Genomic DNA, 111,493 nt, shown 5'->3' on the forward strand with positions numbered 1-111,493 from the left:
CGCCCGGTTACATTCCGAACCCGGAAGCTAAGCCTCACAGCGCCGATGGTACTGCAGGGGGGACCCTGTGGGAGAGTAGGACGCCGCCGAACAATCATTCAGAAAAGCCCCTGATCCATCGGATCAGGGGCTTTTCGCATTTCCCAGGCAGGCGAGGCCGACGAGGCAGGCACGGCCGGACACCTCGGGGAAAATCTTGGCCAGTTGTGTCGAGAATCCGTGGCCGGCTCCGTCCCCGGGGTGGACGCGGCCACAATGGGTCGCACCAGCACCGAGGAGAAGACGATGGCCAAGTACCTGCTGCTCAAGCACTACCGGGGCGCTCCGACCGCGGTCAACTGCACGCCGATGGACCAGTGGACCCCGGAGGAGGTCACGGCGCACATCACGTACATGCAGGACTTCGCCGCCCGGCTGGAGAAGACCGGCGAGTACGTCGACGGTCAGGCGCTGGCACCGGAGGGGGCGTGGGTCCGGTACGACGGCGAGGGCCGTCCGCCGGTGACCGACGGTCCGTTCGCCGAGACCAAGGACCTCATCGCCGGCTGGATGGTGATTGACGTCGACAGCTACGAGCGTGCCGTCGAACTGGCCGGAGAGCTGTCGGCTGCCCCCGGTGCCGGGGGGAAGCCGATCCACGAGTGGCTGGAACTGCGCCCGTTCCTGGCCATGCCGTCGACCACCGCCGAGTGCCATCTGCGATGACGGAGGCCAACGGAGGCCACGCGATGGACGAGGCCCTGATCCGGAGCCTCACGCCCGCCGTGCTCGGTGTCCTCGTCCGCCGCGGAGCGGATTTCGCGGCGGCCGAGGACGCCGTGCAGGAGGCGTTGATCGAGGCGGTTCGCGGCTGGGGAGCCGGTTCGCCGCAGGACCCGAAGGGCTGGCTGGTCACCGTCGCCTGGCGGAAGTTCCTCGACCGGGCCCGGGCGGACACCGCCCGCCGCCGTCGGGAGGAGCTCGTCGACCGGGAGCCGGAGCCCGGGCCCGCGGCCGCGGCGGACGACACGCTGCGGCTCTACTTCCTCTGTGCCCACCCGTCGTTGACGCCGTCCTCGGCGGTCGCGCTCACCCTGCGCGCGCTCGGCGGGCTGACCACCCGCCAGATCGCCCAGGCCTATCTGGTGCCCGAGGCGACCATGGCGCAGCGGATCAGCCGGGCCAAGCGGACCGTGTCCGCCGTCCGGTTCGATCGGCCGGGCGACGTCGCCACCGTGCTGCGCGTCCTCTACCTGGTCTTCAACGAGGGCTACTCGGGCGATGTCGACCTCGCCGCCGAGGCGATCCGGCTCACCCGGCAGCTGGCGGCGGTGATCGACCACCCCGAAGTGGCGGGTCTGTTGGCGCTGATGCTGCTGCACCACGCCCGGCGGGCTGGCCGCACGGCGCCCGACGGCAGTCTGGTGCCGCTCGCCGAGCAGGACCGCAGCCGTTGGGACAGCGGGCTGATCGCCGAGGGCGTCGGGATCCTCCAGGCGGCCCTCGCCCGGGACCGGCTGGGCGAGTTCCAGGCCCAGGCGGCGATCGCGGCGCTGCACGCGGACGCGCCCACCGCCGGGGAGACCGACTGGGTGCAGATCGTCGAGTGGTACGACGAGTTGGAGCGCCTGACGGACAGTCCGGTGGTCCGACTGAACCGTGCGGTGGCGGTCGGTGAGGCCGACGGGGCGCGTGCCGGGCTCGCGGCGCTGGGAGCGGTGGACGAGTCCCTGCCGAGGTACGCGGCGGTGGCGGCGTACCTCCACGAGCGCGACGGGGACCTGAGGACGGCCGTCCGGTTGTACGTCGAGGCGGCTCGGCGGGCGTCCAACCTCGCCGAGCGCGACCACCTGACGCGTCAGGCGGCCCGGCTCAACACGAGGCTCGAAGACGCTGGGAGGGAGTGAGGTTCAGAGCCGGCCCGCGGCCTTCAGCGCCAGGTAGGTGTCCGCCAGCGCCGGGGCGATCTGGGCGGGCGGGGCGTCGAGGACGGTGACGCCGTGCCGGGTGAGGCGGTCGGCGGTGTGGCGGCGGTCGGCGCGGGTCTGTTCGGCAGCGGCGGCGCCGTAGACGGCCTCGACGGTGCCCCGACCGGTGGCCAGCACGTCCAGGTGCGGGTCGGAGACCGAGGCGAGGACGACCTCGTGCCGCTTGGTGAGCAGCGGCAGCAGGGGCCGCAGGCCGTCCTCGACGGGGGCCGCGTCGAGACCGGTGAGCAGGACGACCAGCGAGCGGTGCGGTGCCATCTTGAGTGCGGTGGAGACCAGGGAGCGCATGTCGGTCTCGTGCAGGGCGGGCTCCAGCAGGGCCATCGCGTTGGTGAAGGCCGGCAGGATCTCGCTCGGCGAGCTGCCGACGACCGCGGCGCGCTTGTGGGCGTCGTGGGCGAGCAGGTCGACCCGGTCGCCCGCGCGGGTGGCGAGGGCGGTGAGCAGCAGGGCGGCGTCGAGGGCGGCGTCCAGGCGGGGGGCGTCGCCGACGCGGCCGGCCGAGGTGCGTCCGGTGTCGAGGACGACGAGGATGTGCCGGTCGCGCTCGGGGCGCCAGGTGCGGACGGCGACGGTGTGGCGGCGGGCGCTGGCGCGCCAGTCGATGGAGCGGACGTCGTCGCCGGGCAGGTACTCCCGCAGCGAGTCGAATTCGGTGCCCTGGCCGCGGGTCAGCACCGAGGTGCGGCCGTCGAGTTCGCGCAGCCGGGCGAGCCGGGAGGGCAGGTGCTTGCGGCTGTGGAACGGGGGCAGGGCGCGGACCGTCCAGGGGACGTGGTGTGAGCCCTGGCGGCCGGCCAGGCCGAGCGGGCCGAGCGACCGGACGGTCACCCGGTGGGCGTGGTGGTCGCCGCGGCGGCTCGGGGCGAGCACGGAGACGGCGCGACGCCGTTCGCCCCCGGGGACGGTGAGGGTGTGTCGGGAGGCGGTCTCGGCGGTGCCGGGGCGCCAGGCGGAAGGGGCCCAGGCGTCGCGCATCAGGGCGCGCAGGGGCCGTCCGGAGGGGTTGGTGACGGTCAGTTCGACGGAGGCGGTGTCGCCGAGCCGGACGGTGGTGGTGCCGCCCCGGACGATCCGCAGGCTGCGGACGGGCGCGGCGAGCACCAGGTCGGCCAGGACGGCGAGCAGGACCGCGCCGGTGACGGCCCCGATTCCGGCCCAGGAGGGCAGCAGGAGGCCCACGAAGAGCGCGCCGAGCGCGGCGATCAGGGCGGTTCGCCCGGTGAGGGCCATGCGGGTGCGCTCCTTCGGAAGCCCGTGGTCGGAGGGGCCGTGGGTTCGGCGGCGGCGAGACGCCCGGTACGCCGGCGGGCCTGGGTCAGCGGGGGGCGGGCGTCTGGGCGAGGACGGCCTGGATGACGGAGTCGGCGGTGACGCCTTCCATCTCGGCCTCGGCGCGCAGCGCGACGCGGTGCCGCAGGGTGGGCAGGGCGAGCGCCTTGACGTCGTCGGGGGTGACGTAGTCCCGTCCGGCGAGCCAGGCCCAGGCGCGCGAGGCGGCGAGCAGGGCGGTGGCACCGCGCGGGGAGACGCCGATGGACAGCGACGGGGACTGCCGGGTGGCCCGGCAGAGGTCGACGATGTAGGCGAGGACCTCGGGGGAGACGGTCAGCCCGGCGATCTGCTCGCGGGCGGCGGCGAGGTGCTCGGGCCCGGCGACGGGGCGGACGCCGGCCGCGGCGAGGTCCTTGGGGTCGAAGCCGGACGCGTGCCGGGACAGGACCTGGAACTCCTGGTCGCGGTCGGGCAGCGGCAGGATCAGCTTGAGCAGGAAGCGGTCGAGCTGGGCCTCGGGCAGCGGGTAGGTGCCCTCGTACTCGACCGGGTTCTGGGTGGCGGCGACCAGGAACGGGACGGGCAGCGCGCGCGGCTCGCCGTCCACGGTGACCTGCCGCTCCTCCATGGCCTCCAGCAGGGCGGCCTGGGTCTTGGGCGGGGTGCGGTTGATCTCGTCGGCGAGCAGCAGGTTGGTGAAGACCGGGCCGGGCTGGAAGGAGAACTCGGCGGTGCGGGCGTCGTAGACGAGCGAGCCGGTGACGTCGCTGGGCATCAGGTCGGGGGTGAACTGGATGCGCTTCGTCTCCAGGCTGAGTGCCGTGGAGAGGGTGCGGACCAGCAGGGTCTTGGCGACGCCGGGGACGCCTTCGAGCAGCACGTGGCCGCCGCAGAGCAGGGCCACCACGAGGCCGGTGACGGCGGCGTCCTGGCCGACCACGGCCTTGCCGATCTCCGCGCGCAGGGCGGTCAGCGCGGTGCGCGGGTCGGTGGCGGGGGTAGCGGGTGCCGTGCCGGGGGTGATGCGGAGCTGGGCGGTCGCCTGTTCGGTCACGGGTTCCGTACCTGCCTTTCGAGGGCGTCGAGGTCGTCGGCGAGCCGCAGCAGCGCGGCGTCGTCGGTCGGGGGCGGGCCGTAGAGCAGGGCCCGGACGTCCCCGGCGGGTCGTTCGGGGAGGCGGCCGGCGACGGCCGCGCAGAGCGCTTCCGGCTCGGGGGCGCCGGCCTGGAGCGGGACGCCCAGGGCGGGGGCGAGGCGGTGGGCGGCGGCGCGGCGCAGGGCCTGGGCGGCGCGGCCGTGGGCCTTGGCCCGCCGGTAGAGGCGGGCGCGGCCCTCGGTGGTCTCGGCGGCGCGGACCACCACGGGAAGGTTCTCGCTGACCACCGGGCCGAGCCGGCGGGCGCGCCAGAGGGCGGCGAGCGCCGCGGCGACGGCGAGCTGGTAGAAGGCCCAGTGCCAGCCCTTCGGGATGTAGTCGCCGAAGGACTTGTGCTGGGTGCCCTCGGCGACCGGCGCGGTGTAGTCGGGCAGGTGCCAGGTGAGGCGGGGCTGCGAGCCGAGCAGGCCGAGCGCGAGCGAGGCGTTGCCGCCCTCGGCGAGCTCGTCGTTGCCCAGGAACTGGCCGCTGCCGAGCACGACGACGTCGCCGCCCCCGCTCGGGGTGCGGACCAGCGGGTAGCCGTGGCCGTGCGGGTAGCAGCCGTCGCCGCGGCTGCCGCTGGTGTAGAGCATGCCGCCCATGGAGGCGCTGCCGGCCCGGAGGGCCTCGGGGAGCGAGCAGGCCGGCTGGGTGTCGCGGACGGATGCGAACGGCACGCCGCCGGCCTCGTCGGCGGTGCGGATGCCGGGGGCGAGGGCGCCGAGGGCGGCCGGGCCCGGGGCGATCAGGACCAGCCGCTGGTGCCGGGCGGCGGCGATTCCGCGCAGCTGGGCCGGGCTGAGCAGGTCGGGTTCGGGCAGCACCAGGGTGTCGGCGCCGTTCGCGGCGGCCGCGGGGTCGGTGCCGAGTTCGACCGTGACGCCCTGGCGTTCGAGCAGTGCGACGACGGCGTGGGAACCGTCGGCGTCGTAGGAGCGCGGGTCGAGCGGCGGGTAGCGGTGGCCGCGGTTGAGGACCGCGATGCCGACGGCGGCGACCAGCAGGACGGCGAGGAAGACCAGGTACCAGCGGGCGCGGCGGACCAGGCCGCGTCCGGTGGGGGCGAGGCTGGTCGGCGCGGCGTCGGCGGCGGGTCGTTCGGCGGGCTGTTCGGCGGCGGGGGGAGCCGGGGCGGTGCTGGTCATGCCGCTCCTCCCGCGGTCGAGGTCGGGGTCGGGACGGAGGCCGCGGCGGAGGCGTGGGCGAGGACCGGGCGGGCGCTTTCCAGCGTCCGGTCGAGGTCCAGCAGCAGCTGGTAGGCGGCCTGGTCGGCGGTGCGCTCGCCGTACGCGACGTCGTCGAAGGTGCGGGCGGCCGCGGCCAGCGCGGCGGCGTGCTCGGGCAGGGCCCGGCCGGCCTCGGCAGCGGCCTCGTCGGCGGTGCGGCCCGGGCGGGCGTCGAGCAGGGTGCGCTCCTCCAGGGCCCGGACCAGCGCGCGCATCTGCTCGCGGACGGCCTCGGACCAGCGGCCCGCGGCGGCGTGCCCGGCGGCGTCCGCCCGGTAGTGGCCGGCGCTGCGCGGGCCGTCGGAGCCGTACACGCCCAGGACGGTGCGGGCGGCGCGCTTGGGCGCGCCGAGGCGCCACCAGAGGGCGGCGCCGATCACCGCGGCGACGACCAGGAAGAGCACCAGCCCGGTGGTGCCGTCGGTGCCGTCGCCGGAGATGCTGCCCATGGCGCGGTCGATGTGGTCCCAGATCCAGTCGACGACGCGTTCCAGGACGGTCGGGTCGTTCTTGTGGTACTCGGCGTTGAGCAGCTCGTCGCGGGCGGCGTCGCGGGCCGGGTCACGCGGAACGGTGACCGGGGCGCCGGCGGCGGCGAGGAGCCTGTCCCCCCAGATAGGCATCCGGTTCAGTGCCTCGCCGAGGTCTGGTCGGCCTGGCCGTTCCCGCCCTGCTCGGGCGTGGCGGCGGCGCGGGCGAGCTCGATGTCCAGGGCCTCGCGGCGGATCCGCTGGTCGATGTAGACCAGCACGCCGACGGCGGCCAGGAACGGGGTGCTCAGGGAGGAGGCGATGATCCCGGCGATCGCGGTCAGCACCATCATGCCGACGGACTGCTGGGAGGAGTCGCCGAAGCGGTCGATGGAGCCGAAGCCCAGTGCCAGGCCGATGAAGCGGAACGGGATGACCAGGGTTGCCCCGACGATCCCGGCCAGGAGCCGGCTCAGCAGGACGATGCCGAAGATCCGCCACCACGAGCCGCGGGCCAGTCGGCGCGAGCGCGACAGGGCCGTCACCACGCCCTGCTTCTCCAGCATCAGCGCGGGAGCGGCCAGGCTGTAGCGGATGAGCAGCCAGAGGCCGACCGGCACGGTCAGCAGGCCGACCAGGAACAGCAGGGACACGGTCGCGGGGTTGTCGGCGCCGCCGGCCCGGTAGCCGAGCAGCGGGGTGAAGCCGAGCACCACCACGCCGCCGCTCATCAGGGTGGTGAGCACGGTGAGCCCGAGCAGCTGCAGCAGCCGGGGGCGGGCGTCGCGCCAGGCCTCCCCGGCGGTCACCGAGCGGCCGAGGACGGCCCGGCTGACCACGATGGTGAGCAGTGCGACGGCGAGCGCGTCGAGCAGCAGCGTCAGCGGCAGGCTGGCGAGCAGGGTGAGGAGCTGGGTGGAGGCGCCGGTCCGGCCCCTCACCAGCAGTTCGGCGACGAAGGTGCCGGCCTGGTCGACGACGGCGATGCCGAGCGAGAGGGTGAGGGCGGTGCGCCAGTGCCGGCGCACGGTGGTGACGGCGCCGTCGAGCAGCTCGCCGACGCTGAGCGGGCGCAGCGGGATGACGCCGGGCCGGGGGCTGCGCGCGGCGTCCCAGCCGTACGGGTCGCGGCCGGGCGTCTGCCCGCCGCGGTTCGGCTGTCCGTACTGGGCGCCCCAGCCGGGGTTGATCCGAGGGGGTGCCGACGGCCCGGGCACGGCGGCGGGCGCGTCGGCCGGGGGCCGGGCGCCGTCGCGGGGCGGCTCGGACGAGCTGGGCGAGGCCCAGCCCGGAGTGTCGGTCATCACTGCTCCTCGGAGGGGCCGTTCTGGGCGCGGATCCGGGCGGATCTTCCGCCCGCGCGCAGCGCCCATCGTGCCATGGGGCCCGGAGACGCCCCAGGGGTATCCGGTTGCTGATCGGCAACGGGGCCCGCCGGGGGGTCGGACGGCGGGTTCCGGACCGTTCGGAGGCTCTCTGACTAGGGCTATTCGCCCGGTATGGCCGGAATTCGACGGCCGGGGACTTGGCCGTTGTGGAGCATTGGCACTGCTGTGCGGCAGGTCACAATCCGGTAATGAGAAGATGGATGCATGAAGGGACGCGTCCTCGTCGTTGATGACGACTCCGCACTGGCCGAGATGCTCGGCATCGTGCTGCGTGGTGAGGGTTTTGAGCCGTTTTTCGTCGCGGATGGGGACAAGGCGCTAGCCGCGTTCCGGGAGAGCAAGCCCGACCTGGTCCTGCTCGACCTGATGCTGCCCGGCCGGGACGGCATCGACGTGTGCCGGCAGATCCGGGCCGAGTCCGGCGTCCCGATCGTCATGCTGACCGCGAAGACCGACACGGTCGACGTCGTGGTGGGCCTGGAGTCCGGCGCCGACGACTACGTCACCAAGCCGTTCAAGCCCAAGGAGCTGGTGGCCCGGGTGCGTGCCCGGCTGCGCCGCGCCGAGGAGCCGACGCCCGAGCAGCTGACCATCGGCGACCTGGTGATCGACGTGGCCGGCCACTCGGTGAAGCGGGACGGGCGCAGCATCCCGCTGACCCCGCTGGAGTTCGACCTGCTGGTCGCGCTGGCCCGCAAGCCCTGGCAGGTGTTCACCCGCGAGGTGCTGCTGGAGCAGGTCTGGGGCTACCGCCACGCGGCGGACACCCGTCTGGTCAACGTGCACGTGCAGCGACTGCGCTCCAAGATCGAGAAGGATCCGGAGCGCCCCGAGATCGTGGTGACCGTCCGCGGCGTCGGCTACAAGGCCGGACCCAGCTGACGTGACGGACCGGGCTGAGGGCACCCCGTCGGGTTCCGCGACCGACGGGGCGGGGGCCGTGCGCGGGGACGTGCTGAGTTCGACCACCCGCCGCCGTCGCGGCCCCTCCGGGATCTTCGGCCTGATGAAGCGTCAGCTACGCCGTCCTGCGCGCAAGGTGGCCGTGCTGTACCGCCGGTCGATCCAGGTGCGCGTGGTCGCGGTGTCCCTGCTGGCCTCCATCGCGGTGGTCCTGGTGCTGGGCGTGGTCGTGGTGGCGCAGGTGCGCAACGGCCTGCTCGACACCAAGATCGACGCCGCCCGGGCGCAGGCCCGGATCGGCTTCCAGGTCGAGCAGAAGAAGATCGACGAGGCCCGGGACCAGACCCTGCGGGGCGCCGTCGACCCGATCACCGGCGAGACCGGCACCTGGCTGCTGCGCCAGGTCAACGACCTGGCCGCGAGCGGGCAGACGGTCTACTCGGTGATCGCGATGGCTCCCGGCACCGGGGCGGTCGTCCCCGACAGCGCCGGTTTCGCACCGCGGTACTCGGGCGACATCCAGCCCAGCAGCGTCCCGGACACCCTGCGCGCCAAGCTCATCGAAGAGCCCGGCCAGATGTTCGACCAGCCGACCCGGATCCACCGCTCGCCCGAGGGCGGCGGCAAGAGCGAGCCCGGCCTGGCCCTCGGCATGCAGTTCGTCGGCCCGGCCAACACCAGCTACCAGCTGTTCTACGTGTTCTCCTTCGGCCAGGAGACCGACACCCTCAACCTGATCACCGGCACCCTGGCGACCGCCGGCGTGTTCGTGGTGATCCTGATGGGCGGCATCGCCTGGGTCGTGGTGCGCCAGGTGGTCACCCCGGTGCGGATGGCCGCCGGCATCTCCGAGCGGCTCGCCGACGGGCACCTGGAGGAGCGGATGAAGGTGACCGGGACGGACGACATCGCCCGTCTCGGGGAGTCGTTCAACCGGATGGCCAACGCCCTCCAGGCGCAGATCCGCCAGCTGGAGGAGCTGTCCCGGGTGCAGCGGCGCTTCGTCTCGGACGTCTCGCACGAACTGCGCACCCCGCTGACCACGGTCCGGATGGCCGCCGACCTGATCTACGACAGCCGCGAGGACCTGGACCCGATGGCGGCCCGCTCGGCGGAACTGCTGCAGGGCCAGCTGGACCGCTTCGAGTCGCTGCTCGCCGACCTGCTGGAGATCAGCCGCTTCGACGCCGGCGCTGCGATCCTGGACGCCGAACCGGTCGACCTGCGGGAGATCGTCGGCCGGGTGGTGGAGGCCGCCGACCCGCTGGCCCAGGCCAAGGGCAGCACCGTGGTGATCCGCGGCGACGGCGAGCCGGTGCTGGCCGAGGTGGACTCCCGCCGGATCGAGCGCATCCTGCGCAACCTGGTGGTCAACGCGCTGGAGCACGGCGAGGGCCGCGACGTGGTGGTCCGGCTGGGCTCGGCGGACGGCGCGGTCGCGGTCGGTGTCCGCGACTACGGCATCGGCCTCAAGCCCGGCGAGGCGTCCCGGGTGTTCCACCGCTTCTGGCGGGCGGACCCGTCCCGGGTGCGCACCACCGGCGGCACCGGCCTGGGCCTGTCCATCGCGGTCGAGGACGCCCACCTGCACGGCGGCTGGCTCCAGGCCTGGGGCGAGCCCGGCGGCGGCTCGCACTTCCGGCTGACCCTGCCGCGCACCCGCGGCGGCGAGATCAACCGGGCGCCGTTCCGGCTGGAGCCGGAGGACTCCCGCAACAACCGGGGCCTGGGCGCGTACGGCACGCCGTACCGCCGGGCGATCGCCCCGACCGGTTCGACGGCCATGGCCGCGGCCGAGGAGCAGGGCGAGGCGCCGGAGGGGTCCGGCAACGGGTTGGGCAGCGGGCTCGGCGGGGTGCTGAACATCGGCCCCGGGCTGGGCCGGAACCGGCTGCCGGAGGGGCCCCGCTCGGACCCCTCGGACGTGCGGACGGCGGGGGCCGGTTACGGCGCCACCGGCGCCCAGGTCATGGTGGACCCGACGCCGGGACGGCCGTCGGTGGCACAGCGGACGGCGGAGCCGGACGCGACGGGTGGGACGGACCTGGAGGGGTCGCAGCGTGCGAAGGACGAGCAACAGCACTGAGGCCGGCTGCGCACCGCGGCTCGTGGTGGTGGCCGGCGCGGTGCTCGGCGCCCTGGTGGCGAGCGGCTGCGCGGCCATGCCGGACTCCGGCGGCATAGCCAAGGTGGAGCTGTCGCAGGGCTCGGCCGACAAGAACCTGCAGGCCAGGGTGTTCCCGGTGGCACCGGCCAAGGGCGCCAAGCCGCGTGAGCTGCTGACCGGGTTCCTGGACGCGGTGACCGCGGACGAGGGGTACGAGACCGCGCGCAAGTACCTCACCGAGCACGCCGCCGCGACCTGGAACCCGGACGCGGGCATCCAGGTGCTCTCGGCCACGCAGATCGCGCCGGACCAGGTCGTCAACGACAAGGACACCGAGTACTCCGAAACGGTGTCCGGGCAGCTGCTGGCCACGGTCGACGAGAAGCGCTCGTACGTGATGGTGGCGGGGCAGAACAACAACAAGGTCCTCGACTTCACCTTCACGCGGGAGGACGGCGAGTGGCGGATCGCCCGGCTGCCCGCCGGCGTGATCATGAACGAGACCAACTTCCGGAACAGCTTCCGGCAGGTCGAGCGCTTCTTCTACACCGCCCCCGACCCGTCCGTGCCGGGCTCCGGCTCCGGCGGCCAGGAGGTGCTGATCGCCGACCCGATCTACCTGCGGCGACGGATCGACCCGCTGACCGCGGCCGCCAACGCGCTGGTCTCGGGGCCCTCCCACTGGCTCGCGCCGGTGGCCAGGACGGCCTTCCCGAGCGGCACCACCGTCGACAAGGTGGCCCTCGACGACAGCCGGGTCGCCCACGTGCAGCTCGGCGGCGCGGACCTGGGCGACGCGGCGGCCTGCCGCCGGATGGCGAACCAGCTCTACTACACCTTCGCCGACCAGGGGAAGGGGCAGGTCGACCGGCTGGAGCTGAAGGGCCAGCGCGGCTCCTGCACGGCCAGCCGCAACGACGACCAGGCCGTCGGCCCCGGCGCGCTGGCCGGCCGGCTGCCGGTCCAGCAGTACTACCAGCGCGCCGACAACGGCGTGCTGATGGTGGCCGACGAGGGCCGCAGCGGCGACCCGGTGCCCGGGGTGCTCGGCAAGCCGCACACGAACGGCACGCCCCAGCTGGGCACGGTCGCGGTCAGCCGGGACGGCTCCCAGGCCGCCGCGCTCTCGGACGACGGCCGCCAGCTCTACACGGTGCCGCTGGCGGCCGGCACGACGGCGCTGCCCGAGCCGGTGCTCAGCTCGCCGGTGAAGGCCGGCGCCAAGGACGACGGCCTCGCCTCGCCGACCTGGGACGGCCGCGGCGACCTCTGGGTGGTGGACCGCAACCCGCAGGCCCCGCGGGTGGTCCTGGTGCGCGGCGGAAAGTCGTACACCGTGCCGGTCGAGGGGCTGCTGACCGGGCAGACGGTGCAGGCCGTGAAGATCTCCTCGGACGGCGCCCGGATCGCACTGGTGGTCAAGTCGGCCGGTGTCCCGGGCAGTTCGCTGGAGTTCGGGCTGGTGGAGCACGGCGGAACGCCGGGTGCGCCGACCGCGAGGATCATCGGGGTCCGCCCGGGGGCGCCCTCGCTCACCGACGTCACCTCGGTGTCCTGGACGGAGACCGACCAGCTGCTGGTGCTCGGCAAGGAGGCCGACCGCCCCCAGCAGCTGTACTACATCAGCACCGACGGCTCGCAGAGCACGGACAGTCAGCTGCAGGCCGGCAACGGCATGCCGTCCTCCCCGCAGTCCATCTCGACGGCGGAGTCGCGCGGGTACCTCCTGGCCCAGCCCTGGCCGGTCCTCGCGGTGGCGGGCGGGACGGTCTACCGGCTGGTCAACAACCAGTGGCGGGAAGCCCAGTTGGTGGACAAGGCCCACTCGTACTTCTACGTCGGCTGAACCGGCGGGCCGACCGCCGGGCGCGCGGCCGTGCCCTCGGCCGGGCCTCAGTCCGCCGGCCGCGCCGCGGTGGCCGCGACCGTCGCGGCGGCCCGGGCCGGCAGCCCGGCGTCGGCCAGTGCCCGGGCGGCCTCGGCCAGGCTCGCCCCCGTGGTCACCAGGTCGTCCACCAGCACCGGCTGGCGGTCGGCCAGGCCGCGGCGGGCGCGCGGCAGGACGGTGAGCGCGCCGTGCAGGTTGCGCCGCCGCTCGGCGGCGTTCAGTCCGGTCTGGTCGGCGACCGGACGGGCGTGCCGCAGCAGCGGCGCGGCCCTGGCGTCCAGGCCGGCCCGGCGCAGCGACCGGGCGGCGGCCCCGGCCAGCCGCAGCGTCGGGTCGTGGCCGCGGGCGCGCACGGCCGCGCGGGCCGAGGGCATCGGCACCAGCAGCAGCGGCGCGCCCCCGGCCCGGGCCCCGAGGGCGGAGCGCACCGCCCGTCCGAGCGCCTCGCCGAGCGGCCCGGCCAGCCGCAGCGCGCCGCGCTCCTTGTGCGCGAGCAGCAACTGCCGCACCGGGCCGGTGTACGGCGCGGCGGCGTGCGCCCAGGGGAGCAGGGTGGGGCCGGGGCGGGCGGTGGCCAGGGCATGCCGACAGGCCGGGCAGAGCTGGGTGCGTTCGGCGCCGCAGCCCGCGCAGTTCGCGGGGAGCAGGACGTCCAGCAGTCCGGCCAGTGCGTGGCCGAACGGTGTCCGTGCGGACGGCGGACGGGCGGGGGAGGGGGACGGCGGCACGGCTGCTCCTGGCGGCGGCAGGCACGGAGAGTCAGCAAAGGATGCGCCGTATGGGGGGCGTTGTCCAGGTATTTACCGTTACTTCACCCACAGGAGGGTAGACAGGGTGCAACAGTTTGACCGCCAGCCCGCAGTATCGGGTCATACCCCCCGTCTCGCCTGGGGAGGCGAAAACTCCCCGTGAGGTGTTCGATAAGGCCCAGGGGGTTTCAACCGTCCCTGATGGGGAGGAAGTGAGATGAGGGCCAGTCGTTCCCGCCGCTGGCGGCGGGGGCGGGGGCCGGCAGTGGATGGGCTGGTCCAGCTGGAGCTCAGTCCGGTCCGGTAGCACCCGGATCGGCGTCAGCACGAGGGATCGGAGTTCTGCGTGGACATCGTCGTCAAGGGCCGCAAGACCGAGGTGCCCAAGAGGTTCCGCGAGCACGTGGCCGAGAAGCTGGAGAAGGTCCAGAAGTTCGACGGCAAGGTGATCAGCCTCGACGTCGAGGTGTCCAAGGAGCACAACCCGCGGCAGGCCGACCGGTCGGACCGCGTGGAGATCACTCTTCGTACCCGGGGCCCGGTCATCCGGGCCGAAGCCGCCGCCGCCGACGCGTACGCGGCGCTCGACCTGGCCTCGGCGAAGCTCGACGCGCAGCTGCGCAAGTCGGCTGACCGGCGTCGGGTGCACAAGGGCGGCGCCAACGGCCGCACCCCGATCAGCGTCGCCGAGGCGACCGCGGCCCTGGCCGCACTGCCGGACACGACGGCGCGGGAGGGCGAGACCAACGGGGCCGTCCGCAAGACCATGATGGGATCCCTGGAAGTGGAGGGCGAAGGCCCGCTGGTGGTCCGGGAGAAGACGCACTCGGCCGCCCCCATGGCGCTGGACCAGGCGCTCTACGAGATGGAGCTGGTCGGCCACGACTTCTACCTCTTCGTGGAGAAGGACAGCGGCCTGCCCAGCGTCGTCTACCGCCGGCACGGCTACCACTACGGTGTCATCCACGTGCAGCCGGACATGACGGCCGGCGTGGCCAGCGGCGCGGGCGGTGCGATCGGCCGGTCCGACGACGAGGACTGACCGCCCCGACAGCAGTGAGGGAGAGGTGATCCCGGCGGCTGCCGCCGGGGTCACCGGCGTTTCGGGGCGTTCCACCCGTTTCGGGCGTGCCCGATGGAACGGGTTCGAACGGTGCTCGGATCCGTTGCCTCCCGGAGGTCACCCGATGCGGGGGAATCGGCATCGGAGGGTGACCGCGGCGACGGCGGGGCGTGGAATGATTGGGCGCACGTCGACCCGCGAAGGGGGAGGAGCGGATGGGGGATCACTTCGGGCTGGGGCCCGCAGCGGGGCCGGGCGCCGGACTGCCACCGGGGCCGGAGGAGGAACCCGCGTACGCGCCGCACCGGGGTGAGCCGATCCGCGTCCTGGTGGTGGACGACCACGCCCTGTTCCGCCGGGGGCTGGAGATCGTGCTCGCGGAGGAGCCGGACATCAAGGTCGTCGGCGAGGCCGGGGACGGCGCCGAGGCCGTGCTGAAGGCCGCCGACCTGCTGCCCGACATCATCCTGATGGACGTCCGGATGCCGCGCCGCAGCGGGATCGAGGCCTGTACGGCGATCAAGGACGTGGCGCCCAGCACCAAGATCATCATGCTGACGATAAGCGACGAGGAGGCCGACCTCTACGAGGCGATCAAGGCGGGGGCCACCGGCTACCTGCTCAAGGAGATCTCCACCGACGAGGTCGCCACCGCGATCCGCGCGGTCGCCGACGGGCAGTCGCAGATCAGCCCGTCGATGGCCTCCAAGCTGCTCACCGAGTTCAAGTCGATGATCCAGCGGCGCTCCGACGACCGGGACCTGGTGCCCGCGCCCCGGCTCACCGACCGGGAGCTGGAGGTGCTCAAGCTGGTGGCGACCGGGATGAACAACCGGGAGATCGCCAAGGAGCTGTTCATCAGCGAGAACACCGTGAAGAACCACGTCCGCAACATCCTGGAGAAGCTCCAACTGCATTCCAGGATGGAGGCCGTGGTGTACGCGATGCGGGAGAAGATCCTCGAAATAGGGTGAGCGGCGCGCCGGGGTGAGCGGCGGCCGCCGCCGTTCGCCCGTTCCGCCGCCTATCCCGCGAGCAGCTTCTCCAGGGCCGGGCGCAGCCGTTCGTCGTGCAGCGCCTCGACCCGCACCCCGTCGCAGCCGACCCATGCGGCCGCCTCGCACAGGGCGGCGGCCAGCGCCTCCAGGTGCCGGGCGCCGCCTCCCCGGCCGTCGGCCAGCGAGACCTGCCGGGCGACCAGGGTGCGCCCCTCGCGGGCCGGGTCGACCCGGCCGACCAGCCGGCCGCCGGCCAGCAGCGGCATCGCGAAGTAGCCGTGCACCCGCTTGTGCTTGGGCGTGTAGGCCTCCAACCGGTGCGTCATGCCGAAGATCCGTTCGGTGCGGGCGCGGTCCCAGATCAGCGAGTCGAACGGCGAGAGCAGCGTGGTGCGGTGGCGCCCGCGCGGGGTGGTGGCGAGTGCGGCCGGGTCGGCCCAGGCCGCGGCCGCGGTGCCGCCCGGGCCCCAGCCGGCCACCTCGACCGGGACCAGGCCGCTGTCCGCGAGCACCGGGTCCAACTCCTCGGCGCGCAGCCGGTGGTAGTCCAGCAGGTCGGCCCGGGTGGCCACGCCGAGCGCGGCGCCGGCCTGGGCCACCAGGGTGCGCACGCACTCCTCGTCGGACCGCTCCTGTCCGAACAGGGCGTCGGGGATCGCCTGTTCGGCCAGGGCGTAGACCCGCTTCCAGCTCCGGCGCTCGGTGCAGACCACGTCGCCGAAGGCCAGCGCCCGCTCGACCGCGATCTTGGTGTCGGACCAGTCCCACCACTCGGCGGTCCGCTTGGCCCCGCCCAGCTCGGTGGAGGTCAACGGCCCCTCGGCGCGCAGCTGGTCGAGCACCGCCCGGTACGTCTCGGGCGCGACCTGGTGGTCCCAGAGGTGGCCGCGGTCGCGGTAGCGGCGGCGCCGGAAGGCGAACAGCGGCCACTCCTCGACCGGGAGGACGCAGGCCGCGTGCGACCAGTACTCGAAGCTGGTGCCCGCGCCCCAGTAGGCCGCCTCGACCGCCGGGCGGCCGACCGCGCCGAGCCTGGCGTACGGCACCAGCTCATGCGAGCGGGCCAGCACCGAGATGGTGTCCAACTGGACGGCGCCCAGGTGGCGCAGCACCCCGCGCACCCCGCCCCGGCGGTCGGGGGCGCCCAGCAGGCCCTGGGCGCGCAGGGCGATCCGGCGGGCGTCGTCGGCGCCCAGGACGGTGACGGGGGTGTGGTCGGCAGCGGCGGCGGTCATGCCGGCGAGCGTAGCCGGGGGCACCGACAGCGGGCCCCGGCCCCGGGGTGCGGGCCCGGCGCTCAGTCCAGGTCGGACGGGAGCAGCGAGGCGACCCAGGCGTCGCGGAAGACGCCGCGCTGGTCGGCGTACGACCGCAGCGTGCCCTCGGAGCGGTAGCCGACCCGCTCGGCGACCGCGCGCGAGCCCTCGTTGCCGACGTAGGCGAGCCACTGGAGGCGGCGCAGCCCGAGGTCGGTGAGCGCCCAGTGGGCCACCGCGCGGGCCGCCTCGACGGTGTAGCCGCGGCCGCGCTGCTCCTTCGCCGTCCACCAGCCGACCGAGGCGGCGTTCGGGTCGCCGGGCTTGCGCACGACCGCCTGGGTGCCGACCAGGCGTTCCGTCCCGCGCTCCACCACGCACCAGATGTACTCGGCGCCCGTGGCCAGCCCCTCGGGGGCCAGGGTGCGGACGAAGAACTCGGCGTCCTCGCGGCGGTAGGGGACGGGGACGACCGTCCAGCGCTGGATCTCCGCGTCCTGGCAGGCTGCGAAGATCGCGTCGACGTCCGAATCCCGCGGGGCCCGCAGCACCAGGCGGTCGGTGGTGAGGGTGACGAGTTCGCTCCGCTGCTCTTCCATGGGCGGATTATTTCCCGGTGAGGGGAATGCGGGCCTCCGAATGGTCGGCCAACTCCCCGGCCCGCCGACCGATTTGTCCCGGTGGACGGTGCTATCGATCCATGTGCACGCGCGGGTGACACGGGAATACCGTGCTGACGCACCTCCCGGCGCATTGGACTCCTCGCATACGATGGCCCGTGCGGTGGGGTGGACCCGCCGTGCAGTCGTCCAGTGCCAATACAGGCAAGGAGCCCGCTCAAGTGTCCGTCTTCGACAAGATCCTGCGCGCCGGCGAAGGCAAGATCCTTCGCAAGCTGCAGCGGATTGCTGCCCAGGTCAACTCCATCGAAGAGGACTTCGTCAACCTCACCGACGCCGAGCTGCGCGCGCTGACCGACGAGTACAAGCAGCGGCTCGCGGACGGCGAGACGCTGGACGACATCCTCCCCGAGGCCTTCGCCACCGTCCGCGAGGCCGCCAAGCGCGTGCTCGGCCAGCGGCACTACGACGTCCAGCTCATGGGCGGCGCGGCGCTGCACCTGGGCTACGTCGCCGAGATGCGCACGGGTGAGGGCAAGACCCTCGTCGGCACCCTGCCCGCGTACCTGAACGCGCTGACCGGCAAGGGCGTCCACCTGATCACCGTCAACGACTACCTCGCCGAGCGCGACTCGGAGTGGATGGGCCGGGTGCACCGCTTCCTCGGCCTCGAAGTCGGCGTGATCCTGGCCAACATGACGCCCGCCGAGCGCAAGCGCCAGTACGCGATGGACATCACGTACGGCACGAACAACGAGTTCGGCTTCGACTACCTGCGCGACAACATGGCCTGGTCGAAGGACGAACTCGTCCAGCGCGGGCACAACTTCGCGGTCGTCGACGAGGTCGACTCGATCCTCATCGACGAGGCCCGCACCCCGCTGATCATCTCCGGCCCGGCGGACCAGGCGACCAAGTGGTACGCCGACTTCGCCAAGCTGGTGCTGCGCCTGAAGATCGACCGCGACTACGAGGTCGACGAGAAGAAGCGCACCGTCGGCGTCCTGGAGGAGGGTGTCACCCGCGTCGAGGACTACCTCGGCATCGACAACCTGTACGAGTCGGTGAACACCCCGCTCGTCGGCTTCCTGAACAACGCCATCAAGGCGAAGGAGCTGTACAAGAAGGACAAGGACTACGTCGTCATGAACGGCGAAGTCATGATCGTCGACGAGCACACCGGCCGCATCCTGGCCGGGCGCCGCTACAACGAGGGCATGCACCAGGCGATCGAGGCCAAGGAGGGGGTGGAGGTCCAGAACGAGAACCAGACCCTGGCCACCATCACCCTGCAGAACTTCTTCCGCCTGTACGACAAGCTGGCGGGCATGACCGGTACCGGTACCACCGAGGCCGCCGAGTTCCACCAGATCTACAAGCTCGGCGTGGTGCCGATCCCGACCAACAAGACGCCGCTGCGCATCGACCAGCCCGACCTGATCTACAAGTCGGAGCCGGCCAAGTTCGCCGCCGTGGTCGAGGACATCGCCGAGAAGCACGAGAAGGGCCAGCCGGTGCTGGTCGGCACCGTGTCGGTCGAGAAGTCCGAGTACCTGTCGCAGGAGCTGCGCAAGCGCGGCATCCCGCACGAGGTGCTGAACGCCAAGCACCACGAGCGCGAGGCCCAGATCGTCGCGCAGGCCGGCCGCAAGGGCGCCGTGACCGTCGCCACCAACATGGCCGGCCGTGGCACCGACATCATGCTCGGCGGCAACGCCGACCACCTGGCCGCCGCCGAGCTGGCCCAGCGCGGGCTGACTCCGACCGACACCCCGGAGGAGTACGAGGCCGAGTTCCCGGCCGCGCTGGAGAAGGCCAAGGCCTCGGTCAAGGCCGAGCAGGAAGAGGTCAAGGAGGCCGGAGGCCTCTACGTCCTCGGCACCGAGCGGCACGAGTCCCGCCGTATCGACAACCAGCTGCGCGGCCGCTCCGGCCGTCAGGGCGACCCGGGCGAGTCCCGCTTCTACCTGTCGCTGGGCGACGACCTGATGCGCCTGTTCAAGGCCGGCATGGTCGAGCGCGTGCTCTCGATGGCCAACGTGCCCGAGGACGTGCCGATCGAGTCCAAGATGGTCACCCGCGCGATCGCCTCCGCGCAGACCCAGGTCGAGCAGCAGAACTTCGAGATCCGCAAGAACGTCCTGAAGTACGACGAGGTGCTCAACCGCCAGCGCGAGGTCATCTACGGCGAGCGCCGCCGGGTGCTGGAGGGCGAGGACCTGCAGGAGCAGGTCGGCCACTTCATGGACGACACCGTCGAGGCCTACGTCAAGGCGGCCACCGGCGAGGGCTTCGAGGACGACTGGGACCTCGACAAGCTCTGGACCGCGTTCAAGCAGCTCTACCCGATCACCTTGGACCTGGCGGAGCTGGAGGAGGAGGTCGGCGGCCCGTCCGGCCTGACCCCCGAGTTCCTGATCAAGGTCGTCCAGGAGGACATCCAGGCGCAGTACGGCGCCCGCGAGGACCAGCTCGGCGAGGAGATCCTGCGCGAGCTGGAGCGCCGCGTGGTGCTGTCGGTGCTGGACCGCCGCTGGCGCGAGCACCTCTACGAGATGGACTACCTCCAGGAGGGCATCGGCCTGCGGGCCATGGCGCAGCGCGACCCGCTGGTCGAGTACCAGCGCGAGGGCTTCGACATGTTCACCGCGATGATGGAGGGCATCAAGGAGGAGTCCGTCGCCTACCTGTTCAACCTGGAGGTCCAGGTCGAGCAGCAGGTCGAGGAGGTCCCGGTCGAGGACGCCGAGGTGGTGCTCGACAAGCTGGAGAAGGACGCCGCCCGCCCGGAGATCAAGGCCAAGGGCCTGGAGGCCCCGAAGCCTCAGCGGCTGCACTACACGGCCCCCTCGGAGGAGGTCGGCGGCGGTGTGGTCGAGGGCGACTTCGAGGACACCGTGCCGGAGGACGAGGGCGACGGGATGACCCGTGCCGAGCGCCGCAAGGCCGCCAAGGCCGCCAAGGGCCGCCGCCGCAAGGCCTGAGCCGGGCACCGCACGTGGCGCAGGGCGCCGCTCCCGTACCGGGGCGGCGCCCTGCGCCGTCCCGTGGGCCGTGGTCGTCACCGGGCCTCCACGGCGGTGCACTGCCACTGGCCGGCCGGGCCGCGCTGCTCCAGCCGGAAGGCCACCATGTGGTGCCGTCGGCCGAGGTCGACCCGGACGCAGGCCTCGACGGCGTCGGGCGAGGGTGACCGGTCGTGCACCGGGCCGAGCCGGGGCCGGTCGGCGGGGCCGCCGCGGCGCAGCGCACCGGCCCGGACCAGTGAGGCGAGCTGGCCGTAGCCGTCCAGGCTGGTGTGCCGCATCAGCTGGCCGGAAGGCCGGGCTCCGGTGAGCACCTCGACCAGCTGGTGGGCGAAGCGGGCGGCGAGCGCCCCGGCGTCGTGGCGGGCCGGTCCGGTGGCCCCGGCGGTGGCGGGGGTGCCGTCGCAGGCGGCGCGCGGGTGGCGCGGCCGGCGCCCGGCGGGGTCGCAGCCGCCGGAAGCGCGGACGCGACGCTGCGGACGGGCGGCGAGCCGAGTGGTGAGGTGCGTGGTGGGGTGCATGGTGGGGTGCGTGCTGGGGTCGGCGCCGAGCTGCGCGGTCATGGTGGCTCCCGGTAACGGTGGTGCGGGTACGGACGGGTCCAGGTTGGCGGTGGCCCGGCAGGGCGGCAACGCGTTTTCGGGCGGCCGGGAGACCGGCGCGAAGTTCACCTATCCGGGTGAGTCACCCAGGGTGGCGACGCGCCCGGCGCGCGCCGGGGCGGGGTGCCCGGTTGACGCACGGGGACGGGTCGTACGGCCCGAAAGGGGACGCCCCGGTACGGCGGACCGGGTGGCCTGCGGGCCGACTCCCGTTGCGTCGCCCGTCCGCCCGCGCGCACCATCGGTAGCCTGACCCGCTCCCAACGACGACGGGCGGCAGGGATGACGACAGCGGGGACGACCACACGGACGGCGGCGCCGGGAACGACCTCCGGCGGTGAACCACGGCGCGGCCTGGTACTGGGCGGCGGCGGGATGCTCGGCGCGGCCTGGACGGTCGGTGCGCTGTGCGCCGTCGAGGAGGTCACCGGGCACCGGCCGGGCGGGGCGGACGTCCTGCTCGGCACCTCGGCGGGTGCGATCCTGGCCGCGCTGCTGGCCGGCGGCGTGCCCCCCGACCAGTTGCGCGACCACCAGCGCGGCCTGCCGATCACCGAGGGCCCGCTGGCCGGGGTGGCCTTCGACTACGAGACGGCGGTGGGCGGCGCACTGCCACCCCGCCCACGGGCCGGGATCGGCTCCCCCGACCTGCTGCGGGACGCCGTCCGGCACCCGCGCGAGTACCCGCTGCTGACCATGGTCTCCGCGATGGCGCCGCACGGCCGCGGCTCGCTGGCGCCGGTCGGCGAGCTGGTGCGCGGGCTGTTCGGCCCGGACGGCTGGCCGGCCCAGGGGAGTGCGGCCGCCACCACCGCCGGGGTGGCGCCGAGCGCGGCCGCCACGCCGCTGCGGGTGGCCGCGGTGGACTACCGCAGCGGCCACCGGGTGGTCTTCGGCGATCCGGGGGCCCCGGCCGTCGCGGTGGCGGAGGCCGTGATGGCCTCCTGCGCCATCCCCGGCTGGTTCGCGCCGGTGCGGCTGAACGGTTCGGCGTACGTGGACGGCGGCTGCTGGTCGGCCACCAACGCCGACCTGCTGCTCGGCCGCGGCCTGGACGAGGTGTACGTGCTGGCCCCGATGGCCCTGCGGCTGGGCCCGCGCCCCGAGCGCTCCGACCGCGGCACCCTGGCCGCGCTGCGCGAGTGGCGGGCCCGGGACCGCCCGCGCGGCGTGCTGGCCCAGCTGGTCAGCCGCTACCGGCGGGCGGTGACCCGGCAGCTGCTGCGCGAGGCCGCGCTGCTGCGGGCCGAGGGCGTCCGGGTGCGGCTGCTCGCGCCGACCCTGGCCGACCTGACGGTGATGGGCCCGAACCTGATGGACCCGGCCCGCCGGGGCGAGGTGCTGGAGAGCGCGCTGCGGACCTGCCGGGAGGCGCTGGCCGCCGGGCGCGGTCCCGGCCCGAGGTGATCACGGGCGGTCCGGCGGAGCTTATTCTTGGGGCGCTGGATGCTGTGCCGCTGGACGAACCCCTGCTGGACGAACCGGAGAGTGCCACCGATGCGCGTGTACGTGCCCACCACCCTGACCGGCCTGGCGGCGGCGCACGAGGGCGGCGCCCTGGAGCCGTCCGCGGCCTACGCCGTGACGCCCGCGCTGCGCGAGTGGTACGTCAGCGACGACCTGGAGGAGCTGGAGTACGCGGCGCTCAACCGGGCCGCCCAGTCCTCGCTGCGGCTGCTGGCGGCCGACCCGGAGGCCCCGCGCCGGCGGGTCGTGGTGGCCCTGGACGTGGCCGACTCGGCCGTGCGCCCCTTCCCCGGCGACGAGTACCAGGACCAGGCCTCGCTCGGCCGGGTCGTGCTGGCCGGCCCCGTGAAGCTGGCGAAGGCCGCCTCGGTGCACGCGGACGTGGCCGACGACGAGGTGGTCGAGGACGTGGCGGCCGCGGTGACGGCGGTGGCCGCGGCCGACGCGGGCGACCAGGACGCCCAGTTCACCGTGGACGGCGCGGAGGACCACGACCTGCTCTGGTACGCGACCCAGGAGATCCCGTCCCTCCTGGGCTGAGTGAGCCCCGTCCTATCGGCGTGTCGGCCGTTCCGGTTACCGTTTGCCCCCGTGCGCACTCACATCGTTTGGGACTGGAACGGCACCCTCTTCCACGACATGGACGCGGTCCTCGGCGCGAGCAACGCCGCGTTCGCGACCATCGGCGTCGGGCCGATGACCATGCAGCAGTACCGCGAGCAGTACGAGGTCCCGATCCCCCGCTTCTACGAGCGGCTGCTCGGCCGGATGCCCTCCCAGGAGGAGTGGCTGCGGCTGGACGACGCCTTCCAGGACCGCTACCGAGAGCTCAGCCGGGGTTGCGGCCTGACCGAGGGCGTGCCCGAGCTGCTGGCGGGCTGGCAGGCGGCCGGACACAGCCAGTCCCTGCTGTCGATGTACGTGCACGACAAGCTGGTGCCGCTGGTCGAGGCCTTCGGCCTGACCGGCAGCTTCCTGCGGGTGGACGGCCGCAGCGGCCCGTCCGGCGGCCAGAAGGCGGACCAGCTGACGAAGCACCTGGCCGCGCTCGGCGAGTGGGTCGACCCGTCCCGGACGGTGCTGATCGGCGACGCCGCGGACGACGCCCTGGCGGCGCTGCACGCGGGCGCCCACGCGGTGCTGTACACCGGCGGCTCGCACACCCGGGAGAAGCTGGAGCCGGTCGGCGTCCCGGTGGTGGACAGCCTGGCCGAGGCGGTCGAGCTGGCCGGGCGCCTGGCCGGCTGAGTGCTCCCGCGACGGCGGACGTGGCGGGCGCCACGTCCGCCGTTGGCGTGTCTGGGCGGGCGGATCCGCCCCGGCCTGGTCAGGCTGGACTGACACCGGTAGAGCCAGGACGGAGCCGCCATGCCCATCGACGCAGTCACCGAGGTGCCCACCCCGGTCAACGAGCCGGTGCGGGCGTACGCGCCCGGCAGCCCGGAGCGGGACCGGCTGGTCCGGCGGCTGGACGAGCTGGCGGCCGAAGAGATCCCGCTGCCGATGACCATCGGCGGCGAGCAGCGCTTCGGCGGCGGCGAGCGGATCGACGTCGTTCAGCCGCACCACCACGCCGCCAGGCTGGGCGTGCTCGGCAACGCCACCCGGGAGGACGCCCGGGCGGCGGTGGACGCGGCGCTGGCGGCCGGACGGCAGTGGCGCTCGCTCTCCTTCGACGACCGGGCGGCGGTCTTCCTGCGCGCCGCCGAGCTGCTGGCCGGGCCCTGGCGGGAGACGCTCAACGCGGCGACGATGCTCGGCCAGTCCAAGACCGTGCAGCAGGCCGAGATCGACTCCGCCTGCGAGCTGATCGACTTCTGGCGGTTCAACGTCCACTTCGCCCGGCAGGTGCTGGCGGACCAGCCGGTCTCCGCCCCGGGGGTGTGGAACCGGGTCGACCACCGCCCGCTGGAAGGTTTCGTCTACGCGGTCACCCCCTTCAACTTCACCGCCATCGCCGGGAACCTGCCGACCGCTCCCGCCCTGATGGGCAACACCGTGGTCTGGAAGCCCGCACCGACCCAGACCCTGGCCGCGTACCACCTGATGCGGCTGCTGGAGGCGGCCGGCCTGCCGCCCGGGGTGGTCAACCTGGTCACCGGCGACGGCCTGCAGGTCTCCCCGGTGGCGCTGGCCGACCCGGGGCTCGCCGGGCTGCACTTCACCGGCTCCACCGCCACCTTCCGGTCGCTCTGGCAGACCATCGGGGCGAACATCGGCGGCTACCGCACGTACCCGAGGATCGTCGGCGAGACCGGCGGAAAGGACTTCCTGCTGGCCCACCGCTCGGCCGACCCGGAGGTCCTGAGGACCGCGATGATCCGCGGCGCCTTCGAGTACCAGGGCCAGAAGTGCTCGGCGCTCTCCCGCGCCTACCTGCCACGCAGCCTCTGGCTGAGGATCAAGGACGACTTCCTGGCCGAGGTGGACGCCCTCACGGTGGGCGACGTCACCGACCTGTCCAACTTCATGGGCGCCCTGATCGACGAGCGGGCGTTCGAGAAGAACCGGGGCGCCATCGAGCGCGCCAAGGCCGACCCGACCGTCGAGCTGGTGGCCGGCGGCCAGTACGACGACGCGATCGGGTGGTTCGTCCGGCCGACGGTGCTGGTCTCCTCCGACCACCGGGGCGAGATCTTCCGCACCGAGTACTTCGGCCCGATCCTCGCGATCCACGTCTACGAGGACTCCCGCTGGGACGACGTGCTCCGCCGGGTCGACTCGGGCGCCCCGTACGGCCTGACCGGCGCGGTGATCGCACAGGACCGTTACGCGATCTCCCAGGCCGTGGAGGAACTGCGCTTCGCCGCCGGGAACTTCTACATCAACGACAAACCCACCGGCGCGGTCGTCGGACAGCAGCCCTTCGGCGGCTCCCGGGCCTCCGGGACCAACGACAAGGCGGGCGCCGCCCAGAACCTGCTGCGCTGGACCTCGGCCCGGGCGATCAAGGAGACCTTCGTACCGCCGACCGGCCACGGGTACCCGCATATGGGCTGAAAGCGAACATGACGCTCCGGTTTGGACATGGTGTCCAGGACGGACCCGACATCCTGCGGGTTTGCGCCTCCCTGTCCCTGTGCACCTTCGATTGATCCGGTTAGGCTGGCTGGCGTCGTCGGGTGGCTTGCAGGACGAACGAGTCGTCCTACCCGCTGGGAGGGCGTTTCATGCGTGCCATGAGCCCCTTTCAGTCGGACGGTGCGGCAGGATTGCGAGCGACCCGTCGGTGTACACCCACACACCACCGAGTCACGCAACGGCGCGCGACAGGAGCCAAGAAGTCATGCAGACCAAGCTGGACGCAGCCAAGGCCGAACTGCTCAAGAAGGCAGCCACAGCCGCTGAGAACAGCCAGGTGGGGGGAGCGGCGCCGGGGGAGGGTCTGAGCAACGGCGCTCTGACCGCGTACCTGCACCACTACTACCTCCACACCGCGCCCGAGGACCTGGTCGACCTCGACCCGGTCGACGTGTACGGCGCGGCCGCGTCCCACTACCGCCTGGGCCTCAAGCGCCCCCAGGGTACGGCCGAGGTGCGGGTCCACACCCCCTCGGTCGAGGAGAACGGCTGGTCCTGCGGCCACACCGTGGTCGAGGTCGTCACCGACGACATGCCCTTCCTGGTCGACTCCGTCACCAACGAGCTGTCCCGCCAGGACCGCGCGATCCACCTCGTCGTCCACCCCCAGCTGGTCGTCCGCCGTGACATCACCGGCAAGCTGCTGGAGATCCTGGACGTCGACGCCTGCTCCCGCAGCCAGGCCGCCGGCGCCGAGTGGCCCGCCGACGCGAGCGTCGAGTCGTGGATGCACATCGAGATCGACCGCGAGACCGACCGCGACGACCTGCGCGCCATCGAGACCAACCTGCGCCGCGTGCTCGGCGACGTCCGCGAGGTCGTCGAGGACTGGACGAAGATGCGCGACAGCGCGCTGCGCCTGGCCGACGAGCTGGCCGAGGAGCCCCCGGCCGGCCTGCCCGAGCAGGAGGTCGGCGAGGCCTGGGAGCTGATGCGCTGGCTCGCCGACGACCACTTCACCTTCCTCGGCTACCGCGAGTACGACCTGGTCGAGCACGAGGGCGAGGAGGTCCTCAAGGCCGTCGCCGGGACCGGCCTCGGCATCCTGCGCTCCGACCCGCACAGCCACGACGACCGCCACCACGCGGTCTCCGAGGCCTTCGGCCGCCTCTCCGCGCCGGTCCGCGCCAAGGCCCACGAGAAGAAGCTGCTCGTCCTGACCAAGGCCAACAGCCGCGCCACCGTGCACCGCCCGGCCTACCTGGACTACGTCGGCGTGAAGAAGTTCAACGCCGCCGGCGAGCCGGTCGGCGAGCGCCGCTTCCTCGGCCTGTTCTCCTCCGCCGCCTACACCGAGTCGGTCACCCGCATCCCGGTCGTGCGCCGCAAGGTCCAGGCGGTGCTGGAGGAGTCCGGCTTCTCCAGCGAGAGCCACGACGGCCGCGACCTGCTGCAGATCATGGAGACCTTCCCCCGGGACGAGATCTTCCAGACCCCGGCCGCCGAGCTGCTCTCCATCGCCACCAGCGTGCTCTACCTGCAGGAGCGCCGTAAGCTGCGCCTCTTCCTGCGCCAGGACGAGTACGGGCGCTACTTCTCCGCCTTCATCTACCTGCCGCGCGACCGCTACACCACGCGCATCCGGCTGCTGCTCACCGACATCCTCAAGGAGGAGCTGAACGGCGCCACCATCGACTACACGGTGTACGCCACCGAGTCGGTGCTGACCCGCCTGCACTTCGTGGTCCGGGTCGCCCCGGGCACCGAGCTGCCCCGGCTCACCGACTCCGACATCGAGCGGATCGAGAACCGCCTGGCCGAGGCCGCCCGGTTCTGGATGGACGGCTTCCACGACCAGCTGCACATCGAGCTGGGCGAGGAGAAGGCCGCCGAGCTCGGCCACAAGTACGCCAACGCCTTCCCCGACGGCTACCGCGCCGACTTCCCGCCGCGCACCGCCGTCGCCGACATCAAGCAGATCGAGTCGCTGCACGGCGACGGCGACTTCCGCCTGAACCTGTACCAGCCGGTCGGCGCGGGTGACGACGAACGCCGCTTCAAGATCTACCGGGTCGGCGGCCCGATCTCGCTCAGCGAGGTCCTGCCGGTGCTGCAGCGCCTGGGCGTCGAGGTGCTGGACGAGCACCCGTACGCGCTGCGCCGCTCCGACGGCAGCACCGCGTGGGTGTACGACTTCGGCCTGAGGCTGCGCGAGGCCACCGAGCTCACCGACGAGGCCCGCGAGCGCTTCCAGGACACCTTCGCCGCGACCTGGACCGGCAAGGCCGAGAACGACGGCTTCAACGAGCTGGTCCTCACCGCCGGGCTGAACTGGCGCCAGGCGATGGTGCTCCGCGCGTACGCCAAGTACCTGCGCCAGGCGGGCTCCACGTTCTCCCAGGACTACATGGAGGACGCGCTCCGCAACAACACCCACACCACCCGCCTGCTGGTCAACCTCTTCGAGGCCCGGCTGAGCCCGAGCCACCAGCTGGGCGCCGCCGAGCTGACCGAGGGCATCCTGGAGGAGCTGGCCGGCGCGCTCGACGAGGTCGTCTCGCTGGACGAGGACCGCATCCTGCGCTCCTTCCTGAACCTCATCAAGGCCACCCTGCGGACCAACTTCTTCCAGCACGACGGCTCCGGCGAGTGGCACTCCTACGTGTCGATGAAGTTCGACCCGAAGGCCATCCCGGACCTGCCGGCCCCGCGCCCGGCGTTCGAGATCTGGGTCTACTCGCCGCAGGTCGAGGGCGTGCACCTGCGCTTCGGCAAGGTCGCCCGCGGCGGTCTGCGCTGGTCCGACCGGCGCGAGGACTTCCGCACCGAGATCCTCGGCCTGGTCAAGGCCCAGATGGTGAAGAACACCGTCATCGTCCCGGTCGGCGCCAAGGGCGGCTTCGTCGCCAAGCAGCTGCCGGACCCGTCGGTGGACCGCGACGCCTGGCTGGCCGAGGGCATCTCCTCGTACAAGACCTTCATCTCGGCGCTGCTCGACATCACCGACAACCTGGTGGCCGGCGAGGTCGTCCACCCGGCCGACGTGGTCCGCCACGACGAGGACGACACCTACCTGGTCGTCGCCGCCGACAAGGGCACCGCGACCTTCTCCGACATCGCCAACGGCGTCGCGGAGTCGTACGGCTTCTGGCTCGGCGACGCGTTCGCCTCCGGCGGCTCGGCCGGCTACGACCACAAGGGCATGGGCATCACCGCCCGCGGCGCCTGGGAGTCGGTCAAGCGCAACTTCCGCGAGCTCGGCGTCGACACCCAGTCCGAGGACTTCACCGTCATCGGCATCGGCGACATGTCCGGTGACGTCTTCGGCAACGGCATGCTGCTCAGCGAGCACATCCGCCTGGTCGCCGCCTTCGACCACCGCCACATCTTCCTCGACCCGAACCCGGACGCGGCCGTCTCGTACGCCGAGCGCCGCCGCCTGTTCGAGTTGCCCCGCAGCTCCTGGGACGACTACGACAAGTCGCTGATCTCGGCCGGCGGCGGGGTCTTCCCTCGCAGCGCCAAGTCGATCCAGGTCAGCGCGCAGGTCCGGGCCGTCCTGGGCGTCCAGGAGTCCCGCCTGACCCCGGCCGAGCTGATGAAGGCGATCCTCCAGGCGCCGGTCGACCTGTTCTGGAACGGCGGCATCGGCACCTACGTCAAGGCCTCCGGCGAGACCAACGCCGAGGTCGGCGACAAGGCCAACGACGCCATCCGGGTCAACGGCGAACAGGTCCGGGCCCGGGTCATCGGCGAGGGCGGCAACCTCGGCTGCACCCAGCTCGGCCGCATCGAGTACGCGGCCAACGGAGGCCCCGAGGGCACCGGTGGCTGGATCAACACCGACGCCATCGACAACTCGGCCGGTGTGGACACCTCGGACCACGAGGTCAACATCAAGATCCTGCTCAACCAGGTCGTCGCCGAGGGCGACATGACGGTCAAGCAGCGCAACGCCCTGCTCGCCGAGATGACCGACGAGGTCGGCCGCCTGGTGCTGCGCAACAACTACGCGCAGAACGTGGTGCTGGCCAACGCCGTCGCCCAGGCGCACAGCATGGTCAACGTCCACGCCCGGATGATCAACCGCTTCGAGGCGGCCGGCCAGCTCGACCGCGGGCTGGAGTTCCTGCCCACCGAGCGCCAGATCCGTGAGCGCCAGCAGAACGGCCGCGGGCTCTCCCAGCCCGAGATGTCCGTCCTGCTCGCCTACACCAAGATCATCCTGGCCGAGGAACTGCTGGCCACCGACCTGCCGGACGACCCGTACTTCCGCACCGCGCTGCACGAGTACTTCCCGAGCGCGCTGCGGGCCAAGTTCGCCGACGCGATCGACAACCACGCGCTGCGCCGCGAGATCATCACCACGTTGATCGTCAACGACACGATCAACCGCGGTGGCTGCACCTTCGCCTTCCGCCTGAAGGAGGAGACCGGCGCGACCTACGAGGAGATCGCCCGGACCCACACCGCCGCGCGGGCCGTCTTCGGCCTGGAGGAGATCTGGGGCCGGATCGAGGGCCTGGACAACCAGGTCCCCGCCCGGACCCAGACCAAGATGCGGCTGCACTCGCGGCGCCTGGTCGAGCGCGCCACCCGGTGGATGCTCAACAACCGCCGCCAGCCGCTCGACATCGCCGGCACCATCGAGTTCTTCCACGACCGGGTCAACCAGGTCTGGGGCTCGCTGCCCAAGCCGCTGCGCGGCGAGGACCTGGCCTGGTTCGAGTCGATCCAGGGCGAGCTCGCCGCGGCCGGCGTGCCGGACGAGCTGGCCACCCGGATCGCCGGCCTGTCCTCGGTCTTCCCGACCCTGGACATCAGCGAGGTCGCGGACCGCGCCGGCAAGGACGTCGCCGACGTCGCCGAGCTGTACTACGACCTGGGCGACCGCCTGCAGATCTCGCACCTGCTCGACCGCATCATCGACCTGCCCCGCACCGACCGCTGGTCGTCGATGGCCCGGGCCGCGATCCGCGAGGACCTCTTCGCGGCGCACGCGGCGCTGACCGCCGACATCCTGGCCTGCGGCCCCGAGGGCGCCACCCCCGAGGAGCGCTACAACGCCTGGGCGGACCTCAACTCCACCCTGCTGAACCGCGCCAAGGCCACCCTCGACGACATAAGGGGTTCGGACAACTTCGAGCTGTCCAGCCTCTCGGTCGCTTGGGGGTTAATCCCCACCCGGGGCCGCCCCGTTAGTAGGGGCTGACGCCCTCCTTCCCGCGGGGGGCCGGCGTCGGGGACGGACGCGGGCCCCTCGCGCGTTCGGCGAGCCGACCGCGAACGAGCTGATCCCCCGTCAGGCCGCTGCCGCAGCTCTCGCCGAGGCGCTCGCCTCCGTTCGCGGAAACGGCGTCGGCCGAGCAGTTCCGGCGGCCCGGCCGGACGTCGGCCGGGCCGCCGTCGCTCTGCGGGCCCTGGGAGGGGGCGGGTCAGCGGGAGGCGGCGCGTTGGAGGGCGCTGGCGAGCAGGGCCAGGTCGGTGGGGCCGTTGCCGAGTTCGCGGACCGGGCGGCGGGCGGGTGGCGCGCCGAGCTGGAGGGGGTCTATCGCGACCACGGTGGGGCGCAGGGTGGCGGTGCGGGGGATGCGGCCGCTGATCCGGGCGGTCTGGAAGGCGGTGACGCCGCCGTCCGGGCGGCGCAGGTAGCCGCGGCCGGGGGTGTCCTCGGGGAGGGCCGCGGCGTCGCCGAGGTGGATCAGCAGGTCGGAGTCGGCCGGGTCCTCGGTGCGCAGCGCGATCCGCAGCAGGGCCGCCTCGTCCACCTCGGTGCCGGCGCTCTCCTCCGGGCGGCCGGTGGCGACCGCGAGGTGGACGCCGAGCGGGCCGCCGCGGCGGGCGACGGCGGCGAGCGCGCGGGCCAGCGGGCGGCCGGCCGGGGAGGTGGGGGAGAGCAGGGCTTCGTAGTCGTCGACGACGACGACCAGCCGGGCCGGGACGGGCCCGGAGGGGGTGGCGGTCGGCCGGGGGCCGTCACCGCTGCGCGGCGGGATGATCCGGGGCACCGCGGTGGAGGCGGCGCCGACGGTGGCGGGCACGGGGACGGAGCCCGCCCCCTGGTCGTCCAGGCTGTGCCCGTCCAGGATGCGGGTGGCGTGCCAGGAGGCGAAGTCCAGGCCGTCGAACAGCCGCTCCCGCAGGGTGAGTTCGTCCTCCAGCGCCTCGGCGGCGAGGAGCGCGGCGCGCGGGTCGGCGGCGGCGTTGACCCGGCCGGTGACGTGCGGCAGCTCGGAGCAGCCGGACAGTCCGTCCTCGGTGGCCCGGCCCTCGACGATGGTGACGGCGAGGCGCTCGGGCCGCTCGGAGACGGCGAGCGAGGCGACCAGGGTGCGCAGCAGTTCGGTCTTGCCGGAGCCGCGGGCGCCGCCGATCAGCAGGTGCGGGCCGCCCGGGTCGGGGGAGGGCAGGGCGAGTTCGGGGTCGGCCAGGTCGAGGGTGCACAGCTCGTCCCGGGTGGTGCCGAGCAGCGCGGTCGCGGCGCCGATGCCGCCGGCGTGGGCGGTCCAGCGGGCGGACAGCTTGGCCGGGGTGACGGTGTCGAGCTGGAGCAGGTCGAGCAGCCGCAGCGCGTCGGGCAGCGGGCCGCGGGAGGCCGGGACGGCTTCGCGCAGCGGGGCGAGGACGCGGGCCAGCCGTTCGGCCCACGCGTCGGAGACGGCGTCCAGCGAGATCTCGTGCAGGGCCTCCCGGCCGCGGGCGACCGGGCGGTCCAGCGAGAGCTGGGTGCCGACCTCGCCGGTGATCAGGGCGGTGGCGCCGAGGCCGCGGGGGAGCAGCTCGGGCTGTTCGGCGAGGCAGATCGGGAAGATGCCGACGGCCGGCCCCTGGCGCAGCAGCAGGTCGAGCGCCTGTCGGGCGGCCTCGCCGGTCGGACGGCCGTCGACCACGACCACGGTGGCGGGGTGTCCGCCGAGGCCGGTCGGGCCGCTGAGCCGGGCGGTGAGCTCGGTCAGTCGGGCGGTGGCCTGGTCGTCGTCGAGGCCGACCAGCAGCCGGCAGTCCTGGCCGTCGGTGGGGCGCAGGTGGGGCAGCCACAGCGCCCAGGCCCAGGTGTCGACGCGTTCCTCGGGGCTGCGGGCCGGGTCGGCGTCGACCACGACCAGGCTCAGCCCGGTCGGCGGGTGGAGCGCGGCGAGCTGGGCGACGACGGCACGGGTGAGGGCGTCGAGGCGCTCGCGCGGGCCGCTGAGGCCGAGGCTGCCGGCGGTCTGCAGGTCCAGGGTGACCGGGACGGCGGGCAGCATGGTGCCGGGCGTGGTGCCGGCGCCGCCGGGGCGGTCGGCGGTGCCCAGCCGCAGGGTGAGGGCGTCGGGGTGGCCGGGGCCGCGCTCCCAGAGCCGGGGGCCGGGGCCGACGGCGTTGAGCAGCACGGTGGCGAGGTCGGGCCAGCGGTCGCGCTGGGCGGCGGCCTGGCGCAGCCGGACGGCGGTGTGGTGGCGTTCGGCGCTCTCCTGGCCGGGTGGTTCGGCGGCGCGGCCGGGCAGCAGGGAGAACAGGCCGCGGCCGCGGCCCGGGGCGGGCTCGGGGGCGGCGGGGGGTTCGATCACGGGGGCCGAGGTCCGCACCGGGCCGGGCGCGGCGAGCTGGAGGTGGCCGTTGCCGTCGGGCAGGGCGGCCCGGACGGAGGCGGGCTCGGCCGGTTCGACGACCTGCAGGGTGGACTCGCCGATCCGCAGCAGGGCGCCGTTCTCCAGTGGGACGGCGGCCTCGGCCGGCAGGGGCGGGACGATCCGGCCGTCCAGGCTGGTGCCGTTGGTGGAGCCGAGGTCGCGGACGGCGATCCGGCCGTCCTCGCCGAGGTGGAGGGCGAGGTGCAGCCGGGAGACGTCCGGGTCGTCGAGCGGGACGTCGGCCTCGCCCGAGCGGCCGATCCGGATCTCCCGGCCGTGCAGCCGGTGGACGCCGCCGGCGTCCGGGCCGCCGACCACCCGCAGTTCGGCGGCGGCGGGGGTGTCGTCGGGGTCGTCGGCGGTCGGATCGGGCTCGTTGAGGCTGAGGACGGCGCCGTCGAGCAGCGGGGGATGGCCGAGCAGGGTGTGCTCGTCCACCCGCTTCGCCCCGGCGTACAGGTGCACGTGGGTGGCGGCCCGCGGTCCGCGCACGCCGACGGCACCGGCGAGCGCGCCCGCGATGGCGCCGAGCGCGGTGCCCACGGGCGCGGTGACCAGCACGTCCACGTAGGGGATGGCGGAGCCGGCGGCGGTCGGGCCGCTGCGCGGTCGGAGGACGGTCAGCCGGATCTGCATCTCGCCCGCGGGTCCCTTCTGCTGGTGTGATGCCTGGTACCGCTGCCCGGTGCCGTCACGACGCGCCGGGCGGTCGCGGCGACCCATTGGGCCACACGAGTGGCGAGTGTCCATCCTGCCATCCGGCGTGGACAGTCCGCGCACCGTACCGGATTTGACGATCTTGCGATCATCGTCATGGTGGAGGCGACGGAGAGTCAGGTCAACCGCCGCCCCGGCGGCCCCGCCCCGTACCCCGGCGACCGCCTCGGGCCCGGCACCCGCGCCGCGTCCGGGCGGCCCCCTAGGGGATGTCCCCCAACCCTGCTCGGACGGCCCGCCGGTCACCTCTGAAACCCGTACGGACACCGTTAGAGTGGCCGCAGACACGGGCCCGGCAGGCTCACCGCACACCGGCGGCAGAGCGCCCCGCGCGGGCGGCACGGCGAGGAGTGCGACAGGTGCGGCCAGTCGGCAGCAAGTATCTGCTTGAGGAGACCCTGGGGCGGGGTGCCACCGGGACCGTCTGGCGCGGTCTGGTGCGCCAGGACGTCCAGGTGCCGGGCAGCGAGCCCGGGCAGCAGGTGGCGATCAAGGTGCTGCGCGAGGAGCTGGCGGCCGACCCGGACGTCGTGATGCGCTTCCTGCGCGAGCGCTCGCTGCTGCTGCGGCTGAGCCACCCGAACATCGTCCGGGTCCGCGACCTGGTCGTCGAGGGCGAGCTGCTGGCCCTGGTGATGGACCTGGTGGAGGGCCCCGACCTGGCCCGCTACCTGCGCGCCAACGGCCCGTTCAGCCCGATCGCGGGCGCCCTGCTGATGGCCCAGGTCGCGGACGCGCTGGCGGCCAGCCACGCGGACGGGATCGTCCACCGCGACCTCAAGCCGGCCAACGTGCTGCTCGCCTCCACCGTGGTGCAGGGCGCCGAGCGGATGCACCCGATGCTGACCGACTTCGGCATCGCCCGACTGGCCGACTCCCCGGGCGTCACCCGCACCCACGAGTTCGTCGGCACCCCGGCGTACGTCGCGCCCGAGTCCGCCGAGGGCCGCCCGCAGACCTCCGCGGTGGACGTCTACGGCGCCGGGATCATGCTGTACGAGCTGGTCACCGGCCGGCAGCCGTTCCAGGGCGACAGCGCCCTGGCCGTCCTCCAGGCCCACCTGGCGCAGGAACCCCAGCGGCCCAGCACCATGCCCGAGCCGCTGTGGACGGTGATCGAGCGCTGCCTGCGCAAGGACCCGGCGCAGCGGCCGAGCGCCACCACGCTGGCCCGCGCGCTGCGGGTGGTCGCGGCCGGGGTCGGGGTGCACGCCTCCCCGGCGGCGGTGGACGAGGCGCTGGCGGTCGGCGCCCTGCTGCTGCCGGACCCGCAGCCGACCGCCGTGCCCGGCACCGTACCGGTCGTCCCCGGTGGACCGGCCGGGGCGGAGGACCGCACCCAGGTGCTGCCCCCGGCCCCGGGCGGCCCGCAGTACGACCCGGCCGCGGCGACCCGGGTGATGGGCACCCAGCCGCCGCCCGCGCCGCCGTACGGCACCCAGGACCGCACCCAGGTGATGCCGCCCACCGCCGTGCCGCCTCCCCCGCCCGCCGGTCCGCCCGCGCCGCCCCAGGAGGAGGCGCCGCACCCGTGGCAGACCCAGCTGCGGGCGGCGCGCGACCGCAACCAGCAGACCCAGGTCGGCTACTTCGGCCCGGAGGACTTCGGGGAGCCGCAGGTCGCCCCGCCGCCCTACCAGGCCGGCCAGGGCGCTCCGGGCCGGCAGCAGCCGCCGGCCGGCTACCGCCCGGACCCGCGCCGCCAGGACCCGCCGCCCGGATACGCCCAGCGCCCGCCGGTCGCCCCGCCGCCCTACCAGGCCGGCCAGGGCAACCAGGGCGGTCACGGCCCGCAGGGCGACCAGGGCGGCCGTCCCCAGCCCCGGGGCGGCTACCGGCAGGCCCCGCCCGGGTACGGCCGGCCGCAGGGCGGCTACCCGCCGGCCCCGACCGGCGCGGCGCCGCGCCGGGCCGAGCCGCCCGCGCCGCAGTACCGGGAGCCCCGGCCGCCCCGGGAGGAGCCGCGCGAGCCGTCCCGCCGGGAGAGCGCCCCGCCGCGCGAGCGCCGTCCGCGCAGCCGCAACCGGATGTACGTCCCGGGGCTGGGCTGCCTCAAGGGCTGCCTGATGGTGCTGCTGGTGCTGGCCGTCGCCGCGATCGCGCTGTGGAACTTCACGCCGCTGCCGCACTACTGGGACAACGTCGTGGGCTGGTTCGACACCGCGCGGGACTGGGTGACCAGCGTGTTCGGCAGTTCCGGCAAGTAGCGCGGGGCAGGGCGGCGGGGTCGCGCCGCCCCGTCGCGGGCTGCTGACCGGGGGTCCGCACCCGTTCCGGGAGCCAGGATTGACGCTTTGTCGACAATTCGCGAGATTTCTCGGCCCCGAGTCCCGCTCCACGGCCCCCAGGCGCCCCGCGCAGGGGGTCCGGGCGCGTAGGTTGGTCGCTGTTGTCCCGCCCCACCGAGCGCGCCCGGACCCCCGGAGCGCTCCCGCGCCGTCCACGGAGCAGCATTGGCACGCAAGATCGGCAGCCGGTACACCGTCCACCAGGTCATCGGCCGGGGTTCGGCCGGGACGGTCTGGCTCGGTGAGGGACCCGACGGCCCGGTGGCGGTCAAGCTGCTGCGCGAGGACCTCGCCGCCGACCAGGTGCTGGTCGGCCGCTTCGTCCAGGAGCGCACGGCGCTGACCAGCCTCGACCACCCCCGGGTGGTCGGCGTGCGCGACATGGTCGTGGACGGCAGCGACCTCGCCCTGGTGATGGAACTGGTCCAGGGCACCGACCTGCGCTCCCGGCTGGAGCGGGACGGCGCCCTCCCGCCGCAGGTCGCCGCCTCGGTCATCGCCGACGTCGCCGACGGCCTCGCGGCCGCGCACGCGGCCGGGATCGTCCACCGCGACGTCAAGCCGGAGAACGTCCTGCTCGACCTCGCCGCCGCCCCCGGCCCCGGCGGCGCCCCGCGCGCCAAGCTCACCGACTTCGGCGTGGCCCGCCTGGTCGACGCCCCGCGCCGCACCCGGGCCACCCGGATCATCGGCACCCCCGACTACCTGGCCCCCGAGATCATCGAGGGCCTGGAGCCGCGGGCCGCCGTCGACATCTACGCCCTCGCCACCGTGCTGTACGAGCTGCTGGCCGGCTTCACCCCCTTCGGCGGCGGCCACACCGGCGCGGTGCTGCGCCGGCACGTCACCGAGCAGGTGCCGCCGATCCCCGGCCTGCCGGACGGGCTGTGGCGGATCATCTCCGAGTGCCTGGCCAAGGCCCCCGCCTCCCGGCTGCGCGCCGCCGAGCTGGCCGCCCGGCTGCGCGAGCAGCTGCCCTCGCTGGCCGGACTGCCGGTACTGGCCGTGCCCTCCCAGGGCCGCGCTCCGGCCGAGGAGCAGCTGACCCCCGGCGAGGCCGTCTACGCCGAGGTCGACGCCGGCCCGGGCGTCCACAAGCGCCGCCGCGGCCCGGCCGTCCCGCTGGTCCCGGGCGCCGCCCCGGACTCCACCCGGGACACCCACACCAGCCTGCGCCGCCCCTCGGCCGAGGAGCTGGCCGCGTACGCCGCCGAGTCCCGCGCCCAGCGCACCGCCCCGGGCCACCGCCGGGACCGGGCGGCCCTGCTGCGCCGCCGCCGGATGCTGGCCGTGCTGCTGGCCACCCTGCTGCTGCTGGCGGGCGCCGCCGCGGCCTGGACGGCCTTCGCCGCCACCGGGCCGGGCGCCGGCCACCCGGCCCGGCCGACCGTGCACGGCACCGCGCCGCGGGCCCCGTAGCCCCCTCCGGAGCCCTCCCGCAGCGGGGGTGTCGTCATGACCACCCCCGGAACCATTACGCTGGGGGCGTGGCAGCCGTCGATCCTTCCGAAGAGCTCAAGAACCTCGATACGACCATGGGGTCGATCGAGGCCGTCCTCGACCTGGACAAGATCCGGGCCGACATCGCGGTCCTGGAGGAGGAGGCAGCCGCCCCCACCCTGTGGGACGACGTCGCGAACGCGCAGAAGGTGACCAGCCGGCTCTCCTTCCTCCAGGGCGAACTGCGCCGCGTCGAGGGCCTGCGCGGCCGCATCGACGACCTGGGCGTGCTGTTCGAGCTCGCCGAGGCCGAGGACGACGCGGACACCCGCGCCGAGGCCGAGGCCGAGCTGGTCTCGCTGCAGAAGGCCGTCGAGGAGCTGGAGGTCCGCACCCTCCTCTCCGGCGAGTACGACGCCCGCGAGGCGCTGATCAACATCCGTGCCGAGGCCGGTGGCGTGGACGCCGCCGACTTCGCCGAGCAGCTGATGCGCATGTACCTGCGCTGGGCCGAGCGGCACGGGTACCCCACGGAGGTGTACGACACCTCGTACGCCGAAGAGGCCGGCATCAAGTCCGCGACCTTCACCGTGAAGGCCCCGTACGCCTACGGCACCCTCTCGGTCGAGCAGGGCACCCACCGGCTGGTCCGGATCTCGCCGTTCGACAACCAGGGCCGCCGGCAGACCTCCTTCGCGGGCGTCGAGGTGCTCCCGGTCGTCGAGCAGTCCGACCACGTCGACATCGACGAGGGCGACCTGCGGGTGGACGTCTACCGCGCCTCCGGCCCCGGCGGCCAGGGCGTCAACACCACCGACTCGGCGGTGCGCATCACGCACCTCCCGACCGGCATCGTGGTGTCCTGCCAGAACGAGCGCTCGCAGATCCAGAACAAGGCGTCCGCGATGAACGTCCTCCAGGCCAAGCTGCTCGAACGGCGCCGCCAGGAGGAGAAGGCCGCGATGGACGCGCTGAAGGACAGCGGCAGCTCCTGGGGCAACCAGATGCGCTCCTACGTCCTGCACCCGTACCAGATGGTCAAGGACGTCCGCACCGCGTACGAGGCCGGCAACCCGCAGGCCGTCCTGGACGGCGACATCGACGGCTTCATCGAGGCCGGCATCCGCTGGCGCAAGCAGCGCGAGACCAGCGCCGAGTAAGCACCCGGACACACCCGGGCCCGGACACACAAGCAGAAGGCCCCCGACCACGACGGTCGGGGGCCTTCCGCGTGGTCAGGGGCCTCAGGCCAGCGCCTGCCGCGCGATCAGCGCCACCGCGAGCAGACCGGCCAGCAGGGCCAGCAGCATCGCGGGGGAAAGCGCGGCGAACGGCCCCTGCTGCCCCTGCAGCCGGGCCCGGTTGGCGCGGCACACCGGGCAACGCCCGTCGCTGACGCGGCCGTTGCAGTTGGCGCACACCAGATGGTCGCACGTCATGCGATCTCCTCCTCGCTGCTACAGCCAACGCACCGGACGGGGCTTTGGTTCCCTCTTCTTACCTGTACGGGGAGTCTGCCCTGTACGGGGGAGCGGCCGGACACGGTCGCCACCTCCACTCTGCCAGGTTCTGGCGCTTCCGGCTCCCGGGCTGTGAGATGGCTCGCAGTTATCGGGGCACAGCCGGACATTCTCCCCCAGATTCCGAGCTCCCTCCCGGCGGTCCCTGCGGGCCGGCCGCCGGTTCGCGTATGGTCCCAGACCGGGAGCGGCCCTCCGCGCTCCCATCGCCCGCCGCCGGACCGGGCCTCCGGGGCGGACCGACCGAGGACTGGCGCCGCCTAGGATGGCCTCCGTGATGCAGCCGTGATCAGATTCGACAACGTCTCCAAGACCTATCCCAAGCAGAACCGTCCCGCCCTGGACAACGTCTCGCTGGAGATCGAGAAGGGTGAGTTCGTCTTCCTGGTCGGCTCGTCCGGCTCGGGGAAGTCCACCTTCCTGCGCCTGTGCCTGCGCGAGGAGCGCCCCTCCACGGGCGCCGTGCACGTGCTGGGCAAGGACCTGGGCAAGCTGTCCAACTGGAAGGTGCCGCACATGCGCCGCCAGCTGGGCACCGTCTTCCAGGACTTCCGCCTGCTGCCCAACAAGACGGTCGCGCAGAACGTCGCCTTCGCGCTGGAGGTGATCGGCAAGCCCAAGAGCGCCATCAACAAGGTGGTGCCCGAGGTGCTGGAGCTGGTCGGCCTCGGCGGCAAGGAGGACCGCATGCCGGGCGAGCTGTCCGGTGGTGAGCAGCAGCGCGTGGCGATCGCCCGGGCGTTCGTGAACCGCCCGATGCTGCTGATCGCGGACGAGCCCACGGGCAACCTCGACCCGCAGAACTCGGTCGGCATCATGAAGCTGCTCGACCGGATCAACCGCACCGGCACCACGGTGCTGATGGCCACCCACGACCAGGCCATCGTCGACCAGATGCGCAAGCGGGTCATCGAACTCGACAAGGGGCTGCTCGTCCGCGACCAGGCCCGCGGCGTCTACGGCTACCAGCACTGATCCACCAGCGCTGACCCCGTGGGGCCGCCGGCCCGACCGCCAGACCGCGCAGTACCGACCCTGGAGTTGTTTCCCGCATGCGTGCCCAGTTCGTCCTGTCGGAGATCGGTGTGGGTCTCCGACGCAACCTGACCATGACCATCGCGGTCGTGGTCAGCGTCGCGCTCTCCCTCGCCCTCGCCGGTTCCTCGCTCCTGGTCCGCGACCAGGTGAACTCCATGAAGGGGTACTGGTACGACAAGGTCGAGGTGAGCATCTACTTCTGCACCAAGGCGGACGCCCGCAACTCGCCGCAGTGCGACAAGGGCGCGGCCACCGACCAGCAGGTCCAGGACATCAAGGACCAGCTGGACAAGATGACTTCGGTGGTCCAGTCGTCCACCTACGAGAGCTCCGCCGAGGCGTACAAGCACTGGAAGGAGATGAACCCGGACAACCCGCTCATCTCCGTCCTGGGCCCGGACGCCATGCCGCAGTCCTGGCGGGTGAAGCTCAACGACCCGACCAAGTACGACGTCATCCAGAGCGCCTTCGCGGGCAAGCCCGGCGTCAAGTCGGTCGAGGACCAGCGGAAGATCCTGGAGAACCTGTTCGGCCTGCTCAACGGCCTGCAGACGGCGGCGTTCGTGATCATGGTGCTGATGCTCTTCGTCGCGTTGCTGCTGATCGTCAACACCGTCCGGGTGTCGGCGTACAGCAGGCGGCGCGAGACCGGCATCATGCGCCTGGTCGGTGCCTCGAACTTCTACGTCCAGATGCCGTTCATCGCCGAGGCGGCGTTCTCCGCGCTGCTCGGTGCGGCGCTCGCCTCCGGGCTGCTGATCGGCGGGCACTTCTTCGTCCAGAACTGGCTGGCCGACCGGGTGCAGTTCATCCACTTCATCGGCCTCGGCTCGGTGCTGGCGGTGATCCCGCTGCTGGTCGTGGTCGGTATGGGCATGGCGGGGATCGCGGCGTTCTTCACCCTGCGCAAGTACCTCAAGGTCTGACCCGCGCCGGTTCCTCCGGCCCCGTACGGCACTGCGCCGTACGGGGCCGTCGCCGTTCCGCTACCGCTCGTTCCGGCCCGCCGCGCGCGGCGCGGTGTCTACACTCCGGTGCCATGCTGCAAACTCCGCGCAGGGCGCGTCAGGTGGCCGCCCTCAGCCTGGTGTTCGGCGCCGTGCTGCTGGCCGGCGCCGCCACCGGCGCCTGGGGCGACCCGGGCGATCCGCCGGGCCGCGCCTCCGCCGACCACGCCCCGGCCGCCGCCGGGCTCCCGGCGGACCCGTCCGGCAGGGCGCTGTCGGAGCAGCAGGCCGAGCACCTGCTCGCGGCCGGCGGCGACCGCTGGGGCGCGTACTACACCGCGCAGGAGTACGCGGAGTTCAGCCAGGGCCTGGACGGCCGCTACCCCGGCGTCGGCCTGTCGGTCGGCCGCGGCGAGGACGGCGTCACCGAGGTCTCCCAGGTCGTCCCGGCCGGACCGGCTGCCCGGGCCGGGATCGCCCCCGGCGACCGGCTGCTGCGGATCGGCCCGGACCAGGCCGACCGGCTGCCGGTCACCGAGGTGGTCGCCCGGCTGCGCGGGCAGGGCGACGAGCGCCGGGCCGGCTCCGAGGTCACCCTGGCCGTGCGGCGCGGCGACGGCGAGGTGCGCGAACTGCGGCTGGAGCGGGTGCTGCTGGACAGCCGGCAGGTCACCGCGGAGCACCTGGACCACGGCGTGCTGCGGATCACCGTCCGGGCCTTCACCAGCGGCGTGGCCGACCAGGTGCGCGCCGCGCTGCGCGCCCCGCACACCGGGGCGGTGCTCGATCTGCGCGGCAACTCCGGCGGGTTGGTGGACGAGGCGGTCGGCACCGCCGGGAGCTTCCTGGACGGCGGACCGGTCGGCTCGTACCAGGAGCGCGGCGGAACGCGGGAGTTGGCCGCCCCGCCCGGCGGCGACGCGCGCACCCCGCTGGTGGTGCTGGTGGACGGCGGCACGATGAGCGCCGCCGAACTGCTCGCCGGCGCCCTGCAGGACCGCAGCCGCGCCGTGGTGGTGGGTTCGCGGACCTTCGGCAAGGGCACCGTCCAGCAGCCCAGCCGGCTCGCCGACGGCGCCGTGCTGGAGATGACCGTCGGCCGCTACCACACCCCGGCCGGGCGCTCCCTGGACGGCACCGGCCTGGCTCCGGACGTCCCGGCCACCGCGGGCGAGGACGCCGACGCGCTGGCCCTGCGCGTCCTCGCCGGACTCGGGACCCGGTCCTGACCGGCCGGACGGCCCCTAAAGCAGCTGCCCGATCCGGCCGCGGAGTGCGAGAATGACCGGGCTATGGCAAAGGAAACCGGACAGAAGCTGATCGCGCAGAACAAGAAGGCGCGACACGAGTACACGATCCTCGACACCTACGAGTGCGGCCTCGTCCTCACCGGCACCGAGGTCAAGTCGCTGCGGGAGGGACGGGCCAACCTGGTCGACGGCTACGCCTACATCCAGAACCACGAGGCGTGGATCGACAACGTCTTCATCCCCGAGTACACCCAGGGGACGTGGACCAACCACGCGGCCCGGCGCAAGCGCAAGCTGCTGCTGCACAAGCTGGAGATCCGCAAGATCGAGACCAAGGTCCGCGACGCGGGCCACACGCTGGTCCCGCTGTCGCTGTACTTCAAGGACGGCCGGGTCAAGCTGGAACTCGCGCTCGCGGTCGGCAAGAAGCTGTACGACAAGCGCCAGACGCTCCGCGAGAAGCAGGACACCCGCGAGGCGGCCCGCGCGGTGGCGGCGGCCCGGCGGCGCCAGCGTTAATCCGCTGGACCCTCGCCCGTCGCCTCGCGTACTATGGCGCAAGCAACACGGACGGTCACCGTCCGAGCTGTTTCTCAAAAAAACATGGGGATGATCGGTTTCGACAGGGGATGTTGAAACAGGGGAAGCGAGCCGAGGAACGCGGCAATGATCTCGTTAACCACGTGTCGCAAAAAAATAATCGCCAACTCTAAGCGCGATTCCCAGCAGTTCGCTCTCGCTGCCTAATAAGCACCGATAGCGCTTGGGTGTCAGACCGGGGAGTTCCCGACCCGGACCCTGGCATAATCTAGGGAACTCAACCGTCCGCCCGGGCTGCGGGGGCGGATGGGAAATCAAACAGCAGCTGGGCCTGTTGGCGGCTTGTCCGCGTGACCGCCAGGGCCGAGAAAAGCACAGCGGACTGCGCTCGGAGAAGCCCTGAATTAACTCCACTGGACCCGGGTTCGATTCCCGGCATCTCCACCACCCCATGTTCACACCGAAGGCCGTCCACCGCTCACGCGGAGGGCGGCCTTCGAATTTTTACCGTCCCGGTGCGGCGCGTCCGCCCGCCCGGGCGTAGGATCATCCGTCCGCTCGTTTTCCGGAGCCGGATTCCGCCGCAACCCCCGAGGCCATGCAGAGCAACACGGACACCACCCCCACCGCCGATCACGAGACCGTCCGCGAGCGCGAGATCGCCGGTGAACAGCAGCACCTCGACACCGTCTACCACCGGCTGGAGGAGAAGCTCGCCGAGGCCGAGTACATCCTGGAGGACGCCGCCAAGCGGGTCCACGTCGGCACCCCCGGCGCCCTCGCCGAGCGCGACGCCCAGGTCTACCGGGCCGGCGCCCACCTCCAGCGCCTCAACAACGAGTTCGAGGACTTCCTCTTCGGCCGGATCGACCTCCAGCAGGCGGACGCCCCGGAGGAGCACGGCATCCCGTCCGACACCCCGCTGGACCCGGCCGACCCGGCCGTCGCCGAGACGCTCCACATCGGCCGCCTGGGCGTGCTGGACGCCGAGTACGGCCCGCTGGTGATCGACTGGCGGGCGCCCGCCGCCGCGCCGTTCTACCGGGCCACCCCCGTCGAGCCGGGCCGGGTCATCCGCCGCCGGGTGATCCGTTCCAAGGGCCGCAAGGTGATCGGCGTCGAGGACGACCTGCTGCGCCCCGACCTCACCCCGACCCTGGACGGCGAGGAGCTGGCCGTGGTCGGCGACGGCGCGCTGATGGCCTCGCTGGGCCGCGCCCGCAGCCACTCGATGCGCGACATCGTCTCGTCGATCCAGAAGGAGCAGGACGAGGTGATCCGCGCCGCCGCGGCCGGCGCCACGCTCGTCACCGGCGGCCCCGGCACCGGCAAGACCGCCGTCGCCCTGCACCGCGCCGCGTACCTGCTCTACCAGGACCGCCGCCGCTACGCCGGGGGCATCCTGGTGGTCTCGCCGACCCCGCTGCTGGTCTCCTACACCGAGGGCGTGCTGCCCTCGCTCGGCGAGGAGGGCCAGGTCGCCATCCGCGCCGTCGGCTCGCTGGTGGACGGCATCGAGGCGGGCACCTACGACACCCCGGAGGCGGCCCGGGTCAAGGGCTCGGCCCGGATGGTGCAGCTGCTGCGCCGGGCCGCCCGGGCGGCGCTGGAGCTGGGCGCCCCGCAGGAGCTCAAGGTGGTCGCCCGCGGCGAGGTGCTGAAGCTGGACGCGGGCCGGCTGAGGGCCGTGCGCGGCAACGTGGTGGGCTCAGGGGGGACCCCGCTGAACCTGCTGCGCCCGCGCGCCCGCCGGCTGCTGCTGGACGCCCTGTGGCAGGAGGCCACCCGGCACCTGCCCAAGCCCACCGACCACTACGCCCGGGAGCAGCGCCAGGAGGAGAAGGAGTCCTTCGACGACTACGTCTCGGACGAGCCGGCCTTCCTGGCCTTCCTGGACGCCTGGTGGCCGGCCCTGAGCCCGCGCCGGGTCCTCGGCACGCTCAAGCAGACCCGGCACACCAACCGGATCGCCCGCCGCGCCGTCACCCCGGACGAGGCGAAGCTGCTGGCCGCCTCCTGGCGCCACCTGTCGCCGGAGGGCGAGGGCGCGCTGTCGGCGCACGACGTCGCGCTGGTGGACGAGCTGCAGGTGCTGCTCGGCGAGCCGGCCCGTCCGAAGGTCCGCGAGGTGGACGCGGTGGACCTGCTGAGCGGCCTGGAGGAGGTCACCACCTTCGCCGACCGCAGCTCCCGCCAGCGCGACCGCCGGCCGGTGGAGCGCAAGGAGTACGCCCACGTCATCGTGGACGAGGCCCAGGACCTCACCCCGATGCAGTGGCGGATGATCGGCCGCCGGTCCCGGATGGCCACCTGGACCATCGTCGGCGACCCGGCGCAGTCCTCCTGGCCGTTCCCGCAGGAGGCCCAGGCGGCGATGGACGAGGTGCTGGCCGGCAAGCCGCGCCGCCGCTTCACGCTGACCGTCAACTACCGCAACCCGGCCGAGATCGCCGAGGTGGCGGCCAAGGTGCTGGCGCTGGCCGCGCCGGGCACGCCCTCGCCGAGCGCGGTGCGCCACGTCGGCGTGGAGCCGCGCTTCGCGGCCGTCACCGACCCCGCGCCGGAGGCCTTCGGCAAGGCCGCCAGGGCCGAGCTGGAGCACCTGCTGGGCGAGGTGGACGGCACGGTGGCGATCGTGGTGCCGATGGACCGCCGGGCCGAGGCCGCGGGCTGGGCCGAGGGCCTGGGCGAGCGCGTGGTGGCGCTGGGCAGCCTGGAGGCCAAGGGCCTGGAGTACGACGCGACGGTGGTCGCCGACCCGACCGGCATCGCCGGCGAGTCGGAGGCCGGCCTGCGGGTGCTGTACGTGGCGCTGACCCGGGCGACCCAGCGGCTGACCGTGCTGTCCGGCCCGGACGACCTGCCGGACGCGGCCGGCGTGCCCGCGCTGCTGCACGGCTGACCCGCCCATGACGAAGGCCCCTCACCGGTGGTGAGGGGCCTTCAGACGTTTAGAACACCGACCCGCCATGCTCGCCTCGCGGCAAGTGGTCCCTCTAAGGGACGAAGGTTGGGCCCGGGGGCTTGGATCGAGCCGGTGCCTGTCCAATGTAACGCATCGGCCCGCAGAGGCAAGGAGTGGAGGGCGGAAGACCGCGGGAGGCCGGGCCCGGTTGTCGGATCCGCACACTCAATGAACGTTATTTCTGGCAATCCCTTGGAAGGTGCGACGATCGAGGTCTAGCATGCGCAGGCGATGCCTTCAACAAAATGTTGAGCCTGCGGGACAGACGGAAGAAGGAAGCGTCGATGGCGACGGTGCCCAGTGTCTCCAACTCGATCACGGTGCGACTGGAGGTCCCGGCCCGCGGCAACGCGGTCAGTGCGATCACCACGGCCGTGGAGTCCTCCGGCGGATCGGTGACCGGTCTCGACGTCACCGCTTCCGGTCTGGAGGCGCTGCGGATCGACGTGACCGTGGCGGCCTCCTCCGTGGCCCACGGCGAGGAGATCGTCGAGAAGCTGCGGGCGATCGACGGCGTGTCGATCGGCAAGGTCTCGGACCGCACCTTCCTGATGCACCTCGGCGGCAAGATCGAGATGTCCTCGAAGCTGCCGATCCGCAACCGTGACGACCTCAGCATGATCTACACCCCGGGTGTCGCCCGGGTCTGCATGGCGATCGCCGAGAACCCCGAGGACGCCCGCCGCCTGACCATCAAGCGCAACAGCGTCGCGGTGGTCACCGACGGCTCGGCGGTGCTGGGCCTGGGCAACATCGGCCCGGCGGCCGCGCTGCCCGTCATGGAGGGCAAGGCGGCCCTGTTCAAGCGCTTCGCCGGGATCGACGCCTGGCCGATCTGCCTGGACACCCAGGACACCGACGAGATCGTCGCCATCGTCAAGGCGATCGCCCCGGGCTTCGCCGGCATCAACCTGGAGGACATCTCCGCGCCGCGCTGCTTCGAGATCGAGGCCCGGCTGCGCGAGGCCCTGGACATCCCGGTCTTCCACGACGACCAGCACGGCACCGCGATCGTGGTGCTGGCCGCCCTCACCAACGCGCTGAAGGTGGTCGGCAAGGAGATCGGCGACATCCGCGTGGTGATGTCGGGCGCCGGCGCCGCCGGCACCGCGATCCTCAAGCTGCTGATGGCCGCCGGTGTCGAGCACGCCACCGTCGCGGACGTCCGCGGCGTGGTCCACCTGGGCCGTGACGACCTCAACGAGAGCCTGCGCTGGATCGCCGAGCACACCAACCGCTCGGGCCGCACCGGCACCCTCAAGGAGGCCGTGGCGGGCGCCGACGTCTTCATCGGCGTGTCGGCCCCGAACGTCCTGGACGGCGACGACCTGGCCACCATGGCCGAGCAGGCCATCGTCTTCGCGCTGGCCAACCCGGACCCGGAGGTCGACCCGGCCGTCGCCCGGCAGACCGCCGCCGTGGTCGCCACCGGCCGCAGCGACTTCCCGAACCAGATCAACAACGTGCTGGTGTTCCCGGGCGTCTTCCGCGGCCTGCTGGACGCCCAGAGCCGCACGGTCAACACCGAGATGATGATCGCCGCCGCGCGGGCGCTGGCCACCACCGTCGGCGACGACGAGCTGAACGCCAACTACATCATCCCGAGCGTCTTCCACAAGGACGTCGCCAAGACCGTCGCCGCCGCGGTGCGCGACGCCGCCCTGGCCGACGCCCAGGCGCCCGCCCCGGCCCGTCCGACCCCCGGCATCGTCGGCACCCTCGACACCTCCGCCTTCCCCGTCGTCAAGCTCTGAGCACGGCACCCGACGACGTGTCGTCGATCGGTCAAATGTCCGATTAGCGGCCATACTCGCCCAAGCCCGCCCCGAACCCTTGCGACACAAGGGCGAGGGGCGTGTTTGGGCTTGTCGTGCCTAGGGCGTACGGTAGCCCTGCACGGGGCAGGCGTGTCCGACAAGTACGGAACGTCCCCCTGGTCTTCCGGCGTGTCGTCCCGACCGCCGCCCGCGCCCGGTCCGCCGGAGCCGACGGAGCGTCACACCTCCAACGGGCGGGCATTGTTCGGGTGGCTCGGCCGGGGCCCGATTGGCTTTCTCGGGGCCGGTCGGGGCAGGATTCGTTCCCAGGCGGGCGGGCGGGCCTTCGACGGCTCCGGCGCGCGGCATCGGGTACGGACCCGGCCTGCGACCACGCATTGCCTGCATGAGCACAGTGTGCGGACCTGCGGCCCATCCGGGTGCCCCCCGGTGGGAGCACCGATGGGCCCCCGCACACCGCAAGCGAACAGACCACAGGAGTACACATGAACCGCAGTGAGCTGGTGGCCGCGCTGTCCGAGCGCGCCGAGGTGACCCGCAAGGACGCCGACGCCGTTCTGGCCGCCTTCGCCGAGATCGTCGGCGAGGTCGTCGCCAAGGGCGACGAGAAGGTCACCATCCCCGGTTTCCTGACCTTCGAGCGCACCCACCGCGCTGCCCGCACCGCCCGCAACCCGCAGACCGGTGAGCCGATCCAGATCGCGGCCGGCTACAGCGCCAAGGTCAGCGCCGGCTCCAAGCTGAAGGAAGCCGCCAAGGGCGCCTGAGTCACCCCTTGAACGCCCGAGAGGCCGGGCTCCCCGCGGGGAGCCCGGCCTCTCGCCGTGTGCCGGCCGCTACGCGTCGACCAACTGCTCGCTGGGCAGCTCGACGTGGGCGCCGAGGTCCCGCAGCTTCTCCATGAAGTTCTCGTAGCCGCGGTTGATCAGGTCGATGCCGTGCACGGTCGAGGTGCCCTCGGCCGCCAGCGCCGCGATCAGGTACGAGAAGCCGCCGCGCAGGTCCGGGATGACCAGCTCGGCGCCGATCAGCTTGGACGGGCCGGAGACGACCGCGGAGTGCAGGAAGTTGCGAGCGCCGAAGCGGCACGGGGTGCCGCCCAGGCACTCGCGGTAGAGCTGGATGTGCGCGCCCATCTGGTTCAGCGCGCCGGTGAAGCCCAGCCGGGACTCGTACACCGTCTCGTGCACGATGGACAGCCCGGTGGCCTGGGTCAGCGCGACCACCAGCGGCTGCTGCCAGTCGGTCTGGAAGCCCGGGTGCACGTCGGTCTCCAGGGCGATCGCCTTGAGCTCGCCGCCCGGGTGCCAGAAGCGGATGCCCTCGTCGTCCACCTCGAAGGCGCCACCGACCTTCCGGAAGGTGTTGAGGAAGGTCATCATCTCCAGCTGGCGGGCGCCGCGGACGTAGATGTCGCCCTTGGTGGCGAGCGCCGCGCAGGCCCAGGAGGCGGCCTCCAGGCGGTCCGGCAGGGCGCGGTGGGTGTAGCCGCCCAGCTCGTCCACACCGGTGATCAGGATGGTGCGGTCCGTGCCCAGGGTGATGATCGCGCCCATCTTCTGCAGCACGCAGATCAGGTCGACGATCTCCGGCTCGATGGCCGCGTTGCGCAGCTCGGTGACGCCCTCGGCGAGGACGGCCGTGAGCAGCACCTGCTCGGTCGCGCCGACCGAGGGGTAGGGCAGCTCGATCTTGGTGCCGCGCAGCCGCTGCGGGGCGACCAGGTAGGTGCCCTGCGGGTGCTTCTCGATGGTGGCGCCGAACTGACGCAGCACCTCGAAGTGGAAGTCGACGGGCCGGCCGCCGATGTCGCAGCCGCCCAGGCCCGGGATGAAGGCGTGGCCGAGGCGGTGCAGCAGCGGGCCGCAGAACAGGATCGGGATCCGGGAGGAACCCGCGTGGGCGTCGATGTCGGCCACGTTGGCGCTCTCGACGTGCGAGGGGTCGAGGATCAGCTCGCCGTCCTCGTCGCCGGTGCGCACGGTCACGCCGTGCAGCTGCAGCAGGCCGCGGACCACCTTGACGTCGCGGATGTCCGGGACGTTGCGCAGTCTGCTGGGGCCCTGGCCGAGGAGGGCGGCGACCATGGCCTTGGGGACCAGGTTCTTCGCACCGCGGACGCGGATCTCGCCTTCGAGCGGGTTTCCGCCGTGGACCAGCAGGACGTCGTCGGTCATCGTTCTCGCAATCCGGGGTGCCAGAGGAGTGGGAACGGCTCCGGTGCGGAACCGTTGGTGGACCGGTGGTACGGGCGTACGGGCGCGTTCGGGCCCCCGGAGAATCCGAGTCGGCACCGTAGAGGGGCGTCCACCATCCGTAGATGGTAGTAGGCGTCCCGGTGGTTCCCGTGAGCCTCTCCCGTGATGGTGCTCTCTCCGGCCCCGCTCCCGCCCGCCGGTTCGGCCGTACGGGTGTTCGTCCGGCGTGGCGGGGTTTCGAGTGTTGCGGTGTCCGACCGGGGCCGTTCTGCGGGATCATGTGTGGCATGACGGCGGCCCATTCGCACGGAGGCCGGTCGCACACCGGCCGTCTGCTCGTCGCGACGCCCGTGCTCACCGACCCCAACTTCGCCCGGGCGGTGGTACTGCTCCTCGACCACGACGCCGAGGGGGCGCTCGGCGTGGTGCTCAACCGGCCGACGCCGGTCGAGGTGGGCAGTGTCCTGGACGGCTGGGGCAGACTCGTCGGCCAGCCGGCGGTGGTCTTCCAGGGCGGGCCGGTGGCGCTGGACTCGGCGCTCGGCCTGGCGGTCGCCCCGGGGGAGCCCAGCTCCGGCGAGCCGCTCGGCTGGCGGCGGGTGCACGGCGCGATCGGCCTGGTGGACCTGGAGGCGCCACCCGAGGTGCTGGCCGGGGAGCTGGGGAGCCTGCGGATCTTCGCCGGGTACGCCGGCTGGTCGCCGGGCCAGCTGGAGGCGGAGCTGGAGAGCGGCGCCTGGTACCTGGTGGACTGCGAGCCGGGGGACGTCTCCAGCCCCGAGCCGGAGCGGCTGTGGCGCGCGGTGCTGCGCCGCCAGCGCGGCCCGCTGGCCCTTCTGGCGACCTATCCGGACGACCCGACGATGAACTGAGCGGCCGCCCCCGGGGCCGGGCCCGCGGTGCGACACTGGCCCGGTTTCCGGGGGCGCCCATAGACTTGGCACTCATGAGCACTCTTGAGCCCGAGCGCGGCCTCGGCACCGGCACCCTGGTCGAGCCCGTCCCGCAGGTGTCCCACGGGGACGGCGACCACGAGCGCTTCGCGCACTACGTCCAGAAGGACAAGATCATGGAGAGCGCGCTCTCCGGGTCCCCGGTCGTGGCGCTGTGCGGCAAGGTGTGGGTGCCCGGGCGCGACCCGAAGAAGTACCCGGTCTGCCCGATGTGCAAGGAGATCTACGACGGCATCGGCAAGCCGCAGGGCGGCGACGGCGACAAGCAGTAGCCGTCCGTCCGCGGAACGCCGTTTTGCATAGCACCGCGTTTCGGAACTGGTCTATGCCAATCGTGGCGGGCCTGGGCAGGATGTCGGAATGGACCTCATTCCCGCACCTTCGAGTGCCGTCCGGCGCCCGGACGAGGACTTCCCGCTCGACGCCACCACCACGCTGACCGCGCCGCCCGGCCTGTCCGACGCCGAGCGGTGGCTGCGCGGCACGCTGTCCGCGGCCACCGGGCTCCCGCTCGGTCCGGGCCGGCCGGGCACGGGCATCGAACTGGTCCTGGACGACGCCCTGGCCGCCGAGGCGTACCGGATCTCGGTGCGCCCCGGCCACGCCCTGCTCGCCGCGGGCGGCCCGGCCGGTGCGTCGTGGGCCGCGCAGACCCTGCGGCAGCTGCTGGGACCGGACGCCTACCGCCGCTCCCCGCTGCGCCGGGAGGGCTGGGTGCTGCCCGGCGCGGACATCGCGGACGCGCCCCGGTTCGGCTGGCGCGGCGCGCTGCTGGACGTCGCCCGGCACTTCCTGCCCAAGTCCGACGTGCTGCGCTTCGTCGACCTGCTGGCCGCGCACAAGCTCAACGTGCTGCACCTGCACCTGACCGACGACCAGGGCTGGCGGGTGGAGATCAAGCGCTACCCGAGGCTGACCGGGCGCGGCGCCTGGCGGGAGCGCTCGATGGTGGGCTACCGGTCCGGGCAGCGCCGGGACGACCGCCCGCACGGCGGCTACTACACCCAGGACGACCTGCGCGAGATCGTCGCCTACGCGGCCGCGCGCGGGGTCACCGTCGTCCCGGAGATCGACCTGCCCGGCCACACCCAGGCCGCCGTCGCCGCCTACCCCGAGCTGGGCAACACCGACGTGGTGGACACCGCCGCGCTCGGCGTCTGGACGGACTGGGGGGTGAGCCACCACGTCCTCAACGCCTCCGAGGAGACCCTGCGCTTCTTCGAGGGGGTGCTGGAGGAGGTCCTGGAGCTGTTCCCGTCCGAGTTCGTCCACCTCGGCGGCGACGAGTGCCCCAAGGAGCAGTGGAAGGACAGCGCCGCCGCCCAGGCCCGGATCCGCGAGCTGGGCCTGGCCAACGAGGACGAGCTGCAGAGCCACGTCATCCGGCACTTCGACCGCTGGCTGGCCGAGCGGGGCCGTCGGCTGATCGGCTGGGACGAGATCCTGGAGGGGGGTCTCGCCGTCGCCACCACGCCGAAGGGCGCGCCGGTGCCCGAAGCGACGGGCGACGGGCGACCGGCGGAGGAGGGGGCGCCGGAGGGAGGAGCGTCGGCGTCGGGCACCGAGCGCCCGGAGGCGTGGGGGCGGTCACGCGCGGCGGTGTCGTCCTGGCGGGGGTTCGGCGGGGGGATCGCGGCCGCGAAGGCCGGGCACGACGTGGTGATGTGCCCCGAGCAGCACGTCTACCTCGACCACCGGCAGGCGGACGGGCCGGACGAGCCGATCCCGGTCGGCTTCGTGCGCACGCTGGAGGACGTCTACCGCTTCGAGCCGGTCCCGCCGCAGCTGGACGAGGCCGCCGCCCGGCACGTCATCGGCACCCAGGCCAACCTGTGGAGCGAGTTCGCGGACAGCGCCCGGGACGTCGACTACCGGGTCTTCCCCCGGCTGGTCGCCTTCGCCGAGGTTGCCTGGTCCGAGCTGCCCGCCGAGCCGGCCGAACGCGACTACCCGGGCTTCGAGCGCCGGCTGCGCGGCCACCTGGAGGTGCTGGACGCGCTCGGCGTCGAGTACCGCCCGCTGGACGGCCCGCATCCGTGGCAGCGCCGGCCCGGGGTGGCGGGGCGGCCGATCGAGGGGCCGCCGCCGGTGCGCTGAGCCGGTGCTCCGTTGCGCCGATGTGTCCTTCGGGAACTTATGGGCGGTCATCTGACGTCAAGAAAAGATGAACATCTGCCCCGGCTTGGTCAAGGCCGGGGCAGATACCGCCCGGTATCCGTACCAATCGGGCAGTCCCGTTCACCGGCCCCGAAATGATCATCGAGCATTGTGTGCCAGAGTTGCCCAACCCGGCCCGATCGCCCGTACCCTACGGCCAGGCCGGGCTGCTGACGCGGACAGTGCGGCCGCGGCCGCGGGCGGCGAGCGATCGATGAGCAAGTGGAGCACGGTGGGACCCAGGTGAACCGGACGATCATGCTGCCGGCCTCGCTCGACGAGGCCGTCGACGCGCTGGCCGCCGCCCCGGCCGCGGTACCGGTGGCCGGAGCCACCGACCTCATGGAGGCCGTCAACGCCGGACGGCTGCGCCCCGCCGCCCTGGTCGGGCTCGGCCGGATCACCGAACTGCGCGGCTGGCGCTACGAGGACGGCGGCACCGCCGTGCTCGGCGCCGGACTCACCCACGCCCGGATGGACCGCCCCGACTTCGCCGCGCTCATCCCCGCCCTCGCCGACGCCGCCCGCACCGCCGGCCCGCCGCAGGTCCGCAACGTCGGCACCCTCGGAGGCAACATCGTCACCGCCGCCCCGGCCGGCGACACCCTCCCGGTGCTCGCCGCCCTGGAGGCCACCGTCACCCTCGCCCGGGCCGGCGCCAGCCGCGAGGTACCGGTCAGTCACCTGCTGACCGGCCTGGACCCGGTGCGCCCGGGCGAACTGCTCACCTGGGTAAGGGTCCCGCTGCTGCACGCGCCGCAGGTCTTCCTCAAGGCCACCGGCCGCAGCGGTCCGGCCCGTGCCACCGCCTCCGTCGCGCTCGTCCTCGACCCGGCCCGGCGCGCCGTGCGCTGCGCCGTCGGCGCCGTCGCCCCGGTGCCGCTGCGCCCGCTGGAGGCCGAGGCCTGGGTGGCCGGCTGCATCGACTGGGACGGCAGCCGGGAGATCGACCCGGCGGCCGGCGCCGCCTTCGGCGAGTACGTGGCCGCCGCCTGCGTCCCCGACAACTACGGCGCCGAGGGCGCCTGGGAGGCCGTGACCGAGGGGCCGACCGCGGCCGCCGTTCGGCTGCGGCGTACCGTATCGGTGCTGGCCCGACGGGCACTGGGAAGGGCGCTGAAGTGACCACAGACCCCATCGAGACCCTCGACGCCGACCCGCTCGGCCTCGCCCCGCAGGTCAGTCGGGAGCTGCGCCCGTGCGCCTCCTACACGCTGCGGGTCAACGGTTTCGAACGGCCCGTCACCGACGCCTGGATCGGCGAGAGCCTGCTCTACGTGCTGCGCGAGCGGCTCGGCCTGGCCGGCGCCAAGGACGGCTGCGAGCAGGGCGAGTGCGGGGCCTGCTCGGTGCAGGTGGACGGCCAGCTGGTGGCCGGCTGCCTGGTGCCCGCCGCGCTGGCCGCCGACAGCGAGATCAACACCGTCGAGGGCCTGTCGGCCGGCGGTGCCGCGAGCGACGTCCAGCAGGCGCTGGCCGCCTCCGGAGCCGTGCAGTGCGGCTACTGCACCCCCGGCATGGCGATGGCCGTGCACGACCTGCTCCAGCGCAACCACCGGCCCACCGAGGTCGAGGCCCGGCAGGCGCTGTGCGGCAACCTCTGCCGCTGCACCGGCTACCGCGGCGTGCTGGCCGCCGTCCAGACCGTCGCGGACGCCCGCGCCCTGGAGGCCGAGGAGGCGGAGCGGGCCGCCGCTGCCGCCGCCGAGGAGGCCGCCGCCGAACCGTCCGCCGACGCCGGGGCACCGGACGCCGCCGCCGCGCCCGCCGAGCAGCCCCCCACCGTCGGGCAGCCGGCCGCCGTCGAGCCGGAGCCGGTGGTCGAGCCGCCGGTCTACGCCGACGCCGAGGCCTGGATCGAGCACGTCCCCCAGCCGCTGGCCGAGCCCGCCGCCGCCCCCGACCAGGCCCAGGTGCAGGTCCAGCCGCCGGTCGAACAGCCCTACGGCGACGGCGGTTACGACACCGGCGTGTACGACACCTCCGCCCTGACGGCGATGCAGCCCGGCATCCCCGCCCAGGCCGTCGACGACCAGGTGTACTACCAGCCGCAGGGCTACCCCGAGCAGCCGTACCAGGCCACCCCCGCCCACGGCACCTACGTGCCGGCCGGCTACCCGGACGGCCACCAGCAGCAGAACGGCTACGACACCGGCTACGACACCGGCTACGACGCCCCGGTCTACGAGCCCACCCCCGCGCACGGCACCCCGCTGCCGGGCGCCGTCCACGACGGCACGCCCCCGCACGGCACCCCCTACGCGGACCCGCACGGTGCCCCGGCCGGCGGTGTTGCCCCGGCCGGCGTCCCGACCACCGGCGTCCCCTACGGCGCCACCCCTGCCCACGGCATCCGGCTCCCCGAGGACGACCACGCATCATGACGTCGCCTACCGACATCGGCGCAGCACTCCAGCAGGACGGCGGCGAGGGCGACGCCGCACCGGAACCCTTCGGCCTGGGCAGCTCCCCGCTGCGCAGCGACGCGCTGCCGAAGGCGCTCGGCATCTACCCGTACGCCGCGGACCTGTGGGCCGAAGGGCTGCTGTGGGGCGCGGTGCTGCGCTCGCCGCACCCGCACGCCCGGATCCGCGGCATCGACACCTCGGCCGCGCTCGCCCTGCCGGGGGTGCACGCCGTGGTCACCGCCGCCGACCTGCCGCCCGGTCCGGACGGCCTGCCGGACGGCGCCCCGGCCGGCCCGATCGTCGCCGACCGGCCGGTGCTGGCCTCGGGCGTGGTGCGCCACCACGGCGAGCCGATCGCCGCGGTCGCCGCCGACCACCCGGACACCGCCCGGCTGGCGGTCGGCCTGATCACGGTCGACTACGAGCCGCTGGAGGCGGTCACCGATCCCGAGCAGGCCTTCACCGCCCCGGCGCTGCACCCGGACGGCAACCTGTTCCGCCACCTGCCGCTGCGCACCGGGGACCCGGACGCGGTCGGCGAGATCGTCGTCGAGGGCCTCTACCAGGTCGGCCGGCAGGACCCGGCCCCGCTCGGCGCCGAGGCCGGGCTGGCCGTGCCGCGCCCGGACGGCGGGGTGGAGCTGCACCTGTCCTCCACCGACCCGCACGGCGACCGCGACCGCACCGCCGCCTGCCTCGGCCTGGAGCCGGACCGGGTCCGACTGGTGGTCACCGGCGTGCCCGGCGCCACCACCGACCGCGAGGACCTCTCCTTCCAGGTCACCCTGGCGCTGCTGGCGCTGCGCACCGGCCGCCCGGTGAAGATGACCCTCACCCGCGAGGAGTCCTTCCACACCCACACCTCGCGCCACCCCGCCCTCCTGCGCTACCGCCACCACGCCGACGCCGAAGGCACGTTGGTGAAGGTGGAGGCGCAGATCCTGCTGGACGGCGGCGCCTACGCGGACGTCTCGGCCGAGGCGCTGGCCGCCGCGACGGCCTTCTCGGTCGGCCCGTACGTCTGCCCGAACGTGTTCGTGGACGCCTGGGCGGTGCGCACCAACAACCCGCCGGCCGGGCGGATGCGCGGCGAGGGCGCGCTGCAGGCCTGCTTCGCGTACGAGTCGCAGATGGACCAGCTGGCCGCCCGGGTCGGCGTGGACCCGGTGGAGATCCGGCGCCGCAACGCGATGTCCACCGGTGACCCGCTGCCCACCGGACAGGCCGTCACCTGCCCGGCGCCGGTGAAGGCGCTGCTGGACGCGGTGGCCGCCGAGCCGCTGCCGGCCCTGCCGGTGGACGACCCGGACGCCGAGTGGCTGCTGCCCGGCGGGCCCGGCGGCGCCGGGGACCCGGCGGCGGTGCGGCGCGGGATCGGCTACGCCGTCGGCATGGTGCACATGCTGGGCGCCGAGGGCGAGGACGAGGTCTCCACCGCCACCGTGCGGGTCAGCGGCGACCACGCCACGGTGATCTGCGCGGCCGTCGACGCCGGGCAGGGCTTCGCCACACTGGCCCGGCAGATCGTGCAGACCGTGCTGGGCGTCAGCGAGGTCTACATCGCGCCGGCCGACAGCGACCAGTCGATCGCCGGGCCCTCCGCGCGGGGCCGGCACACCTGGGTCTCCGGCGGGGCGGTCGAGCGGGCCGCGCTGATGGTCCGCCACCAGCTGCTGCAGCCGATCGCGGCCAACTTCGGGATGTCGGTGGAGCTGCTGCAGATCGCCGACGGCAAGATCACCTCCTACGACGGGGTGCTCGGCATGCCGGTCGTCGAGGCGCTGGAGGGCAAGGAGCTCTGGGCCACCGCCCAGTGCCGCCCGCACCCGACCGAGCCGCTGGACGAGTCCGGTCAGGGTGACGCCTTCGTCTCCATCTCCTTCTGCGCGATGCGCGCGGTGGTGGACGTGGACATCGAGCTGGGAGCCGTGCGGGTGGTCGAGATGACCGTCGCCCAGGACGTCGGCCGGGCGCTCAACCCGCGCCAGATCGAGGACCGGATCGAGGCGGGCGTGGCCCAGGGCGTGGGCCTGGCGCTGATGGAGGACCTGCAGACCGCGGGCGGGCTGCTGGGCAACCCGTCGCTCACCGGCTACCGGCTGCCCACCTCGCTGGACACCCCGGAGGTGCGGATCGCCGCGCTGCTGGAGGAGCGGGACGTGGTGGCCACCTTCGGCGCCAAGGCGGTCAGCGCGGTGCCGGCGGTGGTCGCGCCCTCGGCCGTCGCCGCCGCCGTCCGGGCCGCCACCGGCCTGCCGGTCGGCCGGCTGCCGATCCGGGCGGAGGACGCCGTCACGGCCTGAGCGGGGAATCCGGATCCGAATGCGCGGATCCGGAACGGAGAATGCGGAATTGCCGGTCGACCGTTTCGAGCCGACCGGCAATTCCCTTTTCGAGGCCGTGGCGGGAATTGAACCCGCGTACACCGCTTTGCAGACGGTTCCCTGAACCACTCGGGCACACGGCCAGTGAATTCAGGATGGCCGACCGCCCGAATGGGGTCAATGAACTCCTGTAAATTCTGTGTGGCAATGTGTGCTACCGTCGGAGGCGGTGGCCGTATTCTCCCCACCCCGGACGAGCGCGTCGTACCCGGTGACGACAAGACGACGCAGTTCAGCGGCAATCCGGCCGCTGTGGACTGCGGAGGTGCGGCCGTCATGGCTTGGCTCGTTCTGATCGTCTCGGGTCTCCTGGAGACCGTGTGGGCGGTGGCCCTGGAATCGTCGAAGGGCTTCTCCCGCCCCGTTCCCGGCCTCGTCTTCGGTGTCGCGCTGCTGTTCAGCATGGGTGGACTGGCGTACGCGATGCGCACCATCCCGATCGGCACCGGGTACGCGGTCTGGGTCGGCATCGGCGCGGTCGGCACCGCGCTCTACGGCATGACCGTCCTGGGCGACCCGGCGACGGCGGCCCGGATCGGCTGCCTGCTGCTGATCGTCTCCGGCGTGGTGGGGCTCAAGGTGCTGCACTGACCCCGGGGGCTTGGACCTAGGCCTGCGGACCGAGCGGGCCACCGACTCCGGTCAGGGGTCACCGAAGCAGACGGCCCTTACGATGCTACGTATGACCACTGCCTCCCCCACCTCGGTCGACTCCACCCCGATACCCAGCGGAACCGATCCCGGCGGTGGGGTCCTCAGCGGCCGCTACCGCGCGCTGACGCTGGGGATCGTGTCGGTGGTCCTGGTGATCGCCTTCGAGGCGACCGCCGTCAACACCGCGATGCCGACCGCGGCCCGCCAGCTGGACGGCCTCGGACTGTACGCCTTCGCCTTCTCCGGCTACTTCACCACCACGCTGTTCGCCCTGGTCGTCTCCGGCCAGTGGTGCGACCGCCGCGGCCCGCTGCAGCCGCTGTTCGCCGGCATCGCGGTGTTCGGCGCGGGCCTGGTGGTGGCCGGCACGGCCCCCGGGATGTGGGTGTTCGTGGCCGGGCGGGCGATCCAGGGCCTGGGCGGCGGGCTGGTGATCGTCGCGCTGTACGTGGTGGTCGGCCGGGCCTACCCGGAGCGGCTGCGGCCGTCGGTGTTCGCCGCCTTCTCCTCGGCCTGGGTGCTGCCCTCGATCGTCGGACCGCTGGTCTCCGGGGCCGTCACCCAGCACCTCGGCTGGCGCTGGGTGTTCCTGGCCGTGCCGGTGCTGATCCTGCTGCCGCTGGCGGTGATGGGCCCGGCGCTGGCCCGCTCCGAGCAGGAGCACCCCGTGCCGCGCGGCGCGGACTTCGACCGCCGCCGCACCCTGCTGGCCGCGATGGCCGCGATCGGCGCCGGGCTGCTGCAGTACGCGGGCCAGCGGCGCGACCTGGTCGGGCTGCTCCCCGGGACCGCCGGGGCGGCGCTGCTGGTGCCGGCCGTCCTGGGGCTGCTGCCGAAGCGGACCCTGCGCGCCGGGCGCGGGCTGCCGACCGTGATCCTGCTGCGCGGGGTCGCGGCGGGGGCGTTCTTCGCCGCCGAGGCCTTCATCCCGCTGATGATGACCACCCAGCGCGACTTCTCGCCGACGCTGGCGGGGCTCACCCTGACCAGCGGCGGGCTCTCCTGGGCGCTGGGCTCCTGGCTGCAGGGGCGGCCGGGGGCCGAGCGCTACCGCGGGGCGATGATCCGCGGCGGCTTCGTGCTGACCGCGGTGGCGATCGCGGGCGCCGCGCTGGTGCTGATCCCGGCGGTGCCCTCGTGGACGGCGTCGGTGGCCTGGGGGGTCGGTGGCGTCGGGATGGGGCTGACGGTCGCCAGCGTCAGCGTGCTGATGATGCGGCTCTCCGCGCCCGAGGACGCGGGGGCCAACTCGGCCGCGCTGCAGATGAGCGACGCGCTGGGCAACGTGCTGCTGACCGGCCTGGCGGGCGTGCTGTTCGCGGCGCTGGGCGGCGGCTCGCTCGCCGTCGCCCACGACGGCTCGGGGGCCGGGGGCTCGCCCGGCGCCTTCGCCGCGATCCTGCTGGTGATGGCCTCGGTGGCGGTGCTGGGGGCGCTGCTCTCCGGCCGGGTCCGCGCCAGGGCCTGACCGCCCGACGCCCGCGGTCAGCCGGCCGTGGCGGCGGGGGAGGGGACCGGGGGCGCCGCCGGGGTGCCGAGGAAGCTCTCCCAGCCGCCGGCCGGGGACTGGCCCGGGCCGAGGCTCTGCAGCTTGCGCAGCACCGCCGGGTCCTGGGCGTCCAGCCAGTCCACCAGCTGGCGGAAGGAGACCAGCCGGACCTCCGGCTTGCCCGCGATCGACCTGAGCGCGTCCTCGACGGCGTTCATGTAGATGCCGCCGTTCCACTCCTCGAAGTGGTTGCCGATGATGTACGGCGCCCGGTTGCTGTTGTAGGTGCGGTCGAAGCCCATCAGGTAGGAGTCCCGGGCCTGGGACTGGAAGCCGGGGTAGAGCGCCGGGTCGGCCTTGGTGTTGGGACCGCACTGGTTGAACATGATGTTGTAGTCCATCGACAGCACCTGGAAGGTGTGCCCGGGGAAGGGGATGGACTGCAGCGGGAGGTCCCACAGGGCGCCGCCCTGGATCTTCTGCGGCCACACCTGGGTGCCGTTGCCGCTGCTGTCGTAGCGCCAGCCGCGCTTGACCGCGGTGGGCAGCAGGTTGCGCTGCCCCTCCAGGCAGGGGGTGCGGCTGCCGATCAGCTCCTTGCGGTAGTCGAAGGGCAGCGCCGGCAGGTCGGTGAAGCCGGTGTTGGTGCGCCAGTTCGTCACGAAGTCCATCGCCTGCTGGATCTCGCTGTCCCACTCCTCCGGGGACCACTGGCCGACGCCGGTGGAGCCGCAGAAGTGGCCGTTGAAGTGGGTGCCGATCTCGTGGCCCTCCAGCCAGGCGGCGTGCACGTTCTCCAGGGTGTCGTGGATGTGCCGGTCGCTCAGGTAGCCGATCTCGGAGGCGCCGACCTTGTGCTGCGGCGGGCGGTACAGGTCCTTCTTGGACTCGGGCAGCAGGTAGAGCCCGCTGAGGAAGAAGGTCATCGAGGCGTTGTGCTCCCGGGCCAGCCGGCGGAAGCGGGCGAACAGGCCGTTGTCGAGCTCGCCGGCGCCGTCCCAGGAGAAGACCACGAACTGCGGGGGCCGCTGGCCGGGCTGGAGTCGTTCGACGACGGGCTGGTGGGGCTGGGGGCCGGTGTCCGAGGTGGAGCCGTCGCCGATCAGCACGGTCTGCGGCTTCTGCGGGGCCGGGGCCGGGGTGGCGCTCTGGCCGCCGGGCTTCGGGGCGACCGGGACGGCGTTGCCGGCCTTGTGCTCCCCGCTGCCGCCGGCCCGGTCGCTGCCGCAGCCGGTCGCGAGGGTGGCGGCGGTGGCCGCTCCGGCGGCCAGCAGGGTTCGGCGGGAGAGCGCGTCCATGGTCACTCCGTTCGTGAGGCTTTCGGCAGGCAGGCGGGCGGCAGGCGGGCGGCAGGAGGGCGGCGTGCCGGCGACGGGGGTGGGTGCGGCGTGCGGGCGGCGCGTGCGGGCGGGCGGCGGCCCGCGGCAGGCGTGCGGCGTGCGGAAGTCCGGTGCGACCGGAGGGCGATGGAGCCCGTGACCGGGTCAGCATGCCATGAGGGCAGGAACGGTCCGAGAGGCGCAGCGAACGGTCGTGATCGATCGCCCGATTGACGCAACCGAACCGGCGGGCCGGGACGTCGGTGCTGTTCGACGGGTGGTAGCGCGGTGGCGCGCCGCGTCCGTACGCCGGACGGAGCCGTCACGCTGTGTCGCCGGACCCCCACCGAGTGCAGGACCGGAGCCGTCGCCCCTGCCGATCGGCGGGTGCGGATAGGACCGTGGTGGGGACGTGCCTTAAGGTCCGATCCGATTGAATGAGTTCCCAGGAAACTCTCAGGAATGGGATCCGAGCCGGCAGAGGGGAGCACCCGTGGGTGCCCAGCAGAGCAGGAGCCCCTGGCCGTGCACCCTGGCGGCCGGCGCCGCGCTGGTGCTCGGTGCCTGGCTGCTGCACGGCGGCGGCCCGGTCGTCCTGCCGCCCGCGCCCGGCGCCGGGCAGGCGCTGTCCGGCTTCGCCCCGGTCTCGGTCGTCCCGCCGCTCGGCCGGTCCGCCCCGACCCGGATCCGCATCCCGGCCGTCCGGCTGGACGCCCCGGTCACCGAGCTGGGCCTGGACCCGGACGGCCACCTCCAGGCCCCGCCCGCGGCAGACCGCAACCTCGCGGGCTGGTACCGCGGCGGCGCCAGCCCCGGCCAGCGCGGCACCGCCATCCTGGCGGGCCACGTGGACAACGAGTCCGGACCGGCCGTCTTCTACCACCTGGGAGCGCTCCGCCGGGGCGACCGGATCGAGATCGCCCGGGCCGACGGCGCCACCGCCGTCTACCAGCTGTACGCCATCGAAGTGCACGACCGAAAGGACTTCCCGGACGACCGGGTCTACCGCCAGGCCGCCGACGCACAGCTACGGGTGATCACCTGCGGCGGCGCGTACAGCGGGGAACACGGCTACGAGGGCAACGTCGTCGCCTACGGATTCCTGGCCGACACCACACCGCCGGGCAAAGCCGCATGAGCACGCTCACCCTCGCCACCCGCTGGAACCCGATCGACTGGCCGCTCACCCACGGCCCCGTCCCGTACGCGGTGCTCGCCGCGGGCTGGGCCGCGCTCGCCCTGCTGGCGTTGTCCCGGCACGAACGCTGGCGCGCCCCGCGCATGCTCGGGGCCCTGCTGCTGGGCGCCGTGCTGACCGTCCTGGTGAAGACCGTCGTCGACGACTGGTGGCACCCGTTCCCGGAGGGCACCCCGGACTTCGTCCTGCGCTGGACGGCCGTCGCGCTGCTCGCCGTCGCCCTGCTCTGCTTCCGGGTGTCGCTGCTGCCCACCCGCCGCAGGTTCCTGGCCGTCGGAGGTGTCGCCCTGGTGGCGCTGATGGCCGCCTCGCAGGTCAACCGGGGCTTCGACCAGTACCCGACCGCCCGGGCCATGCTGGCGCCGCACACCGACGAACTGACGACGGGACGGGCCGCCGCCGTCGTGCAGGGCTCGCCCGGCCGCCCGCTCTCCGAGCTCTGGCACGCGCCGGCCGGCCTGCCGGGCAAGGGCACCCTGTCCACCGTGACCGTCCCCGGCACCAGGTCCGGCTTCAGCCCCCGCCCCGGCTACGTCTACCTGCCGCCCGCCTACCGGGCCAACCCCCGGCCGCTGCTGCCCGTCGTGGTGCTGATGCCCGGCCAGCCCGGCGCGCCGGAGGACTGGGTCAACTCCGGGGCCGTCCGGGAGAGCCTGGACGCCTTCGCCGCCCGGCACCAGGGCCTCGCGCCGATCGTGCTGGTCGTCGACCAGACCGGCGGGAACTTCGCCAACCCGCTCTGCATGGACTCCCGGATCGCCAAGTCGCAGACCTACCTGGGCGTCGACGTCCCGGACTGGATCCACCGCAACCTGCAGACCGCCACCGGCCGCGGCGCCCTCGCCATCGGCGGGCTCTCGCTCGGCGGGACCTGCGCCCTGCAGCTGGCCGTCAACGCGCCCGACGTCTACGGGACCTTCCTGGACATCTCCGGGCAGGAGGAGCCGACCCTGGGCACCCACCAGGAGACCGTGGACCAGGCCTTCGGCGGAGACGAGGCGGCGTTCGACGCCGTCGACCCGGTGCACCTGATGGCCGGCAGGAAGTATCCCGACACCGCCGGCATGATCGTGGTCGGCGCCAACGACCCCTGGTTCCGGCCGGGACAGGAGAGGATCCATGCGGCGGCGCAGGCGGCGGGCATGAAGGCCGGCTACCAGACCATCCCCGGCGGGCACAGCTGGACGGTGTTCCGCCAGGCCTTCGAGCAGAACCTGCCCTGGCTCGCCCAGCAGACGGGGCTGATCCGGTGACCAGACTCCTGGCCGCACGGCCGCGGGCCGCCGAGCAGGAACAGGGGGCCGACCTCGCCCCGGTCACCCGTACACCGGAGGCCGGCCCCCAGCGGATCCGCCGGGCAGCCCGGGCGCTCGGCCACCAGCTGCGCTCGGCGCCGCTGACCCTCTCGCTGCTGGCCGGTCTCTGGGCGCTCGGCGCCGCCACCGGGAGCCTGTCCGGCGGGCCCTCCGCGCCGCTGCTCGCCCGCACCGGCGTCGGCCCGCCCACGCTCGGCGAGGGCCGCTGGTGGACACCGGTCAGCTCCCTGCTGTGGTGCTCGGGCAGTGGCGCGTACGTCTTCACCAGCGTGCTGCTGCTCCTGGTCGGCCCGGCCGCCGAGCGCCGGCTCGGACGGCTGCGCACCCTCGCGGTGCTGGTCGGCGGCCAGATCGCGGGCACCCTGCTGGGCACCGGGCTGGTCGAGGCGGGCTCCCTGGCTGGCGAGCAGTGGACCGCCTCGGTGGCCGACCAGACCGCGGTCGGACCCGGCGTCGGCCTGTTCGCCCTGGCCGGGGTGCTCGGCTACCGGCTCACCGTGCTCTGGCGCCGCCGACTGCACCTGCTGGTGCTGCTCGTCCCGCTGGTCATGACGCTGTACGTCGGCCACCTGCAGAGCGTCCAGCGGTGCGCAGCCGCGCTGCTCGGCCTCGGCGCGGGCGCGCTGCTCAGCCGCGGCCGGCCGTACCTGCGCAGCCACCGCTCCTCGCACTCCGAGACCCGGGTGCTGGTCGCGCTCTGCCTGGTCGCCGCCGCCTGCGGGCCGCTGATCGCCTCGCTGTACGACAACGCCAGCGGGCCCTTCAACACCTTCTCCGAGCTCTACTTCTCGCACCGGCTCAGCCCGGAGGAGGTGGCCGACTTCTGCGCGGTCTCGGCGCACGACTGCGCCCGGGCGCACGCCGTCGAGCGGATATTCGACACCCCCGGCCGGCTGATGGCCGCGCTGTTCCCGGCGCTGCTGCTGGTGCTCGCCGAGGGGCTGCGCCGGGGCCTGCGGTTCGCCTGGCGGATAAGCGTCGCCTCCGAGCTGCTCTGGACGGCACTGCTGACCCGGCTGTACTTCGAGGCCGGGCCGGTCAGCGGGGACGTGGTGCAGTACTTCGTCGAGGCGATGCTGCTGCCGCTGCTGACCACCGGTCTGCTGCTGGCCACCCGGCAGCGGTTCCGGCTGCGGCTGTCCGGCCGGGCGGTGCGCCGGCTGGCCCTGGTGGTCGGCGGGGCCGCGCTGGCCGCCTCGGCGGCGTACGTGGGCCTCGGGCGGCTGGTGGCCGGGCAGTTCGAGCCGGATGCGGGCCTGCGCGGGCTGGCCGGCGGGCTGCCCGCCCAGTTCCTGCCGCCGGCCTACAACGACCTGCTGCCGGACTACCCGATCGCGGTCGGTCCGGTGGCGCTGTTCCTGGAGACGTACTGCGGGCTGGCGTTCTGGGCGGTCGCGCTGGGCGCGCTGCTGTCGGCGTTCCGCCGTCCGGTGCTGCACACCGACGCGGCGGCGGCCGCCCGGGCCCGGGCGCTGCTCACCGCGCACGGCGGCGGGACGCTGTCCTTCATCACCACCTGGGACGGCAACCACTACTGGTTCGACGAACAGGGCCGCGCGGCCGTCGCCTACCGGGTGGTCGGCACCGTGGCGCTGACCACCGGCGATCCCTTCGGCGCCCCGGAGGACCGCGCCCGCGCGGTGGCCGGCTTCGCCCGCTACTGCGACGCCCGGGGCTGGACGCCGTGCTTCTACAGCGTCGGTGCCGGGACCAGGGCGTCGACCGCCCAGCTGGGCTGGCGCTCGGTGCAGGTCGCCGAGGACACCGTGGTGCCGCTGCCCGAGCTGGCCTTCACCGGCCGCAAGTGGCAGGACATCCGCACCGCCCTCAACAAGGCGGGCAAGCAGGGCATCACCGCGGAGTGGTGGACGTACCACGAGGCGCCGCTCGCGCTGCGGGAGCAGATCCGCGCGATCTCCGAGGAGTGGGTCTCCGAGAAGGGCCTGCCCGAGATGGGCTTCACCCTCGGCGGGCTGGAGGAGCTGGACGACCCGGACGTACGGGTGCTGGTCGCGGTGGACGCCGACCGCGTGGTGCACGGGCTGACCAGCTGGATGCCGGTGTACGAGGACGGCGTGCCGGTCGGCTGGACGCTGGACTTCATGCGGCGTCGCTCGGACGGCTTCCGCGGCGTGAACGAGTTCCTGATCGCCTCGGCCGCGCTCGGCTTCAAGGGCGAGGGCGCGCGCTTCCTGTCGCTGTCGGGCGCGCCGCTGGCCCGCGCCAGGCAGGACGAGGAGCCCACCGGGCTGCAGCGGACGCTGGACTGGATGGGCGGGGCGCTGGAGCCGGTGTACGGCTTCCGCTCGCTGCTGGCGTTCAAGGCGAAGTTCCAGCCGGAGTACCGGCCGATGTACATGGCCTACCCCGACCCGGCCGCGCTGCCCGGCATCACCAGGGCGATCGGCAAGGCCTACCTGCCGCACCTCACGCCGGCGCAGGGCGTACGGCTGATGCGCAAGCTGTCGGGCTGAGCCGGGCGGGCGGCAGCTTCCGGGCCCCGGACCCGGGCGGCCGTTCCCCCCGGTGGCCGGCGGTGACGGGCTCTGACGTCCGGAAGCGCGGGGGCGCTCCCGGACGCCGGGCGCCTCGTCAGCCGAGCAGCTGGGCGAGCGCGCGGTCGGCGTCCAGGTGCAGGTGCTCCTCGCCCTCGGGGACGAGCAGCCGGCTGCGCCACAGGAAGCGCCGCAGGTCGGCGGTGTCGAACCGGAGCAGTGCGGTGCCCTCGGGGGCCCGCAGCTCGACCATGGTGCGCCGGCCGGCCGCGGGCCGGACGTGGACGTCGCCGACGCCGGCCGGCACCTCCAGGCCGGAGGAGAGCAGCCGGCGGGCGAACACCCAGACGATGTCCTCGGTGCTCGGGCCCTCCACGGCGTCGTCCAGCGAGAACTCGGCGGGGAAGGCCATCCGGACCGCGAACGGGTCCTCCGGCAGGTAGGACAGCACCGCGCGCAGCCGGGCGGAGCGGTGCGTGGAGAGGATCAGCCGGGCCTGGACGGTCTCTTCGACGGCGGAGTACAAGGGTGGGTCCCTTCGTTCGGCGGGGGCCGCGCGACGGCAGGTGGGGTGGGCGCGGCCTCACCCTGGTGAGAGTCCCGGGGCCACCGGGGATTACCCGGTTCCGAGGACGGTCCAGCATGACCTGCGTCACATCGATTTCCGGCCGTCCGGGCCCGGCGCGACGCCCGGCCTGGAGGTCCGAACAGCCCCGGACCGGTACGCTGGGCGGGTTGTCCGATCGCCGCCCGACCGCGGGACGGGGCCACAAAACCGCCTCTGACCTGCGATGATCCCCCTCGGAGACCGTGAGTACTGCCGCCGCCTCCTCGATGCCGTTGTTCTCCGACGCACCGGAGCTGCAGGAGCCCGTCCGGGCCGCCGGCCATGCCGCGCCCGCCTCCTCGCACCACCTCTCCCCGGCCTTCCCCGGCCGCGCCCCCTGGGGCACCGCGGGCAAGCTGCGGGCCTGGCAGCAGGGAGCGCTGGACAAGTACATCGAGACCCAGCCGCGCGACTTCCTCGCCGTCGCCACCCCGGGCGCAGGCAAGACCACCTTCGCGCTCACCCTGGCCTCGTACCTGCTGCACAACCACCTGGTGCAGCAGGTGACGGTCGTCGCGCCGACCGAGCACCTGAAGAAGCAGTGGGCCGAGGCCGCCGCGCGGATAGGCATCCGGCTGGACCCGGCGTACTCCTCCGGGCCGCTCTCCCGGGACTACCACGGCATCGTGGTCACCTACGCGGGCGTCGGGGTCAACCCGATGCTGCACCGCAACCGCACCGAGGCCCGCAAGACCCTCGTGATCATGGACGAGATCCACCACGCGGGTGACTCGAAGTCCTGGGGCGAGGCCTGCTTCGAGGCCTTCGAGCCGGCCACCCGCCGGCTGGCGCTGACCGGGACGCCGTTCCGCTCGGACACCAACCCGATCCCGTTCGTCGCCTACGACGCGGGCAGCGACGGCATCCGCAAGTCCGTCGCCGACTACACCTACGGCTACGGGCACGCGCTCGCCGACCACGTCGTCCGCCCGGTGATCTTCCTCAGCTACAGCGGCAACATGCGCTGGCGCACCAAGGCCGGCGACGAGCTGGAGGCCCGGCTCGGCGAGCCGATGACCAAGGACCTGATCGCCCAGGCCTGGCGCACCGCGCTGTCCCCGCAGGGCGAGTGGATCCCGTCCGTGCTCCAGGCCGCCGACCGGCGGCTGACCGAGGTCCGCAAGGCCATCCCGGACGCCGGCGGACTGGTGATCGCCACCGACCAGAACGTGGCCCGCGCGTACGCCAAGATGCTGCGCGAGATCAGCGGCGAGAAGGTCACCCTGGTGCTCTCCGACGAGGCCGAGGCCTCGAAGCGGATCTCCGACTACGCGGCGGGGACCTCGCGCTGGATGGTCGCCGTCCGGATGGTGTCCGAGGGCGTCGACGTGCCCCGGCTGTGCGTCGGGGTCTACGCCACCTCGATCTCCACCCCGCTGTTCTTCGCCCAGGCCGTCGGCCGCTTCGTGCGCGCCCGCAAGCGCGGCGAGACGGCCTCGGTGTTCCTGCCGACCATCCCGATGCTGCTGGGCTTCGCCAACGAGATGGAGCTCCAGCGCGACCACGTGCTCGACCGGCCGAAGAAGGAGGGCGACGGCCTCTTCGACGAGGAGGACCGGCTGCTCGCCGAGGCCGAGCGGGCCAACGACGGGCCGGACGGCGCGGGCGGCGAGGAGTTCTCCTACGAGGCGCTGGGCTCCGAGGCGGTCTTCGACCGGGTCCTGTACAACGCCATGGAGTTCGGCATGCAGGCCCACCCCGGGAGCGAGGAGGAGGAGGACTACCTCGGCATCCCGGGCCTGCTGGAACCGGACCAGGTGCAGATGCTGCTGCAGAAGCGCCAGCACCGGCAGATCCAGCGCAGCAAGACCAGGCCCGCCGAGGAGGCCGACCTGCTGGAGCTGCCGGCCGAGCAGCGGCCGGTGGTCACCCACCAGGAGCTGCGCGAGCTGCGCAAGGAGCTGAACGCGCTGGTGGCCGCCTGGCACCACCGCACCAGCCAGCCGCACGGCACCATCCACAACGAGCTGCGCCGCCAGTGCGGCGGGCCGCTCACCGCGCAGGCCACCGCCAACCAGCTGAAGGCGCGGATCGCCAAGATCCGGGAGTGGGCGAAGTAGCGCTCCGGCGGGCGGGTCAGGGCGGGTCAGGGCGGGTCCGGCGCGGACCCGTCCGTTCCGGCGTGTCCGGACATCGGACCGGCATCGAACTGACGCCCTGCCAGGCTGGGGGAAATGGTGGGGTTCGTCCGGAATTCCCGGCGGGCGCGATGACGATCGCGCCCGAATTTTGGACAACCACTTCCGCCGCGAGATTTCCTTCACTACCTTTCCCCCACGCTCTTCCGCCGGGCAACCCCCGCGGGACGGGCTCCGCAGGACCGCGCGGTCGTCAAGGACGACACCGCGCGGCCCGAGCGCGGCCACCCCCACCTGCGCGCGACCCCGCCCCCCCCCGGGCCCGGCGCCGCACGCCCGCGAGCGCCGCGGAAAGGACCGCCCGTCGTGACTGCCGAGACCTCCCAGACGCTGGACCGCGGCGTCCGCGTCCTCAAGCTCCTCGCCGACTCCGAGCGCGGGCTCACCGTCACCGAGCTGGCCGCCCGGCTGGCCGTCAACCGCACCGTGGTCTACCGGCTGCTCGCCACCCTGGAACAGCACGGGCTGGTCCGCCGCGACATCGGCGGCCGAGCCCGGGTCGGCCTGGGCGTGCTGCGGCTGGCCCACCGGGTGCACCCGCTGCTGCGCGAGGCCGCGCTGCCCGCCCTGCGCAGCCTGGCCGAGGACCTCGGCGCCACCGCCCACCTGACCCTGGTGGACGGCAACGAGGCGCTGGCCGTCGCCGTGGTCGAGCCCAGCTGGACCGACTTCCACGTCGCCTACCGCACCGGACTGCGCCATCCGCTCACCGAGAGCGCGGCCGGCCGGGCGATCCTGGAGGCCCGCACCTTCCCCAGCCAGCGCCGACCCGAACAGGGCTTCGTCATCACCCGTGCGGAGGAGCAGTCCGGGGCCAGCGGCGCCGCCGCCGCGCTGCTCGGGCTCAGCGGCATCGAGGGCAGCGTCGGCGTCGTGATGCTCAACGGGCTGGTGCCCGAGCGGGTCGGTCCCCGGGTGGTGGAGGCCGCGACCGAGGTCGCCGACGCCCTGAGGTAGCGTCCGGCGGCAGGGGGAATCACAGCGCCGGGTGTGTTTGGATTCCCCTTGTGTCCGACACCAAGCTGCCCAAGGCCCTGTCGTCCCCGCGGACCCGCGCGCTCGCGCTCTGCGGGGTGCTGATCGCCGCGCTGTTCGGCGTGGCGGCGTTCGTCCCGCTGCCGTACACCGTCACCTGGCCGGGCCTGACCGCGGACACCCTGGGCTCGTACCGGGACAAGCCGGTGCTCACCGTCAGCGGGGCGCCGCTGCGCAGCACCACGGGCGAGCTGCGGATGGTCACCATCACGGCCACCAACGCGGACCAGCGGACCTCCCTGTGGCGCTCGCTGCAGGCCTGGTTCGACCCCGAGGAGGCCGTGCAGCCGACCGAGGTGGTGTACCCGCAGAGCAGCCCGGCCAAGGCCAACGAGGAGACGGCCGAGCAGATGGCGCAGTCGCAGGACAGCGCCACCGCGGCCGCGCTCGGCTACCTCCACCTCTCGCCGGACCAGGTGAAGGTCAAGGTCGACCTCGGCGACGTGGGCGGCCCCAGCGCCGGGCAGATGCTGGCGCTGGGCATCGTCGACAAGCTGGCCGGCGACGGCAAGGGCGGCGACCTCACCGGCGGGCTCAGGATCGCGGGCACCGGCACCATCGACAAGGACGGCACCGTCGGCCCGGTCGGCGGAGTCCCGCTGAAGACCCAGGCGGCGGCCCGGGACGGCGCGACCGTCTTCCTGGTCCCCAAGGACGAGTGCACGGACGCCAAGGTGAACACCCCGAGGACGCTGCGGCTGGTGCCGGTGGGCACGCTCGCCGAGTCGGTCGCGGCGCTGGACGCGCTGAAGAGCGGCGGCGACGTCCCCAGCTGCTGACCCCGGCCCCGGGCGCTACTCGGCGGCGGCCTGGTCCACCAGCGGCAGGATCCGGTAGGGCACCGGGTTCTCCAGCACGATCGCCGTGGAGGAGCGGACGATCCCGTCGAAGCCCACCACCCGGTCGATCACCCGCTGGAGGTCCGCGTTCGACCGGGCCACGATCCGCACCAGCATGTCCCCGATGCCGGTGATGGTGTGCAGCTCCAGCACCTCCGGCACCCGCGCCAGGTGCGCCCGCACGTCCGCGCCCTGGCCCTGGGAGATCTCCAGGGTGGCGAAGGCCGTCACCGGGTAGCCGATCGCAGCCGGGTCCACCTCCGGGCCGAACCCGCTGATCACCCCCTTGGCCTGCAGCCGGTCCAGCCGGGCCTGCACCGTGCCCCGGGCGACCTGCAGCCGGCGCGAGCACTCCAGCACGCCGATCCGGGGCTCCTCCGCCAGGAGCCGGATCAGCCGGCCGTCCAGGGCGTCGATCGAGTCGTTCCCGCTGCCCGCCGGGGTGGTGGAAGTGCCCTGCGGGGCGGGGGAGTCGGGCGAGCCGGGGGAGCTCGGGGGCTGGGCGGGGGGCATCGCGGCTCCGTCCTCCGGTGGGCATTCTGTACAGCGGCGCCGCCGATTCTCCCGCCCCGGGGCGCAGCTTGACCAGGATGAAACGGAACAGTTGCGCCCCGGTCGGCCCGGCGACACCCTCCAGCCACGATCCCGTGCCCCGGGCCCCACCCCGGGCGACGGGTGGTCCGTACGCCTACCGGGAGGCCGTCATGACCCACACCGCAGCCGAACCCGCCCTGCTCGCCGCGGGCGCGGCCGAGGGCCCGGAGGAGCCGGGCCCGCTGCCGACCGGCCGCGCCGACGCGGTGGTCTTCGTGGTCGGCGACGCGGAGCGGGCGGCCCGCCGCTACCGTGCGGCGCTCGGGCTGGGCTGCACCGCGTACGCCGGGCCGGAGACCGGCGACCCGGAGGCGGTCTCCTACGTGCTCACGGGGCCCGGGACGCGGATCGTGCTCACCTCGCCGGTGCAGGTGATCGGGCCGCGTGGCCGGGAGCTGGCGGCGCACCTGGCCCGCTACGGGGACGGGGTGCTGGACCTCGCGGTGGGCGTGCCGGACGTCCACTACGCGTACGACCACGCCGTCGACCGGGGCGCGCTGTCGCTGGCCGAGCCGTACGAGGTGCGGGACCGGTTCGGCTCGGTGGTGCTGGCCACCATCGGGGTGCCCGGCGGCGGCAGGCACACCCTGGTCGACCGGGCGGGCTACGCGGGGCCGTACCTGCCCGGGTACGAGCCCTTCTCCGGCTGGTGATCCGCCTGGCGCCGGATCAGCGGACCGCCGTCTCCACCACCGGCGGGTGGCCGTTCCAGTAGACGAAGACCGAGTTGGCCCGGTTGTCCCTGGTGAAGTCCACCCGCATCCACTGGTCGCCGTTCCACACCTGCATCTGCCAGCCCGGGTCCGGGGTGGCGGAGACCAGCGAGGCCCGGTCGGCGCGGACGTCCAGGGCGACCCGGCCGCCGGGGACGGGGTAGCTGCGCACCGTGGACGTGGTGGTGGCGGTGGGCCCCGGCCGTCCACCGGCCGGGGCGGCCGTGCCGGTGGGCGGGGTGCCGACGGGGGCGCGCGCGGCGGAGGCGCTCGCGGTCGGGGTGGCGGGCTGGGACGGGGTGTCCGCCGACGGCGCCGGGCCGGGGGTGGCGGTCGCGCCGGTCGCGGTGCCGCCGGCCTTCGGGGACGGCAGCGGCAGCGCGGCGGGCTGCTCGAACGCGGCCCCGGTGAGCACCGCGTGCACGGCGATCCAGGACAGCGCCACCGCCGCCCCGGTGGCCGCCGCCCAGGCGCCGAGCTGTACCAGTCCGTTCCGCATCGTCCGCACATCCTGCCGTACTTCCCGGCCGGTGGAGGGCGGCACCCCCGCTGTTCGGCAAGGCAGTTGCACAATGTCCGGACCCGTACCGGTCGACCCGCGAGGTACAGACCACTGCCGCCGGATGGCGTACCGTGCAGGGCCATGGCAACAGTGCTCGTGGTCGAGGACGACCCCTTCGTGCGTTCCGCGCTCATCCGCCATCTGACCGACACCGGTCACGCGGTCCGCAGTGTCGGCACGGCCCTGGAGGCGCTGCGGGAGGTCGCCCAGGTCGGCTGCGACCTGGTGGTCCTGGACCTGGGCCTGCCCGACCTGGACGGCCGCGAGGCGCTCAAGATGATCCGGGGCCTGACCGACGTCCCGGTGATCATCTCCACCGCGCGGGACGACGAGGCGGAGATCGTCCGGCTGCTCAACGACGGTGCCGACGACTACCTGGTGAAACCTTTCTCCGGAGAACACCTGAGTGCCCGGATGGCCGCTGTGCTGCGCCGGCTCGGCGGCGGCGCCGCGCCCGTCCCCCAGGTGCTGCGGGTCGGCGGACTGGCCATCGACCTCCAGCGGCGCGAGGCCGTCCTGGACGGGCGGGCGCTCGACCTGACCCGGCGCGAGTTCGACCTGCTGGCCTTCCTGGCGGCCCGGCCCGGCGTCGTGGTGCCGCGCAAGGAGATCCTCGCCGAGGTCTGGCAGCAGACCTACGGCGGCGACCAGACCATCGACGTCCACCTCTCCTGGCTGCGCCGCAAACTCGGCGAGACCGCCTCCAGCCCCCGCTACCTGCACACCGTCCGGGGCGTCGGGGTCCGGCTGGAGGCCCCCGGGGGCCCCGCGGGGCACCGGACGTGAAGCGGTTCGCGCACTCGCTGCGCTGGGCCCTGATCAAGGCCGCGGTGGCCGGAACCACCATGGTCGCGCTGGCCTTCCTCATCCCGCTCGGCCTGATGGTCCAGCAGACCGCCCGGGACCGGGCGTTCACCGCGGCCGAACGGCAGGCCGCGGCGCTCGGGCCGGCACTGGCGATCACCACCGACCAGGACGCCATCGACCGGGCGCTGGCCAGCACAGACGCGGGGTCGCAGGGGCGGATGGCGGTGCACCTGCCGGTGCCGGCCGGGTCGGCGGGTGCGGGTGCGGGTGCGGCGGGTGCCGGTGCGGAGGGTGCCGGGGGAGTCGGCGGCGAGGGCCCGGGCGGGCCGACCATCGGGGAGGGACGAGCCGCCGCGGCGGACGTGGCCACGGCCGGCGGCCAGGGCCGGGCCTTCACCGTCGCCGTGCCCGGCGGCTACGCGCTGCTCCAGCCGGTCGCGGTGGACACCGGCCGGACGGCCGTGGTCGAGGTGTTCGTCGCCGAGAGCGACCTCACCCGGGGCGTCTCCACCGCCTGGCTCGTGCTCTCCGCGGTCGCGCTCGGCCTGGTCGCCGTCTCGGTGCTGGTCGCCGACCGGATGGGCGGCCGGATCGTCGCCTCCGCCCGCCGGCTCGCCGCCGCCGCCCGCTCGCTCGGCGCGGGGAACCTCGCGGTGCGCGTCCCGGTGGAGGGCGAACAGGCCGACGGCAGCCCCGAGGAACTGCGCGAAGCCGCCCACGCGTTCAACACCATGGCCGATCGGGTCGCACAACTCCTCGCTGCTGAGCGCGAGTTGGCCGCCGACCTGTCGCACCGGCTGCGCACCCCGCTGACCGTGCTGCGCCTCAACGCCGCGTCCCTCGGTGACGGCGACGCGGCCGACGCCACCCGGCACGGGGTGGCCCAGCTCGAACGCGAGGTCGACCAGATCATCCGCTCCGCCCGCCGTGCCCCCGAGGACGCGCCCGCCGTCGCGGTCGGCTGCGACGCCGCGGAGGTGATCCGCGAACGGGTCGGCTTCTGGTCCGCGCTCGCCGAGGACGAGGGCCGCCGCTGGCAGCTGGCCGGCGCCGAGCGCCCCACGCCGGTACCCGTCCAGCGCGGCGACCTGGCGGCCGCCGTCGACGCGCTGCTCGGCAACGTCTTCCGGCACACCGCCGTCGGCACCGCCTTCTCGGTCGACGTCCTGGCGACCGACTGCTCGGTGATCGTGCTGGTCGGCGACGCCGGTCCCGGCTACAGCGACCCGGCCGCCGCCCTCAAGCGCGGCGAGGGGCACGGCGGGGAGGGCTCCACCGGCCTCGGGCTGGACATCGTCCGCAAGCTCGCCGAATCCACCGGCGGGGACCTCGCGCTCGGCCGCTCGGCCGTGCTCGGCGGCGCCGAGACCCGGCTGCGGCTGCGCACCCGCGCGCCGGAGGCCCTGCCCGCCCGGGCCGGACGACGGCGGTCCCGGGGCACGCTGTTCCCGCGGTGACGGCGGAACGGGAGCGGCCGTTCGGGCTCTTCCCCAGCCGAGGCCCAAGGGAGTTCCACCCCTCGCTCAGTCCGTCGATCCGGGCCGGCCGCGCGGCCGGCGCCGGTGGGGCCGGTCCCGTTCCGGAGGCCCCTCCGCGGCCCCTCCACGCCTGCTCCGCCTCCTGTCCGGGCCTCCCCGACAGCCGCGGCCGTCCGCGCTCGGTCCGCGGCCGAGCACGGACGGCCGGGGTGCCTTCCTCCCGGCGGTCGGGCCCGATTCGTCACTTTGCGTAGTCGATCGCGCCCAGGACGGGGCGGGTCGCATCCGGTATCGTCGCTGGTTGGCCGAGCGGTGGACGGAGTGGACAGTGACAGCGGTGCAAGACGAGCGCAGCCCGGTGCGGACCGTACCCGCCCCTCCGCCCGCCTCCCTGTCCGACCGGCTGCGGGTCGCGCTCGGTGCCCCCGTGCGCGCGCTGCGTGAGGCCCCCCGCCGTCCGATGCTGGTCGCCTCGTCCTTGGCATTGCTGTCGCTGGTCGTGTACGCAGTGGTCCGCCACTTCGTCCACACCTCGATGGTCGACATGATCGTCTACCGCGCCGAGGGCGCCGCCGTCGCCGACGGCAACGACCTCTACGCGCTGCGCGTCACCGAGTGGAACCTGCCCGCGACGTACCCCCCGTTCGCGGCGATGCTGTTCGTCCCGACCACCTGGTTCCCGATCGCCTTCCTCCGGGTGGCGATCACTCTCGGCAACCTCGGGCTGCTCGCCCTGATGGCCCACCTGTCCTTCAAGCTGGTCGGCTGGCCGCGCCGCGAACTGCGGCCGATCGGCGTGGTCCTGGTGACCGGCCTCGGCGTCTGGCTCGAACCCGTCTTCACCACGCTCCGGTACGGCCAGATCAACCTCGCGCTCGGCTGCCTGATCCTGTGGGACCTCACCCGGTCGGACGACCGCCGCAGCAAGGGCCTGGCGATCGGCATCGCCGCGGGCATCAAGCTCACCCCCGGCCTGTTCGCCGTCTACCTGCTGATCACCGGCCGGGTCCGGGCCGCCTTCACGGCCGGCCTCACCTTCCTCGGCACCTTCCTGATCGGCGCGCTCTTCCTGCCCGACGCCACCTGGGGCTTCTGGACCGAGTACCTCTACGACTCCTCCCGGGTCGGCAAGACCGAGATCGTCGACAACCAGTCGCTGCGCGGCGCCTTCGCCCGGCTGCTGCACACCCCGGACCCCGGCCTCCTCGCCACCCTCGGGGTCGGCCTGGTAGCCGTCTCCGGCCTCGCCGTCGCCGCCTGGGCCGCCCGCAGCGGCCGCTGGCTGCCCCGGTCCGAGGCCTGGGGCGTCTGCGTCGCGGCCGTCACGGCGGTGCTGATCTCGCCGATCAGCTGGACCCACCACTGGGTCTGGTGCGTGCCGGTGCTCGTCCTGCTCGCGGCCGAGGCCTCGGTCGAGCACTCCCGGCCCGCCGCGGTCCGCCGGCTGCGCTGGCGGGCCGCCTTCTGGGCCACCCTGCTCGCCTTCCTGTCCTTCGCGATGTGGGCGGCGAAGCCGCTCGGCGCGGCGGTCCTCCACATGTCACCGCTGCGCCAGCTGCCCACCTCGATCTATCCCTGGGTCGGTCTCTGCTTCCTGCTCGCCGCCGCCATCCGGATAAGGGCACGGCGGCTCTCCGCCGGCGCCCCGCTCGTCCGGCTGCCCGGACAGCGCGACGGCGGCGGCCCGGACACCGCCCGCGGTCGTCAGCAGGCCCCCGCGGCCCGCTGAGCCGGCGGGGGCTCCGTCGCTCCCGCCTTCCCCGTTCCCGTCGCTTCCGCCGACCCCCTGGTCGCGGGCGTGCCGCGGTTCCCGCGCGGGCCGGTGCTCCCGGGCGTTGCGGAGGTCCCGGGCGGCGTACCAGTGCACGCTGCGGCGCACGACCGGCACGCCTACGCGAGCAGCTCGGCGAGCGAGCCGTCCATGTCGAGGGCGGCCAGCTCGCTGCCCGGCGGGACCAGCCGGTGGGCCCGCTCCAGCCAGGCCGCGACGGCCGGCAGCGGCGCCTCCAGCAGCGCGTCCCCGGCGGGGGAGCTCAGCGCCAGGCACAGCACGCTGCGCCGGCCCGAGCGGGTCGGCCAGATCCGCACGTCGCCCTGGCCGCACGGGCGGAACGTGCCCTCGACCAGCAACTCGCGGGCGAACACCCAGGTCACCGGGGAGCCGGTGTCCAGGTGGAAGGTGATGTACACCGCGTACGGATCGTGGCTGCCGTAGGTCAGCCGGGCCGGGACGGGGACGCTGTGGTCCGGGGAGAGCACCAGGTTCAGCTCCAGCTCGTGCTCCACGACGCTGACGGGGCGGTCCATGATCGCCTTCCTCTCTGCCTTCGGTTCGTGCCCGGTTCCGGGCCCTGTGACCTTTGAGAGGGGGGCGGGCCCCGGCTCTTACACGCGTTTCCGGGTTTTCTCCGGGAAGTTCCGTGCGGGGTGGTGAACGGCCGGGTCACGGCGCGCGGGCTCCCGTCGCGCGCCCGGATCCTTACCCCGGCCGGTCCTCCGCTGTCCGGGGAATCGCCAACTTTCCGTCGGCACTCCGGTGAGGTACTACCCTTTGTGACTATCCGGCGACTGTCCGCCTCAGGCGGTGCCCCCACGTGCGCCGGGCTCCCCGGGGCGAGGGCGGGCGCGCAGCCCGTTCGACCCGTTCGCACCCCGTCGTACCGCACCCGTTTCCGGCATCCGTTTTCCGCATCCTTTCCTCCACCCGTTTCCTCCACCCGTTCGGACCCGTTTCGACCTGCTGAGGACCGGCCGCCCCCGCCGTCCCTCGTCAGGACCTGACAGGAGAGAAGACCCCATGACGGACCGCCCCTTCGCCGCCGACGGCGACCCGGCCGTCGCACCCGGGCCCGGCTACTACCCCGACCCGTCCATCCCCGGCTTCGTCCGGTACTGGGGCGGCTCGGCCTGGGTGCCGGGCACCACCCGGCCCGCGCCCGCCGAGGGCGAGGTGCTGGCGCCGCCCCGGTACGCCGCCCGGCGGCCCGCCCCCGACGTCGCGGCGGCGCGGGCGGTGCCGCCTCCGGTGGTGCCGGTGCCGGTGTCGGGTCCGGCGCCCGTGCGCGAGCCGGTGTCCGTTCACGAGCCGCTGCCGGCGTCGGCGCAGGTGGCGGCGCCGCCCGAGTGTTCGGACCTGCCCGTGGTGCTGTCCGCGCCTTCGCGTGCGCCGTCGCCGTCCCGTGACGTCCCGGGCTCCGGCGACACCGGCCCGGTGTACCTCGACCAGACCACGGGCGGGGCGTCCTTCGTGGTCGGGCCGCGGGTCGCCGAGGTGATCGGGGGGCCGGTGTTCCGCACCGTCGAAACCTCGGCGGAGGAGGCCGCCGGGGTGCCCGGGGCCTCCGGATGGCAGGCGGATCCACGGGCCCAGCGGGGGCTGATGGAGACGGCAGGGGCCCCTCAATGGGTGTCCTGGGGGGTGCTTCCGGGGGCGCCCGAGGAAGAGGAGGGGCGCGCGGAGGCGGAGCGTGCTGCTGTTGCGGTGGAGGTCGCCGCGGCCGTCGCGCCCGCCGCGACGGTGGCGGTCCGCGAGGTGTCGGCGCCCGTCGACGCCGTCGTGGCGATGCCGGTGGTCGAGGTGGCGGCCGAGCCCGAGGATCCGCCCGTCCCGGTCCGCGCGGAGGAGGCCCCTCCGGTCGAGGCTCCCGCGCCGGTGGCCGGGGCCGCCGCTGCTCACGTCGCCCCGCTGCCCGTGGTGCGGCCGGCCCGGAAAGCCGCCGTCCGCGGTCGGTCGGCGGGCTCGGTGCCCGCCGGGCTGGGTCGGCGGCTGGCGGCCCGGGCGGTGGACACCGCGGTGCTGCTGGTGGTCGCCGTCGCGGCCGGGATCCCGCTCGGCGGCTCGGTCGCCGACCACCTCCAGCAGAAGCTCGACCAGGCCAGGATGGCCAGCTCCCTCGCCCGCCGCCAGGTCCAGGTCTGGCTGGTGGACGACGTGGTGCTGGGCAAGCTCGCCGCCCTGCTCGGCATCCTGGTGTTCGTCAGCCTGGTCTACGAGGTGCTGCCGGTCGCCCGCACCGGCCAGACCTTCGGCAAGCGACTGGCCCGGATCCGGGTGGTCGACGCTGCCGCCCCCGGCGGCCGGACCCGGCTGAGCCTCGGCCGCTCGCTGCTGCGGTGGATCGTCCGGCAGCTCGGCGTGGTGCTGCTGCTCGGCCTGGTCTGGCCGCTGCTCGACCGTCCGGCGCGGCGCGGCTGGCAGGACCGTGCGGCCCGGACCCGGGTGGTCCGCGGCTGAGCGGGCTGTGCCCGGGACGGGCGGCGGATGGCAAAACGGGCAAAATGTTCCGAGCCTTGAGAATGTGTGATGTTCTACTCGGGGGATGAGCACCCACGACCCCTCAGGCCCCCAGCCGGAGGGGGGCGGTCAGCCCTCCTTCGACAAGCAGCCCCCCGCCCCGGGCGGCGGCACGCCGGAAGGCGAACCGCCGCGCCCCACCCCCTCCGAGGAGCCCCACGGCAGCCCGACCGGTGCTCCGTCCGAGGGCCCCGGCGCCTACCGGGGCAGCTATGGCGGACCGACCCCCGGTCAGAGTCCCTACGGCCAGCCGCCCTACGGCGGACCCCCGTACGACCAGCCCCCGCCCGGCTACGGCACCGGCCCCAGCATGTACGGCGCCCCCGGCGGCGGCCCCGTCCCCGGCATGCCGCCGATCGGCACCTGGCCCAAGCGGATCCTCGCCCGCCTCATCGACTACGTCCTCGTGCAGGTCGTCGGCGTCATCGTCGTGGGCCCCTTCGTCGACCTCGGCACGCGCCAGGGCAGCACCGAAGCCTTCTGGCTCGGCTGCGTCATCTACCTCGTCTACGAGGCGCTGATGCTCAGCCGGGACGGCCAGACCCTGGGCAAGAAGGCGATGAAGATCCGCGTCGCCATGCTGGTCGACGGGAACGTGCCGCCCCCGGCCGCCGCCTGGACCCGGGCCGCCGTCTTCATCCTCCCGGCCGTGGTCTGCTGCGCCGCCCTGTGGTGGATCATCGACGGCCTGTTCGGCGTCTTCGACAAGCCCTACCGGCAGTGCATCCACGACAAGGCCGCGAAGACCGTGGTCGTGACCACCGAGGTCTGAGCGCGGCAGCGGGACGACGGCGCCCGGCGGCGGATCAGCGCTGCCGGGCGTACTCGTGCCCGGCCGCGGCAGGGGAGGCCCCGGAGCCGTCGGCGGCCGCGGCCGAGCGGTGCGGGACGGACCCCGGGAGCACCGTCACCACGGTGCCGAGCGCCAGCGCGAAGGCCACCAGCACCGCGACCTCCAGGGCGCCCACGGCGCCGGACACGGCCAGCAGGGCCACCGTGGTGGCGGCGACGGTGAACGATCCGAGGCAGAACCGGGCAGCGGACGGACGCGGCATGGCGGGGGCCCTTCGCACGTCGGAGGGAACGGGCGGGAATGGTGCCGGCTCCAGGAGGCCTACCCGGCAGGGGAGTTCGGCACGACCAGGCTAACCCGCGGGGTCAGGGGCACAGGGGGCGCACGGGCTCACCCCGGGGTCGTCCGCACCCCTCGGTACGGTGGAGCCCGACCGACACCACGCAGACCCGGGGGACCCGACCGTGCCCATCCCCGCCGACTGGCCCACCACCGAGGCCCGGGCGCTCGCCGAACAGGAACGGCTGCGGCCGCTCGTCCGGGCCGTCGACGACGGCGCCCCGGGCCGGCTGATCGCCGGAGTCGACGTCGCCTACGACGACGACCACGACCTCGTCGTCGCCGCGGCCGTCCTGCTCGACCGGGACACCCTGGACGTCGTCGAGGAGGCCACCGCCGTCGGCCGGATCGCCTTCCCGTACGTCCCCGGGCTGCTCGCCTTCCGCGAACTCCCCGCCGTCCTGGACGCGCTGGCCGCCCTCACCCGCACCCCCGACACCGTCGTCTGCGACGGCTACGGGCTCGCCCACCCGCGCCGCCTCGGCCTCGCCAGCCACCTGGGCGTCCTCACCGGACTGCGCACCCTCGGCGTCGCCAAGACCCCCTTCACCTTCGACCACCACGACCCGGGCCCGGACCGTGGGTCCTGGACCCCGCTCACCGACCCCGCCACCGGCGAGGAGGTCGGCCGCGCCGTCCGCACCCGGCCCGGCGTCAAACCCGTCTTCGTCTCCGTCGGCCACCGCATCGGCCTCGACACCGCCGTGCACACCACCCTCGAACTCGCCCGCCGCTACCGGCTGCCCGAGACCACCCGGCACGCCGACTCCCTCTGCCGCCGCGCCCTCACCGAGGCCCAGCGCGGCCGGACGCCCGCGAACTGACGGTGACCGGGCGGGATTCCGGCCCGGTGTGTTAGACATGAGACACCGGGGCCCGGCCCCGAACGCCAGGAACGGACGCACGGGGGGCGCCGCAATGGGAACAGGGACCGGCTCGACCGGCGGAGCCAACCAGGGCTACCGGGTCGAGATCGAGCAACTGCGCACCTTCGCCGGCCAAGTACGGCTGCTGCTCAAGGAATTCGAGAAGGACGCGGACGGAAACGCCACCCACGGGCGCAGCGGCATCGGCAAGAACGCCTTCGGCACCTTCGCCGAGGCCACCGAGATCCACAGCCGCTACAGCACCATGCGGGACGCGCTGCGGGACGTGCTCAACCAGCTCCAGGGCGCCATCAACGACGCCCAGCGCAACGCCGAGCTGACCGCGACCAACTACGAGGAACACGACCAGCACGTGGCCACCAAGCTCAAGCTCGCCGACGACGGTTGGTCCGTGGCCCAGCCGTCGGCTGCCAGCGAGGCCGCGTACGAGGCGAACCAGGTCCCGTCCCAGCGCGGCAACGCCACCATCTGACCCGCCACCCGACCGGAGGTGAACCCCCGTGGTCTACACCGACTTCACCAAGTACAGCCATGCCGATCTCCGCAAGATGGCCCAGGCCCTCGACCCCGGCGCGGTGATGGCCGCCGGCGACCCCTGGCGCAAGGCGGCGAGCACCCTCAAGGAGATCCGCAAGACCCTTACCAAGGTCAGCACCGAGGCGGCCACCAGCTGGGAGGGGACGACCAGCGACTCCTTCCATACCTCGATGCTCACCCTCGCTGCCAACATCAACGAGGCCGCTGCCTACGCCAACGACGCGGCCAACACCCTCCACAACATGTCCGAGGCGATGGCCACGGCCAAGCGCGACATGCCCGAGGAACCCGGCAACTGGGACAAGTTCAAGGACACCGTCAGCGACGTCTTCAGTACCGAGGACGACCACATCCAGATCACCGACCGGAAGAAGGCGGAAGCGGCCGCCGTCATGCAGACCCTCGCGATGCACTACCGCATCGCGACGCCAGCTCTGAAGGCTCCGCCGCTGCCGGACTCCAAGTCCCGAGTGAGGGTTGACGAGCCCGATCCGGGGGTGCAGAACGATCCAAGTGGAGCGGCTGCGATGGCTATGGCGGTCGTCTCGGGGACTTCCTTCCGATCCGGGGGATCGTCGGAGCGGTCGGCGGCCGCCACGTCGCCTCGACGGTCCAAGTCTGTCGCGTCGCCTGTGGTGTCCAACTCGTCGGCACGGAGCGCGGCTGCCCCCACCGAGGCTGGGATCAAGGGAGGCGCGGCCCAGGTGCCCGCAAAGACGTCGACCACGACGAGCCGCTCCGATGCAGGCATCTCAGGTACCCCGGTGTCGCGTCCCAACGGAAGCGTGCCGAGTCCCGCTACTACCGGAACCCAGACGTCCGGCCTTAACGCGACGTCGCCTGCGGGGCCCACGAGCGGGCCTCTCGCCAGTGGCGGTGGGCAGACGACCGCCGGTCCTACGGGGCCGACCGTGCAGGGTGCCCCGGTCGGTCCGGGTTTCGGTCAGAGCAAGCCCGGGTTCGGGGGCAAGGAGTTCACCGGTAATACGACGCCGGTGGAGGGTGCGGGGCCACGTGGAGGCCGCGCCGTCAGCGCTGGCGGCGGTAGTGGGATCCCTCCGGTTGGTGGGTCTATGGCCCGGCCTGGTGGAGCTTTTCGTGAGGTGACACCGCCCGGGGCCGGAGCGCGTGGGAAGCAGGCGTTTACGGAAGGCGGATCCGGGTTGGGGGCCCGGAATCGAGTGGGCGTTGAGCCTGCGGCCCGTAGTGCGGGCGCCGTCTCTCCCGGTATCCCGATGAGCGAAGCGCAGCGCCGCAAGAAGGACCGCGAGAAGGGCGGGACGCGGCCGGACTATCTCGTCGAGGACGAGGAGACCTGGGCGTCGGACAAACCGACCAATCCGAACGTGGTGGAATGAGGCCGGTCCGCAAACGGACGGGTGATCTGATCGCATCCCGCAGGTCGGTGATCTGCGGGATGCCTCGTTGAGTGGGGTGACCGAATTGGCGAGCCGCTGGGTGGCGCGCGGTGGAGCGGCTTTCGCCGCAGCGGCTCTTATGGCGGGCGTCGCGGTGCCGCCCGCATCTGCTGATCAGATCAGGGACCAGCAGTGGGCTTTGAGGACCTTCGAGGCTGAGGCGAAGATCTGGCCCATGAGTCAGGGCGACGGAGCGGTCGTTGCAGTGATCGACACCGGGGTAAACCAAGATCACCAAGATCTGGTCGGCCAGGTCCTTCCCGGGACGGATTTCTCCGGCGGGAACACGGACGGCCGTGTCGACGGCGACGGTCACGGCACGGGAATGGCCAGCCTGATCGCCGGGCACGGGCATGGCACACAGGCCGGAATCATGGGGCTGGCCCCGAAGGCGAAGATCTTGCCGGTGAAGGTGCGGACGGACGGCGATGGCCCCAGCGCCCGGCCGAAGCCCGACTCTCAACAGCATGATCTGGCGGATGCGATCCGCTTCGCAGCAGACCATGGTGCGGGCGTCATCAATATCTCCCTCGCGGGTGATTCGCGCTTCAACTCGAATCTGCGGAAAGCCGTCAGTTACGCAGTGTCGAAGGATGTCGTGCTGGTCTCCGGCACGGGCAACACTGGGGCGGACAAGGATGTCGAATACCCGGCCGCCTTCCCGGGGGTGGTGGCGGTAGGAGCGGTTGACTCCAACGGGGCTGTGTGGGAGAAGTCCACGTCTGGTCCCGAAACAACCCTTGTCGCGCCTGGTGTGGGGATCTACCGAGCTACGGCGAAGTCCTCGACAAGCTACGACCGCGTGAGCGGCACCTCTGACGCCACCGCGTACGTCTCGGCCACTGCCGCACTGATTCGGTCCAAATACCCGAACCTGTCCGCCGGTCAGGTCATCAATCGGATGATCAAGTCGGCCACCCCTCCTGCCAACGGGACAGTGGTGCCGAACAATCACTACGGCTATGGGACCGTCTCACCCGCGAAGGCGTTGGATCCGAACCCCGCCGTGGACAACGGGCCGAAGGACAACCCGCTGGTGAAACGGCCCGAGTCCAAGGGCACACCGCCCAGCGATGACGACGACACGACTGACCAGCCCTCCGTGGCCCCCGAAGCCGCCTCCGGCGGCAGCGGCAGCGGCGGCACCGGCCTGGTGATCGCCGCCGTGGCCGCCGGTGCCGTGGTGGTCGGCGCATCCGCGGCTGCCGTGGTGATGGCGCGCCGCCGTAAGCGGGCCGCTGCCGTGCCGCCGTACCCGCCGCAGCCGCCCTACGGGGGGCCCGGTCAGTGAGTGCTGAGCCAGTCGTCCCGTAGGGCGGCCATGTGGAGGACGTCCCAGTAGCGGTCGTCCCAGTGGTGGGCCTGGCGGGCGCGGCCTTCGAGGACGAACCCGGCCTTGGTGTAGGCGCGGGCGGCGCGTGCGTTGTACTCGAAGACTTCGAGGTGGACGCGGTGGAGGCCGACGGTCGCGAAGGCGTGGCGGAGGACCAGCAGGGTGGTTTCGGTGCCGATGCCGCGGCCGGTGCTGTCGGGGGTGAGGGCGATCCGGAAGCTCGCGGAGCCGTTGTCCGGGTCGACGTCGGTGAGGGCGGTGTCGCCGAGGAAGCGGCCGCTGGTCGGGTCCTCGACGGCGAGGTCGAGGCGGTCGGGCTGGTCGCGGCGGGTGGCGCACCACTGGGCGATGCGGTCGCGGGTGAAGGCGGTGCGGGTGCCGGTGAGGCGGTTGGTCTCCCGGTCGGTGCAGAGCTCCCACATGGGGTCGGTGTGCCGGGCGTCCAGGGGGACGAGGCGGACGGTGGGGCCGTGCAGGGTGGGCTTCACCGCGAGGGCTGCGAGGTCCGTGGCCATGGTGCCCAGGATGCCCGCCGGGGCCGGTTCGTGCAGGGATTTATTCGGCGACGGCGATCTGCTCCCGGTGGTGGATCGGGGTGGTGAGTTCGTCGACGAGGGCGACGGCGAGGTCGGCCTGGGCGATCCGGGGGCCGAGGACGTGGGGGCCGCCGACCCGGTAGCGGCCGGTGCCGGGAGCGGTGCGGTCGAGGTCCATGGGCGGGGTGACAACGACCCAGTCGAGGGTGGCGGGGGAGTCGTGGAGCAGGTCGAGGGCGGCCGAGTGGCCGAGCGAGAAGGTGCGGTAGGCCTCGGGGAACGCGGGGTCGTCGTGGACGGCGACGCCGGGGGCGGTCTGCAGGGTGGTGGCGACGCCGACGCTCAGCAGGCGGGGGACGCCGGCCCGGCCGAGGCCGCTGATGAGTGCCGTGGTGGCGGCGCGGTAGAACTCGGCGGAGGGGGTGTCAGGGGTGTAGACGGAGGCGAGGGCGGCGGGGTGCCCGGGGGCGGTGGCAGCGACGGCGGCGGGGTCGGTGACGTCGCAACGCACCAGGGTGACGCCGTCGGCGCCGAGGTCGGCGTGGAGTTCGGGGTCGCGGACGGCCGCGGTGACGGTGAAGCCGCGTCGGCGGGCCTCGGCGACGACGGCGCGGCCGACCTGTCCGCCCGCGCCGTAGACGATGACGTCCGCGCGGTGCTGCTGCCGGGGCGTGGTGCCGGTCATGGGGGTCTCCAGGGTGTCGGTGGCGGGCGCGCCGCCCGCCGTCGCCGTGACGGTAGACCGGGGGGTGCCGGTTACTTCAACGGAACCGGACCGAGCGGAACCGGATCGAGCGGAACCGGCTTCAGCGGGTCCGCTCGCCCGGGTACGGTCGGGGGATGACGCACACCGGACCGGCGCCGCTGCCGGCGGACTTCTTCCCGGCCGACTGCCCGGTGCAGTCCGTGCCGGTGCTGGGCAGTCGCAAGTGGGCCTGGCGGATCATCCGTTGTCTGGAGGGCGGTCCGCGCCGGTTCTCCGAGTTGCGGGTGCCGTTGGCGGGCATCACGGCGAAGGTGCTGGCGGAGTCGCTGCGTTCGATGGAGCAGGACGGCGCGGTGGTGCGCACGGAGTACGCCGAGAACCCGCCGCGGGTGGAGTACGCGCTGACGCCGCTGGGCCGGACGCTGCTCGGGCCGATGGACGCGATGTGCGACTGGAGCCGCGAGAACCTGGGGAGCCTGCTGGCGGCCCGGCTGGAGTACGAGCGCGCTGAGCGCTGAGCGCCGAGCATCGAGCACCGAGCGATCCGGCAGTCGGCCGACCGGTCCGGCCGGAGCACCGCTGGCAGCATTTCGGCGGTCGCTGGCATTCCTGCCGCTGGTGGGCGGGGTCGCGGGGCGGCGATGCTGGGCCCATGAGCACTTCTGAGAACCACGCGAGCCCCATCGACGCGATCGTCCCGGACACCAAGGACTGGACCTGGGTGCTGGAACGTTCCTGCCCCGACTGCGGGTTGGACACCCCGGCGGTGGCCGTCACGGACGTCGCCGGGATGCTCCGGGACAACGCGCGGAGCTGGCTGGCGGTGCTGGCGGGCGACGAGGACGGGCTGCGCCGGCGGCCGAGCCCGGAGATCTGGTCGGACCTGGAGTACGCCTGCCACGTCCGGGACGTCTTCCGGCTGTTCCTGGTCCGGCTGAACCTGATGCTCGACCAGGACGGCCCGCTGTTCCCGAACTGGGACCAGGACGAGACGGCGGCCGCCGAACGCTACTGGGAGCAGCTGCCGCAGGTGGTGGCAGGGGAGCTGGCGGAGGCCGGGGAGGCGCTGGCGGCGGCGTTCGAGGCGGTGTCGGGCGAGCAGTGGCGGCGGACCGGGAACCGCGGTGACGGGGCGCGGTTCACGGTCGAGTCCTTCGCCCGCTACCTGATCCACGACCCGGTGCACCACCTGTTCGACGTGACGGGCGAGCGGGTCTGACGCGGCCGGAGCGACCGGGGTGGCCGGAGCGGCCGGGGTGACAGGAGTGGCCGGGGCGACCGGGGCGACCGGGGCAGGTCACCAGCCGGAGGCCTCGTGCAGCATGGTGCGCCGGAGCCGCCCGGCGACGCTGGCGGTGTCGGTGCCGATGACGTCGGCGATCTCGGGGGCGGCGAGGCCGACGACGTAGTGCAGGATCGCGAGGTCGTCGTCGGCGGGGTGGCGGTCCGGGGCGGCGGTCTCCTGCCGGGTGTGTTCGGCGACGGTGCCGCGCAGGATCTGCCAGGCGAGCGCGGTCGGGTTGTGACTGGTGAGCAACTCACGCCACTGTACGGCGATTTCGGCGAACGCCTGCTGGACGGCGGTGGCCGCCGCGGCGTGCTCGGTCAGCCACACCCGGGCGTAGCTGAGGTACCGGGGGCGGTGGAGTTCGCAGAAGGCCGCGAACTCCAAGGGGATGTCCTCCGGTTCGCCGGGCCCCGGGGGAGGCTCGGCGGCGCTCGTGTGACGGTTGGTCATCTCGTCTTCTCGGGCGGGGAGATGGACTTCTGACGGTCGATCATCTGTGCTCACTCTACGGTAGGCCCTCAGTGCGCTGGGTGACCAATCCGATGGAATGCCCGGAACCCGCCGACGCTCGGCCGGTTCCGTCGGCGATCGGTGCGGTGCGGCGGCGGTACTGCCGGTCGGGGGCTGGTCGGGGGCCGGTCGGCGAGTGCCGCGCAGAGGTGCGGGGGCGTGGGCGCGAGCGTGTAGCGGCTGGTCAGAGGGTGTAGGACGGCAGTGGTCGCACGGCAGTTGAGGGCCACCGTAGGGCCTGTCGGACCGGGCGTCCACGCCCAGGGCGCGAAGTCGCGTGCGCACAACCGCCTGCGCAACCACACTCACTGCGGGGGTTGCACCGCGGCGGGGGTGGTGAGTGCGTCGAGCGCGCCCCGGCGGCTCGTGGCGACCGGGGCGCGGGTCGGGCGGCGCGGTGCCGCCCGGTCAGGAGTTCGGGAGGGCCTCCGTGGGGGAGAGCAGGTCGTCGGCGGCGTGGCCGCGTTCGACCTGGGCGGGGAAGGACTCGACGGTCCGGCACCGGGCCAACTGGGCCGCCGACACTGCCGCTGCCGCTGTCGCGGCGACCACCGCGGCAGCGGCACCCGTGGCGGCCTCCTCGCGCTCGCACCGGTGGGTACCGGGCGCCCCGGCGGTGTGCCCACCCACTGCATGGGCCCCGGGTGCGTGCCCGACGCCCGGGTGCGCCCCTCCGGCGTGCATCGCGCCCGGGTGCGCCCCCGTCGCGCGCCGTCGGCGGCCGAGCGCGACCCGCTCGGCGTGTTCCTCGGCCGCCTGTCTAGCTGCCAGGTAGGCCTGCACGGCGGCCATGCCGTAGACCGGCTGGATGAGCTGCTGTCCCTTGAAGAAGGGTCTGGCCGGGGCGAACCCGGCGGCGACCACCAGGTCGCGGATCTCTGCTATCTCGGCCTCGCTCCGGGCGGTGAAGCGGACCTCCCAGCCCTTCTTGTACGTATGGCCCTTCTCGCCGCTACGGCGCGCCGGGTCCGGGCGGCGGACGTATCCGGGCAGACGGCCGAGGCGGAGCTGGGCCGCGCGGAGGCCGGCGGTCTCGTCACGTGACATGACGTAAGCCTAGGCAATCCCGGAGGTGCGGTTGACGCCCGGAGGGTCCCTCGCCGTATGCCCTTGATCACTCTGGGTCAGGCGACCAGGTCGGCGATCATTTTCGATCAAATCGGATAGCCATATGAACGTCATTTACTCCAAATGAGTGAGGGTATGGGGACTTTAGTGCAGACTGATCCCGGTTTCGCGACGGTTGGGTAACAGTGCGTCAGGCTGTGTCACGCGGGTCCCGGTGGTTGGGGATGGTGTCGGCATGAGCTACCGGATCCCCACGCCGCCGCCTTCCCTGGAGGAGCTGGCGAAGCGTCAGCAGAACGTCGTCACCGCGAGCCAGCTGCGCGCCCGGGGCGTGCCGGCCCGGGTCGTCACCGAGCACTGCCGCCGGGGCGGTCCCTGGCAGCGGTTGCTGCCGAGGGTCTACCTGCTCCAGTCCGGCGAGCCCACCCCGGAGCAGCGGATGTGGGCGGCGCTGCTGTACGCGGCGCAGAACGGCCGGGAGGAGGGCCGTCGCGAGGGTGCGGTGATCACCGGTGCGGCCGCGCTGGCACTGTACGGCTTCGCCTCCGTGCCCCGGCTGCCCGCGGTGACCGGGGTGGACGTCCTGGTGCCCCGTCAGCGCCGGCTCAAGGACGCGGGTGACGTGCGGATCCTGCGCACGGAGCGGGAGTTGGTGGCGCGCTCGGTGCACGGCCTGGCCTGCGCGCCGGTCGCCCGGGCGGTCGCGGACGCGCTGTGCGAGTGGACGGCGGAGGGGGACGCGGCGGTGCCGGTGCGCGAGGTGCTGCGCGAGGCCGTCGCTCGCCCGGAGAACCGTTGCGCGGTCCGGGAGTTGGCCGCCGAACTGGTCGAGTCGGGGCTGACCGGGGAGCCCCGGGTGCGCGCGGCGTTGGACGAACTCCTCGCCGCCGAAAGGGACTTCGTCCTGGAGCAGGTGGACCGGCTGGTGGACGAGTGGCTGCTGCCGGCCCCGCTGGCCGCTCCGGAGCTGCGGATGCGCGGCGGCACGTACATCGGCATCCCGGACCTCTACTGGCCGGAGCGCGGCGTCGCGGTGGAGGTGGACTCGGACCTGCGCTGCGTCAGCGAGGGCGAGGCCGCCTGGGTGCGCGGCGGCCAGCACCGGATGGAGTACCTCGGCATCCGCGTGGTGTACGTCTCCGGCGCCCGGCTGGCCGCCGACCCGGAGGCGGTCGGCGGTGAGCTGCGCGAGGCCTACCGGGCCGGCGGGACGGACGTGGTGGAGCTGCTGGTGGTCTGATCGCAGCCCGTCCCCGTGGACGGCTCAGGACGGGCGGACCACCGGCTCACCGACCAGCTCGACCCCGGCCGCCCGCAGTTCCTCCAGCGCGGCGGCGGTGGTCTCCCGCGACACCCCGGCGGTGAGGTCGAGTAGCACCCGGGTGGTGAAGCCGGCCCGCACGGCGTCCAGAGCGGTGGCCCGGACGCAGTGGTCGGTGGCGATGCCGACCACGTCGATCTCGTCGACCTGCCGCTCGCGCAGCCACTCCACCGGGCCGCGGCGGTTCTCGTCCAGCCCCTCGAAGCCGCTGTAGGCCGCCGAGTAGGCGCCCTTGTCGAAGACCGCCTCGACCGCACCGGAGATCACCGCGGGCGCGAAGTTGGGGTGGAAGCCCACGCCCTCGGTGCCGGCCACGCAGTGCACCGGCCAGCTGGAGACGTAGTCCGGCTCGGCGGAGAAGTGCTCGCCCGGGTCGATGTGGTGGTCGCGGGTGGCGAGGATGTGCTGGTAGCCGGGGGAGGACTCGGCGATCAGGTCGGTGATGGCGGCGGCCACCTCGGCGCCGCCGGCGACGGCCAGGCTGCCGCCCTCGCAGAAGTCGTTCTGCACGTCGACGACGATCAGTGCCCGGTGCATGGCTCGCATCCTCGGATGTGGGGGCGGTGCGCCCCGGTGGCGGGGGTCCTCGCGAGCGCCGGACGGCGCGGGAGGAACTCCAGGGAACTCTACGGCTGACTCTAGGGAGTGGCGCCCGGCGGCGGAAGGCTTGGGGCCCGTCTTCGGGCGCCCGTCCGCGGGGTGGCGCCGGGAAGTCCGGAGACGGGCCCCGCGGCCCGCCGCCGGGCCGCGCGGACGCCCCGGTGCGGACTGGTGGATCAGTCGACCAGCTCGGTGGGGATGACCGGGTCGCCCTTGGAGAGCTGGGTGGCCGACAGCGGCAGCGCCGCGCGGGCCCGGATGTGCCGTTCGCGGGCGGCGGTCAGCGGCTCGCGGCCGACGGTCTCGCCGGCCAGCACCAGCGGCACCTGCACCAGGTGCGGCCGCAGCTCGTCCGGGACCGGCCCGGTGCCGATCACCTCGGCCTCGGCGACGCCCTCGGCGTCGGGGCGTCGGGCGGCCCACTTGCGCCCGCCGATGCTGGTCTTGCCGCCGGCCGCGCGCTTGGCGACCGGCACCAGCGGGCCGTCCGGGGTCTCGGCGCGGGCGACCAGCTTGTAGACCATCGCGCAGGTCGGGTGGCCGCTGCCGGTGACCAGGCTGGTGCCGACGCCGTAGCCGTCCACCGGGGCGGCGGCGAGGGCGGCGATCGCGTACTCGTCGAGGTCCGAGGTGACGATGATCCGGGTCTTCTCGGCGCCGAGTTCGTCCAGCTGGCGGCGGACCCGGTGGGCCGCCAGGATGAGGTCGCCGGAGTCGATCCGGACCGCACCCAGCTCCGGCCCGGCCACCTCGACGGCGGTGCGGACGGCCTCGCGCAGGTCGAAGGTGTCGATCAGCAGGGTGGTGCCCCGGCCCATCGACTCGATCTGCGCCCGGAAGGCGTCCCGCTCGCTGTCGTGCACCAGGGTGAAGGCGTGCGCGGAGGTGCCGGTGGTCGGGATGCCGTGCAGGAAGCCGGCCTCCAGGTCGGAGGTGGCGGCGAAACCGGCCACGTAGGAGGCCCGGGCGGCGGCGACGGCGGCCTGCTCGTGGGCCCGGCGGGCGCCCAGTTCGATCACCGGACGGCCGCCGGCCGCGGCGGTCATCCGGGAGGCGGCGGCGGCGACCGCGGAGTCGAAGTTGAGGATGGACAGGATCACCGTCTCCAGGATCACCGTCTCGGCGAAGCTGCCCTCGACGGTGAGCACCGGCGATCCGGGGAAGTAGACCTCGCCCTCGGGGTAGCCGTGGACGTCGCCGCGGAAGCGGTAGTCGGCGAGGAACCGCAGGGTGTCGTCGTCGACCACGCCCTGGTCGGAGAGCCAGTCCAGCTGGGCCGTGCCGAAGCGGAAGTTCTCGACGGCGTCCAGCACCCGGCCGGTGCCGGCCATGACGCCGTAGCGGCGGCCGCTGGGCAGGCGTCGGGTGAACACCTCGAAGACGGAGCGGCGGTGCGCGGCCCCGCTGCGCAGGGCGGCCTGCAGCATGGTGAGCTCGTAGCGGTCGGTGAGGAGCGCGGTCGACCCGGCCGCGCGCACTGAAGTGGCGTCCATGGAGATGATGCTACTACCACTTAGCGTCAGAGTGACGATTTCTCGTCCCCGGGGGCCGGGCCGGAATCGCCCGGGTGTCCCCCGGATGGCAGCATGGGCCATGAGGAGTCACGGACGAGTGTGCAACGACGAGGAGGCCCGGCGGTGAGTGTCGCGCCCGTGGAGATCGAGCGCCCGGAGGTCGAAGGACAACCGGTGACCGAGCCGGACACGCCCTGGGTGACCATCGTGCACAACGACCCGGTCAATCTCATGAGCTATGTCCAGTACGTGTTCCAGGCCTACTTCGGGTACCCGAAGGACAAGGCCCGGAAGCTGATGATGGACGTGCACCATAAGGGCCGGGCGGTGGTCTCCAGCGGTTCCCGCGAGGAGATGGAGCGGGACGTCCAGGCGATGCACGGCTACGGCCTGTGGGCGACGCTGCAGCACGACTGACCGCCCACCCGGCGCACAGTGACTGACCGCCCGCCGGTCCGGCGGCGCGGCCGAAGACGACAAGACGGGCTGACCGATACAGATGGCTGGGTTGTTCGAGAGCGCCGGCGGTGGTGGCGCGGCGATCGCGCTGGACGAGGTGGAGGCCTCCATCCTGCGGTCGCTGGAAGTGCAGATGCTGGAGCTGATCGGCCCCGGGCCGGGCGGGGACGGCGAGGACCCGCTGGCGGCGCTGTTCGCCGAGGGCCCGTCCGAGGCGCCCGCCGACCCGGCGCTGGCCCGGCTCTTCCCGGACGCCTACGGGGACCCGGCCGCGCCGGCGGACGAGGAGGCCCGCGCCGCCGCCGCCGAGTTCCGCCGCTTCACCGAGCTCGACCTGCGGGCCCGCAAGCGGGACGACGCGCTGCAGGTGGTCCGGGCGCTGGACGGCCTCGGCGGCGCCGGGGTGCTCAAGCTGGCGGCCGGCGACTGCCTGCACTGGCTGGGCGCGCTGAACGACCTGCGGCTGACCCTCGGGGTGCGGCTGGAGGTCTCCGAGGAGGACGAGCAGGGCCTCTACGAGCTGCCGGACGGTGACGAGCGCAAGCCGCTGGTGATGGCCTACCTGTGGCTGGGGGCGCTCCAGGAGTCGCTGCTGGAGGCCATCACGGACTGAGTGCGGGACGGTTTCCACCCCACTCTCCCGGGTGATCCTGCCCGCTTTCGGGCAAGCCCCGGCCGTTCCGTCCAGCATGTGGACGATTGGCCGGGGCATTTTGCCATAAATCGGGCAAAACATAGCAGGACATGCTCAAATATCGCTCAGATGAACACCGCTATCCGGACCGTGCGTGGTACGACTTCAGCCCACAAACGAGACCCCCCAGGACGGTGCCATGGCCGAGCAGATCTACGACCAGGTGGTCGACGCGAAACCGGACGAGGAGGGTTACGAGCGGGGGCTGGGTAGCCGCCAGATCCAGATGATCGCCATCGGCGGCGCGATCGGCACCGGCCTCTTCCTCGGCGCCGGCACCGCCATCTCCAAGTCCGGGCCGAGCCTCATCCTGTCCTACGCGGTGGCCGGCCTGGTGATCTTCGTGATCATGCGTGCCCTCGGCGAACTGCTCACCTACCGCCCGGTCTCCGGCAGCTTCGCCGAGTACGCCCGCGAGTTCCTCGGCCCCTTCGCCGGCTACGTCACCGGCTGGACGTACTGGCTGTTCTGGGTCGTCACCGGCATGGCGGAGACCACCGCCGCCGCCGTGTACGTCAAGTTCTGGGCGCCCGGCATACCCCAGTGGGCCAGCGCGCTGACCTTCCTGGTGATCCTCTACGCGGCCAACCTGATCTCGGTGAAGCTGTTCGGCGAGATCGAGTTCTGGTTCTCCATGGTCAAGGTCACCGCCATCATCGGCATGATCCTCATCGGCATCGGCGTGCTGACCCTCGGGTTCAGCAAGGCCGGTGACACCGCGTCGATCAGCCACCTGTGGCAGAACGGCGGCTTCTTCCCCAAGGGCATCGGCGCCACCGTGATGACCCTGCAGATCGTCATGTTCGCGTACCTGGGCGTCGAACTCGTCGGCGTCACCGCGGGCGAGAGCCAGAACCCCGAGAAGACCCTCCCGCGCGCCATCAACACCCTGCCCTGGCGCATCGCGCTGTTCTACATCGGCGCCCTGGTGGTCATCCTCTCGCTCGTCCCGTGGACCGAGTTCCAGCCCGGCGTCAGCCCGTTCGTCGCCGCCTTCGGCAAGATCGGCATACCGGCCGCGGCCGGCATCATCAACTTCGTGGTGCTCACCGCGGCGCTCTCCTCCTGCAACTCCGGCATGTACTCCACCGGGCGCATGCTGCGCGACCTCGCCCTGCGCGGCCAGGCCCCCGGACGGCTCACCAAGCTCAACAGCCGCCGCACCCCGGCCGTCGCGATCACCCTGTCCTGCTTGCTGATGGGCGCCGGCGTGGTGCTCAACTACCTCGTCCCGGCGCGGGCGTTCGAGTACATCACCTCGGTCGCCACGGTCTGTGGGCTGTGGACCTGGGCGATGATCCTGATATCCCAGATCCGCTACCGCAAGGCCTGGAGGGCCGGCCACCTGCCGCCGCCCACCTTCAAGGCCCCCGGCGGCGCCTGGGTCAACTGGGCCGCCCTCGCCTTCCTGGCGATGGTCGTGGTGCTGATCGCCCTGGACAAGGACAACCGGATCTCGCTGTACGTCTTCCCGGGCTGGGCCCTGCTGCTGGTGGTCGGCTACCAGGTGCTCAAGCGCCGCAACCCGCAGGCCGTCCACGGCCTCGCCCACGACCACCTGCACGTCGGCAGCGGGAACGCGGACGCCCGCTGACCGGGACTCGGACGCCCCGCCGGACAACCGGTGGGGCGTGTCTATCCTGACCACATGCTGACCATCACCCGAGAAATCCGCGACCGGATCGTGGCCCACGCCCGCGCCGACCACCCGGACGAGGCCTGCGGCGTGGTCGCCGGACCGGCCGGCAGCGGCCGCCCCGAGCGGTTCATCCCGATGCTCAACGCGGCCCGCTCGCCCACCTTCTACGAGTTCGACTCGGGCGACCTGTTCAAGCTCTACCGCGAGATGGACGACCTGGACGAGGAGCCGGTGATCGTCTACCACTCGCACACCGCCACCGAGGCCTACCCCTCCCGCACCGACGTGAGCTACGCCTCCGAGCCGTTCGCCCACTACGTCCTGGTCTCCACCGCCGACGGCAACGGCGAGGACGACCCCTACCAGTTCCGCTCGTTCCGCATCGTGGACGGCGAGATCACGGAGGAAGACGTCCAGGTCGTCGAGGCCTACCCGGCCTGACCGGCACCCACCTGGACCCGGCCCGCCGACCCGCCGCGAGCGGTCGGCGGGCCCACGTCGTCTCAGCATCGGAAACGACAACATCCGGATCACGAGACAGGCATGTCGGAGCGGGCCCGGGAATCTATACGATGAGCCCATGCGTTCCGTCGATGTGAGCAACCAGGCCCCGGGCACCCGCCTCGTGGCGCGCCTGCACGTCGACCTGTGCCGGCACGCCGGCGCGATCTGTCCCGGCACGCCCGCGCGCTCGCGCTGAGAGCCGCCCCGCCCCGCCCGGGCCCCGCCGCCTCCCCGGCGGTGTCGAGCCCCGGGCACCCTCCGCCCTGCCGCGCCCGCTGCGGCCCACCCACCTCCACGACTCGCACAGGAGCGCACCCATGGCCATCGAGGTCCGCATCCCGACCATCCTCCGCACCTACACCGACGGCGCCAAGGCCGTCGAGGGCAACGGCAGCAACCTCGGGGAACTCTTCACCGACCTCGACACCCGCCACCCGGGCATCGCCGCCCGCCTGGTCGAGGGCGGCGAGCTGCGCCGCTTCGTCAACGTCTACCTGAACGACGAGGACGTCCGGTTCCTGGAGGGCATCTCCACCGCCCTCACCGACGGTGACAGCGTCACCATCCTGCCCGCCGTGGCCGGCGGCGCCCGCTAGGACCCCCGGCTCCCCCGCCCGGTGGCGGGGAAGCCGCCCCTCTTCACCCTCACCGCCGTGGCCGGAGGCCTCCCTTGCGATACGACAGTCCGCTCGAAGCCGTCGGCAACACCCCGCTGGTCCGCCTGCCGCGGCTGTCCGCCGCCGTCCCCGGCAACGACGCGGGCCTGGTGAACCTCTGGGCCAAGCTGGAGGACCGCAACCCCACGGGCTCGATCAAGGACCGCCCCGCGCTGCACATGATCGAGCGCGCCGAGGCCGACGGCCGGCTCACCCCCGGCTGCACCGTCCTGGAGCCCACCAGCGGCAACACCGGCATCTCGCTCGCCATGGCCGCCAAGCTCAAGGGCTACCGGATGGTCTGCGTGATGCCCGAGAACACCAGCGAGGAACGGCGCGAACTGCTCCGGATGTGGGGCGCCGAGATCATCTCCTCCCCGGCCGCCGGCGGCTCCAACACCGCGGTCCGGATCGCCAAGGAGATTTCCGCCGAGCACCCCGACTGGGTGATGCTCTACCAGTACGGCAACCCCGACAACGCGGGCGCCCACTACACCACCACCGGCCCCGAGATCCTCGCCGACCTGCCGACCGTCACCCACTTCGTGGCCGGCCTCGGCACCACCGGCACCCTGATGGGCGTCGGCCGCTACCTGCGCGAGAAGGTCCCCGGCGTGAAGATCGTCGCCGCGGAACCGCGCTACGACGACCTGGTGTACGGGCTGCGCAACCTCGACGAGGGCTTCGTGCCCGAGCTGTACGACGCCGAGGTGCTCACCACCCGCTTCTCGGTCGGATCCGCGGACGCCGTCCGCCGCACCCGAGAACTCCTCCAGCAGGAAGGCATCTTCGCGGGCGTCTCGACCGGCGCCATCCTGCACGCCGCGCTCGGCGTCGGCCGCAGGGCGGCGGCCGCCGGGGAGCGCGCGGACGTCGTCTTCGTGGTCGCCGACGGCGGCTGGAAGTACCTGTCCACCGGCATCTACACCGCCGAGTCCACCGAGGCGGCGGTCGAGGCGCTGCAGGGCCAGCTCTGGGCCTGAGGCCTCAGGGCCCGTCCGGCCCTAGCTCCGCTGCAGGGCCTGCTGGGCCCGGGCCCAGACCTGCCGGTCCACCGTGCCGGCCCGGCGGCGGAAGGCCGACAGCGGCACCTCGCGCAGCTCGTCGGTCTCCAGCCAGCTGGTCCGGCCCTGCCGGTCGCCCACCGAACCGGGCGGCAACGGCAGCACACCCGGGCGTTCGGCGTGGTGCTTGCTGGTGATCTTCGCGACGGTGGCGGCCCGGCCGTGCACCCGCAGCACCAGGCAGGGGCGGTCCTTGGAGCCGGGCCCGTCCTCGAACGGCACCTCCGCCCACCAGATCTCCTGCGGCTCCGGCCCGGCCTTGGTGCCCGGGCGCGGCCGCGGGCCGGTCGGGCCGGTCGGACGCGCGGCCGGCCGGGTGCGCCTCGCCAGAGCCGCCGCGACGGCCGCCAGGACGGCGGCGCCCGCCACGGCCAGGACCACCCAGATACCAGTCATGCGGCGAACCGTACCGGGCCGGTGGTGAACGCCACCACCGTGGCGGCCGTGACAGTTGGGCATTTGTCCGGGTGTTGCTCCCGTTTCGTCACGGAACGGCCACGACACCCGTTCTGTCGGCTACGCCCCGGTGCCGCCCGGCAAGGCTGCCTCACGAACGTCCGCCCCCGTCCCCCGGAGGTGCCTTCGTGAGGAGTTCCGAACTCTGGTCGTACGCCGAGATCGCCCGGCACATCAACGTCCGGACCGACACCGTCCGCAACTACCGGCGGCACGGGCTGCTGCCGGACCCGGACGTGATCGACGGCAGCGGATACCCCCGCTGGCACCCCAAGACCATCCGCTCCTGGGCCCGCAACCGCCCCCGGCACCGCTGAACCGACCGCGCCGCCCCCGCCCCGGCGGTCTGGGTGATTCCAGCCACAGCCCGGCACGGGGACGGGGGCAAAGTGCCGCTCCGCCCTTACCCTCGACACACCAACGCAGTGCTACCGGCCGGTCCACCGGCCCGGCCTGCCGTTTTCCACGCTGTTTTCCATGCCGCTTCAACAACATGAAAAGCAGCCCAGCAGCAGCCAGGACGTGTCGGGGCGGAGGGGCTCGGATGAAACTGACCGTGGTGGGGTGCTCGGGGAGCTTCCCGTCCGCCGAATCGCCGTGCTCCAGCTACCTGGTCGAGGCCGACGGCTACCGGGTGGTGCTGGACCTCGGCAACGGCGCCCTCGGCGCGCTGCAGAAGTACACCAGCCTCTACGAGGTCGACGCCGTCCTGCTCAGCCACCTGCACGCGGACCACTGCGTCGACCTGTGCGCCTACTGGGTCGCCCGCAACTACCGCGCCGAGGGCTGCCCGGAGCTGCTGCCGGTGTACGGCCCGGCCGGCACCGCCGAGCGGCTCGCCCGCGCGTACGACATGCCGGAGAACCCCGGAATGAAGGAGGTGTTCGAGTTCCGCACGCTCACCCCGGGCAGCTTCGAACTCGGCCCCTTCCGGGTCTCCGTCGCCCAGGTCAACCACCCCGTGGACGCCTTCGCCTTCCGACTGGAGCACGGCGGCCGCTCGCTGGTCTACTCCGGCGACACCGGCGAGAGCCCCGAACTGGTGGAACTCGCCCGCGACGCCGACCTGTTCCTCTGCGAGGCCGCGTACCTCGACGGCCGCGACACCTACCGGGCCGTCCACCTCAACGGCCGGGAGGCCGGCGAGCACGCCGCCGCCGCCGGGGCCCGTCGGCTGGTCCTTACCCACATCCCGCCGTGGACCGACGCCGAGCACAACCGCCGTGACGCGGCCGCCACCTTTGCCGGCCCGGTCGAGCTGGCCCGGGCCGGCGCGGTGTACGAGATCTGACCCGTCTCAGCGCCGCTCGGGGACGGGCAGGCCGAGGTGGTCGCGCAGGGTCGGGCCGGTGTACTCGGTGCGGAACACCCCGCGCTCCTGGAGCAGCGGGACGACCCGGTCGACGAACTCGTCCAGGCCGCCCGGGGTCAGGTGCGGGACGAGGACGAAGCCGTCGGCCGCGTCCTGCTGCACGAAGTGGTCGATCCGTTCCGCGACGGTGGCGGGGGAGCCGATGAAGGTCTGCCGGCCGGTCACCTCGATGACCAGCTCGCGGCTGCTCAGCCCCTTCTCGGCGGCCAGGGCGCGCCAGCGTTCGGCGGTGCCCACCGGGTCCGGGATGCGGACCCGGCCCTGGACCAGCGCGCCGTCCGGGTCGGGGTCGACGCCCGGCAGGGGCCCGTCCGGGTCGTGGTCGGAGAGGTCGACGCCCCAGACCTGCTCCAGGAAGGCGATCGCGGTCCGCGGTCCGACCTGGGCCCGGCGGACCGCGGCCGCGCGCTCGGCCGCGTCGGCGTCGGTGTCGCCGAGGACGAAGGTGGCGGCGGGCATGATCTTCAGCTCGTCCGGTTCGCGCCCGTGGCCGGCCAACCGGCCCTTGACGTCGGCGTGGAAGGCCCGGCCGGCGTCGAAGTCGGAGTGCCGGCTGAAGACGACGTCGGCGGTGGCCGCGGCGAACTCCCGGCCCTCGGCGGAGTCGCCGGCCTGGATGACCACCGGGTGGCCCTGCGGCGGACGGGGCAGCGAGAGCCGGCCCTCGACCTCGAACTGGGGGCCGCGGTGCCGTACGGTCTCCTCCCCGGCGTCCCAGAACTCCCGTGCCAGCTGGACGGATTCGGCTGCCCGGGTGTAGCGGTCGGCGCGGTCCAGGTAGCCGCCGCGGCGGAAGTTCTCCCCGGTGAAGGCGTCCGAGGAGGTGACCACGTTCCAGGCCGCGCGGCCGCCGGAGAGGTGGTCCAGGGAGGCGAAGCGGCGGGCGAGTTCGTACGGCTCGTTGAAGGTGGCGTTCACCGTGGCGGCCAGGCCGATCCGCTCGGTGACGGCGGCCAGGGCGTTCAGCACGGTGATCGACTCGGGGCGGCCGACCACGTCCAGGTCGTGGATGCGGCCCTTGGTCTCGCGCAGCCGCAGGCCCTCGGCGAGGAAGAAGAAGTCGAACTTCCCGCGCTCGGCGGTCCGTGCGAGGTGGCGGAAGGAGGCGAACTCGATGTGGCTGCCGGAGGCCGGATCGCTCCACACCGTGGTGTTGTTGACGCCGGGGAAGTGCGCGGCGAGGTGGACCTGCTTGAGCGGACGGTCCGTCATCGGACCACCTCGGCGAGGGCGGAGCCGGCGGCCGGGCGGACGGCGGCCGTGCGCGGGTCGGCGGTGCGCGGCTCGGGGGCGCGGGCGACGGCGTAGCGGCTGGCCGGGCGGGCCAGGCCGAGGTGGTCGCGCAGGGTGCGGCCGGGGTACCCGGCGCGCAGCAGTCCGACGCCGCGCAGCGCGGGGGCGATCCGCTCGGCGAGGGCGGCCAGGTCGCGTTCGGGTTCGGCGGGGACGAGGTGGAAGCCGTCCACGCCGGTGCCGGTGGCGGTGAGTTCGGCGAGCAGCCGCTGCTCGGCGGCAGGGTCGGGCAGGGCGGCGTCGAGCCGGGCGAGGATGCGCAGCTGTTCGCCGGAGCGCAGCCGCAGCTCGGTGGCGGCGGTCAGCCGGGCGGCCCGGTCGGGGGCGTCGAGCAGCACGACGTCGGCGTACCGGATGGCGGTGGCGACCCGGGCGTGGCCGCCGGGGGAGGCGTCCCGGGCGAGGTCGGCGGCGGCCACCGGCACCACGACCACCGGGCGGCCCTGGGGCGGGCGCGGGGTGATGGACGGGCCGCGGACGGAGAAGTGCCGGCCCTCGAAGTCGATGTAGTGCAGCTTGTCGCGGTCGACGAACCGGCCGGTGGCGGTGTCGCGGATCTCCGCGTCGTCCTCCCAGCTGTCCCAGAGCCGGGCGGCGACCTCGGCGGCGTCGGCCGCCTCGGCCCACAGCTCGTCCTCGGGGGCGGTCGGGCGGCGGCCGAACGCCTTGGCCTCGGCCTCCGTGGTGGAGACGCCGACCAGCCAGCCGGCCCGGCCCTCGCTGACCCAGTCCAGGGTGTTGAGCGAGATCGAGGTGTGGAAGGGCTCGGTGTGGGTGGTGGTGACGGTGGGGACCAGACCGATCCGCGAGGTCAGCGGGGCGATCCGGGCCAGGGTGGCGAGCGCGTCGGGGCGGCGCGGTTCGGCGGTGAAGGAGTCGTCCAGGGTGACGAAGTCCAGTCCGGCCCGCTCGGCGAGGCGGGCGAGGGCGGCGTAGTGGCCGGGGTCGAGGCGGCGGGGGCTGTCGGCGTCGGCGGTGGCGGACGCGTCGACGGAGGCGGAGAGGTGCAACTGGCGGGGCATGGCGGGCCTGGCTTTCCTCGTGCGGATGCGCGCGGACAGCGGCGGCGGCCCTACCGGCACGGGGTACGGGTACGGGCGCGCGGCCGCGCGCGCGGAGGGGAGGACGGCCGGCGCCGGGCGGGTCGTCAGCCGGGCGGCGGCGGGGGGAGGGGTCGGCTCAGCCGCGACACGCCGCGGACCACACGCGACCGAAGTCGATGTGGCTGCGGGTCACCAGCGGGCACGAGGGGTACACGGCTTCAGTTGACCAGGGCGTCCGTCGCTTCGTCAACCGCCGTTCCCGCCTGCCGGACACGCCGAAGGCCCCGCCCGGCCGCCGGGGAGCGGCGGTGGGCGGGGCCTTCGGAGCGGCCGGGACGGGCGTCAGGCCTTGGTGATGTCCTCGATCTCGGCGTCGTCCTCGCGACCGGGGGTCTTGAGGTTGAACTTGGTGATCGCGAAGCGGAACACGAAGTAGTAGATCGCCGCGAAGACGAGGCCGATCGGGATGATCAGCAGCGGGTTCTTGGCCAGGCTGAAGTTGATCGAGTAGTCGATCAGGCCGGCCGAGAAGCTGAAGCCGTGGTGGATGCCGAGCGCCCAGGTGAGGGCCATCGAGACGGCGGTCAGCACGGCGTGGATGGCGTACAGGGCAGGGGCGATGAACAGGAAGGTGAACTCGATCGGCTCGGTGACGCCGGTGACGAAGCTGGTCAGCGCGATGGAGATCATCATGCCCGTGACGGCCTTGCGGCGCTCGGGACGGGCGCAGTGGGCGATCGCGAGGGCGGCGGCCGGCAGCGCGAACATCATGATCGGGTAGAAGCCGGCCTGGAACTGGCCGGCGGTCGGGTCGCCCGCCAGGAAGCGGTTGATGTCGCCGTGCACGACGGTGCCGTGGGCGTCGGTGTAGTCACCGGTCTGGAACCAGGCGTAGGTGTTGACGAACTGGTGCATGCCGATCGGGATCAGCGCGCGGTTGATCAGGCCGAACAGACCGGCGCCGACCGCGCCCGCGCCCACCAGGCCGTTGTTGACGTGCGAGATCGCGTCGCCGATGGGCTGCCAGCCGAGGCCGAACAGGACGCCCAGGCCGGTGCCGACGAAGGCCATGATGATCGGCACCAGGCGGCGGCCGTTGAAGAAGCCGAGCCAGTCGACCAGCTTGGTGCGGTGGAACCGCTGCCACAGGATCGCCGCGAGCAGGCCGACCACGATGCCGCCGAGCACGCCCGGGTCCTGCGGCTTGCCCGCCGGGAGGGCGGCGGTGACGGTGCCGTCCGCCGGGAACGCGGTCAGGACGTTCTTGAAGACGAGGTAACCGACCAGCGCCGCCAGCGCCGTGGAACCGTCGGCCTTCCTGGCGTAGCCGATCGCGATGCCGACGCAGAACAGCAGCGGCAGCGCGCCGGTGACGGCGGTGCCCGCGGCGCCGAAGACCTCGACGAGCTTCGCGGGGAAGTGCCACTTCTCATGGACGTCGGGCTGGCCCAGGCGCGCCAGCAGACCGGCGGCGGGGAGGACGGCGATTGGCAGCTGGAGGCTGCGGCCGACCTTCTGGAGGCCGGGAAGGACGCTGTTGCCGAACTTCTGGATCGGCGTCGGAGCCTTGGCGGGCGCCGGTGCCTGCGCAGACTGACTCATGGGGGTGGGTTCCTAACGGCATGGCGGTCGGTCGGGGGAAGGCACAGGGGCCGAACCGCGAACTGGTCTACACCACACGTGGTGTAGACCAGTTTTGTAGCACGGGCCGAGAAGTCCGGGAACCCCGGATAGCGCCGCCGCCGGGAAGCGCTATGAAATCGAAACCTGGTCGCGGAACGACGATCATGATTTCAGTCGCGATTGTGATTTTGGCTATTTGCGCAACAAAAAGCGCGGAGCCCTTGCGGCGCCTGGGCCGGGGCGGGGTGGTCGGGGTCGGGCCGGGGCGATCGGGCCGCTTCCCGGGGCGGGCGGCGGCTGCCGAGAGTGACCGGAGGGTCGCGGACGCGCCGGTGGGGCGTCTCCCCGCCCGTGGTCGGCACCCGTCCGGACCGCCGCCGGCCGGGCGGATCGCGACCGAATTACCTTTTCCGCGGCCATCGAACAGGGAATTCTGCCCTTTTCCGAAATCCCGAAGGCCTCCGGACCCGGCGGGTCCGCGGGCCATTGAAGGAAATACCCGCGGCGCAATTCAGGCCCTGGTGACGTCCTCGACCTCCGCCTCGTCCTCGCGCCCCGGGGTTTTCAGGTCGAATTTGACGATGACGAAGCGGAAGAGCGCGTAGTACACCACGGCGAAGCACAGCCCGATGACGATGATCAGCCACGGTTCGGTGGCCAGCCCCCAGTTGATGACGTAGTCGATCAGGCCGGCCGAGAAGCTGAATCCGTCGTGCACCCCCAGCCCCCAGGTGACCGCCATCGAGGCGCCGGTCAGCAGCGCGTGCACGCCGAACAGGGCCGGGGCGATGTAGGCGAAGGAGTATTCGATCGGCTCGGTGACGCCGGTGACGAAGGAGGTCAGGCCGACCGAGAGCATCAGGCCGTAGATCTCCTTGCGGCGGTGCGGCTTGGCCGAGTGGGCGATCGCGAGTGCCGCGGCGGGCAGCGCGAACATCATGATCGGGAAGAATCCGGACTGGAACTGCCCGGCCGTCGGGTCCCCCGCGAGGAAACGCGGGATGTCGCCGTGCACGATCGTGCCGTCGGCCTTCGTGAACTCGCCGAACTGGAACCAGACGAAGGTGTTCAGCAGCTGGTGCATACCGATCAGCAGCAGTGCGCGGTTGAAGGCGCCGAAGATGCCCGCGCCGCCCGCGCCGAGATCGGCGAGGTCCTGTGAGAAGTCGTTGAGACCGCGGCCGATGGGCGGCCACACCCACAGCGCGACGACGGCGGTCAGCATGCCGACCAGGGCGGTGATCATCGGGACCAGGCGGCGGCCGTTGAAGAAGCCGAGCCAGTCGACCAGCCTGGTGCGGTGGTACCGCACCCACAGCCAGGCCGACATCAGGCCGATCAGGATGCCGCCGAGCACCCCCGGGTTCTGGTAGGTCGCGGCGGCCGCCTTCGCCGAGGTGTAGTCCACGCACTGGTCGCCGACCAGCACCGTCGGCGGCTTGCAGTTCTCCGGGAAGGCGTGCAGGACCCTGTAGTAGACGAGGAATCCGACCACGGCCGCCAGCGCCGTCGAGCCGTCCGCCTTCCTGGCCATGCCGATCGCCACCCCGATGCAGAACAGCATCGGCAGGCCGAGCGCGGAGTCGAGCAGGGCGCCGCCGGCCGCCGCGAACACCCTGGCGACGTTCGTCCAGCCCAGGCCGTCCTCGCCGAAGACGTCGGGCTGGCCGAGCCGGTTGAGGATGCCCGCCGCGGGCAGCACCGCGACCGGCAGCTGCAGCGAGCGGCCCATCTTCTGGAGCCCGCCGTAGAAGGTGTGCCACCGGGTGGTCCGCGGGGCGGTAGCGCCTGCCGAACTCATCATCCGCCCTCCGGGCGCGGTTGCCGTCGGGAGACCCGGTGCGGGACCCTCGGGCGGGGCCCGGGAACATCCGGGGTCCTTCCTGCGTTCGCGGAGTAGACATATATTGGTGTAGACCACCTTGGGGTGCAGGCCGGACGCCGGGACGCGGGCCCCGCTGATCGTCATCCTCGGGCGGCGGTCCGGAGCCCGCGCGCCGGAATGGGCCAAAAGTGGACTAACGTGGCAGACCGGACCGGCTCGGGTCATGCTGGTCGCGCGCCGCCCGGCAGGGCGACCGCAGCTGAACCCGCGTCAGCCACCGGCACGGACCTCACCACCCGACGGTCGAGGACCCCAGCACAGCGCAGCACGGCACCCGGCAGAGCCGCCGACGAGCCGAGACAGAGGGAGAGAACCAGATGGCCAGCAAGGCTGAGAAGATCGTCGCCGGTCTGGGCGGCATCGACAACATCGAAGAGGTCGAGGGCTGCATCACCCGCCTGCGCACCGAGGTCAAGGACGCCGCCCTGGTCGACGAGACCGCCCTCAAGGCCGCCGGCGCCCACGGCGTGGTCAAGATGGGCACCGCGATCCAGGTCGTCATCGGCACCGACGCCGACCCGATCGCCGCCGACATCGAGGACATGATGTGACCTGAGCCACCCGGGCTCGACCGCCCACGGCCCGCCGAACCGCTCTGGGGCACGGCGGGCCGAGGCGTGTCCGGGCGCACGGATCCGAGCGGCTACGCTCAGTGGCTATGTCACGCATCGACGGCCGCACCCCCGACCAGCTCCGCCCCATCACCATCGAGCGGGGCTGGAGCAAGCACGCCGAAGGCTCCGTCCTCATCTCCTACGGCGACACCAAGGTGCTGTGCACCGCCAGCGTCACCGAAGGCGTCCCCCGCTGGCGCAAGGGCAGCGGCGAAGGCTGGGTCACCGCCGAGTACTCCATGCTCCCGCGCGCCACCAACACCCGCGGCGACCGCGAAGCCGTCAAGGGCCGCATCGGCGGCCGCACCCACGAGATCAGCCGGCTCATCGGCCGCTCCCTCCGCGCCGTCGTCGACCACCGCGCCCTCGCCGAGAACACCATCGTCCTCGACTGCGACGTCCTCCAGGCCGACGGCGGCACCCGCACCGCCGCCATCACCGGTGCCTACGTCGCCCTCGTCGACGCCGTCTCCTGGGCCCGCGACCGCAAGCTGCTCCGCGCCAAGGGACAGCCCATCACCGGCGGCGTCAGCGCCGTCAGCGTCGGCATCATCGACGGCGTCCCCATGCTCGACCTCCAGTACGAGGAGGACGTCCGCGCCGAGACCGACATGAACATCGTCTGCACCGACGACGGCCGCTTCGTCGAGGTCCAGGGCACCGCCGAAGGCGCCCCCTTCGACCGCGACCTCCTCAACCGGCTCCTCGACCTCGGCACCCTCGGCTGCGCCGAACTCGACGAGATCCAGCGCAAGGCCCTGGAGGGCTGACCCCCACCCGGAACACCTGTGCGGCCCGCTGTACACACCCGGCCCGCAGACCGTACGGTTCCCGCAGCGCCCTCGCTGCGGGAACCGCGCACCCGGTGGCGCGCGTCCCTCCCCACGGAACCCCCGCCCACCAGGAGGACCGGATGCCGTCGAGCATCGCCCGCCCCGCCGCCCTCGCCGTGGCCGGACTGATCGCGATCCTCCCGCTCAGCATGGTCAGCTGCTCCGCCGCCCAGAAGGCCATCGACTGCGGCAACACCGCCGTCAAGGTCACCGGGGACATCGCCGACCTCACCAAGGCCTACGACGACTCCAGCAACGACTCGGCCGCCGCCGGGAAGGCGCTCCAGAAGCTCAAGGGCGACCTCGACCAGATCGGCAGGAACTCCAAGAACACCGACGTCGCCAAGGCCGTGAGCGATCTGCAGAAGCAGGCCGACAAGGTCCAGCAGGCCGTCGACAAGAAGCAGGCCCCCGACCTCAAACCGCTCGGCGACGCGGCGGGCAACCTCACCTCGGTCTGCACCGGCTGATCGGTTCCGACCTCTCGGTAGGGTGGGCGATATGTCCACCCGTCTGATCCTCGCCACCCGCAACCAGCACAAGGTCGCCGAACTGCGCGCCATCCTCGGCGACGCCGGCCTGGACGTCGAACTCCTCGGCGCCGACGCCTACCCCGAGATCCCGGACGTCCCCGAAACCGGCGTCACCTTCGCCGAGAACGCCCTGCTCAAGGCCCACGCCCTCGCCCGCGCCACCGGTCTGCCCGCCGTCGCCGACGACTCCGGCCTCTGCGTGGACGTCCTGGGCGGCGCACCCGGCATCTTCTCCGCCCGCTGGTCCGGCAGGCACGGCGACGACCGAGCCAACCTGGAACTGCTGCTCGCCCAGCTCTCCGACATCGATGCCGCCCACCGCGGCGCCCACTTCTTCTGCGCCGCGGCCCTGGCGTTGCCGGACGGCACCGAACGCGTCGTCGAGGGCCGCCTCCTCGGCACCCTGCGCACCGCCCCGGCGGGCGACGGCGGCTTCGGCTACGACCCGATCCTCCAGCCCCTCGGCGAGACGCGCACCTGCGCGGAGCTGACGGCCGAGGAGAAGAACGCCATCAGCCACCGGGGCCAGGCCTTCCGCGCCCTGGCCCCGGTGGTCAAGGACCTCATCGGCTGACGGGAAGTCCGAAGCGACGAAGGCCCGCCCTGGTTCTCCCGAGGGTGGGCCTTCGACTCTTAGGTAGAAGCTTTGGTGCGGCCTGAGGGATTCGAACCCTCACGGGGTTTCCCCCACCGGATCCTAAGTCCGGCGCGTCTGCCGAGCTCCGCCAAGGCCGCGAGGCCTCTAGTCTAGGGCCTCGCTTCCGGCGGGAACACCGCGATTTCCACGCGGCGCCGTTCGCTTGTTCTCGTTCCGCCCGCAACAGGTGTCGGTGACAGAGTGACAGTTCGGGCAGAGCAGCCGGAGGTTGCCCGGCCGGTTGTCCGACCAGTCACCGTTGATGTGGTCGACCTCCAGGATCACCGGCCGTCCGCGCCACTCAGGGCCGGTGCCACAGTCCTCGCACGACTCGGGTCGGCCGAGTTCGGCGAGAGCGCTGCGGATCCGTGCGCCCGGGATCCGCTTGGCTTCCGCGGAAGTGTCAGAAGCGCCTGGGGCGTCTGGAGCGACCCCCGTGCCTGCTGAGCCCGAGACGGCGGTGGCCCGAGGCGGGGACGGCGGTGGCGGCGCACCCGGTCGGGGGTGGGCCGCCACCGCCGCGTTCGACGCCGGCGAGGTCAGGCCTCGACCTTGAGGTCGCGCAGCAGCTTGGCGACGTGCCCGGTGGCCCTGACGTTGTACAGCGCGCGCTCGACCTTGCCCTGCTCGTCCACGATGATCGTGGAGCGGATCACGCCCTGGTAGGTGCGGCCGTAGTTCTGCTTCTCGCCGTAGGCGGCGTACGCCTCCAGCACCCGGTGCTCCGGGTCGGAGAGCAGGGTGACCTTGAGGTCCTCCTTCTCGCGGAACTTGCCGAGCTTCTCCGGCTGGTCGGGGGAGATGCCGATGACGTCGTAGCCGGCGCCCGCGAAGACCTCCAGGTTGTCGGTGAAGTCGCAGGCCTGCTTGGTGCAGCCGGGGGTGAGGGCGGCCGGGTAGAAGTAGACGATGACCTTGCGGCCCAGGTGGTCGGCGAGGGAGACCTGGTTGCCGTCGGCGTCGGACAGGCTGAAGGCGGGTGCGGTGTCGCCGGGCTGGAGGCGCTCAGTCACGGTCGTACTCTCCTGGAGGCTGGGACGGGCGGTCGTACCACGGCAAACTTACCCCCGTTGGTGGGTGGGGCCGCGCGTCCGCACCCGGCAGCTGACAGACTGGGTCGGTCGCACAGGACGACAGGACGACATCGGCAAGTGAATGGGGTGGCCCGAGTGGGCGGTGCGAGCACGCAGGACAAGCCGGAGCGGACGGCTGCGCAGATCGAGGCGGACATCGAGCGCACCCGCGACCGGCTCGCGGCGAACCTGGACGAGCTGGCCGTGCGGGTCCACCCGAGCACCATCTCCGCGCAGGTCAAGGCCCGGGCGATGGCCACCGTCGAGGAGAAGGCGGCCCGCGCGTACGTGGCCGCGAACGGCCTGGTCGAGAGGGCCAGGGCTCAGTTCGTGGACGAGAAGGGGCAGCCGCGCAAGGAGCGGATCGTCCCGGCGGCGCTGGTCGGGGTCGGCCTGGTGGTGCTGATCGCCTCGTCCCGCAAGCGCCGCAAGGACTGACCTTCGCCGCGAGGACCGGTTCCGTGGTCCCGGAGGGCCGGACCGCCGTGGGCGTGCCGGTCCTTTCGCGTGCCACCCCTTTCGCGTGCCGGGCCAGCGTCACGCCCGGCGCTCCGGGGCGGTACCTTCGGGATCGTGAGTACGAACGACAACCCGACGCATTCCGACCCCGGGCACGAGTCCGCGCGGCACGACCGGCTGGGCGAGAAGCTGCCGATCCGGATGCTGCACGACCGCGTGCTCGTGCGCATCGAGGGCGGCGAGGGCGAGCGCCGCTCGACCGGCGGCATCCTGATCCCGGCGACCGCGGAGCTGAGTAAGAGGTGCACGTGGGCGGAGGCTGTGGCTGTCGGCCAGAGCGTGCGCTCGGTGGAGCCCGGTGACCGCGTCCTGTACGACCCGGAGGACAAGCTGGAGGTCGAGGTCCGCGGCGCCACCTACGTGCTGCTGCGCGAGCGCGACCTGCACGCCGTCGCCGCGACCCGGTTCGGGGACACCGAGGGCTCGACCGGGCTGTACCTCTGACCGCGCAAGCGCTGCGGTGCTTCTTCGAGGCGGGTCCGTCGGCCGGGGAGCGGCCGGCGGACCCGTCCGCCGCGGTCAGGCCAGCAGGGTGCCGCCGTCGACGGTGACCACCGTGCCGGTGGCGAAGCGCTGGTTCATCAGGTGGACGTACGACTCGGCGACCTCCTCGGGTTCGGCGATCCGGCCGAGCGGGAGGGTGTCGGCGATCCCGGCGAACAGCTGCTCGCGGTCGGCCTCCGGGAGGCCGTACCAGAGCGGGGTGCGGACCATGCCGGCCCGGACGGCGTTGACCCGGATCGGAGCCAGTTCCACGGCCAGGGCCCGGACCAGGCCCTCGATGGCGCCGCAGATGCTGGCGGCGATGCTCCAGCCGGGGCTGGGGCGCAGTCCGGCGGTGCCTGAGGTGAGGGTCACGGAGCCGCCGGGGCGCAGGCGGGGTGCGGCGGCGCGGACGGCGTCGAGAGCGCCGAAGTAGCGCAGGGTGAAGAAGTCGCGGGCGGCGTCGAGGTCGAGGGTGTCGATCGTGGCCAGGGTGAGTGGTTCGCCGGCCGTGAAGACGAGGTGGTCGATCGGGCCGAGGCGGTCGAAGAGGGCGTTGACCTGTCGGCTGTCGGTGAGGTCGGCGATCTCGGCGGTGGTGCCGGCGGGCAGGGTGGCGAGGGCGCGTTCGGTGCTGGCGGCGCGGCTGGAGGCGACGGTGACCCGGGCGCCGTGGTTGGCGGCGAGGGCGGCGGTGGCGAGGCCGATGCCGGAGGTGCCGCCGAGGATGACGACGCGCTGGTCCTTGAGGGGCGCGATGGGCATGGTCGGGTGCCTTTCGTGGGCGGTGCGGGGCCGTTCCGATCCTGCGCCGGGCTTCGAGGCGGCGTCCAAGACCTGTTCGGTCGGCTGTCATACCCTCGGGGTATCAGGCTGTTCTCGGGGGTGGCGGTGGACGTCGATCTGCGGAAGCTGCGCTACTTCGTGGCGGTGGCGCGGGAGTTGCACTTCGGGCGGGCGGCCGCGGAGTTGCACATCGCGCAGCCCGTGCTGTCGCGGCAGATCCGCGCGCTGGAGGCGGAGTTCGGTGCGCGGTTGTTCCGGCGGGACCGCAGGTCCACCGAACTGACGGAGGCGGGACGCCAGTTGCTGGAGGACGCGCCGCCGTTGCTGGCGGCGGCGGAGGCGTTGCGGCGCCGGGTGGTCAGGGCCGAGGGCGGCGCGGGGCGGTTCGTGGTGGGGTTCATGCCGGGGATCACGGTGACGGCGGCGGTGCGGGCGTTGCGGGAGCGGCATCCGGGGCTGGCGGTGGAGGTGGTGCGGACGTCGTGGGCGGAGCAGGCGCGGGTGGTGCTGGACGGGCGGGCGGACGTCTCCTTCGTGCGGTTGCCGGTGGAGCCGCGGGGTCTGGTGGTGCGTCCGTTGTTCGCCGAGCCGCGGGTGGCGGCGCTGCCGGTCGGGCACCGGCTGGCGGGTGGAGCGTCGGTCACCATGGCCGAGTTGGCGGGCGAGCGGTTGTTGCAGGATCCGGTGGTGGTGCCGGAGTGGCGGGGTGGGTCCGGTTCGGCCGGGCCGCGGGCGGAGACGGTGGAGGAGAAGCTGGAGTACGTGGCGGCGGGGGAGGGGACGGTGGTGCTGCCGTCGTCCGTGGCGGCGTTCTACACCCGGGCGGACGTGGTGCACGTGCCGGTCGCGGACATCGCGCCGAACCGGGTCGGGCTGGTCTGGGCGGCCGGCCGGGCGGCTCCGCTGCTGGCCGAGTTCGCCGGGCTGGCGACGGAGCTGGTGGACGGGGGGCGGCGGTCCCCGGACCTCGTCGGTGGTTCTGTCGGTGGCAGCCGTTAGGGTCCGGACATGAGCGTCCCGGTGATCGGTGATTCGGAGCGGCGGGCCCGGTTGGGGCGTCGGCAGCTGTTGGCGCCCTCGGTGCGGGCGGCGCGGGTGGAGGACGTGGCCGACGCGGTGGTCGGCCTGCACGCGACGGACGCGGCGACGGTGTACCTGTCGGCCTGTGCGCGGCTGGCGGAACCCGCGGCGGCGGAGGTGGACCGGGCGCTGTACGGGGACGTCTCGCTGGTGAAGCTGCTGTCGATGCGGCGGACGATCTTCGCGGTGACGGAGGGGCTGGCCCCGTACGTGAGCGCGGCGGCGGCGCGTGCGATCGCGGCGAAGGAACGGGCGACGCTGCTGAAACACCTGCGGGACCACGCCGAGGGCTGGGACGCGGCCCGGCTGGCGGAGACGGAGCGCGAGGTGCTGTCCGCGCTGGCCGTGCGCGGGGAGGCGACGACCCGGGAACTCGGCGAGGACGTGCCGCAGTTGCGCGAGACGATGCTGATGTCGGCGGGCAAGGCGTACGAGGCGAAGCAGAGCGTGGGCAGCCGGCTGCTGCGGTTGCTGGCCTCGGACGGGCACGTGCGCCGGT

The 111,493-nt window shown here is 73.3% G+C and carries 98 protein-coding genes, 2 tRNA genes, 1 rRNA gene, 1 other RNA gene, 1 pseudogene and 1 riboswitch (1 of these 104 cut by a window edge); of the genes and pseudogenes, 69 read left to right on the forward strand and 34 right to left on the reverse strand.

Annotation, left to right across the window (positions count from 1 at the left end):
* The 3 genes from rrf to ACFV1W_RS12695 all read left to right on the forward strand — a co-directional run.
* Nucleotides 1–92: ribosomal RNA gene (gene rrf, locus ACFV1W_RS12685) — 5S ribosomal RNA — on the forward strand; the annotation flags it as partial.
* Between the two features lie 193 nt (nucleotides 93–285).
* Entirely contained in the window at nucleotides 286–705 is a 420-nt protein-coding gene (locus ACFV1W_RS12690) for a YciI family protein (protein ID WP_380415900.1), read from the forward strand.
* 23 nt (nucleotides 706–728) lie between these two features.
* A complete protein-coding gene (locus ACFV1W_RS12695) occupies nucleotides 729–1,886 on the forward strand; it encodes an RNA polymerase sigma factor (RefSeq protein ID WP_380415746.1) in 1,158 nt (385 codons plus the stop codon).
* Between the two features lie 3 nt (nucleotides 1,887–1,889).
* Here the strand turns inward: ACFV1W_RS12695 and ACFV1W_RS12700 are convergent, their stop codons facing one another.
* From ACFV1W_RS12700 to ACFV1W_RS12720, 5 genes are all read right to left on the reverse strand, one after another.
* Nucleotides 1,890–3,200, reverse strand: coding sequence for a DUF58 domain-containing protein (locus ACFV1W_RS12700; RefSeq protein ID WP_380415748.1), 1,311 nt, complete (start codon nucleotides 3,198–3,200; stop codon nucleotides 1,890–1,892).
* Between the two features lie 85 nt (nucleotides 3,201–3,285).
* A complete protein-coding gene (locus ACFV1W_RS12705; RefSeq protein ID WP_380415901.1) occupies nucleotides 3,286–4,266 on the reverse strand; it encodes an AAA family ATPase in 981 nt (326 codons plus the stop codon).
* A 26-nt stretch (nucleotides 4,267–4,292) separates the two neighbouring features.
* The gene (locus tag ACFV1W_RS12710; RefSeq protein ID WP_380415750.1) at nucleotides 4,293–5,525 is read right to left on the reverse strand and encodes a DUF4350 domain-containing protein; all 1,233 of its coding nucleotides are present in this window, start codon (nucleotides 5,523–5,525) and stop codon (nucleotides 4,293–4,295) included.
* Complete coding sequence (locus tag ACFV1W_RS12715) at nucleotides 5,522–6,229, reverse strand: DUF4129 domain-containing protein (protein ID WP_380415752.1); 708 nt, start codon at nucleotides 6,227–6,229, stop codon at nucleotides 5,522–5,524. The genes ACFV1W_RS12710 and ACFV1W_RS12715 overlap by 4 nt, the downstream gene beginning before the upstream one ends.
* 5 nt (nucleotides 6,230–6,234) lie before the next feature.
* Nucleotides 6,235–7,380 (reverse strand): hypothetical protein, encoded by a 1,146-nt coding sequence (locus ACFV1W_RS12720; RefSeq protein WP_380415753.1) that lies wholly within the window; start codon nucleotides 7,378–7,380, stop codon nucleotides 6,235–6,237.
* Between the two features lie 288 nt (nucleotides 7,381–7,668).
* Between ACFV1W_RS12720 and mtrA the strand changes: the two genes are divergently transcribed.
* Genes mtrA through ACFV1W_RS12735 form a run of 3 tightly spaced genes read left to right on the forward strand, consistent with a single transcriptional unit; the run spans nucleotide 7,669 to nucleotide 12,320 of the window.
* On the forward strand, nucleotides 7,669–8,346 hold the full coding sequence (mtrA, locus tag ACFV1W_RS12725) for an MtrAB system response regulator MtrA (RefSeq protein ID WP_030283937.1): 678 nt from the start codon (nucleotides 7,669–7,671) through the stop codon (nucleotides 8,344–8,346).
* Nucleotide 8,347: 1 nt separating this feature from the next.
* Nucleotides 8,348–10,453, forward strand: a complete 2,106-nt coding sequence (mtrB, locus tag ACFV1W_RS12730) for an MtrAB system histidine kinase MtrB (RefSeq protein ID WP_380415755.1) — start codon at nucleotides 8,348–8,350, stop codon at nucleotides 10,451–10,453.
* Nucleotides 10,428–12,320, forward strand: a complete 1,893-nt coding sequence (locus ACFV1W_RS12735; RefSeq protein WP_380415757.1) for an LpqB family beta-propeller domain-containing protein — start codon at nucleotides 10,428–10,430, stop codon at nucleotides 12,318–12,320. The genes mtrB and ACFV1W_RS12735 overlap by 26 nt, the downstream gene beginning before the upstream one ends.
* Before the next feature lie 47 nt (nucleotides 12,321–12,367).
* Here the strand turns inward: ACFV1W_RS12735 and ACFV1W_RS12740 are convergent, their stop codons facing one another.
* Nucleotides 12,368–13,090 carry a ComF family protein gene (locus ACFV1W_RS12740; RefSeq protein WP_380415759.1) on the reverse strand — a complete coding sequence of 241 codons (723 nt, stop codon included), beginning with the start codon at nucleotides 13,088–13,090 and terminating at the stop codon, nucleotides 12,368–12,370.
* A gap of 367 nt (nucleotides 13,091–13,457) precedes the next feature.
* Here ACFV1W_RS12740 and hpf point away from each other — a divergent pair, with 367 nt between their 5' ends.
* Nucleotides 13,458–14,153 (forward strand): ribosome hibernation-promoting factor, HPF/YfiA family, encoded by a 696-nt coding sequence (gene hpf, locus ACFV1W_RS12745; protein ID WP_380415761.1) that lies wholly within the window; start codon nucleotides 13,458–13,460, stop codon nucleotides 14,151–14,153.
* 236 nt (nucleotides 14,154–14,389) lie between these two features.
* Entirely contained in the window at nucleotides 14,390–15,148 is a 759-nt protein-coding gene (locus ACFV1W_RS12750; protein ID WP_030283947.1) for a response regulator transcription factor, read from the forward strand.
* A 50-nt stretch (nucleotides 15,149–15,198) separates the two neighbouring features.
* Here the strand turns inward: ACFV1W_RS12750 and ACFV1W_RS12755 are convergent, their stop codons facing one another.
* Complete coding sequence (locus ACFV1W_RS12755; protein WP_380415763.1) at nucleotides 15,199–16,407, reverse strand: winged helix-turn-helix domain-containing protein; 1,209 nt, start codon at nucleotides 16,405–16,407, stop codon at nucleotides 15,199–15,201.
* 62 nt (nucleotides 16,408–16,469) lie between these two features.
* Entirely contained in the window at nucleotides 16,470–17,027 is a 558-nt protein-coding gene (locus ACFV1W_RS12760) for a GNAT family N-acetyltransferase (protein WP_380415765.1), read from the reverse strand.
* Nucleotides 17,028–17,269: 242 nt separating this feature from the next.
* Here ACFV1W_RS12760 and secA point away from each other — a divergent pair, with 242 nt between their 5' ends.
* A complete protein-coding gene (gene secA, locus ACFV1W_RS12765; RefSeq protein WP_380415767.1) occupies nucleotides 17,270–20,032 on the forward strand; it encodes a preprotein translocase subunit SecA in 2,763 nt (920 codons plus the stop codon).
* Nucleotides 20,033–20,109: 77 nt separating this feature from the next.
* Here the strand turns inward: secA and ACFV1W_RS12770 are convergent, their stop codons facing one another.
* Complete coding sequence (locus ACFV1W_RS12770) at nucleotides 20,110–20,637, reverse strand: Rv3235 family protein (RefSeq protein ID WP_380415769.1); 528 nt, start codon at nucleotides 20,635–20,637, stop codon at nucleotides 20,110–20,112.
* A 321-nt stretch (nucleotides 20,638–20,958) separates the two neighbouring features.
* Here ACFV1W_RS12770 and ACFV1W_RS12775 point away from each other — a divergent pair, with 321 nt between their 5' ends.
* The 5 genes from ACFV1W_RS12775 (at nucleotide 20,959) to ACFV1W_RS12795 (ending at nucleotide 30,376) form a co-directional block, all read left to right on the forward strand.
* The gene (locus tag ACFV1W_RS12775; protein WP_380415771.1) at nucleotides 20,959–22,083 is read left to right on the forward strand and encodes a patatin-like phospholipase family protein; all 1,125 of its coding nucleotides are present in this window, start codon (nucleotides 20,959–20,961) and stop codon (nucleotides 22,081–22,083) included.
* 90 nt (nucleotides 22,084–22,173) lie between these two features.
* Nucleotides 22,174–22,683: a DUF6912 family protein gene (locus tag ACFV1W_RS12780; RefSeq protein ID WP_380415772.1), complete on the forward strand. Its 510-nt coding sequence runs from the start codon at nucleotides 22,174–22,176 to the stop codon at nucleotides 22,681–22,683.
* Between the two features lie 51 nt (nucleotides 22,684–22,734).
* On the forward strand, nucleotides 22,735–23,391 hold the full coding sequence (locus ACFV1W_RS12785) for an HAD family hydrolase (protein ID WP_380415774.1): 657 nt from the start codon (nucleotides 22,735–22,737) through the stop codon (nucleotides 23,389–23,391).
* A 126-nt stretch (nucleotides 23,392–23,517) separates the two neighbouring features.
* Nucleotides 23,518–25,143: an L-glutamate gamma-semialdehyde dehydrogenase gene (gene pruA, locus ACFV1W_RS12790; protein WP_380415902.1), complete on the forward strand. Its 1,626-nt coding sequence runs from the start codon at nucleotides 23,518–23,520 to the stop codon at nucleotides 25,141–25,143.
* 286 nt (nucleotides 25,144–25,429) lie between these two features.
* Nucleotides 25,430–30,376 carry an NAD-glutamate dehydrogenase gene (locus ACFV1W_RS12795; RefSeq protein ID WP_380415776.1) on the forward strand — a complete coding sequence of 1,649 codons (4,947 nt, stop codon included), beginning with the start codon at nucleotides 25,430–25,432 and terminating at the stop codon, nucleotides 30,374–30,376.
* A gap of 223 nt (nucleotides 30,377–30,599) precedes the next feature.
* On the opposite strand, the gene ACFV1W_RS12800 is transcribed toward ACFV1W_RS12795, so the two are convergent.
* Nucleotides 30,600–33,413: an FtsK/SpoIIIE domain-containing protein gene (locus ACFV1W_RS12800; protein ID WP_380415778.1), complete on the reverse strand. Its 2,814-nt coding sequence runs from the start codon at nucleotides 33,411–33,413 to the stop codon at nucleotides 30,600–30,602.
* Nucleotides 33,414–33,853: 440 nt separating this feature from the next.
* Here ACFV1W_RS12800 and ACFV1W_RS12805 point away from each other — a divergent pair, with 440 nt between their 5' ends.
* The 3 genes from ACFV1W_RS12805 to prfB all read left to right on the forward strand — a co-directional run bounded on the left by ACFV1W_RS12805 (nucleotide 33,854) and on the right by prfB (nucleotide 38,382).
* Nucleotides 33,854–35,701: a protein kinase gene (locus tag ACFV1W_RS12805; RefSeq protein ID WP_380415780.1), complete on the forward strand. Its 1,848-nt coding sequence runs from the start codon at nucleotides 33,854–33,856 to the stop codon at nucleotides 35,699–35,701.
* Between the two features lie 246 nt (nucleotides 35,702–35,947).
* Nucleotides 35,948–37,201: a serine/threonine-protein kinase gene (locus tag ACFV1W_RS12810; protein ID WP_380415782.1), complete on the forward strand. Its 1,254-nt coding sequence runs from the start codon at nucleotides 35,948–35,950 to the stop codon at nucleotides 37,199–37,201.
* Between the two features lie 68 nt (nucleotides 37,202–37,269).
* Complete coding sequence (gene prfB / locus ACFV1W_RS12815; protein ID WP_380415783.1) at nucleotides 37,270–38,382, forward strand: peptide chain release factor 2; 1,113 nt, start codon at nucleotides 37,270–37,272, stop codon at nucleotides 38,380–38,382.
* 84 nt (nucleotides 38,383–38,466) lie between these two features.
* On the opposite strand, the gene ACFV1W_RS12820 is transcribed toward prfB, so the two are convergent.
* Nucleotides 38,467–38,661 (reverse strand): hypothetical protein, encoded by a 195-nt coding sequence (locus ACFV1W_RS12820; protein WP_380415785.1) that lies wholly within the window; start codon nucleotides 38,659–38,661, stop codon nucleotides 38,467–38,469.
* Nucleotides 38,662–39,027: 366 nt separating this feature from the next.
* On the opposite strand from ACFV1W_RS12820, the gene ftsE reads away from it, so the two are divergent.
* The 8 genes from ftsE to ACFV1W_RS12860 all read left to right on the forward strand — a co-directional run bounded on the left by ftsE (nucleotide 39,028) and on the right by ACFV1W_RS12860 (nucleotide 48,027).
* Nucleotides 39,028–39,717, forward strand: coding sequence for a cell division ATP-binding protein FtsE (ftsE, locus tag ACFV1W_RS12825; RefSeq protein WP_030059730.1), 690 nt, complete (start codon nucleotides 39,028–39,030; stop codon nucleotides 39,715–39,717).
* A 77-nt stretch (nucleotides 39,718–39,794) separates the two neighbouring features.
* The gene (gene ftsX / locus ACFV1W_RS12830) at nucleotides 39,795–40,706 is read left to right on the forward strand and encodes a permease-like cell division protein FtsX (protein WP_380415786.1); all 912 of its coding nucleotides are present in this window, start codon (nucleotides 39,795–39,797) and stop codon (nucleotides 40,704–40,706) included.
* A gap of 113 nt (nucleotides 40,707–40,819) precedes the next feature.
* Nucleotides 40,820–41,956, forward strand: coding sequence for a S41 family peptidase (locus ACFV1W_RS12835; protein ID WP_380415788.1), 1,137 nt, complete (start codon nucleotides 40,820–40,822; stop codon nucleotides 41,954–41,956).
* 63 nt (nucleotides 41,957–42,019) lie between these two features.
* Nucleotides 42,020–42,496, forward strand: coding sequence for an SsrA-binding protein SmpB (gene smpB / locus ACFV1W_RS12840; RefSeq protein WP_350741094.1), 477 nt, complete (start codon nucleotides 42,020–42,022; stop codon nucleotides 42,494–42,496).
* Nucleotides 42,497–42,582: 86 nt separating this feature from the next.
* Nucleotides 42,583–42,964: a transfer-messenger RNA gene (gene ssrA, locus ACFV1W_RS12845) on the forward strand.
* A gap of 151 nt (nucleotides 42,965–43,115) precedes the next feature.
* Complete coding sequence (locus ACFV1W_RS12850; protein ID WP_380415789.1) at nucleotides 43,116–45,419, forward strand: HelD family protein; 2,304 nt, start codon at nucleotides 43,116–43,118, stop codon at nucleotides 45,417–45,419.
* A gap of 347 nt (nucleotides 45,420–45,766) precedes the next feature.
* Nucleotides 45,767–47,236 (forward strand): NAD-dependent malic enzyme, encoded by a 1,470-nt coding sequence (locus ACFV1W_RS12855; RefSeq protein WP_380415790.1) that lies wholly within the window; start codon nucleotides 45,767–45,769, stop codon nucleotides 47,234–47,236.
* A gap of 509 nt (nucleotides 47,237–47,745) precedes the next feature.
* Entirely contained in the window at nucleotides 47,746–48,027 is a 282-nt protein-coding gene (locus tag ACFV1W_RS12860; RefSeq protein WP_030059737.1) for an HU family DNA-binding protein, read from the forward strand.
* Nucleotides 48,028–48,096: 69 nt separating this feature from the next.
* On the opposite strand, the gene murA is transcribed toward ACFV1W_RS12860, so the two are convergent.
* On the reverse strand, nucleotides 48,097–49,437 hold the full coding sequence (gene murA, locus ACFV1W_RS12865) for a UDP-N-acetylglucosamine 1-carboxyvinyltransferase (protein WP_030283988.1): 1,341 nt from the start codon (nucleotides 49,435–49,437) through the stop codon (nucleotides 48,097–48,099).
* 299 nt (nucleotides 49,438–49,736) lie between these two features.
* Here murA and ACFV1W_RS12870 point away from each other — a divergent pair, with 299 nt between their 5' ends.
* From ACFV1W_RS12870 to ACFV1W_RS12895, 6 genes are all read left to right on the forward strand, one after another.
* The gene (locus ACFV1W_RS12870) at nucleotides 49,737–50,330 is read left to right on the forward strand and encodes a YqgE/AlgH family protein (protein ID WP_380415792.1); all 594 of its coding nucleotides are present in this window, start codon (nucleotides 49,737–49,739) and stop codon (nucleotides 50,328–50,330) included.
* Nucleotides 50,331–50,404: 74 nt separating this feature from the next.
* Nucleotides 50,405–50,683, forward strand: coding sequence for a DUF3039 domain-containing protein (locus ACFV1W_RS12875; RefSeq protein ID WP_030283993.1), 279 nt, complete (start codon nucleotides 50,405–50,407; stop codon nucleotides 50,681–50,683).
* A gap of 88 nt (nucleotides 50,684–50,771) precedes the next feature.
* Nucleotides 50,772–52,508 carry a beta-N-acetylhexosaminidase gene (locus tag ACFV1W_RS12880; protein ID WP_380415794.1) on the forward strand — a complete coding sequence of 579 codons (1,737 nt, stop codon included), beginning with the start codon at nucleotides 50,772–50,774 and terminating at the stop codon, nucleotides 52,506–52,508.
* 318 nt (nucleotides 52,509–52,826) lie between these two features.
* Nucleotides 52,827–53,693 carry a xanthine dehydrogenase family protein subunit M gene (locus ACFV1W_RS12885; RefSeq protein WP_046385723.1) on the forward strand — a complete coding sequence of 289 codons (867 nt, stop codon included), beginning with the start codon at nucleotides 52,827–52,829 and terminating at the stop codon, nucleotides 53,691–53,693.
* Nucleotides 53,690–54,952 (forward strand): 2Fe-2S iron-sulfur cluster-binding protein, encoded by a 1,263-nt coding sequence (locus ACFV1W_RS12890; protein ID WP_380415795.1) that lies wholly within the window; start codon nucleotides 53,690–53,692, stop codon nucleotides 54,950–54,952. Before ACFV1W_RS12885 ends, ACFV1W_RS12890 begins: the two co-directional genes overlap by 4 nt.
* The gene (locus tag ACFV1W_RS12895) at nucleotides 54,949–57,279 is read left to right on the forward strand and encodes a xanthine dehydrogenase family protein molybdopterin-binding subunit (RefSeq protein WP_380415796.1); all 2,331 of its coding nucleotides are present in this window, start codon (nucleotides 54,949–54,951) and stop codon (nucleotides 57,277–57,279) included. Before ACFV1W_RS12890 ends, ACFV1W_RS12895 begins: the two co-directional genes overlap by 4 nt.
* 92 nt (nucleotides 57,280–57,371) lie before the next feature.
* On the opposite strand, the gene ACFV1W_RS12900 is transcribed toward ACFV1W_RS12895, so the two are convergent.
* Nucleotides 57,372–57,443 (reverse strand) — tRNA-Cys (locus ACFV1W_RS12900).
* A gap of 83 nt (nucleotides 57,444–57,526) precedes the next feature.
* Nucleotides 57,527–57,592: riboswitch (guanidine-III (ykkC-III) riboswitch) on the forward strand.
* A gap of 44 nt (nucleotides 57,593–57,636) precedes the next feature.
* Between ACFV1W_RS12900 and ACFV1W_RS12905 the strand changes: the two genes are divergently transcribed.
* Together ACFV1W_RS12905 and ACFV1W_RS12910 are read left to right on the forward strand one after the other, a co-directional pair.
* Nucleotides 57,637–57,951 (forward strand): DMT family transporter, encoded by a 315-nt coding sequence (locus ACFV1W_RS12905; RefSeq protein ID WP_380415798.1) that lies wholly within the window; start codon nucleotides 57,637–57,639, stop codon nucleotides 57,949–57,951.
* A 91-nt stretch (nucleotides 57,952–58,042) separates the two neighbouring features.
* Nucleotides 58,043–59,482 carry an MFS transporter gene (locus ACFV1W_RS12910; RefSeq protein WP_380415799.1) on the forward strand — a complete coding sequence of 480 codons (1,440 nt, stop codon included), beginning with the start codon at nucleotides 58,043–58,045 and terminating at the stop codon, nucleotides 59,480–59,482.
* 17 nt (nucleotides 59,483–59,499) lie between these two features.
* Here ACFV1W_RS12910 and ACFV1W_RS12915 read toward each other — a convergent pair whose 3' ends face one another.
* Nucleotides 59,500–60,801: a hypothetical protein gene (locus ACFV1W_RS12915; protein ID WP_380415800.1), complete on the reverse strand. Its 1,302-nt coding sequence runs from the start codon at nucleotides 60,799–60,801 to the stop codon at nucleotides 59,500–59,502.
* A gap of 514 nt (nucleotides 60,802–61,315) precedes the next feature.
* Between ACFV1W_RS12915 and ACFV1W_RS12920 the strand changes: the two genes are divergently transcribed.
* From ACFV1W_RS12920 to ACFV1W_RS12930, 3 genes are read left to right on the forward strand one after another with little or no spacing between them, the layout of a single operon-like run.
* Nucleotides 61,316–61,960 (forward strand): class F sortase, encoded by a 645-nt coding sequence (locus ACFV1W_RS12920; RefSeq protein ID WP_380415802.1) that lies wholly within the window; start codon nucleotides 61,316–61,318, stop codon nucleotides 61,958–61,960.
* Nucleotides 61,957–63,273 (forward strand): alpha/beta hydrolase, encoded by a 1,317-nt coding sequence (locus ACFV1W_RS12925; protein WP_380415804.1) that lies wholly within the window; start codon nucleotides 61,957–61,959, stop codon nucleotides 63,271–63,273. Before ACFV1W_RS12920 ends, ACFV1W_RS12925 begins: the two co-directional genes overlap by 4 nt.
* On the forward strand, nucleotides 63,270–65,810 hold the full coding sequence (locus ACFV1W_RS12930) for a bifunctional lysylphosphatidylglycerol flippase/synthetase MprF (RefSeq protein WP_380415805.1): 2,541 nt from the start codon (nucleotides 63,270–63,272) through the stop codon (nucleotides 65,808–65,810). Before ACFV1W_RS12925 ends, ACFV1W_RS12930 begins: the two co-directional genes overlap by 4 nt.
* A gap of 118 nt (nucleotides 65,811–65,928) precedes the next feature.
* Here ACFV1W_RS12930 and ACFV1W_RS12935 read toward each other — a convergent pair whose 3' ends face one another.
* Nucleotides 65,929–66,357, reverse strand: a complete 429-nt coding sequence (locus ACFV1W_RS12935; protein ID WP_380415806.1) for an SsgA family sporulation/cell division regulator — start codon at nucleotides 66,355–66,357, stop codon at nucleotides 65,929–65,931.
* Nucleotides 66,358–66,665: 308 nt separating this feature from the next.
* Here ACFV1W_RS12935 and ACFV1W_RS12940 point away from each other — a divergent pair, with 308 nt between their 5' ends.
* The 3 genes from ACFV1W_RS12940 (at nucleotide 66,666) to ACFV1W_RS12950 (ending at nucleotide 70,390) form a co-directional block, all read left to right on the forward strand.
* Complete coding sequence (locus tag ACFV1W_RS12940; protein ID WP_380415904.1) at nucleotides 66,666–68,498, forward strand: DEAD/DEAH box helicase; 1,833 nt, start codon at nucleotides 66,666–66,668, stop codon at nucleotides 68,496–68,498.
* Between the two features lie 384 nt (nucleotides 68,499–68,882).
* Complete coding sequence (locus ACFV1W_RS12945) at nucleotides 68,883–69,533, forward strand: IclR family transcriptional regulator (RefSeq protein WP_030284022.1); 651 nt, start codon at nucleotides 68,883–68,885, stop codon at nucleotides 69,531–69,533.
* A gap of 50 nt (nucleotides 69,534–69,583) precedes the next feature.
* Nucleotides 69,584–70,390: a S16 family serine protease gene (locus tag ACFV1W_RS12950; RefSeq protein WP_380415808.1), complete on the forward strand. Its 807-nt coding sequence runs from the start codon at nucleotides 69,584–69,586 to the stop codon at nucleotides 70,388–70,390.
* 15 nt (nucleotides 70,391–70,405) lie between these two features.
* Here ACFV1W_RS12950 and ACFV1W_RS12955 read toward each other — a convergent pair whose 3' ends face one another.
* Nucleotides 70,406–70,963, reverse strand: coding sequence for an Lrp/AsnC family transcriptional regulator (locus ACFV1W_RS12955; protein WP_380415810.1), 558 nt, complete (start codon nucleotides 70,961–70,963; stop codon nucleotides 70,406–70,408).
* A 191-nt stretch (nucleotides 70,964–71,154) separates the two neighbouring features.
* On the opposite strand from ACFV1W_RS12955, the gene ACFV1W_RS12960 reads away from it, so the two are divergent.
* Nucleotides 71,155–71,697: a VOC family protein gene (locus ACFV1W_RS12960; protein WP_380415812.1), complete on the forward strand. Its 543-nt coding sequence runs from the start codon at nucleotides 71,155–71,157 to the stop codon at nucleotides 71,695–71,697.
* A gap of 16 nt (nucleotides 71,698–71,713) precedes the next feature.
* Here the strand turns inward: ACFV1W_RS12960 and ACFV1W_RS12965 are convergent, their stop codons facing one another.
* Nucleotides 71,714–72,256 (reverse strand): hypothetical protein, encoded by a 543-nt coding sequence (locus tag ACFV1W_RS12965; RefSeq protein WP_380415814.1) that lies wholly within the window; start codon nucleotides 72,254–72,256, stop codon nucleotides 71,714–71,716.
* Between the two features lie 144 nt (nucleotides 72,257–72,400).
* Here ACFV1W_RS12965 and ACFV1W_RS12970 point away from each other — a divergent pair, with 144 nt between their 5' ends.
* From ACFV1W_RS12970 to ACFV1W_RS12980, 3 genes are all read left to right on the forward strand, one after another.
* A complete protein-coding gene (locus ACFV1W_RS12970) occupies nucleotides 72,401–73,105 on the forward strand; it encodes a response regulator transcription factor (protein WP_380415816.1) in 705 nt (234 codons plus the stop codon).
* Nucleotides 73,106–73,122: 17 nt separating this feature from the next.
* Nucleotides 73,123–74,583: a sensor histidine kinase gene (locus tag ACFV1W_RS12975; protein WP_380415906.1), complete on the forward strand. Its 1,461-nt coding sequence runs from the start codon at nucleotides 73,123–73,125 to the stop codon at nucleotides 74,581–74,583.
* Between the two features lie 349 nt (nucleotides 74,584–74,932).
* The gene (locus ACFV1W_RS12980) at nucleotides 74,933–76,333 is read left to right on the forward strand and encodes a glycosyltransferase 87 family protein (RefSeq protein WP_380415818.1); all 1,401 of its coding nucleotides are present in this window, start codon (nucleotides 74,933–74,935) and stop codon (nucleotides 76,331–76,333) included.
* A gap of 161 nt (nucleotides 76,334–76,494) precedes the next feature.
* Here ACFV1W_RS12980 and ACFV1W_RS12985 read toward each other — a convergent pair whose 3' ends face one another.
* The gene (locus ACFV1W_RS12985) at nucleotides 76,495–76,911 is read right to left on the reverse strand and encodes an SsgA family sporulation/cell division regulator (RefSeq protein WP_380415820.1); all 417 of its coding nucleotides are present in this window, start codon (nucleotides 76,909–76,911) and stop codon (nucleotides 76,495–76,497) included.
* Between the two features lie 490 nt (nucleotides 76,912–77,401).
* Here ACFV1W_RS12985 and ACFV1W_RS12990 point away from each other — a divergent pair, with 490 nt between their 5' ends.
* Nucleotides 77,402–78,838 (forward strand): RDD family protein, encoded by a 1,437-nt coding sequence (locus ACFV1W_RS12990; RefSeq protein WP_380415822.1) that lies wholly within the window; start codon nucleotides 77,402–77,404, stop codon nucleotides 78,836–78,838.
* A gap of 85 nt (nucleotides 78,839–78,923) precedes the next feature.
* The gene (locus ACFV1W_RS12995; RefSeq protein WP_380415824.1) at nucleotides 78,924–79,670 is read left to right on the forward strand and encodes an RDD family protein; all 747 of its coding nucleotides are present in this window, start codon (nucleotides 78,924–78,926) and stop codon (nucleotides 79,668–79,670) included.
* 34 nt (nucleotides 79,671–79,704) lie between these two features.
* Here ACFV1W_RS12995 and ACFV1W_RS13000 read toward each other — a convergent pair whose 3' ends face one another.
* Nucleotides 79,705–79,953, reverse strand: a complete 249-nt coding sequence (locus ACFV1W_RS13000; RefSeq protein WP_380415826.1) for a hypothetical protein — start codon at nucleotides 79,951–79,953, stop codon at nucleotides 79,705–79,707.
* Nucleotides 79,954–80,155: 202 nt separating this feature from the next.
* On the opposite strand from ACFV1W_RS13000, the gene ACFV1W_RS13005 reads away from it, so the two are divergent.
* The 4 genes from ACFV1W_RS13005 to mycP all read left to right on the forward strand — a co-directional run bounded on the left by ACFV1W_RS13005 (nucleotide 80,156) and on the right by mycP (nucleotide 84,163).
* Nucleotides 80,156–80,854: an endonuclease V gene (locus ACFV1W_RS13005; RefSeq protein WP_380415828.1), complete on the forward strand. Its 699-nt coding sequence runs from the start codon at nucleotides 80,156–80,158 to the stop codon at nucleotides 80,852–80,854.
* A gap of 94 nt (nucleotides 80,855–80,948) precedes the next feature.
* Complete coding sequence (locus ACFV1W_RS13010; RefSeq protein WP_380415829.1) at nucleotides 80,949–81,389, forward strand: hypothetical protein; 441 nt, start codon at nucleotides 80,949–80,951, stop codon at nucleotides 81,387–81,389.
* Nucleotides 81,390–81,417: 28 nt separating this feature from the next.
* Complete coding sequence (locus ACFV1W_RS13015; RefSeq protein ID WP_380415831.1) at nucleotides 81,418–82,812, forward strand: hypothetical protein; 1,395 nt, start codon at nucleotides 81,418–81,420, stop codon at nucleotides 82,810–82,812.
* A 76-nt stretch (nucleotides 82,813–82,888) separates the two neighbouring features.
* Nucleotides 82,889–84,163: a type VII secretion-associated serine protease mycosin gene (mycP, locus tag ACFV1W_RS13020; protein ID WP_380415907.1), complete on the forward strand. Its 1,275-nt coding sequence runs from the start codon at nucleotides 82,889–82,891 to the stop codon at nucleotides 84,161–84,163.
* On the opposite strand, the gene ACFV1W_RS13025 is transcribed toward mycP, so the two are convergent.
* Both ACFV1W_RS13025 and ACFV1W_RS13030 read right to left on the reverse strand, forming a co-directional pair.
* Nucleotides 84,157–84,720 (reverse strand): GNAT family N-acetyltransferase, encoded by a 564-nt coding sequence (locus ACFV1W_RS13025; RefSeq protein ID WP_380415832.1) that lies wholly within the window; start codon nucleotides 84,718–84,720, stop codon nucleotides 84,157–84,159. The genes mycP and ACFV1W_RS13025 overlap by 7 nt on opposite strands.
* 40 nt (nucleotides 84,721–84,760) lie before the next feature.
* A complete protein-coding gene (locus tag ACFV1W_RS13030) occupies nucleotides 84,761–85,426 on the reverse strand; it encodes an NAD(P)-dependent oxidoreductase (protein ID WP_380415834.1) in 666 nt (221 codons plus the stop codon).
* Nucleotides 85,427–85,581: 155 nt separating this feature from the next.
* On the opposite strand from ACFV1W_RS13030, the gene ACFV1W_RS13035 reads away from it, so the two are divergent.
* Together ACFV1W_RS13035 and ACFV1W_RS13040 are read left to right on the forward strand one after the other, a co-directional pair.
* Entirely contained in the window at nucleotides 85,582–85,965 is a 384-nt protein-coding gene (locus ACFV1W_RS13035) for a winged helix-turn-helix transcriptional regulator (RefSeq protein ID WP_380415836.1), read from the forward strand.
* Nucleotides 85,966–86,099: 134 nt separating this feature from the next.
* Complete coding sequence (locus ACFV1W_RS13040; protein ID WP_380415838.1) at nucleotides 86,100–86,666, forward strand: DinB family protein; 567 nt, start codon at nucleotides 86,100–86,102, stop codon at nucleotides 86,664–86,666.
* Nucleotides 86,667–86,744: 78 nt separating this feature from the next.
* Here the strand turns inward: ACFV1W_RS13040 and ACFV1W_RS13045 are convergent, their stop codons facing one another.
* Both ACFV1W_RS13045 and ACFV1W_RS13050 read right to left on the reverse strand, forming a co-directional pair.
* Nucleotides 86,745–87,185: a hypothetical protein gene (locus ACFV1W_RS13045; protein ID WP_380415840.1), complete on the reverse strand. Its 441-nt coding sequence runs from the start codon at nucleotides 87,183–87,185 to the stop codon at nucleotides 86,745–86,747.
* 468 nt (nucleotides 87,186–87,653) lie between these two features.
* Nucleotides 87,654–88,292 carry a hypothetical protein gene (locus tag ACFV1W_RS13050; RefSeq protein WP_380415841.1) on the reverse strand — a complete coding sequence of 213 codons (639 nt, stop codon included), beginning with the start codon at nucleotides 88,290–88,292 and terminating at the stop codon, nucleotides 87,654–87,656.
* Nucleotides 88,293–88,548: 256 nt separating this feature from the next.
* Between ACFV1W_RS13050 and ACFV1W_RS13055 the strand changes: the two genes are divergently transcribed.
* Entirely contained in the window at nucleotides 88,549–89,553 is a 1,005-nt protein-coding gene (locus ACFV1W_RS13055; RefSeq protein WP_380415843.1) for a hypothetical protein, read from the forward strand.
* A 24-nt stretch (nucleotides 89,554–89,577) separates the two neighbouring features.
* Here ACFV1W_RS13055 and ACFV1W_RS13060 read toward each other — a convergent pair whose 3' ends face one another.
* Nucleotides 89,578–90,171 carry an isochorismatase family protein gene (locus ACFV1W_RS13060; protein ID WP_380415844.1) on the reverse strand — a complete coding sequence of 198 codons (594 nt, stop codon included), beginning with the start codon at nucleotides 90,169–90,171 and terminating at the stop codon, nucleotides 89,578–89,580.
* Nucleotides 90,172–90,410: 239 nt separating this feature from the next.
* Nucleotides 90,411–91,727, reverse strand: coding sequence for a nicotinate phosphoribosyltransferase (locus ACFV1W_RS13065; RefSeq protein WP_380415846.1), 1,317 nt, complete (start codon nucleotides 91,725–91,727; stop codon nucleotides 90,411–90,413).
* Nucleotides 91,728–91,871: 144 nt separating this feature from the next.
* Here ACFV1W_RS13065 and clpS point away from each other — a divergent pair, with 144 nt between their 5' ends.
* The 7 genes from clpS to ACFV1W_RS13100 all read left to right on the forward strand — a co-directional run bounded on the left by clpS (nucleotide 91,872) and on the right by ACFV1W_RS13100 (nucleotide 96,683).
* Nucleotides 91,872–92,165, forward strand: a complete 294-nt coding sequence (gene clpS, locus ACFV1W_RS13070; RefSeq protein ID WP_380415848.1) for an ATP-dependent Clp protease adapter ClpS — start codon at nucleotides 91,872–91,874, stop codon at nucleotides 92,163–92,165.
* A gap of 82 nt (nucleotides 92,166–92,247) precedes the next feature.
* Nucleotides 92,248–92,820: a DUF2017 domain-containing protein gene (locus tag ACFV1W_RS13075; RefSeq protein WP_380415850.1), complete on the forward strand. Its 573-nt coding sequence runs from the start codon at nucleotides 92,248–92,250 to the stop codon at nucleotides 92,818–92,820.
* 220 nt (nucleotides 92,821–93,040) lie between these two features.
* The gene (locus ACFV1W_RS13080; RefSeq protein ID WP_380415851.1) at nucleotides 93,041–94,495 is read left to right on the forward strand and encodes an amino acid permease; all 1,455 of its coding nucleotides are present in this window, start codon (nucleotides 93,041–93,043) and stop codon (nucleotides 94,493–94,495) included.
* Nucleotides 94,496–94,549: 54 nt separating this feature from the next.
* Nucleotides 94,550–94,981, forward strand: coding sequence for a Mov34/MPN/PAD-1 family protein (locus ACFV1W_RS13085; protein WP_380415853.1), 432 nt, complete (start codon nucleotides 94,550–94,552; stop codon nucleotides 94,979–94,981).
* Between the two features lie 139 nt (nucleotides 94,982–95,120).
* Complete coding sequence (locus ACFV1W_RS13090) at nucleotides 95,121–95,240, forward strand: putative leader peptide (RefSeq protein ID WP_380415855.1); 120 nt, start codon at nucleotides 95,121–95,123, stop codon at nucleotides 95,238–95,240.
* Nucleotides 95,241–95,361: 121 nt separating this feature from the next.
* On the forward strand, nucleotides 95,362–95,640 hold the full coding sequence (locus ACFV1W_RS13095; protein ID WP_380415857.1) for a MoaD/ThiS family protein: 279 nt from the start codon (nucleotides 95,362–95,364) through the stop codon (nucleotides 95,638–95,640).
* Nucleotides 95,641–95,714: 74 nt separating this feature from the next.
* Nucleotides 95,715–96,683, forward strand: a complete 969-nt coding sequence (locus ACFV1W_RS13100; RefSeq protein WP_380415859.1) for a PLP-dependent cysteine synthase family protein — start codon at nucleotides 95,715–95,717, stop codon at nucleotides 96,681–96,683.
* A 21-nt stretch (nucleotides 96,684–96,704) separates the two neighbouring features.
* Here ACFV1W_RS13100 and ACFV1W_RS13105 read toward each other — a convergent pair whose 3' ends face one another.
* Nucleotides 96,705–97,160, reverse strand: coding sequence for a type II toxin-antitoxin system PemK/MazF family toxin (locus tag ACFV1W_RS13105; RefSeq protein ID WP_380415860.1), 456 nt, complete (start codon nucleotides 97,158–97,160; stop codon nucleotides 96,705–96,707).
* A gap of 188 nt (nucleotides 97,161–97,348) precedes the next feature.
* Between ACFV1W_RS13105 and ACFV1W_RS13110 the strand changes: the two genes are divergently transcribed.
* Both ACFV1W_RS13110 and ACFV1W_RS13115 read left to right on the forward strand, forming a co-directional pair.
* Nucleotides 97,349–97,537 carry a MarR family transcriptional regulator gene (locus ACFV1W_RS13110; protein ID WP_380415862.1) on the forward strand — a complete coding sequence of 63 codons (189 nt, stop codon included), beginning with the start codon at nucleotides 97,349–97,351 and terminating at the stop codon, nucleotides 97,535–97,537.
* A gap of 227 nt (nucleotides 97,538–97,764) precedes the next feature.
* Complete coding sequence (locus ACFV1W_RS13115; protein ID WP_380415864.1) at nucleotides 97,765–98,511, forward strand: MBL fold metallo-hydrolase; 747 nt, start codon at nucleotides 97,765–97,767, stop codon at nucleotides 98,509–98,511.
* Between the two features lie 6 nt (nucleotides 98,512–98,517).
* Here ACFV1W_RS13115 and ACFV1W_RS13120 read toward each other — a convergent pair whose 3' ends face one another.
* The 4 genes from ACFV1W_RS13120 to ACFV1W_RS13135 form a co-directional block, all read right to left on the reverse strand.
* The gene (locus tag ACFV1W_RS13120) at nucleotides 98,518–99,804 is read right to left on the reverse strand and encodes an LLM class flavin-dependent oxidoreductase (protein WP_380415866.1); all 1,287 of its coding nucleotides are present in this window, start codon (nucleotides 99,802–99,804) and stop codon (nucleotides 98,518–98,520) included.
* Nucleotides 99,801–100,907 (reverse strand): LLM class flavin-dependent oxidoreductase, encoded by a 1,107-nt coding sequence (locus ACFV1W_RS13125; RefSeq protein ID WP_380415868.1) that lies wholly within the window; start codon nucleotides 100,905–100,907, stop codon nucleotides 99,801–99,803. The genes ACFV1W_RS13120 and ACFV1W_RS13125 overlap by 4 nt, the downstream gene beginning before the upstream one ends.
* Nucleotides 100,908–101,270: 363 nt before the next feature.
* Nucleotides 101,271–102,530 (reverse strand): PTS transporter subunit EIIC, encoded by a 1,260-nt coding sequence (locus tag ACFV1W_RS13130; RefSeq protein ID WP_380415870.1) that lies wholly within the window; start codon nucleotides 102,528–102,530, stop codon nucleotides 101,271–101,273.
* Between the two features lie 532 nt (nucleotides 102,531–103,062).
* On the reverse strand, nucleotides 103,063–104,352 hold the full coding sequence (locus ACFV1W_RS13135; RefSeq protein ID WP_380415872.1) for a PTS transporter subunit EIIC: 1,290 nt from the start codon (nucleotides 104,350–104,352) through the stop codon (nucleotides 103,063–103,065).
* Between the two features lie 368 nt (nucleotides 104,353–104,720).
* Between ACFV1W_RS13135 and ACFV1W_RS13140 the strand changes: the two are divergent.
* The 4 genes and pseudogenes from ACFV1W_RS13140 to rdgB form a co-directional block, all read left to right on the forward strand.
* Nucleotides 104,721–104,987, forward strand: a pseudogene (locus ACFV1W_RS13140) (glucose PTS transporter subunit EIIB); the annotation flags it as partial.
* Between the two features lie 107 nt (nucleotides 104,988–105,094).
* Nucleotides 105,095–105,820, forward strand: a complete 726-nt coding sequence (gene rph / locus ACFV1W_RS13145) for a ribonuclease PH (RefSeq protein ID WP_380415874.1) — start codon at nucleotides 105,095–105,097, stop codon at nucleotides 105,818–105,820.
* A gap of 143 nt (nucleotides 105,821–105,963) precedes the next feature.
* Nucleotides 105,964–106,353 carry a hypothetical protein gene (locus ACFV1W_RS13150; RefSeq protein WP_380415876.1) on the forward strand — a complete coding sequence of 130 codons (390 nt, stop codon included), beginning with the start codon at nucleotides 105,964–105,966 and terminating at the stop codon, nucleotides 106,351–106,353.
* A 31-nt stretch (nucleotides 106,354–106,384) separates the two neighbouring features.
* Nucleotides 106,385–106,990, forward strand: coding sequence for an RdgB/HAM1 family non-canonical purine NTP pyrophosphatase (rdgB, locus tag ACFV1W_RS13155; protein ID WP_380415878.1), 606 nt, complete (start codon nucleotides 106,385–106,387; stop codon nucleotides 106,988–106,990).
* Between the two features lie 73 nt (nucleotides 106,991–107,063).
* Here rdgB and ACFV1W_RS13160 read toward each other — a convergent pair.
* The 3 genes from ACFV1W_RS13160 to bcp form a co-directional block, all read right to left on the reverse strand.
* Nucleotides 107,064–107,151 (reverse strand) — tRNA-Leu (locus ACFV1W_RS13160).
* Between the two features lie 7 nt (nucleotides 107,152–107,158).
* The gene (locus tag ACFV1W_RS13165; protein ID WP_380415879.1) at nucleotides 107,159–107,569 is read right to left on the reverse strand and encodes an HNH endonuclease signature motif containing protein; all 411 of its coding nucleotides are present in this window, start codon (nucleotides 107,567–107,569) and stop codon (nucleotides 107,159–107,161) included.
* 23 nt (nucleotides 107,570–107,592) lie between these two features.
* The gene (gene bcp, locus ACFV1W_RS13170; RefSeq protein ID WP_380415881.1) at nucleotides 107,593–108,066 is read right to left on the reverse strand and encodes a thioredoxin-dependent thiol peroxidase; all 474 of its coding nucleotides are present in this window, start codon (nucleotides 108,064–108,066) and stop codon (nucleotides 107,593–107,595) included.
* 156 nt (nucleotides 108,067–108,222) lie between these two features.
* On the opposite strand from bcp, the gene ACFV1W_RS13175 reads away from it, so the two are divergent.
* Together ACFV1W_RS13175 and ACFV1W_RS13180 are read left to right on the forward strand one after the other, a co-directional pair.
* Nucleotides 108,223–108,564, forward strand: coding sequence for a DUF3618 domain-containing protein (locus ACFV1W_RS13175; RefSeq protein WP_380415882.1), 342 nt, complete (start codon nucleotides 108,223–108,225; stop codon nucleotides 108,562–108,564).
* 222 nt (nucleotides 108,565–108,786) lie between these two features.
* A complete protein-coding gene (locus ACFV1W_RS13180) occupies nucleotides 108,787–109,089 on the forward strand; it encodes a co-chaperone GroES (RefSeq protein WP_049655715.1) in 303 nt (100 codons plus the stop codon).
* Nucleotides 109,090–109,164: 75 nt separating this feature from the next.
* Here the strand turns inward: ACFV1W_RS13180 and ACFV1W_RS13185 are convergent, their stop codons facing one another.
* The gene (locus ACFV1W_RS13185; RefSeq protein WP_380415884.1) at nucleotides 109,165–109,893 is read right to left on the reverse strand and encodes an SDR family oxidoreductase; all 729 of its coding nucleotides are present in this window, start codon (nucleotides 109,891–109,893) and stop codon (nucleotides 109,165–109,167) included.
* A gap of 126 nt (nucleotides 109,894–110,019) precedes the next feature.
* Here ACFV1W_RS13185 and ACFV1W_RS13190 point away from each other — a divergent pair, with 126 nt between their 5' ends.
* Together ACFV1W_RS13190 and ACFV1W_RS13195 are read left to right on the forward strand one after the other, a co-directional pair.
* A complete protein-coding gene (locus ACFV1W_RS13190) occupies nucleotides 110,020–110,913 on the forward strand; it encodes a LysR family transcriptional regulator (RefSeq protein WP_380415885.1) in 894 nt (297 codons plus the stop codon).
* A 9-nt stretch (nucleotides 110,914–110,922) separates the two neighbouring features.
* Nucleotides 110,923–111,493, forward strand: the 5' portion of a protein-coding gene (locus ACFV1W_RS13195) for a winged helix DNA-binding domain-containing protein (RefSeq protein WP_380415887.1). The gene runs 605 nt beyond the window's last position; the window shows 571 of its 1,176 coding nt (coding positions 1–571); the start codon lies at nucleotides 110,923–110,925; its stop codon lies beyond the right edge, outside the window.

This window comes from Kitasatospora sp. NPDC059648 (genome assembly GCF_042734825.1).
GTDB lineage: Bacteria > Actinomycetota > Actinomycetes > Streptomycetales > Streptomycetaceae > Kitasatospora.

What these genes read in the sequence shown, in the direction of transcription:
- ACFV1W_RS12690 (WP_380415900.1), top strand. Translation starts at nt 286, where the DNA reads ATGGCCAAGTACCTGCTGCTCAAGCACTACCGGGGCGCTCCGACCGCG.
- ACFV1W_RS12695 (WP_380415746.1), top strand. Translation starts at nt 729, where the DNA reads ATGGACGAGGCCCTGATCCGGAGCCTCACGCCCGCCGTGCTCGGTGTC.
- ACFV1W_RS12700 (WP_380415748.1), bottom strand. Translation starts at nt 3,200, where the DNA reads ATGGCCCTCACCGGGCGAACCGCCCTGATCGCCGCGCTCGGCGCGCTC.
- ACFV1W_RS12710 (WP_380415750.1), bottom strand. Translation starts at nt 5,525, where the DNA reads ATGACCAGCACCGCCCCGGCTCCCCCCGCCGCCGAACAGCCCGCCGAA.
- ACFV1W_RS12715 (WP_380415752.1), bottom strand. Translation starts at nt 6,229, where the DNA reads ATGCCTATCTGGGGGGACAGGCTCCTCGCCGCCGCCGGCGCCCCGGTC.
- ACFV1W_RS12720 (WP_380415753.1), bottom strand. Translation starts at nt 7,380, where the DNA reads ATGACCGACACTCCGGGCTGGGCCTCGCCCAGCTCGTCCGAGCCGCCC.
- mtrA (WP_030283937.1), top strand. Translation starts at nt 7,669, where the DNA reads ATGAAGGGACGCGTCCTCGTCGTTGATGACGACTCCGCACTGGCCGAG.
- ACFV1W_RS12750 (WP_030283947.1), top strand. Translation starts at nt 14,390, where the DNA reads ATGGGGGATCACTTCGGGCTGGGGCCCGCAGCGGGGCCGGGCGCCGGA.
- ACFV1W_RS12755 (WP_380415763.1), bottom strand. Translation starts at nt 16,407, where the DNA reads ATGACCGCCGCCGCTGCCGACCACACCCCCGTCACCGTCCTGGGCGCC.
- ACFV1W_RS12760 (WP_380415765.1), bottom strand. Translation starts at nt 17,027, where the DNA reads ATGGAAGAGCAGCGGAGCGAACTCGTCACCCTCACCACCGACCGCCTG.
- ACFV1W_RS12770 (WP_380415769.1), bottom strand. Translation starts at nt 20,637, where the DNA reads ATGACCGCGCAGCTCGGCGCCGACCCCAGCACGCACCCCACCATGCAC.
- ACFV1W_RS12775 (WP_380415771.1), top strand. Translation starts at nt 20,959, where the DNA reads ATGACGACAGCGGGGACGACCACACGGACGGCGGCGCCGGGAACGACC.
- ACFV1W_RS12780 (WP_380415772.1), top strand. Translation starts at nt 22,174, where the DNA reads ATGCGCGTGTACGTGCCCACCACCCTGACCGGCCTGGCGGCGGCGCAC.
- ACFV1W_RS12795 (WP_380415776.1), top strand. Translation starts at nt 25,430, where the DNA reads ATGCAGACCAAGCTGGACGCAGCCAAGGCCGAACTGCTCAAGAAGGCA.
- ACFV1W_RS12800 (WP_380415778.1), bottom strand. Translation starts at nt 33,413, where the DNA reads ATGCAGATCCGGCTGACCGTCCTCCGACCGCGCAGCGGCCCGACCGCC.
- ACFV1W_RS12820 (WP_380415785.1), bottom strand. Translation starts at nt 38,661, where the DNA reads ATGACGTGCGACCATCTGGTGTGCGCCAACTGCAACGGCCGCGTCAGC.
- ftsX (WP_380415786.1), top strand. Translation starts at nt 39,795, where the DNA reads ATGCGTGCCCAGTTCGTCCTGTCGGAGATCGGTGTGGGTCTCCGACGC.
- ACFV1W_RS12835 (WP_380415788.1), top strand. Translation starts at nt 40,820, where the DNA reads ATGCTGCAAACTCCGCGCAGGGCGCGTCAGGTGGCCGCCCTCAGCCTG.
- smpB (WP_350741094.1), top strand. Translation starts at nt 42,020, where the DNA reads ATGGCAAAGGAAACCGGACAGAAGCTGATCGCGCAGAACAAGAAGGCG.
- ACFV1W_RS12850 (WP_380415789.1), top strand. Translation starts at nt 43,116, where the DNA reads ATGCAGAGCAACACGGACACCACCCCCACCGCCGATCACGAGACCGTC.
- ACFV1W_RS12855 (WP_380415790.1), top strand. Translation starts at nt 45,767, where the DNA reads ATGGCGACGGTGCCCAGTGTCTCCAACTCGATCACGGTGCGACTGGAG.
- ACFV1W_RS12860 (WP_030059737.1), top strand. Translation starts at nt 47,746, where the DNA reads ATGAACCGCAGTGAGCTGGTGGCCGCGCTGTCCGAGCGCGCCGAGGTG.
- murA (WP_030283988.1), bottom strand. Translation starts at nt 49,437, where the DNA reads ATGACCGACGACGTCCTGCTGGTCCACGGCGGAAACCCGCTCGAAGGC.
- ACFV1W_RS12870 (WP_380415792.1), top strand. Translation starts at nt 49,737, where the DNA reads ATGTGTGGCATGACGGCGGCCCATTCGCACGGAGGCCGGTCGCACACC.
- ACFV1W_RS12875 (WP_030283993.1), top strand. Translation starts at nt 50,405, where the DNA reads ATGAGCACTCTTGAGCCCGAGCGCGGCCTCGGCACCGGCACCCTGGTC.
- ACFV1W_RS12880 (WP_380415794.1), top strand. Translation starts at nt 50,772, where the DNA reads ATGGACCTCATTCCCGCACCTTCGAGTGCCGTCCGGCGCCCGGACGAG.
- ACFV1W_RS12885 (WP_046385723.1), top strand. Translation starts at nt 52,827, where the DNA reads ATGCTGCCGGCCTCGCTCGACGAGGCCGTCGACGCGCTGGCCGCCGCC.
- ACFV1W_RS12895 (WP_380415796.1), top strand. Translation starts at nt 54,949, where the DNA reads ATGACGTCGCCTACCGACATCGGCGCAGCACTCCAGCAGGACGGCGGC.
- ACFV1W_RS12905 (WP_380415798.1), top strand. Translation starts at nt 57,637, where the DNA reads ATGGCTTGGCTCGTTCTGATCGTCTCGGGTCTCCTGGAGACCGTGTGG.
- ACFV1W_RS12910 (WP_380415799.1), top strand. Translation starts at nt 58,043, where the DNA reads ATGACCACTGCCTCCCCCACCTCGGTCGACTCCACCCCGATACCCAGC.
- ACFV1W_RS12915 (WP_380415800.1), bottom strand. Translation starts at nt 60,801, where the DNA reads ATGGACGCGCTCTCCCGCCGAACCCTGCTGGCCGCCGGAGCGGCCACC.
- ACFV1W_RS12925 (WP_380415804.1), top strand. Translation starts at nt 61,957, where the DNA reads ATGAGCACGCTCACCCTCGCCACCCGCTGGAACCCGATCGACTGGCCG.
- ACFV1W_RS12940 (WP_380415904.1), top strand. Translation starts at nt 66,666, where the DNA reads ATGCCGTTGTTCTCCGACGCACCGGAGCTGCAGGAGCCCGTCCGGGCC.
- ACFV1W_RS12955 (WP_380415810.1), bottom strand. Translation starts at nt 70,963, where the DNA reads ATGCCCCCCGCCCAGCCCCCGAGCTCCCCCGGCTCGCCCGACTCCCCC.
- ACFV1W_RS12960 (WP_380415812.1), top strand. Translation starts at nt 71,155, where the DNA reads ATGACCCACACCGCAGCCGAACCCGCCCTGCTCGCCGCGGGCGCGGCC.
- ACFV1W_RS12965 (WP_380415814.1), bottom strand. Translation starts at nt 72,256, where the DNA reads ATGCGGAACGGACTGGTACAGCTCGGCGCCTGGGCGGCGGCCACCGGG.
- ACFV1W_RS12970 (WP_380415816.1), top strand. Translation starts at nt 72,401, where the DNA reads ATGGCAACAGTGCTCGTGGTCGAGGACGACCCCTTCGTGCGTTCCGCG.
- ACFV1W_RS12985 (WP_380415820.1), bottom strand. Translation starts at nt 76,911, where the DNA reads ATGGACCGCCCCGTCAGCGTCGTGGAGCACGAGCTGGAGCTGAACCTG.
- ACFV1W_RS12990 (WP_380415822.1), top strand. Translation starts at nt 77,402, where the DNA reads ATGACGGACCGCCCCTTCGCCGCCGACGGCGACCCGGCCGTCGCACCC.
- ACFV1W_RS12995 (WP_380415824.1), top strand. Translation starts at nt 78,924, where the DNA reads ATGAGCACCCACGACCCCTCAGGCCCCCAGCCGGAGGGGGGCGGTCAG.
- ACFV1W_RS13000 (WP_380415826.1), bottom strand. Translation starts at nt 79,953, where the DNA reads ATGCCGCGTCCGTCCGCTGCCCGGTTCTGCCTCGGATCGTTCACCGTC.
- ACFV1W_RS13010 (WP_380415829.1), top strand. Translation starts at nt 80,949, where the DNA reads ATGGGAACAGGGACCGGCTCGACCGGCGGAGCCAACCAGGGCTACCGG.
- ACFV1W_RS13025 (WP_380415832.1), bottom strand. Translation starts at nt 84,720, where the DNA reads ATGGCCACGGACCTCGCAGCCCTCGCGGTGAAGCCCACCCTGCACGGC.
- ACFV1W_RS13030 (WP_380415834.1), bottom strand. Translation starts at nt 85,426, where the DNA reads ATGACCGGCACCACGCCCCGGCAGCAGCACCGCGCGGACGTCATCGTC.
- ACFV1W_RS13035 (WP_380415836.1), top strand. Translation starts at nt 85,582, where the DNA reads ATGACGCACACCGGACCGGCGCCGCTGCCGGCGGACTTCTTCCCGGCC.
- ACFV1W_RS13040 (WP_380415838.1), top strand. Translation starts at nt 86,100, where the DNA reads ATGAGCACTTCTGAGAACCACGCGAGCCCCATCGACGCGATCGTCCCG.
- ACFV1W_RS13045 (WP_380415840.1), bottom strand. Translation starts at nt 87,185, where the DNA reads ATGACCAACCGTCACACGAGCGCCGCCGAGCCTCCCCCGGGGCCCGGC.
- ACFV1W_RS13050 (WP_380415841.1), bottom strand. Translation starts at nt 88,292, where the DNA reads ATGTCACGTGACGAGACCGCCGGCCTCCGCGCGGCCCAGCTCCGCCTC.
- ACFV1W_RS13055 (WP_380415843.1), top strand. Translation starts at nt 88,549, where the DNA reads ATGAGCTACCGGATCCCCACGCCGCCGCCTTCCCTGGAGGAGCTGGCG.
- ACFV1W_RS13060 (WP_380415844.1), bottom strand. Translation starts at nt 90,171, where the DNA reads ATGCACCGGGCACTGATCGTCGTCGACGTGCAGAACGACTTCTGCGAG.
- ACFV1W_RS13065 (WP_380415846.1), bottom strand. Translation starts at nt 91,727, where the DNA reads ATGGACGCCACTTCAGTGCGCGCGGCCGGGTCGACCGCGCTCCTCACC.
- ACFV1W_RS13075 (WP_380415850.1), top strand. Translation starts at nt 92,248, where the DNA reads ATGGCTGGGTTGTTCGAGAGCGCCGGCGGTGGTGGCGCGGCGATCGCG.
- ACFV1W_RS13080 (WP_380415851.1), top strand. Translation starts at nt 93,041, where the DNA reads ATGGCCGAGCAGATCTACGACCAGGTGGTCGACGCGAAACCGGACGAG.
- ACFV1W_RS13085 (WP_380415853.1), top strand. Translation starts at nt 94,550, where the DNA reads ATGCTGACCATCACCCGAGAAATCCGCGACCGGATCGTGGCCCACGCC.
- ACFV1W_RS13090 (WP_380415855.1), top strand. Translation starts at nt 95,121, where the DNA reads ATGCGTTCCGTCGATGTGAGCAACCAGGCCCCGGGCACCCGCCTCGTG.
- ACFV1W_RS13095 (WP_380415857.1), top strand. Translation starts at nt 95,362, where the DNA reads ATGGCCATCGAGGTCCGCATCCCGACCATCCTCCGCACCTACACCGAC.
- ACFV1W_RS13105 (WP_380415860.1), bottom strand. Translation starts at nt 97,160, where the DNA reads ATGACTGGTATCTGGGTGGTCCTGGCCGTGGCGGGCGCCGCCGTCCTG.
- ACFV1W_RS13115 (WP_380415864.1), top strand. Translation starts at nt 97,765, where the DNA reads ATGAAACTGACCGTGGTGGGGTGCTCGGGGAGCTTCCCGTCCGCCGAA.
- ACFV1W_RS13120 (WP_380415866.1), bottom strand. Translation starts at nt 99,804, where the DNA reads ATGACGGACCGTCCGCTCAAGCAGGTCCACCTCGCCGCGCACTTCCCC.
- ACFV1W_RS13125 (WP_380415868.1), bottom strand. Translation starts at nt 100,907, where the DNA reads ATGCCCCGCCAGTTGCACCTCTCCGCCTCCGTCGACGCGTCCGCCACC.
- ACFV1W_RS13130 (WP_380415870.1), bottom strand. Translation starts at nt 102,530, where the DNA reads ATGAGTCAGTCTGCGCAGGCACCGGCGCCCGCCAAGGCTCCGACGCCG.
- ACFV1W_RS13135 (WP_380415872.1), bottom strand. Translation starts at nt 104,352, where the DNA reads ATGAGTTCGGCAGGCGCTACCGCCCCGCGGACCACCCGGTGGCACACC.
- rph (WP_380415874.1), top strand. Translation starts at nt 105,095, where the DNA reads ATGTCACGCATCGACGGCCGCACCCCCGACCAGCTCCGCCCCATCACC.
- ACFV1W_RS13150 (WP_380415876.1), top strand. Translation starts at nt 105,964, where the DNA reads ATGCCGTCGAGCATCGCCCGCCCCGCCGCCCTCGCCGTGGCCGGACTG.
- rdgB (WP_380415878.1), top strand. Translation starts at nt 106,385, where the DNA reads ATGTCCACCCGTCTGATCCTCGCCACCCGCAACCAGCACAAGGTCGCC.
- ACFV1W_RS13180 (WP_049655715.1), top strand. Translation starts at nt 108,787, where the DNA reads ATGCTGCACGACCGCGTGCTCGTGCGCATCGAGGGCGGCGAGGGCGAG.
- ACFV1W_RS13185 (WP_380415884.1), bottom strand. Translation starts at nt 109,893, where the DNA reads ATGCCCATCGCGCCCCTCAAGGACCAGCGCGTCGTCATCCTCGGCGGC.